This window comes from Streptomyces sp. NPDC030798, from assembly GCF_055572275.1.
The window spans coordinates 1-115,343 of the sequence record NZ_JBVIDR010000015.1 but is presented as its reverse complement, the minus strand read 5'-3'; the positions used below and the strand labels follow the sequence as shown (position 1 = coordinate 115,343).

102 protein-coding genes and 8 pseudogenes are annotated in these 115,343 nt (G+C 69.2%); 81 read left to right on the top strand and 29 right to left on the bottom strand.

The genetic code is table 11. The features are described from left to right. Window positions 1–14 precede the first annotated feature (14 nt). The 5 genes and pseudogenes from ACZ404_RS29995 (at window position 15) to ACZ404_RS29975 (ending at window position 2,600) form a co-directional block, all read left to right on the top strand. The gene (locus ACZ404_RS29995) at window positions 15–206 is read left to right on the top strand and encodes a hypothetical protein (protein ID WP_468445244.1); all 192 of its coding nucleotides are present in this window, start codon (window positions 15–17) and stop codon (window positions 204–206) included. Window positions 207–748: 542 nt separating this feature from the next. Beyond that, window positions 749–1,027, top strand: a complete 279-nt coding sequence (locus ACZ404_RS29990) for a pentapeptide repeat-containing protein (protein WP_468445242.1) — start codon at window positions 749–751, stop codon at window positions 1,025–1,027. 60 nt (window positions 1,028–1,087) lie between these two features. Beyond that, window positions 1,088–1,318: pseudogene (locus tag ACZ404_RS29985) on the top strand (pentapeptide repeat-containing protein); the annotation flags it as partial. Window positions 1,319–1,351: 33 nt separating this feature from the next. Then, window positions 1,352–1,972 carry a pentapeptide repeat-containing protein gene (locus tag ACZ404_RS29980; RefSeq protein ID WP_468445436.1) on the top strand — a complete coding sequence of 207 codons (621 nt, stop codon included), beginning with the start codon at window positions 1,352–1,354 and terminating at the stop codon, window positions 1,970–1,972. Window positions 1,973–2,159: 187 nt separating this feature from the next. Next, window positions 2,160–2,600, top strand: coding sequence for a hypothetical protein (locus tag ACZ404_RS29975; protein WP_468445240.1), 441 nt, complete (start codon window positions 2,160–2,162; stop codon window positions 2,598–2,600). Here the strand turns inward: ACZ404_RS29975 and ACZ404_RS29970 are convergent. Beyond that, a complete protein-coding gene (locus ACZ404_RS29970; protein WP_468445238.1) occupies window positions 2,516–2,803 on the bottom strand; it encodes a MucR family transcriptional regulator in 288 nt (95 codons plus the stop codon). The two genes, ACZ404_RS29975 and ACZ404_RS29970, sit on opposite strands and share 85 nt — an antisense overlap. Before the next feature lie 136 nt (window positions 2,804–2,939). On the opposite strand from ACZ404_RS29970, the pseudogene ACZ404_RS29965 reads away from it, so the two are divergent. From ACZ404_RS29965 to ACZ404_RS29800, 34 genes and pseudogenes are all read left to right on the top strand, one after another. After that, window positions 2,940–3,568: pseudogene (locus ACZ404_RS29965) on the top strand (IS5 family transposase); the annotation flags it as partial. Between the two features lie 662 nt (window positions 3,569–4,230). After that, window positions 4,231–4,602, top strand: a complete 372-nt coding sequence (locus ACZ404_RS29960; protein WP_459754543.1) for a hypothetical protein — start codon at window positions 4,231–4,233, stop codon at window positions 4,600–4,602. A gap of 93 nt (window positions 4,603–4,695) precedes the next feature. Beyond that, on the top strand, window positions 4,696–5,076 hold the full coding sequence (locus ACZ404_RS29955; protein WP_468445236.1) for a hypothetical protein: 381 nt from the start codon (window positions 4,696–4,698) through the stop codon (window positions 5,074–5,076). 90 nt (window positions 5,077–5,166) lie between these two features. Further along, entirely contained in the window at window positions 5,167–5,679 is a 513-nt protein-coding gene (locus tag ACZ404_RS29950; protein WP_468445234.1) for a hypothetical protein, read from the top strand. 118 nt (window positions 5,680–5,797) lie between these two features. Next, complete coding sequence (locus tag ACZ404_RS29945) at window positions 5,798–6,976, top strand: DUF932 domain-containing protein (protein WP_468445232.1); 1,179 nt, start codon at window positions 5,798–5,800, stop codon at window positions 6,974–6,976. Between the two features lie 299 nt (window positions 6,977–7,275). Next, entirely contained in the window at window positions 7,276–7,914 is a 639-nt protein-coding gene (locus tag ACZ404_RS29940; RefSeq protein ID WP_468445230.1) for a hypothetical protein, read from the top strand. A 169-nt stretch (window positions 7,915–8,083) separates the two neighbouring features. Next, window positions 8,084–8,950: a hypothetical protein gene (locus tag ACZ404_RS29935; RefSeq protein WP_468445228.1), complete on the top strand. Its 867-nt coding sequence runs from the start codon at window positions 8,084–8,086 to the stop codon at window positions 8,948–8,950. A gap of 14 nt (window positions 8,951–8,964) precedes the next feature. Continuing rightward, window positions 8,965–9,297, top strand: coding sequence for a hypothetical protein (locus ACZ404_RS29930; protein WP_468445226.1), 333 nt, complete (start codon window positions 8,965–8,967; stop codon window positions 9,295–9,297). Between the two features lie 133 nt (window positions 9,298–9,430). Further along, complete coding sequence (locus ACZ404_RS29925) at window positions 9,431–9,673, top strand: hypothetical protein (protein WP_459754537.1); 243 nt, start codon at window positions 9,431–9,433, stop codon at window positions 9,671–9,673. A gap of 51 nt (window positions 9,674–9,724) precedes the next feature. Then, entirely contained in the window at window positions 9,725–10,018 is a 294-nt protein-coding gene (locus ACZ404_RS29920) for a hypothetical protein (protein ID WP_468445224.1), read from the top strand. Between the two features lie 208 nt (window positions 10,019–10,226). Then, the gene (locus ACZ404_RS29915; protein WP_468445222.1) at window positions 10,227–10,838 is read left to right on the top strand and encodes a hypothetical protein; all 612 of its coding nucleotides are present in this window, start codon (window positions 10,227–10,229) and stop codon (window positions 10,836–10,838) included. 297 nt (window positions 10,839–11,135) lie between these two features. After that, window positions 11,136–12,001 (top strand): annotated as a pseudogene (locus tag ACZ404_RS29910) (hypothetical protein). 246 nt (window positions 12,002–12,247) lie between these two features. Continuing rightward, window positions 12,248–12,592, top strand: a complete 345-nt coding sequence (locus ACZ404_RS29905) for a hypothetical protein (protein WP_435279837.1) — start codon at window positions 12,248–12,250, stop codon at window positions 12,590–12,592. Between the two features lie 63 nt (window positions 12,593–12,655). Then, window positions 12,656–12,895, top strand: coding sequence for a hypothetical protein (locus ACZ404_RS29900; RefSeq protein WP_346088448.1), 240 nt, complete (start codon window positions 12,656–12,658; stop codon window positions 12,893–12,895). Window positions 12,896–12,964: 69 nt separating this feature from the next. Further along, entirely contained in the window at window positions 12,965–13,651 is a 687-nt protein-coding gene (locus tag ACZ404_RS29895; protein ID WP_468445220.1) for a hypothetical protein, read from the top strand. 120 nt (window positions 13,652–13,771) lie between these two features. Continuing rightward, window positions 13,772–14,263 carry a hypothetical protein gene (locus tag ACZ404_RS29890; RefSeq protein ID WP_468445218.1) on the top strand — a complete coding sequence of 164 codons (492 nt, stop codon included), beginning with the start codon at window positions 13,772–13,774 and terminating at the stop codon, window positions 14,261–14,263. 50 nt (window positions 14,264–14,313) lie between these two features. Next, the gene (locus ACZ404_RS29885) at window positions 14,314–14,808 is read left to right on the top strand and encodes a hypothetical protein (RefSeq protein ID WP_468445216.1); all 495 of its coding nucleotides are present in this window, start codon (window positions 14,314–14,316) and stop codon (window positions 14,806–14,808) included. A 214-nt stretch (window positions 14,809–15,022) separates the two neighbouring features. Beyond that, a complete protein-coding gene (locus ACZ404_RS29880; protein WP_404163442.1) occupies window positions 15,023–16,525 on the top strand; it encodes a ParB/RepB/Spo0J family partition protein in 1,503 nt (500 codons plus the stop codon). A gap of 95 nt (window positions 16,526–16,620) precedes the next feature. Then, entirely contained in the window at window positions 16,621–16,998 is a 378-nt protein-coding gene (locus ACZ404_RS29875) for a hypothetical protein (protein WP_346088439.1), read from the top strand. Window positions 16,999–17,129: 131 nt separating this feature from the next. Further along, window positions 17,130–17,504 carry a hypothetical protein gene (locus ACZ404_RS29870; protein WP_468445214.1) on the top strand — a complete coding sequence of 125 codons (375 nt, stop codon included), beginning with the start codon at window positions 17,130–17,132 and terminating at the stop codon, window positions 17,502–17,504. Between the two features lie 103 nt (window positions 17,505–17,607). Further along, entirely contained in the window at window positions 17,608–18,039 is a 432-nt protein-coding gene (locus tag ACZ404_RS29865; protein WP_468445212.1) for a hypothetical protein, read from the top strand. Window positions 18,040–18,098: 59 nt separating this feature from the next. Further along, entirely contained in the window at window positions 18,099–18,713 is a 615-nt protein-coding gene (locus ACZ404_RS29860) for a cell envelope biogenesis protein OmpA (protein WP_468445210.1), read from the top strand. A gap of 41 nt (window positions 18,714–18,754) precedes the next feature. Then, window positions 18,755–19,552, top strand: a complete 798-nt coding sequence (locus ACZ404_RS29855) for a hypothetical protein (protein ID WP_468445208.1) — start codon at window positions 18,755–18,757, stop codon at window positions 19,550–19,552. 44 nt (window positions 19,553–19,596) lie between these two features. Then, on the top strand, window positions 19,597–20,121 hold the full coding sequence (locus ACZ404_RS29850) for a single-stranded DNA-binding protein (protein WP_468445206.1): 525 nt from the start codon (window positions 19,597–19,599) through the stop codon (window positions 20,119–20,121). 86 nt (window positions 20,122–20,207) lie between these two features. Continuing rightward, window positions 20,208–21,047, top strand: coding sequence for a DNA-processing protein DprA (locus ACZ404_RS29845; RefSeq protein WP_468445204.1), 840 nt, complete (start codon window positions 20,208–20,210; stop codon window positions 21,045–21,047). 66 nt (window positions 21,048–21,113) lie between these two features. Further along, window positions 21,114–21,485 (top strand): hypothetical protein, encoded by a 372-nt coding sequence (locus ACZ404_RS29840; protein ID WP_468445202.1) that lies wholly within the window; start codon window positions 21,114–21,116, stop codon window positions 21,483–21,485. Window positions 21,486–21,494: 9 nt separating this feature from the next. Next, complete coding sequence (locus ACZ404_RS29835) at window positions 21,495–22,715, top strand: hypothetical protein (protein ID WP_468445200.1); 1,221 nt, start codon at window positions 21,495–21,497, stop codon at window positions 22,713–22,715. Between the two features lie 65 nt (window positions 22,716–22,780). Continuing rightward, window positions 22,781–23,431, top strand: a complete 651-nt coding sequence (locus ACZ404_RS29830) for a hypothetical protein (protein ID WP_468445198.1) — start codon at window positions 22,781–22,783, stop codon at window positions 23,429–23,431. Next, window positions 23,428–23,949, top strand: a complete 522-nt coding sequence (locus tag ACZ404_RS29825; RefSeq protein ID WP_468445196.1) for a DUF6248 family natural product biosynthesis protein — start codon at window positions 23,428–23,430, stop codon at window positions 23,947–23,949. Before ACZ404_RS29830 ends, ACZ404_RS29825 begins: the two co-directional genes overlap by 4 nt. A gap of 140 nt (window positions 23,950–24,089) precedes the next feature. Further along, complete coding sequence (locus ACZ404_RS29820) at window positions 24,090–24,848, top strand: Mom family adenine methylcarbamoylation protein (RefSeq protein WP_468445194.1); 759 nt, start codon at window positions 24,090–24,092, stop codon at window positions 24,846–24,848. A gap of 73 nt (window positions 24,849–24,921) precedes the next feature. Then, the gene (locus ACZ404_RS29815) at window positions 24,922–25,983 is read left to right on the top strand and encodes a phosphoadenosine phosphosulfate reductase (RefSeq protein WP_468445192.1); all 1,062 of its coding nucleotides are present in this window, start codon (window positions 24,922–24,924) and stop codon (window positions 25,981–25,983) included. Between the two features lie 17 nt (window positions 25,984–26,000). After that, on the top strand, window positions 26,001–26,342 hold the full coding sequence (locus tag ACZ404_RS29810) for a hypothetical protein (RefSeq protein ID WP_229917461.1): 342 nt from the start codon (window positions 26,001–26,003) through the stop codon (window positions 26,340–26,342). Between the two features lie 125 nt (window positions 26,343–26,467). Next, on the top strand, window positions 26,468–27,172 hold the full coding sequence (locus ACZ404_RS29805; RefSeq protein WP_215188066.1) for a hypothetical protein: 705 nt from the start codon (window positions 26,468–26,470) through the stop codon (window positions 27,170–27,172). A gap of 425 nt (window positions 27,173–27,597) precedes the next feature. Next, window positions 27,598–28,512 (top strand): replication-relaxation family protein, encoded by a 915-nt coding sequence (locus tag ACZ404_RS29800; RefSeq protein WP_468445190.1) that lies wholly within the window; start codon window positions 27,598–27,600, stop codon window positions 28,510–28,512. Between the two features lie 20 nt (window positions 28,513–28,532). Here the strand turns inward: ACZ404_RS29800 and ACZ404_RS29795 are convergent, their stop codons facing one another. After that, window positions 28,533–29,258, bottom strand: a complete 726-nt coding sequence (locus ACZ404_RS29795; protein ID WP_468445188.1) for a GNAT family N-acetyltransferase — start codon at window positions 29,256–29,258, stop codon at window positions 28,533–28,535. A gap of 153 nt (window positions 29,259–29,411) precedes the next feature. Here ACZ404_RS29795 and ACZ404_RS29790 point away from each other — a divergent pair, with 153 nt between their 5' ends. Continuing rightward, on the top strand, window positions 29,412–30,539 hold the full coding sequence (locus ACZ404_RS29790) for a hypothetical protein (RefSeq protein ID WP_468445186.1): 1,128 nt from the start codon (window positions 29,412–29,414) through the stop codon (window positions 30,537–30,539). Between the two features lie 205 nt (window positions 30,540–30,744). Here the strand turns inward: ACZ404_RS29790 and ACZ404_RS29785 are convergent, their stop codons facing one another. Together ACZ404_RS29785 and ACZ404_RS29780 are read right to left on the bottom strand one after the other, a co-directional pair. Continuing rightward, complete coding sequence (locus tag ACZ404_RS29785; RefSeq protein WP_468445184.1) at window positions 30,745–32,181, bottom strand: hypothetical protein; 1,437 nt, start codon at window positions 32,179–32,181, stop codon at window positions 30,745–30,747. Between the two features lie 25 nt (window positions 32,182–32,206). After that, a complete protein-coding gene (locus ACZ404_RS29780) occupies window positions 32,207–33,580 on the bottom strand; it encodes a hypothetical protein (RefSeq protein ID WP_468445434.1) in 1,374 nt (457 codons plus the stop codon). A gap of 741 nt (window positions 33,581–34,321) precedes the next feature. Here ACZ404_RS29780 and ACZ404_RS29775 point away from each other — a divergent pair. The 21 genes from ACZ404_RS29775 (at window position 34,322) to ACZ404_RS29675 (ending at window position 58,691) form a co-directional block, all read left to right on the top strand. Continuing rightward, window positions 34,322–35,251, top strand: coding sequence for a conjugal transfer protein (locus ACZ404_RS29775; RefSeq protein WP_468445182.1), 930 nt, complete (start codon window positions 34,322–34,324; stop codon window positions 35,249–35,251). Next, window positions 35,248–35,589 (top strand): hypothetical protein, encoded by a 342-nt coding sequence (locus ACZ404_RS29770; RefSeq protein WP_189891857.1) that lies wholly within the window; start codon window positions 35,248–35,250, stop codon window positions 35,587–35,589. The genes ACZ404_RS29775 and ACZ404_RS29770 overlap by 4 nt, the downstream gene beginning before the upstream one ends. Next, window positions 35,586–36,167 (top strand): hypothetical protein, encoded by a 582-nt coding sequence (locus ACZ404_RS29765; protein ID WP_468445180.1) that lies wholly within the window; start codon window positions 35,586–35,588, stop codon window positions 36,165–36,167. Before ACZ404_RS29770 ends, ACZ404_RS29765 begins: the two co-directional genes overlap by 4 nt. Beyond that, a complete protein-coding gene (locus ACZ404_RS29760) occupies window positions 36,164–38,854 on the top strand; it encodes an ATP-binding protein (protein ID WP_468445178.1) in 2,691 nt (896 codons plus the stop codon). Before ACZ404_RS29765 ends, ACZ404_RS29760 begins: the two co-directional genes overlap by 4 nt. Continuing rightward, complete coding sequence (locus ACZ404_RS29755) at window positions 38,854–39,204, top strand: hypothetical protein (protein WP_468445176.1); 351 nt, start codon at window positions 38,854–38,856, stop codon at window positions 39,202–39,204. Before ACZ404_RS29760 ends, ACZ404_RS29755 begins: the two co-directional genes overlap by 1 nt. Window position 39,205: 1 nt before the next feature. Next, window positions 39,206–42,049 carry a hypothetical protein gene (locus tag ACZ404_RS29750; protein ID WP_468445174.1) on the top strand — a complete coding sequence of 948 codons (2,844 nt, stop codon included), beginning with the start codon at window positions 39,206–39,208 and terminating at the stop codon, window positions 42,047–42,049. A 179-nt stretch (window positions 42,050–42,228) separates the two neighbouring features. Next, the gene (locus tag ACZ404_RS29745) at window positions 42,229–43,197 is read left to right on the top strand and encodes a C40 family peptidase (RefSeq protein ID WP_468445172.1); all 969 of its coding nucleotides are present in this window, start codon (window positions 42,229–42,231) and stop codon (window positions 43,195–43,197) included. Next, window positions 43,194–43,838 carry a hypothetical protein gene (locus tag ACZ404_RS29740; protein WP_468445170.1) on the top strand — a complete coding sequence of 215 codons (645 nt, stop codon included), beginning with the start codon at window positions 43,194–43,196 and terminating at the stop codon, window positions 43,836–43,838. Before ACZ404_RS29745 ends, ACZ404_RS29740 begins: the two co-directional genes overlap by 4 nt. Next, complete coding sequence (locus ACZ404_RS29735; protein WP_468445168.1) at window positions 43,814–46,441, top strand: ATP/GTP-binding protein; 2,628 nt, start codon at window positions 43,814–43,816, stop codon at window positions 46,439–46,441. The genes ACZ404_RS29740 and ACZ404_RS29735 overlap by 25 nt, the downstream gene beginning before the upstream one ends. 798 nt (window positions 46,442–47,239) lie before the next feature. Next, window positions 47,240–47,839: a hypothetical protein gene (locus ACZ404_RS29730; protein WP_468445166.1), complete on the top strand. Its 600-nt coding sequence runs from the start codon at window positions 47,240–47,242 to the stop codon at window positions 47,837–47,839. Continuing rightward, window positions 47,785–48,684, top strand: a complete 900-nt coding sequence (locus ACZ404_RS29725) for an ATP/GTP-binding protein (RefSeq protein WP_468445164.1) — start codon at window positions 47,785–47,787, stop codon at window positions 48,682–48,684. Before ACZ404_RS29730 ends, ACZ404_RS29725 begins: the two co-directional genes overlap by 55 nt. Window positions 48,685–48,759: 75 nt before the next feature. Continuing rightward, on the top strand, window positions 48,760–49,404 hold the full coding sequence (locus ACZ404_RS29720) for an SAF domain-containing protein (RefSeq protein WP_468445162.1): 645 nt from the start codon (window positions 48,760–48,762) through the stop codon (window positions 49,402–49,404). Further along, a complete protein-coding gene (locus ACZ404_RS29715) occupies window positions 49,404–50,231 on the top strand; it encodes a hypothetical protein (RefSeq protein ID WP_468445160.1) in 828 nt (275 codons plus the stop codon). Before ACZ404_RS29720 ends, ACZ404_RS29715 begins: the two co-directional genes overlap by 1 nt. After that, a complete protein-coding gene (locus tag ACZ404_RS29710) occupies window positions 50,221–51,708 on the top strand; it encodes a CpaF family protein (protein WP_468445158.1) in 1,488 nt (495 codons plus the stop codon). The genes ACZ404_RS29715 and ACZ404_RS29710 overlap by 11 nt, the downstream gene beginning before the upstream one ends. After that, window positions 51,705–52,655, top strand: coding sequence for a type II secretion system F family protein (locus ACZ404_RS29705; protein WP_468445156.1), 951 nt, complete (start codon window positions 51,705–51,707; stop codon window positions 52,653–52,655). The genes ACZ404_RS29710 and ACZ404_RS29705 overlap by 4 nt, the downstream gene beginning before the upstream one ends. Continuing rightward, window positions 52,652–53,536: a type II secretion system F family protein gene (locus ACZ404_RS29700; protein WP_468445154.1), complete on the top strand. Its 885-nt coding sequence runs from the start codon at window positions 52,652–52,654 to the stop codon at window positions 53,534–53,536. The genes ACZ404_RS29705 and ACZ404_RS29700 overlap by 4 nt, the downstream gene beginning before the upstream one ends. A gap of 41 nt (window positions 53,537–53,577) precedes the next feature. After that, window positions 53,578–53,898, top strand: coding sequence for a hypothetical protein (locus ACZ404_RS29695; RefSeq protein WP_468445152.1), 321 nt, complete (start codon window positions 53,578–53,580; stop codon window positions 53,896–53,898). Further along, on the top strand, window positions 53,895–54,314 hold the full coding sequence (locus ACZ404_RS29690; protein ID WP_453001442.1) for a TadE/TadG family type IV pilus assembly protein: 420 nt from the start codon (window positions 53,895–53,897) through the stop codon (window positions 54,312–54,314). The genes ACZ404_RS29695 and ACZ404_RS29690 overlap by 4 nt, the downstream gene beginning before the upstream one ends. A 14-nt stretch (window positions 54,315–54,328) precedes the next feature. Continuing rightward, complete coding sequence (locus tag ACZ404_RS29685; RefSeq protein ID WP_453001440.1) at window positions 54,329–54,772, top strand: TadE/TadG family type IV pilus assembly protein; 444 nt, start codon at window positions 54,329–54,331, stop codon at window positions 54,770–54,772. Further along, window positions 54,772–55,218, top strand: a complete 447-nt coding sequence (locus ACZ404_RS29680) for a Tad domain-containing protein (RefSeq protein WP_468445150.1) — start codon at window positions 54,772–54,774, stop codon at window positions 55,216–55,218. Before ACZ404_RS29685 ends, ACZ404_RS29680 begins: the two co-directional genes overlap by 1 nt. Next, window positions 55,218–58,691, top strand: coding sequence for a LysM peptidoglycan-binding domain-containing protein (locus ACZ404_RS29675; protein WP_468445148.1), 3,474 nt, complete (start codon window positions 55,218–55,220; stop codon window positions 58,689–58,691). Before ACZ404_RS29680 ends, ACZ404_RS29675 begins: the two co-directional genes overlap by 1 nt. Window positions 58,692–58,768: 77 nt before the next feature. On the opposite strand, the gene ACZ404_RS29670 is transcribed toward ACZ404_RS29675, so the two are convergent. From ACZ404_RS29670 to ACZ404_RS29660, 3 genes are all read right to left on the bottom strand, one after another. Continuing rightward, a complete protein-coding gene (locus ACZ404_RS29670) occupies window positions 58,769–59,161 on the bottom strand; it encodes a hypothetical protein (RefSeq protein ID WP_468445146.1) in 393 nt (130 codons plus the stop codon). A gap of 172 nt (window positions 59,162–59,333) precedes the next feature. Beyond that, the gene (locus ACZ404_RS29665) at window positions 59,334–61,181 is read right to left on the bottom strand and encodes a DUF2637 domain-containing protein (RefSeq protein WP_468445432.1); all 1,848 of its coding nucleotides are present in this window, start codon (window positions 61,179–61,181) and stop codon (window positions 59,334–59,336) included. A gap of 856 nt (window positions 61,182–62,037) precedes the next feature. Next, on the bottom strand, window positions 62,038–62,187 hold the full coding sequence (locus tag ACZ404_RS29660) for a hypothetical protein (protein WP_468445144.1): 150 nt from the start codon (window positions 62,185–62,187) through the stop codon (window positions 62,038–62,040). 316 nt (window positions 62,188–62,503) lie between these two features. Here ACZ404_RS29660 and ACZ404_RS29655 point away from each other — a divergent pair, with 316 nt between their 5' ends. The 3 genes from ACZ404_RS29655 to ACZ404_RS29645 are packed head-to-tail and all read left to right on the top strand — an operon-like array spanning window position 62,504 to window position 64,858. Continuing rightward, window positions 62,504–62,785 carry a hypothetical protein gene (locus ACZ404_RS29655; RefSeq protein ID WP_468445142.1) on the top strand — a complete coding sequence of 94 codons (282 nt, stop codon included), beginning with the start codon at window positions 62,504–62,506 and terminating at the stop codon, window positions 62,783–62,785. Next, complete coding sequence (locus tag ACZ404_RS29650) at window positions 62,757–63,398, top strand: RNA polymerase sigma factor (RefSeq protein ID WP_468445140.1); 642 nt, start codon at window positions 62,757–62,759, stop codon at window positions 63,396–63,398. Before ACZ404_RS29655 ends, ACZ404_RS29650 begins: the two co-directional genes overlap by 29 nt. Continuing rightward, entirely contained in the window at window positions 63,395–64,858 is a 1,464-nt protein-coding gene (locus tag ACZ404_RS29645; protein ID WP_468445138.1) for a hypothetical protein, read from the top strand. Before ACZ404_RS29650 ends, ACZ404_RS29645 begins: the two co-directional genes overlap by 4 nt. A gap of 216 nt (window positions 64,859–65,074) precedes the next feature. Here ACZ404_RS29645 and ACZ404_RS29640 read toward each other — a convergent pair whose 3' ends face one another. The 5 genes from ACZ404_RS29640 to ACZ404_RS29620 form a co-directional block, all read right to left on the bottom strand. Next, on the bottom strand, window positions 65,075–65,683 hold the full coding sequence (locus tag ACZ404_RS29640; protein ID WP_468445136.1) for an HhH-GDP family DNA glycosylase: 609 nt from the start codon (window positions 65,681–65,683) through the stop codon (window positions 65,075–65,077). 12 nt (window positions 65,684–65,695) lie between these two features. Beyond that, window positions 65,696–66,949 carry a three-Cys-motif partner protein TcmP gene (gene tcmP, locus ACZ404_RS29635; RefSeq protein WP_468445134.1) on the bottom strand — a complete coding sequence of 418 codons (1,254 nt, stop codon included), beginning with the start codon at window positions 66,947–66,949 and terminating at the stop codon, window positions 65,696–65,698. Between the two features lie 186 nt (window positions 66,950–67,135). Then, window positions 67,136–67,894, bottom strand: coding sequence for a DUF5131 family protein (locus ACZ404_RS29630; protein ID WP_468445132.1), 759 nt, complete (start codon window positions 67,892–67,894; stop codon window positions 67,136–67,138). A 707-nt stretch (window positions 67,895–68,601) separates the two neighbouring features. Next, complete coding sequence (locus ACZ404_RS29625) at window positions 68,602–68,982, bottom strand: DUF6415 family natural product biosynthesis protein (protein WP_468445130.1); 381 nt, start codon at window positions 68,980–68,982, stop codon at window positions 68,602–68,604. After that, window positions 68,979–69,161: a hypothetical protein gene (locus ACZ404_RS29620; protein WP_468445129.1), complete on the bottom strand. Its 183-nt coding sequence runs from the start codon at window positions 69,159–69,161 to the stop codon at window positions 68,979–68,981. The genes ACZ404_RS29625 and ACZ404_RS29620 overlap by 4 nt, the downstream gene beginning before the upstream one ends. Before the next feature lie 243 nt (window positions 69,162–69,404). Here ACZ404_RS29620 and ACZ404_RS29615 point away from each other — a divergent pair, with 243 nt between their 5' ends. Next, on the top strand, window positions 69,405–70,643 hold the full coding sequence (locus ACZ404_RS29615) for an XRE family transcriptional regulator (RefSeq protein ID WP_468445127.1): 1,239 nt from the start codon (window positions 69,405–69,407) through the stop codon (window positions 70,641–70,643). 3 nt (window positions 70,644–70,646) lie between these two features. Here the strand turns inward: ACZ404_RS29615 and cutA are convergent, their stop codons facing one another. Then, window positions 70,647–70,973: a divalent-cation tolerance protein CutA gene (cutA, locus tag ACZ404_RS29610; protein WP_468445125.1), complete on the bottom strand. Its 327-nt coding sequence runs from the start codon at window positions 70,971–70,973 to the stop codon at window positions 70,647–70,649. Between the two features lie 390 nt (window positions 70,974–71,363). Between cutA and ACZ404_RS29605 the strand changes: the two are divergent. Next, a pseudogene (locus tag ACZ404_RS29605) lies at window positions 71,364–71,708 on the top strand (transposase family protein); the annotation flags it as partial. Window positions 71,709–72,543: 835 nt separating this feature from the next. On the opposite strand, the gene ACZ404_RS29600 reads toward ACZ404_RS29605, so the two are convergent. Further along, the gene (locus ACZ404_RS29600; RefSeq protein ID WP_468445123.1) at window positions 72,544–73,176 is read right to left on the bottom strand and encodes a DUF6368 family protein; all 633 of its coding nucleotides are present in this window, start codon (window positions 73,174–73,176) and stop codon (window positions 72,544–72,546) included. A gap of 111 nt (window positions 73,177–73,287) precedes the next feature. Next, the gene (locus tag ACZ404_RS29595) at window positions 73,288–73,971 is read right to left on the bottom strand and encodes an HNH endonuclease family protein (protein ID WP_468445121.1); all 684 of its coding nucleotides are present in this window, start codon (window positions 73,969–73,971) and stop codon (window positions 73,288–73,290) included. 454 nt (window positions 73,972–74,425) lie between these two features. On the opposite strand from ACZ404_RS29595, the pseudogene ACZ404_RS29590 reads away from it, so the two are divergent. Further along, window positions 74,426–74,715, top strand: a pseudogene (locus ACZ404_RS29590) (hypothetical protein); the annotation flags it as partial. Between the two features lie 525 nt (window positions 74,716–75,240). On the opposite strand, the pseudogene ACZ404_RS29585 reads toward ACZ404_RS29590, so the two are convergent. The 3 genes and pseudogenes from ACZ404_RS29585 to ACZ404_RS29575 all read right to left on the bottom strand — a co-directional run. Then, window positions 75,241–75,486 (bottom strand): annotated as a pseudogene (locus tag ACZ404_RS29585) (nuclear transport factor 2 family protein); the annotation flags it as partial. Window positions 75,487–76,133: 647 nt separating this feature from the next. Next, window positions 76,134–77,462: a hypothetical protein gene (locus tag ACZ404_RS29580; RefSeq protein WP_468445119.1), complete on the bottom strand. Its 1,329-nt coding sequence runs from the start codon at window positions 77,460–77,462 to the stop codon at window positions 76,134–76,136. 13 nt (window positions 77,463–77,475) lie between these two features. Next, window positions 77,476–78,093: an HD domain-containing protein gene (locus ACZ404_RS29575; protein WP_468445117.1), complete on the bottom strand. Its 618-nt coding sequence runs from the start codon at window positions 78,091–78,093 to the stop codon at window positions 77,476–77,478. Window positions 78,094–78,284: 191 nt separating this feature from the next. On the opposite strand from ACZ404_RS29575, the gene ACZ404_RS29570 reads away from it, so the two are divergent. Further along, window positions 78,285–79,115 carry a glycosyltransferase family 2 protein gene (locus ACZ404_RS29570; RefSeq protein WP_468445430.1) on the top strand — a complete coding sequence of 277 codons (831 nt, stop codon included), beginning with the start codon at window positions 78,285–78,287 and terminating at the stop codon, window positions 79,113–79,115. Between the two features lie 5 nt (window positions 79,116–79,120). Here ACZ404_RS29570 and ACZ404_RS29565 read toward each other — a convergent pair whose 3' ends face one another. Next, window positions 79,121–80,167 (bottom strand): NAD-dependent epimerase/dehydratase family protein, encoded by a 1,047-nt coding sequence (locus ACZ404_RS29565; protein WP_468445115.1) that lies wholly within the window; start codon window positions 80,165–80,167, stop codon window positions 79,121–79,123. 199 nt (window positions 80,168–80,366) lie between these two features. On the opposite strand from ACZ404_RS29565, the gene ACZ404_RS29560 reads away from it, so the two are divergent. The 4 genes and pseudogenes from ACZ404_RS29560 to ACZ404_RS29545 all read left to right on the top strand — a co-directional run bounded on the left by ACZ404_RS29560 (window position 80,367) and on the right by ACZ404_RS29545 (window position 85,447). Next, window positions 80,367–81,683, top strand: coding sequence for a helix-turn-helix domain-containing protein (locus ACZ404_RS29560; protein ID WP_468445113.1), 1,317 nt, complete (start codon window positions 80,367–80,369; stop codon window positions 81,681–81,683). Between the two features lie 267 nt (window positions 81,684–81,950). After that, the gene (locus ACZ404_RS29555; RefSeq protein WP_468445111.1) at window positions 81,951–82,148 is read left to right on the top strand and encodes a hypothetical protein; all 198 of its coding nucleotides are present in this window, start codon (window positions 81,951–81,953) and stop codon (window positions 82,146–82,148) included. Between the two features lie 804 nt (window positions 82,149–82,952). After that, window positions 82,953–83,606, top strand: a complete 654-nt coding sequence (locus ACZ404_RS29550) for a hypothetical protein (RefSeq protein WP_468445109.1) — start codon at window positions 82,953–82,955, stop codon at window positions 83,604–83,606. A 716-nt stretch (window positions 83,607–84,322) separates the two neighbouring features. After that, window positions 84,323–85,447 (top strand): annotated as a pseudogene (locus ACZ404_RS29545) (PCRF domain-containing protein). Between the two features lie 432 nt (window positions 85,448–85,879). Here the strand turns inward: ACZ404_RS29545 and ACZ404_RS29540 are convergent. Further along, window positions 85,880–86,311 carry a YciI family protein gene (locus tag ACZ404_RS29540; protein WP_468445107.1) on the bottom strand — a complete coding sequence of 144 codons (432 nt, stop codon included), beginning with the start codon at window positions 86,309–86,311 and terminating at the stop codon, window positions 85,880–85,882. Between the two features lie 651 nt (window positions 86,312–86,962). Between ACZ404_RS29540 and ACZ404_RS29535 the strand changes: the two genes are divergently transcribed. Then, window positions 86,963–87,795 (top strand): IS5 family transposase gene (locus ACZ404_RS29535; protein WP_468445105.1). Its coding sequence is split into 2 segments (ribosomal slippage): window positions 86,963–87,323 and window positions 87,323–87,795, totalling 834 coding nucleotides; the frame shifts between segments, so codons are not numbered across the junction. A gap of 6 nt (window positions 87,796–87,801) precedes the next feature. Here the strand turns inward: ACZ404_RS29535 and ACZ404_RS29530 are convergent. From ACZ404_RS29530 to ACZ404_RS29520, 3 genes are all read right to left on the bottom strand, one after another. Then, complete coding sequence (locus ACZ404_RS29530) at window positions 87,802–88,551, bottom strand: transposase (protein ID WP_468445103.1); 750 nt, start codon at window positions 88,549–88,551, stop codon at window positions 87,802–87,804. Between the two features lie 114 nt (window positions 88,552–88,665). Further along, on the bottom strand, window positions 88,666–89,022 hold the full coding sequence (locus ACZ404_RS29525) for a YciI family protein (RefSeq protein ID WP_468445101.1): 357 nt from the start codon (window positions 89,020–89,022) through the stop codon (window positions 88,666–88,668). Window positions 89,023–89,138: 116 nt separating this feature from the next. Further along, on the bottom strand, window positions 89,139–89,630 hold the full coding sequence (locus tag ACZ404_RS29520) for a GNAT family N-acetyltransferase (protein WP_468445099.1): 492 nt from the start codon (window positions 89,628–89,630) through the stop codon (window positions 89,139–89,141). A 448-nt stretch (window positions 89,631–90,078) separates the two neighbouring features. Between ACZ404_RS29520 and ACZ404_RS29515 the strand changes: the two genes are divergently transcribed. The 7 genes and pseudogenes from ACZ404_RS29515 (at window position 90,079) to ACZ404_RS29485 (ending at window position 101,199) form a co-directional block, all read left to right on the top strand. Continuing rightward, a complete protein-coding gene (locus tag ACZ404_RS29515; protein WP_468445098.1) occupies window positions 90,079–90,246 on the top strand; it encodes a sigma factor in 168 nt (55 codons plus the stop codon). A gap of 776 nt (window positions 90,247–91,022) precedes the next feature. Continuing rightward, window positions 91,023–92,006 (top strand): glycoside hydrolase family 16 protein, encoded by a 984-nt coding sequence (locus tag ACZ404_RS29510; RefSeq protein WP_468445096.1) that lies wholly within the window; start codon window positions 91,023–91,025, stop codon window positions 92,004–92,006. A gap of 1,128 nt (window positions 92,007–93,134) precedes the next feature. Beyond that, window positions 93,135–93,491 (top strand): annotated as a pseudogene (locus tag ACZ404_RS29505) (DUF2716 domain-containing protein); the annotation flags it as partial. 203 nt (window positions 93,492–93,694) lie between these two features. Further along, window positions 93,695–93,946: a hypothetical protein gene (locus tag ACZ404_RS29500; protein ID WP_468445444.1), complete on the top strand. Its 252-nt coding sequence runs from the start codon at window positions 93,695–93,697 to the stop codon at window positions 93,944–93,946. A 1,018-nt stretch (window positions 93,947–94,964) separates the two neighbouring features. Then, on the top strand, window positions 94,965–97,436 hold the full coding sequence (locus tag ACZ404_RS29495) for a SpoIIE family protein phosphatase (RefSeq protein ID WP_468445094.1): 2,472 nt from the start codon (window positions 94,965–94,967) through the stop codon (window positions 97,434–97,436). A 389-nt stretch (window positions 97,437–97,825) separates the two neighbouring features. Then, complete coding sequence (locus ACZ404_RS29490) at window positions 97,826–98,542, top strand: hypothetical protein (RefSeq protein ID WP_468445092.1); 717 nt, start codon at window positions 97,826–97,828, stop codon at window positions 98,540–98,542. A 518-nt stretch (window positions 98,543–99,060) separates the two neighbouring features. After that, a complete protein-coding gene (locus ACZ404_RS29485) occupies window positions 99,061–101,199 on the top strand; it encodes an ATP-binding SpoIIE family protein phosphatase (RefSeq protein ID WP_468445090.1) in 2,139 nt (712 codons plus the stop codon). A gap of 255 nt (window positions 101,200–101,454) precedes the next feature. On the opposite strand, the gene ACZ404_RS29480 is transcribed toward ACZ404_RS29485, so the two are convergent. Next, complete coding sequence (locus tag ACZ404_RS29480; protein ID WP_468445088.1) at window positions 101,455–103,566, bottom strand: SpoIIE family protein phosphatase; 2,112 nt, start codon at window positions 103,564–103,566, stop codon at window positions 101,455–101,457. Window positions 103,567–103,705: 139 nt separating this feature from the next. Beyond that, complete coding sequence (locus tag ACZ404_RS29475) at window positions 103,706–104,224, bottom strand: helix-turn-helix domain-containing protein (RefSeq protein ID WP_468445428.1); 519 nt, start codon at window positions 104,222–104,224, stop codon at window positions 103,706–103,708. Between the two features lie 595 nt (window positions 104,225–104,819). Between ACZ404_RS29475 and ACZ404_RS29470 the strand changes: the two genes are divergently transcribed. Continuing rightward, complete coding sequence (locus ACZ404_RS29470) at window positions 104,820–105,395, top strand: ATP-binding protein (protein ID WP_468445086.1); 576 nt, start codon at window positions 104,820–104,822, stop codon at window positions 105,393–105,395. Window positions 105,396–106,576: 1,181 nt separating this feature from the next. Here the strand turns inward: ACZ404_RS29470 and ACZ404_RS29465 are convergent. The 4 genes from ACZ404_RS29465 to ACZ404_RS29450 form a co-directional block, all read right to left on the bottom strand. Continuing rightward, window positions 106,577–108,028, bottom strand: coding sequence for a cellulose binding domain-containing protein (locus ACZ404_RS29465; protein WP_468445082.1), 1,452 nt, complete (start codon window positions 108,026–108,028; stop codon window positions 106,577–106,579). Window positions 108,029–108,174: 146 nt separating this feature from the next. After that, window positions 108,175–109,086, bottom strand: a complete 912-nt coding sequence (locus ACZ404_RS29460) for a glycoside hydrolase family 16 protein (protein WP_468445080.1) — start codon at window positions 109,084–109,086, stop codon at window positions 108,175–108,177. A 617-nt stretch (window positions 109,087–109,703) separates the two neighbouring features. Then, window positions 109,704–111,371 carry a transglycosylase domain-containing protein gene (locus tag ACZ404_RS29455; protein WP_468445078.1) on the bottom strand — a complete coding sequence of 556 codons (1,668 nt, stop codon included), beginning with the start codon at window positions 111,369–111,371 and terminating at the stop codon, window positions 109,704–109,706. Between the two features lie 2,431 nt (window positions 111,372–113,802). Then, window positions 113,803–114,810, bottom strand: a complete 1,008-nt coding sequence (locus tag ACZ404_RS29450; protein ID WP_468445076.1) for a glycoside hydrolase family 16 protein — start codon at window positions 114,808–114,810, stop codon at window positions 113,803–113,805. Window positions 114,811–115,343: the final 533 nt, after the last annotated feature.

Below are 115,343 nucleotides of genomic sequence, written 5' to 3'. Positions count from 1 at the left end.
AAAGGACACCCCCCATGGAAACACACAACTGGCGACTCATCGCCATCGCCTGGAGACGCCCCAACCTGGCCGACACCATCCTCGCCGGCGTCAGCTGGTACGTCCTCCACACGACACCCGGCGTCCAGGAGATAGTCGCGGCCACCGCCGCCTTCATCGTGCTCCGCTGCGTCCGAATCCATCGCCCGGCCAGAAGTCGCCGGTAGTACGAAGCCCCCCGTCTCTGCGGAGCGACGGGGGGCCTCGCGCTACCCCCGGGGCAAAGCAGTTCCCACTGGCCTACTCGTCCCCGCTTCCTTCGTCGCCATCGGTCGCCTTCCGCAGTCGCGCCTTGCCTGACCCGGAGTAGCCGCGCTCGATGTCAGCGGCCCCCGTGATCCTCGGTCCCGGTCTTCCACGCAGGTCCGTCCGAAGAATCCGACAGATCGGCTGGACGAATCCGCCGACAAACCGTCTGGACAGATACCCAAAGCCGCTGGTCAGCGACACGGCAGACGACAAGTCGAATCGGAACCTAAACACCCGGTCCGACGGGCCGTGCGGCACCCCAGAACCCCGTCCCGCCGTACAGCGTCTTCCGCCGGACAGGAACTGGCGCGCACTGAGCGCGCTCCCGTCCTTGACACATCCGTGGGAGTCGCCGATGAGCCCGACGCCAACGCCACCCTGGCCGCACTGCGCGGATGGCGCGAACAGCAGCGACCCGATCGGCTGCCGCGGCATCCATGTCACAGGTCACACCCAATGTTTGGCCCACCTCACCGACGCCGACCGCACCGCCTACCTGGCCAGCCTGCGCCCCGGCGCCCCCATAGACCACCGCGGCACCCCCTTCACCGGAAACCTCCTTGACCAGCTCCTCGACGCGCTCCACGACCCCACCACCGGCAACCCTCGCCTCGGTCACGCCCAGTTCCACGGGGCGCAGTTCTCCGGCGCCCCCCTGTTCGCCAGGGTGCAGTTCTCCGGCGACGCCCTCTTCGACGGGGCGCAGTTCTCTGACGCCGCCCGGTTCGACGGGGCGTAGTTCTCCGGCCTCGCCCGGTTCGACGGGGCGCAGTTCTCCGGCGACGCCTGGTTCGACGGGGCGCAGTTCTCCGACCTCGCCCGGTTCGACAGGGCGCAGTTCTCCGGCACCACCAGGTTCGACGGGGCACAGATTGCTGGCTTCGCCCGGTTCACAAGAGCTCAGTTCTCCGGCCTCGCCTGGTTCGACAGGGCGCAGTTGTCCAGCGAGGCCCGGTTCGACAGTGCGCAGTTCTCGCACGTCACCAGGTTCAACGGGGCACAGTTCTCCGGCCCCGCCCGGTTCGACGAAGCACAGTTCTCCAGGCTTGCCGGGTTCGGCAGCGTGCGTTTCTCCGGCGCCGCCCGCTTCGACGGAGCACAGTTTTCCGGCGCTGCCCGGTTCAACGGAGCACAGTTCTTCGGCGACGCGGGGTTCCAGGAGGCGCGATTTGAGAGTGTACCGGTGATCGGGCCGGTGGTGTGTGCGGGGACGGTTGTTCTGGCAGGGGCCGTGTTCGCGGTACCGGTAACGGTGGAGATAGCGGCGCGGGAGGTGGACTGTGGGCGGACCCGGTGGGACTCGACAGCAATCATCCGTCTGCGCTACGCGGCAGTGGACCTAAGCCACGCAGTCCTGTCCGCCCCCGTAGCGGTCATCGCCCACCCCACCCCCTTTGCCACCCCGCCCGGCAGCCCAGCAGAGGAAAGCCTGCTGACCGGCCCGACGGACGTACGAGTGACCTCGGTGCAGGGAGTCGATGCTGCCCATCTGGTCCTGACCCGATACCGACCTGACCGACTGCCTGTTCTCCGGAGCCTTCCATCTCGACCAGCTCCGTCTCGAAGGGCGCACCACATTCGCCCCCACCCCCACCGGCTGGCACCGCCGCGGCGTCTGGCCAGTCCGCTGGTCGCCCCGGCGCACCCTTGCCGAGGAACACCACTGGCGGGCCCAGACCGCTGACCAGCCTGCCCTGCCCGCAGACACGACGGCACCGCCCGGGCACTGGCGTCGTGGAGCACATCATCCCGACCCAGCTCTCACCCCCGATCCCGAGGACGTCGCCGCGCTCTACCGGCAGCTACGCAAAGCCTTCGAGGACGGCAAGAACGAACCCGGCGCCGCCGACTTCTACTACGGCGAGTGCGAGATGCGCCGCCACGATCCCGACACCCCGGAGGCCGAACGGCGCCTGCTGTGGGCGTACTGGCTGCTCTCCGGCTACGGCCTGCGCGCCTCCCGTGCCGTGGCGTGGCTACTCACCGCCATGAGCCTGACCATCCTGCTGCTCATGAGCTTCGGCCTGCCCACCCACGACCCCGACCCTGCCACCACCGGCACCGTTCACGGCCGCAGGATCATTCTTCACACCAGCACCCCCGACCCTGCCCTAGACGGCAGATGGACCCAGCACATGACCTGGGCCCGCGCGGAGAAAGCCACCCGCGTGGCCGTGAACTCGGTCGTCTTCCGCTCCAGCGGGCAGAGCCTCACCACTGCCGGCACCTACATCGAGATGGCCTCCCGCCTCTTCGAACCCACCCTCCTCGCCCTAGCCGCCCTCGCCGTACGCGGCCGCATCAAACGCTGAGAGCCGCAGCCTCGCGAGAAGGCCTCGGATCGTGGCGAGCGCGCCGAGAGGCGGTGTTCGGCGCGGTACTCGGCGGCCGTCATGTCGTGCGTGCGGGCGAGGTGGGGGCCGAGGGAGCGGTAGCAGTGTCCGCAGGACAGGCAAGTGACCAGTCCATCGTCGTCGGCGCCGGCAGGACGCCGAGAGCGCGTTGGTCGGGCCATTGGCGCCAGCAGGCTGACCTCTTAGAGGTCCTAACAGAAGCTGTTGATCATGTGACTGTCGGCTTGGACGCTCGTTGGTCCGTTCGTGGCGAAGCGGAACTCCCGACCGTGGATCGTGTCGGATGAACTGTAGTCGCTGGTCGAGCCGTTGTTGCCGGTTCCGGCACCGAAGCTGGTGCCGGGGCGACCGCAGGTGCCCGACCGGCAGGCTCTGTGCGGGATCCTGTTCGTGCTGCATACCGGCATCCAGTGGGAGTACCTGCCCCACGAGCTGGGCTTCGGCTCTGGCATGACGTGCTGGCGCCGTCTTGCCGCGTGGAACGAGGCCGGCGTGTGGGACCGGCTTCATGGCGTCCTGCTGACGAAGCTGCGGTCGGCCAGGCAGCTGGACCGGTCGCGGGCGGTGATCGACTCCAGCCACGTCCGGGCCGCCCGACGGGGCCCAAAAGTGGACCGAGCCCGGTCGACCGAGCACGGCCGGGCAGCAAGCACCACGTCCTTGTCGACGGACAGGGCGTCCCGCTCGCCGTGTCGCTGACCGGCGGGAACCGCAACGACGTCACCCAGTTGATGCCGCTGCTCGCCAAGGTCCCATCCGTGGCCGGCCTGATCGGCTGGCCACGGCGACGCCCCGACATACTGCTGGCCGACCGGGGCTACGACCACGACAAGTACCGCCGCCTCGTCTGGGCCCAGGGCATCAAACCGGTCATCGCCCGACGAGGCGTCCCGCACGGCTCCGGCCTCGGTGCTTACCGCTGGGTGCGGCGTGCCAGGTCAGAGGACCTCGAATCAGAGAAGCAACAGGTCAGACGTTTCAGAGAATCGTCCGGCCCTAGTCGAGATCCCGCAGGCCAGAGGCTCTCAAGTCGTCGACGCAGGCCTCACCTCTGGCTGATCGTGACAGGAGGCCCGGCCCCGGGCCGAGCCGAGGACGCCGAGGAAGGAACGAGACGGGAGCAGGACGGGCGAGAGAGCACGGGGCAGCTGCCCGACCCACCCACACCCCCACACAGGCCCACCAGGCCCCCTACACACCCCCACACACCACCGGCACGGCGCGGCGGCCTCCGGCCGACGCGCAACCACACACCACCCCACCCCCATCCCCGAAGCAGCCACCCCACCACCCCAACCCGCACCCACCCACCACTCACTCATCCTTCAACCGGGGCGGAACAAGTGGCAGCAGAGGGGATGTCAGAAACCCGACCACGCGCCCGCAGGGCCGTTGACCTGCGATGACGTAGAAGCCGGCCGCCAGACCCCCGCAACCTCCAGCGCAACACCTGACGCAATATCAGGCGCAACCCTGTACGCAACACGGGGCGCAACAGGTCTTCCCCTCACAGCCCACATCCACTATTATTTGAAGTCCTGGGGGAGGCGACCCCCGGGAACCGCAGAAGTCCAACGAAGGGGAAGACGTGGAGATCCAGATCTCTGACGGAATCGTCCGCCGGGTGCGCGGCGGTAAGGACGCACCCATGACCGGTCTCGCAATTCAGGCCCGCACTATCGCGAACTTCCTGCCCCTGATCTGCCAGCGGGCAGGCGCGAACATCGTGCACAACTCCGACGCGAACTACACCGGCATTCGTTTCGACACCAAGGTTGGCCCCGTCGTGCTGGAAATGCCGACGGGTGACCGTCCCTACCGGCTGGTTCACCAGCTTCCCGAGCCGGACGAGATCGGGCGCACCGAAGTGGAGATGCGGCGTTTCCCGCAGATCTACAAGCCGCAGGGAATCGCGCACATCACGGCTGAATTCCTCCAGTCTCGCGGATTCCTGAAGTAATCCGCAGACAACTCCCCGGGGGAAGCAGCCGAAGGATTCCGCCGTTTCCCCCGGGGGTCCACACATCATGATCGGAAAAAGGGGAGACTGAACATGAAGCTCGTATCGTGTGTGACCGGCGAGGAAATCAGGACGGGCCGCACCCTGCGCGCGCAGACGGGTGCAGTCGCCGGGCAGGCGTGGAAATTCGAGCGGATAGCCGAACGCGCCGACGGGATCCACCACGTGCATGTGTCGCGTCCCGGAGGGAAGTTGGGCCGGATTTACCGGGAATTCCACCCGAGCGTGATCGGGTGCGAGGTCACGGTAGAGATCACGTGGCGTAGGAGTGTCGGCCACGCGGCATACCGGACGTGGTCCAAGGTCGATGACTACCTGTTGGCCGGACCGTTCGCCCTTGTGCCGTTGGCATTCTTCGAGCACTACCACTGGTCGGAATTCATCGTCTCCATTCTCGGGATGGACGGCCGGTAGGCGAAAAGGCGGAGTGACCAAACAAGTACGTCGCTCCCAAAGCAAGGGGGTCCGGGGCGCAGCAGCTCCGGGCCCCCGGCTGGAGGGATCATGGAAGAGACGCAGACTGTGAGCCGGACCGGTGAGCCGGTGACGCAGGCGGAGGAGGAGCAGGCCGGTTACACGCTGCGGGAGTTGGCGCGCGGTGTGAGCGACCCTGACGCCCTGGGGGTGTCTCAGGAGCAGTTGGACGCGGTCGTGCCGTTCTTCGTGTTGGGTTGGGCGATGGGGGTGCGCACGGGTCACACCGCCCCAGCTGTGGCGGGTATCCCGGTCGACCGAGAGACCGTCACGCGCGCGTTCGCCGACCTGATGGAGCGGGTGACGGTTCCGCAGTACCCCGGGCCCGCGCTGTGGCAGAAGGTCGACTATCACGGCAGTGTGACCCAGCGTCACGGCGCGTTGTGGGTGTGCGCGATCCACGTGCACGCCGACCCGTTCGGCGGGGAGCCCGAGTTGCGCTACGACCTGTGCGAGATGCGCGGCGTGGCACCGGTAACGGTGGTCACGGGTGCGCGTCGCACGAGCCTGACGCCGTTGCCAGTGTTCCGCGCCATGGGGTAAACGTGCTGGTCAGGGGTGGGTTCACTCACCCCTGAAACACACTATTATTGACGTTGTTCGGGGGGCGGTGGCCCCGCCCCCCGAACCGCAGAAGCCAACACGAAGGGGAGAACACCGCATGACTCAGCAGTTCGCCGAGCGCGCCACGAACGTGGCCCCCACCGGTGCCCGCAACGCCGAACTCTCCGACCTGGTCCGCATCTTGGAGGACCAGAACCGGCGCAAGCTGGACGTGATCGCCCCCGCGTCCGCGCTGCGGTTCCGTGAGGGAAACGTGCACGTCGAGGGTGTGGAGTCCCTGATCACCGAGGACGGTGTCACGGACGTGGACGGCATCTACCGGCCCACCGCCGTGGCCGACCAGGGGATCGCAGACAAGCTCCGTATCCCGCTCGCCTACCTGCGCCGCATGCGCGCCGAGAACGTCCCGCTGCTGGACGAGAACGTGAACGCGTGGCTGCGGGAGGAGCCGCAGCGCCGTTTCATGCTCCGCGCATTCCGGGGCGACAGCGGCCCCGGCATGCCGCCCGCCGAGGGCGTGGCCCGCGCGCTGCTGTCCGACAGCTACAAGCTGATGGACAACTTCGACATGCTGCTGGCCGCCCTGGACGGGGTGAAGCAGTCCGGCCACCCCACCCGCGTCACGGGGTGCGACCTGACCGACCGGCGCATGTACGTGCGCGTCGAGTCCGAAGCCGTCGCCATCCAGGCCCCCGAGTTGCTGCGCGGCTACCGGTCCCCGTTCGACGGCCGCAGCGGTGACGAACTTCCGGTGATCTCCGCAGGGTTCGTCATCACCAACAGCGAAGTCGGTTCCGGGGCGTACACCATCACCCCGCGCGCCGTCATCCAGGTGTGCCGCAACGGCCTGACCGAGACCAAGGACGTCATGCGCGCCGTGCACCTCGGAGGCAAGCAGGACGAAGGGGTCGTGTCCTGGTCCGGTCAGACCCAGCGCAAGACGCTGGAGCTGATCACGTCCAAGACCGCCGACGCCGTGCGCACGTTCCTGTCGCGGGAGTACGTCGAGGCCAAGGTGCGCCAGGTGGAGGCCGCCGCAGGGAAGACGCTGGACGAGCCGACCAAGACCATCGAGCACGTCACCAAGACGCTCAGCATCGGTGCCGAGGCCAAGGACATGATCCTCTCGCACTTCGTGCGGGGCGGTCAGATGACGGCCGGAGGCGTGATGCAGGCCGTCACGTCGACCGCGCAGACCCTCACCGACGCCGACCAGGCCGCCGCCCTGGAAGCGCTCGCGCTGCCCGCCCTGACGGCCGCCGCCGCGCACGGCTGACAGACCCCCGTGCGGGCCGGGAACCTCCCCGAGCCCGGCCCGCACGGGCCCCACGCCCCGCCCCAGCGCTGGGCGGGCACCCTCCCGGACCGCCCGGGGGGGTGCCCGCCCGGCCCCAGAGCGCGGAGCGCTCCCCCAACCCGGCCATGGAGCGCGGAGCGCGCCCGCCCCGCCGTCTGCCGCGTAGCGGCAGCGCGCGGTCTGCGGAGCAGACCGCGCGCCCAGAAGAACCCTCGCCGCGCCACGAGACACGTGCGCCGGCCCCGGTGCTCACCGCCCCGTCCGCAAGGAGTACCCGCATGCCCGCACGCCCGGAGCTCACCCGCCCCGACGACGCCGCCATAGCGGCCGCCATGAGCCGCACCCTGACCGCGCTTGCCGCCCTGCTCCAGGCACTCGGCGACGGCGAACACACGCTCAATCTCGTGGCCGAGCGCACCGACGACACGTTCGTCCGGGCTCAGGCCGACCTCTCTATCGGCACCGCCCCGCTGCGCCTGGCCGTGCTGGACGAAGACGACTACTGCGCGCTGCGCACGCTGCTGGTGTTCGCGCTGGAGGGCAGCACCGTACGCAGCGCCGTCCTGATCGCCACCACGGCCACCGAGCCCCACCCCCGCGCGTGCGGCTGGACCGTGCGGAACGGATGGCTGCACCCCATGGACACGGCCGAACTCCGGCAGGCCGTCATCCCGTGCCCCGGATCACCGACACCGACGAGGAGGGCCCCCGTGGCTGACACGCCCGCCGTCACCGCCAACGGCTACTGCACCAACACCACCCCGGTCCCCGGCACCATCCGCACCGTCAACGCCAAGAACACCGGCCCGAAGTTCTTCCACCTGCACGGCCGCCGCTACGGCGAATGCCCGTGCGGAAAGGAAGTGTCCCTGACCGAGCGGGACAACCTGCGCCGCCACAAGCCGCCGCAGGAGTAACCCACAGACGCCGTCCGCCGCCCCCGTCCCCCCGGCGGCGGACGGCCCGCCCCGGCCAGAGCGCCACTGGCCGAAGACCTGCCGCCCCGCCGCCCGCGCCCTCCCCTTCGGCGAGCGCGGGGCGGCAGGCCCCCGCTCACCGAACCGAACCGCCGAGGAGCCGCAGCCCATGACCAGCCCGAGCCTGACCGTCGACACGCCCGCCGGCACCGTGCGCGCCACCGCCAGCCCCCGCCAGGACGACGCTGTCGTCTTCGAGCTGGGCGGGGCGATGCGCGGCAGCGTGCACGTCACCGGCACCCACCACCCCCACCACTGGGACCAGTTCACCGCCGTACGCGCCTGCCTCGGCCCCGTCAACGCCTACCAGACCACCGCCCCCGACGACGCCCTACCGCGGCTCACCCGCAGCCGCACCCGCTACCACGGCAGCCTGACCCTCTACCCCGACGACTACGCCGACCGCCCCCAGGTCAGCGTGTACCCGATGACGTCCGCCGACGGACACGAGCCGCCCGAGAAAACGGCAGCGACGCTCACCGCCGTCCTGCGCGCCTGCGCCGCCCATGTCGCACAGCGCGACGACCTGCCCGTGATCCTGGACGCCTCCCGGCAGCGGGACACTGCCGCCCTGCTGCGCTTCCTCACCTGGTCGGCCGCCCACCACCAGGCCGAAGCCGCCCGCTTGGAGCGGGAGGCACGCGCAGCCCACCCCGCGCGGCGCGCCGCCGTGGCCGCCTGGTGGACCGTCGCCCGCTGGTTCCTCGCTTCCCCGCACCCGGTCCTGCTGCTGATGCTGGCCGACCTCCCCTACTCGGTACTCCCCAACTCGCTGGCCCGCACCGTCGCCGTGAAGCAGTGGTGGGCCCCGTACTGCCTCACCGCGGCCGCCCGAGAGCATGAGCACGCCCGCCGCGCCCAGGCCGAAGCCGACTCCCTGCGTGCCCAGCAGCGCTCACGACGCCCGGCCCGCCGCCCGCCACCGTCCGCGCACGCTGCCCCGCACGCGGCGCGCCTGGAACTGGAGATGTCGTGACGATGCGCTGGTTGATGACCCTTGGAGAGCGCACCCGCCCCGAGACGCCCACTTACGCCGAGTGCCCGGGCCCGAACGAGGCCCGCGCCGTCGCCCTGGTCGACGACTGCGGCCAGCTCTTCCCCGTCCTGCTGGCGTGGCGGCGGGCCCTCGGCCGCGAAGTGACCGGCTGGGCCGAGCAGGTCGAGGCCGACGACGTCGAGATCCTCCCCCAGGACGTGACCGACGACTGGGGGCCCGGTCTGCGGCTGGACACGATGCCCGGCGGGTACGTGAAGGTCTCGGACTACCGCGACCACCAGCCGCCCGACGCGGTCACCGCCGGTCCCCGCATGCTCATGCGCTGATCTCGGCCTCAAAAGCAGCAGGTCAGGGGCGGGTTCACGCCACCCTAGATCACACTATTATGGATGTTGCGTGAGGGGGTTTTCTCCCCCACACCGCCCCCTCCCGCCCCAAGCGCCGACCGAAAGGGCCGCGATGCCCGAGGAGTTCACGTTCCCCCGCAACACCGGTTCGTACGGCTACCAGGTCCTCGACCGCCAGGACCCGAGCACCAGTTACGGCGTCGTCTGGCACGACCCGGAAGTGTGCCAGTGGGTCGCCGAGTATCCGGGCAACCGCCCGGGCAGCGGCGGCGGGATCCCCGGATTCGCCAGCCGGAAATGGGCCGCGCGCTTCCTGTACCGCTACCGCAAGCCCCAGCCGTCCGGCCGCACCTGACCCGCCGCCCGCCCGCCTCACACCGCCGCCAGTCACAGAAGGGACCGCGCATTGGCCACCTTCGGTCACATCACCCGCGAGCGCTGCGCCCAGCTGGGCCGCGCCCTCACGGCCGCCGGCCTTTCTTGGAGGGACAACGGCCGCCAGGACAAGCCCGAGTTCCTGACCTACACCGCCACCGACGCGCACAGCCGCGAGTGGAGCATCAGCCCGGCCACCAGCAACCAGATCACCCCGTCCCGGCCCGCGAGTATCTGGCAGGCCCAGTGCACCGAGCCGATGCACCGGTCTCCGGTCCTGTCCGCCCGGGCGGTCGTCGACCACATCCGGGCGTTCCCCGCGTGACCGGCCCGCTGCGGCCGTGGCGCCCCGAAGACTTCGACGACTGGTGCGAGACGTGCGGCGCAGCACCGGGCCAGTTCTGTAAGCCGACGTGCGACACCGGCTACGCCGCCGAGGACTTCCGCCGAGACGCCGAGCCCCGCGACCAGGACGCGCCCGCGCCGCCCGAGCCGGGCACCCACCACCCTCCCGAAGGAGTGAAGACGCCGCCATGCCGCAGGAGTTGACCACCCAGGAGCAATTCGACGTATTCGCCGACGATGTGGCGCGGGAGCTGGGCACGCACTGCCGGACCGCCCCGCTGCCCGAGTACTCCCGCGGTCTGGCACGGCTCATCGTCGACGGCGACGGCCGCGCCGTACGCCTGTGCCAACCCGACGACGAGCAGCCCAGCAGGCTCAAGGTCTACGCGGCCCTCCCGGACGAGACCCAGGTGCAGACCCCGTCGATCGGGGTCACAGCGATCAGCGCCCGCCATGTGGCACGCGAGATCACCCGGCGGCTCTACCCGCTGCACACCGAGGCCGCCGAACTGGCCACCCAGATCGCCGCCCGACAGCAGGCGGAGGCCAGCGCCCGCGCCGCAGTCGCCGAAGCCGTGGCGGGCGCGCTCCCCGGCGCCCGTATCGAGGAGCAGTACCGGCGTACACGGATCATCTGGCAGCACGACGCCCGCTCGCCCGGCCAGCAGGGCCCCGCCCAAGTGGACAGCGTGTGCGTAATCGTCGGAGGCTCCGGGGAGTCGGTGACCGTCGAAGCATCCAGCCGCCCCGCCCGAGTGATCTCCATGCTGGCTGCGTTCGCCCAACCCGCGCGGGAGTGAACAACCAGGTCAGGGGTGGGTCCCTAACCTCAATAAACACACTATTATTAAACATGTGAGGCGGGGCCCACCACCCCCGCAGGGACCGCCGCCCGCCAGCCGCACGCCCCCGACGACCGGCCAGCGCGAGCGGGCCGCTCCTGCCATCCGTCCCCGCAGAGGCGGTCCGCTCAACTCACCCACGAGAAAGGCGCGCACGTGTCCTACACACCCCCGCCCTCCGAGTGCCGCCCGAACGAGCCCGACGCCGAACGATCACGCACGGGAGGAGACGCGGCGCGTACCGACCGCCAGACGATGCGCCGCGTTCTGCGCCGCGAAATCTCGGGCACCATCGGGCTACTCACCGACGAGCACGACTTCCGCGCCATGCGGCACTACCGCAGCTTCGCCTTCGACGACTACGCGACCTACCTGGCAGGGGTTGAGGACCTTCTCAAGGCCTGCGCCTCGCAGGGCATGCACACCATGCTCGCCCTCTTCGATCCCGAGGAGTACGCCGACTTCTGCGCCCACACCGGCCTCGACCCCGACAACCCGTCCAGCCGCACCCGTTTTACCGCCGAGGCTGCCACGACGGGCCCCACCATCCCGTACGACGGCGAGCCCCTGGCCGAGCTCGTCCCGGTCCTGATCGACGAAGCCGTCCGCAAGGCCACCTGGGAGTACGCCTCCACACTCCTGGCCCGCCTCGGCGCCTGCGCCGCCTGCGGAAAGGACGTCGGCCAAGAGGCCTTCGCCCGCGCCCGAGACTTCCTCGTCCGCATCCTCGACACGGCCGACCCTGGCCCCGCCACCTGGTGTGCAGCGTCTCGGCAACGCCGGAGACGCTGGTCTCCGTCCTACACGCGGACACGGACCCCGACGGTGCGACCCACCTCGACGACACCGAGGCCCTCGAATTCACCACGGTCCTGGCGGTCGGTCTCGCGGCCCTGCCCGGCGCACTCATCATGAGGACCCGCAGCCCAGGCGCCCCGGACCGCGTCTACGGCTGGCGGCTGCGAGCGGGAGACCTCGAACCCCTCACGGCCGGAGAAGTCTTCGACGCCTACTGCACCGACATCGACTCCGGCGACCCCATCTCCCCGGAATCGGACGTCGACTACTGCGCGCCGCCCGACCTCAGCCCGGACGGCCCGACGCCGGGACACCATCACTGAACGAGCCGGGCCGCCGCCGGCACCCGCCCGCCAGGGCGACGACCCCAGTTCTCAGGCGTACACCAGGGCGGCGCCCACGTCCCTGGCGGCGCACACGCCGAGGCTCTGACCTCGCGCACTCTCCTCGTTTGCGCAGGTCAGGGGGGTTCACACCCTCACAACTCACACTATTATTAGTAACGAGGTTAAGGGGTCGTCACCTCCCCCCGTGACGGCCCCTTCCCCCTTCCAATCCCAGGAGTTGCCATGCTTCGAACGCTGCGCCGCGCCCTGCGATCGGCACGCCTCCGGATTCCGGCCCGCCGGTTCAGCGCCGGGATCGCGGCGCTGCCGCCCACCGCACGCGAAGCGCTCGGCACCGACGTCACCGCCGAGGAAGCCATCGCCTACAACCGCAGCCGCGTCGCCACCGCAACCGCCGTCGCCCTCTACCGCAGCGGATACACACTGCCCATGCGCGATCTCGACCTGGACGACGCCGTGCACGCCCTGGACTTCCCCTACTCAGTTCCGAGCCAGGAGACCCGCGCCGCCATCCGTGCCGCGCTCGCCGTCCTGGACGCCGACTACACCGTCACCGTCACTCACTGACCAGCCGTCAGCCCTGACCTGCGGGCCGCCCCGTCCGGGTGGCCCGCGCCGGAAGGAGACCCGGTGTTCCTGGTCGTACCCGACCCCGCCCACGGACTGGTCGCCGCCCCCAGGTCCTCTGACGACCTCACGCCCGGCACCGAGGAGACCCTCACAGCCCAGGGATTCGCCTGGAACAGCGAGATCGAGGCGTACACCCGCCCGACTGACAACAGCCCCGCGGCCGTGGAACTCACCGCCGGCGCCCTGCGCGAACTGGGCCACTACGTCTTCTCCTCCTACACGCCGCTGCCCACCGCCTGACCGGCGCCCCCTCCCCGGCCGGGCAACTGCCCCGACCCCGCAGGCCCCTTGCACGGATGGAGTTCCGTCATGCCCCGACGCCGCCCCAAGCCGCCCGTCCGGTACGCCGTCACCGGGCACGAAGGAGCCCACCAGGTCGTAGACCAGCTCCACGGGTACACGCTCAGCAGCCACACAACCCGCCCGGCCGCGGAGGACGCAGCGCGCGAACTGGCCTCCAACCCCACGGCCGCCATCGCGGCCGTGGAGGCACTCGACGCCGCCCAGAGCGGCCCGGCGGCCACCGAGCGACGCATCCTGCGCCGGTACGGGTACGCCTGGAGCCTGCGCCAGGACGAGATGCTCTCCCTCATGCGGGAGTTCAGCCACCGCCACCTGGAGACGCTCGTCTCCAACGGGCACCTGTCCATGGTGTTCACTCCGGCCGGCCAGCCGTACTACACCACGCCCGAGCGCTTCGATGAGCTGTCACCGCGCTGGGTGCGCGACGGGGACGAGTCCTTCCCGGCCGCCGAGCCCGCCCGTCTCGAGCGCCCCCGCCCAGCCCTTGAGCTGCTGCCGCAGCGCAAGCGCTGGGAACTGTGCGAGCTGCACGGGATCGCCCTTGGGCGCTGCCTGCTGTGCGGGCCGCGCGAGGACTTCGAGTGCCAGTGGGGCGAGTGCACCGCCAACCGCGTAACGGCGTACTGCGAGCGGTGCGTGCGGCTCGACCCCCGGCGCAGCTTCCCGCTGCCGCCGCACCGGGACCGCGAATAGCAACAAAGCAGCAGGCCAGGGGCTGGTTCACACGTGCCGCAAACACACTATTATTGATGTTGTTGGAGCCCCGATGGCACGCACGGCCGCCCCAGCCGCACGCGAGGAAGGACACCGCCGATGAAGCCCCTCGATCTGGCCCAACTGCTGGCCGCGCCAACCGATCCTCCGGTGCGCGACGCGCTTCGCCGTCTTGCACCCAGATCCCTGGACGCGCTGATCATCGAAGCCCTCTCGGCTACCGAGGAGGCGTGGCGGCAGGTCGCCGTCGACCGAGCCCTGGAGTTCGTAGCGGAGCAGCCCGGCGACGGCCGCCCGGTGGTCGCCGCGTACTTCACGACGACGGAGCGCCGGACCGCGGACGGCATGCACGTCGGATGGAGCCCGTTCGTCGCGGCGCTCGCGAGCACCGAGGACGTTCCGGATCTCAGGCACACCCGCACCACGTCGGTGGCCGTGCCGGTGGGCGAGGCGGCCCTGGCCGAGGAGGTGTTCGCCGATCCGGAGTTGACCGATGCACTCAACCGGCTCGCGGCACTGGACCCGCCCGGGCACGAGGACGTCCTGCGCATCCACCTGCCAACCCGCCAGGTCACCCGCGTGAAACCCTGACTGTCGATCCGTGCGGGCGCTGCGGCGCCCGCACGAAGGAGGTCCGCGCCATGCCGGTTCCGATCCTCTGCCACATCTGCCACGGGGGCCGCTACGAGCCCCGGGATCCGGGGTCCTACGCCTGCCGGTCCTGCGGCAACCGCGCCACCGAGTCGACGTTCCCCGTACAGAGCGACGAACGGCTCGTTGTGCTCGCGGGCGTGCTCCAGGTTCTCGCCGTGCCGGACGGCCACCAGGTGATCACGCCCACCCGGCGCTGCCACGCCCCGCACCTCGGCGCGAGTCTGGTCCTCGCCCTGCGGCTCAACCGGACCCACCCGGTGTACCAGCGTGCTGAGGACGTCCAGGCCGCCGAAGACTTGCTGGCCGCCCTGGACGCCGACGAGCAGGGTCCTTGGGTGCTGTCCCCCGCGCAACTGGGCGTCCTCACCCGGGCTATGGACGTCCGCGATGCACTGCTGCCCTCGGCATCCCGGCAGCACCCGGACTTGGACGCCGAGATCCGGGCCGCCCACCTCCGCAGCCAGCGCCCGTCCACTGCCTGAATCCGGCCGCCGGCCACCCCCGGACGCCCCACGCCACCCGGGCACCGAACGGACGCCGCTCGCAAGGCAGTTCGGAGGCGCAGGTAGCACACCAGACCGGCATTGCCGCTGGTCAGGGGGTATCTAGACCTCACCAAGAATCACACTATTATTTTCAATACAAGGGAGTTGGTTCCCGCCAATTCACCGATGAGGCAAGGAGAAGGAGAGCCGCATGGCCACCGCCGTCTCGACCCCGACCGACAAGAGCGACGAACACGAGGAGGCCGCGCCGCAGGTCGTCAAGCTCGACCCGGCACTGCTGGTGCGCGACGAGTGCAACGCGCGCGAGCACGACACCGAGCCGGACGAGAAGCTCATCGCATCCGTCAAGGAACTCGGCGTCGAGGAGCCCATCAGTGTCCGGCCCCGGCCTGACGGGACCTTCGGCGTCTTCAAGGGCTGGCGGCGCGCCCAGGCGGCGCAGGCCGCGAACGCCGCCGCCGAGCAGGACGGCCGCCCCGTACGCCTGGTCATGGCATACGTGCGGGAGGACCTGGTCGGCCGCGACGGCTGGACGCGGTTTCTGTCCCTGGTCGAGAACGACCACCGCGAGGGCATGAGCGAGCGCGACACCCTTCGGGCCCAGGAACTCGCCCTGATCGACATGACCGACGTCGACCGGCGCACGGCCGCCAAGGCCCTCGGTGTGGGCCGCAACGCAGCCAAGCAGGCGAAGGCGGCGCAGAAGCTCAACGACGCCGTCCTGCGCCGGACAGCGGCGGCAGGCATGGACCTGGAGCAGACCGCCCAGCTCGCCGAGGTCGCGGGCGTGCGGGGCGCGGAGGACCGGCTCATGCGTGCGCTCTCACGCGACCACGCCGAGGGCAAGGGCGGGCGCGGCCACTGGGATCAGGAGATGGCCCTGCTGCGCGCCGAGCAGGCCGACGCCGAGACCCGTGCCAAGGCCGAGGAGGAGCTGAGGGCGGCGAACATCCCCCTGCTGGGCAGGGTGCCGTCTTACGAGAAGGACCCGTCCCGTCCCCTGACGGAGCTCACCAGCGGGCTGGGCAACCCGCTCACCGAGGACAACCACAAGAACTGCCCCGGCCACAGCGCTCGCCTCGACGACGAGCACCGGCCCGTGTGGCACTGCGCCGACCCGGCCGCGTACGGCCACAAGGTCCGGGCCCAGCCGAAGAAGCCCAAGACCGAGGAGGACGAGCACAAGGCCGAGGAGCGGGCCCGGATCGTGGCGTGCAACCGGGCCTGGAAGGCCGCCGCCGGACCGAGGCAGGAGTTCGTCAAGCGGCTGGTGCGCGGCAAGACCCTGCCCGACGAGGCCCGGCTGTTCGCCCAGCAGATCCTGATGGACCTGCCCCGCTTCTACGGCAAGTGGGCCGACAAGCAGCGCACCCAGACCGTGGCGCTGCTGCTCGGAGCCAAGGACCCCGAGAACGACTCGGCCTCCGAGACCGCCGCCAGCTTCCCCAAGAACCGTCTGGCCAACGTGCTGTTCGCCCAGGTCGCCGCCGCGTTCGAGGACGCCATCCGCGAGCCCAAGCAGTTCGACACCGCCCGGATGACGCACGTCTACCTCTGGGAGTCCCCCGACCGGCTCCAGGCCGCCTACCTGCTGCTCCTGGAATCCCTCGGACAGGCCGACGACGGCAGCTACCAGCTGTCCGAGGTCGAGCAGCAGGCCGTCGCCAGCCACCGGCCCAACGCTGCGGCCTGACCCACGCGGATCCGGCGGGTGCCGACATCCGGTGCCCGCCCCGGAACGCCAGACCGACCCCTCGGCCCCATCACGAACCAGGAAAGAGGCGCCCCATGCCCACCCTTGCCGAAATCCGCACCTTCGTCAGCGGACTGTCCGACGTCGGAGCTGTGGTCGCTCTCCAGGAGGCGGCGGCCACGCGTCTGATCGAACTGGACGCTGCCAAGCGCCCGGTCATCCTCCCGGGCCGCATCGGCCGGATCAACACCACGATCACTCCTGCCTGCCTGCGCCGCCTGACCGGCACCGTCGGACAACCCAACAAGACCCGCAGCCGTTTCGACTTCCTGCTGGACGAGGACTCCACCGACCAGCTGCGCCGCGACCCGCACAACACCCGCTTCACCGTCCCCGACGGCGAGAAGCGCTATCGCATCCCGAAGGTCCCGGCCTCCTGCATCGAACTCACCGACATCCCGGCCGACTCCTAGACCGCCCGGACTGGGGCTGAGCCCGCATACCCGCCCCACCGCGCCGCCTCGAATGGCTCCTCCACCCCACGGCCGGGCACACCCCGTGCTCGGCCGGTTGTCCACCCCTCCACGCAGAGAGGCGAACCAGCATGCCCATCACCATCGACGACGTCCGGGACTTCATCCGGCAGTTGCCCGACGCGGCAGCCGTCGCACAGGTACAGGAGGCCGCCGCACAGCGGCTCCGCGCCATCGACAAGGCCGCGTTCGCTCACATCCAGTCCGGGCGCCGGGCCCGCATCACCCCCGCCCTGCGCTCGAAGCTGCTGCGCGGCCTGACCGGCACCGTGCAGGAACGCAACCGCACCGGCAGCCGCGCGGGCTTCCTTCTCGACGAAGAGTCGACCCGGCAGCTGCGCGCCCACCCCCGCAACAGCCACTACCGCATCCCGCAGAACGTCCGTCGCTTCCGGATTCCCGGCAACGGTGTCCCGATCTCCTGCCTGGAGCTGATCGAGGACTGACCCAGCGTGCCTGCGTCGCACCGCCTCGTGCGGCGCAGGCGGATCCGGACCCGCGCGAGGCGGGACAGCCCGTCTGGCTATCCCGCCCCCTCACGAAAGCGACGTGTCACCCACCATGTCCGCCTCCGCACAGGCCTTTGATGAGAGACCCCACCAGCCGGTGCTGGTCATCAGCGACCGCCTCGACGACGACCCGATCGGGTTGCTGCCGTGCCCGGTCCCTGTGAAGCACTTGCCCTCACCTCTGTTCACCTCCGAGGAGTACCAGAGCGCTCCGCTCGTGCTCCTGGATGACCGCAGCTACACGAGCTTCACGCTCCGCCACCTGCCCCACCGGCCGGGCCTGATCGTGGCGGCCGCCGACCCCGATGACGGCACGGCGTATCCGCGGGCCGCGGCCATCGGCGCCGAAGCCGTCCTGCGGGCCGGGCAAGACCTGGCCTGGCTGCACCTGCGCCTGCACGCCGCCACCGACTGCCGCTACGCCCACTGGGAAGCGCTCCTGACCGGTCCGCCCCCTCCGGAGGACAGCTAATGCCCGGCCGTCGTCGCTCCCAGCCGACCCACATTCCCGCGATCCGAAGGACGTCACCGATGCACCCGATCCCTCAACGCTGTGCGCGCCGGCCGCTGGCGGGCGGGCTGGTAGTGCCGTGGGTGTCTCTGATCCACGGCGGCCACGCGGCATTCGGCAGTCTCGACGCCGAGCGGGCCCGTACCGCGTTCCTGCACCGCCTGTGCCAGATCTGTGGCCAGCACCTTGACGAGCGGTGCTTCCTGATCGTGCGCCCGGCCGACGTGACCCAAGGTTGCTCGCCGGAACCGGCGCTGCACCCCGAGTGCCTGCCGTACGCCGCCGCGCACTGTCCCATCCTCAACGGCACGGCCACGCACTACCGGCAGCCTCCCGTCCTGGCCAGCCACCCGGCTGGGCGGCCTTGTACCGATCCATCCTGCCCGTGTCCGTCGCTCTCGCCCGACGAGGGCCACGCCGCCCGCAGCGGCAGCCCGGCCGACCGGTACGAGGCATGGATGATCTACACCCGGAACTACCGTCTGGTCTTTCCGCCGGAGCAGCCCGATGTTCCCGCCGGCATCAGCCTCGACGTGCCCGTACTGCGCAGGCGCGTCCTGCGCACCGCCCAGCTCACGGCCGAGCAGGAACGCCTGATGGGGCTGGTGCGCAGCCTCCTGGACGGCAACCCGTGACCCCCACTCGCCCCACCATCCCTTCGTTGAAGGAGGCTTCCGTGATCACGCCCGACCCGGCCACGCCCGAGGGTGCAGCCGTCATCGACCTGTACGAGCAGATGAACGCGCTTCAGGAGCGCACCGACGAGTGGCCCGGTGCGGACACCGTCGACATCCTCGGCAAGTGGCTCGCTCGCTTCGACTTCGCCGGCCCGGTGCCCCGCACGCGGCTCGTCGCGGGCAGCGTCTGGGTGCTGCGCCGCCAGGACCGTCACGAGGACGAGGTGACGCTGTGGAACGACGAGGACTCCGCGCTGGCCGCCCTGGCCGGGCACGTCCGCAGCAGCTGGGACAACCTGCTCGGGGACGACGGCATCCCGGAGCGCCCACCCCTGAACGACCGTGAGGCCGTCGAGCTGTACTACGGGGCGGACCAAGAACGTGGAGACGAGCACTACTCGCTGTACGCCGACGAGGTCGGTCGGCTGGTGCGGACCCTGCCTGCTCCGGACGGCTTCCGCTTCCCGGACGAGGACGTCTGCGCCAAGGTCAACAGCGCAGCCGTCTTCCACCCGATGGCCGGCCCCGACGACGAAGGCCTGCCCTGCATCGAGATCGCCGGAGTCCTGGTCTTCGCCTACCTGGACGCCGACATGCAGGCCGTGCGGGTATCGGTTCACCTCGACACCACCGACGAGTTGCTCGTCCAGCCCGGGCAGACGGTGCCTTTGCACGTGGAGGTCGAGGACTCCACGGTGTTCAGCGGGGGCGCCACACCGGCGCCAGCGGCAGCCGGAGGGTGGCGGCAGTGGCTGCGAAGGCTGGGCCGCTGGATGCAGCGGACGAGGGGGGATTGACTCAACCTCAGAACACACTATTATTTGAGATAGGAGGTGTACGCATGGCCCCGTCGATCACGCACGTGTCCGGCACCGTCACCAGCGACGTCGAATGCCGCTTCACCGAATCCGGCATCGCCGTCTGCCGCTTCCGCCTCACCGAGACCCCCAGCCAGTGGGACGCCGCCACACAGAAGTGGCGGGACGGGACCCCGATCCCCTACGTGTGCACCGCCTGGCGGGACCTCGCCCGCAACGCCGCCGAATCCCTCACCAGCGGAGTCACCGTCCTGGTCAAGGGCCGCATCACCGAGATCAAGGACAACTCCATCTACCTGAGCGTCGACGACCTCGGCATCAGCCTGCGCCAGCGCATCGCCTACACCGAAGCCAGCCTGCCCAGCCCGGCCGCCGCCGCTCCCGTCACCCCTCCACCGACGCCCCAGCCCGCCGCTCCGAGCGCGCCCCGTCCCCCCACCAGGCAGCCCGGCAATCCTCCCGCCTGGTGGGAAAAGCAGAGGTCCTCCGGCTGGTCCAGCACCGCCACCTCAGGCACCGACGGCTCTCCCCTTCACGTCGGCCGCTGACCCTCTGTCCCTTCTTCCCCTTCACCGCCCACCCCGGCGCGGTACCGGTTCGCCTGCCGGTGCCGCGCCATGCCCGAGAGGCCGCCATGCCCGAGCCCGCCCTGCCCGAACGTGCCGCCCGCGCCGCGCTGGCCGCCCACTTCGCCCCGGACCAGGTCGCCGCCGACCTCGCCGACTACTCCCCTGCCGAGGTCTGGCAGCGGCGCGTGCGCCGCGACAACAGCGCGCGCCTGGCCCAGTACAAACCGCGCGAGGAACTCGACAACGCAACACTGACCTGCCCGTTCGTCATCCCCTCGGACGAGGTCTGGCCCACCGCCCTGGCGGACCTCGGGCCCCACTGCCCGCTGGGCCTGTGGGTCCGCGGCGACGACCAGCTGCCCCAGCTGGCCGCCCGCTCCGTCGCCGTGACCGGCAACCGGAACGCCACCGAGCAGGCCATCACCCGCACGCACGCCTTCGCCGCGGCGATCGCCGAGGCCGGCCACACGGTCACCGCCACACTCGCCTACGGCGTCGACTCCGCCGCCCACCGGGCAGCTGCCCAGGCGGGCCGGGCGACGCTGGCCGTCCTGCCGCGTGGACTCGACCGCGCCCACCCGCACGACCACGCCCAGATGCTGCGTTCCATCCCCGCCGACGGCGGCGCAGTGGTCAGCCTCTACCGGCCCGGCACCGCCGCCAGCGGCGCGACGCTCCAGGCCAGCGCCCGCCTGCTCGCCGCACTCGCCCGCGCGGTGATCCTCATCGAGGCCCTCGACCACGCCGAGGCGACCCGCACCGCCGAGTCCGCCCTCGCCCTCAAACGGCCCCTGCTCGCCGCGCCCCCTGACGGCGACGTCCGCTCCAGCGGCAGCGCCCGCCTGCTCGCCGAGCAGCGCGCCGTCCTGGTCGCGGACCCCGCAGCCGCGCTCGCCCTGCTCTGAGACCCCAACCACCTTCCCGTGCCCAGCCATTCACGGCCGGGCACAGGCTAGGGAGAGGACCGTGCCGTGCCTGAGCACGTCGACTTCTTCGAGGCAGTCGTCACCGCCTACCCCGACGACGCCGACCACGCCCCACTGCTCGCCGAGCCCGTTCACGCGCGCGTGGCCCGCGCCGGCGACGTCGTCGAGGGCGACCTGATCCTGGCCGCTGTCTCCCTGCGCGGCGCCGACTACTTCAACGACCAGTACACCGCCCACCCCGAGCCCTACGACCCGGCCTGCCAGTGCGGCGTGTGCTGCCACCTCACCCACGAACCCGGCCCCGTCGTCGTGCTGTCCAACGGTCATCCCTGGCCGACCTGCGACCCGTGGCTCGCCGACGCCCTGGTCCTCATCATCCCCGCCCAGCCCCTGCCCGACCGGATCGCGAAGGAGTGACGCACCGCCATGCCCAGCACCGCGTTCACGCCGTCGCTGCCCGGCCTCGCTACCGACGACGAGCTGGACACCGTCATCAACTGGGGGCTCGGCGCGGACTCCACCGCCTACCTCGCGCGCATGCTCACCGACCCCGCCGCGCACGGCATCGACCTGGCGCGCACCGCCGTCCTCTACATGGCCACTGGCAGCGAGTGGCCCGAAACCCGGCTGCTGTGCGAGGAGTTCATGCTTCCGCTGCTGCGCTCCCGCGGCGTGCGGTTCGTGCAGCTGGCGCGGGCCGGGCACCTGAAGGCCGACGGGATCACGGTCCTGGACGACTCCCGCCGTCCCGAACGGCTGTTCGCCCGGGGCCTGTGGACGCTGTGGGACGAGCTGGAGTCCGTGGGGACCGTCCCGCAGCAGGCCGGCGTCCGCAAGTGCAGCCTGCGGGCGAAAGGCGAGGTCGGCGACCGGTGGATCACCCAGGTCTTCGGCGGCCGCCCGTTCAGGCAGATCATGGGCTTCAACGCCGACGAGGAAGGCCGCCGCTTCGGCGACCAAGCCGCCTCGAAGGTTCCCGGGCGCACGGGCGTGTTCCCGCTCATCGACTGGGGCTGGGACCGGCAGCAGTGCGAGGCCTACCTCCTGGACCGGTTCGGCGTGCACTGGCCGAAGTCGTACTGCACCTTCTGCTGCTTCCCCACCTCCATGGGCGCGCTGCCCGCCCACCTGGAACGCATGCGCTCCCACCCGGACATCGCCGGTGAGGTGCTGCGCCTGGAGTACACGGCGATGAGCCTCAACCCCAACGCGAAGCTCTACGGCCGCAAGACCCTCCTGGAGATGTTCGACCCCTCGCGGCCGCGGGACCGGGCGTGCCTGGAGGCGTTCGAGCGGGAGCTCGACATGCCGTGGGCGCTGTACCACGTGCGCCGGCTGTTCCTGCTGTCCGACTCCGGAAAGCGGCGGCCGGTGATGCGCTCCACCGAGCGCGTCGACCTCGGCCGCCCCCAGCAGCTCGCCCGGCGACTGATCTCCGTCTCCGAGCGACACCACGTCGACGTCGAGCACGACCCCATCTACGGGCGCGCCCGCTCCTGGGTGCGCCGCCGCGCGAAGGCGTGGCCGATGGCGGAGGAACTCTTCGCCACCGCCCCCGCCCGCGTGATCAACAAGCAGGACGAGGCCTTCGAGGAGGAGTGGGACGCCCTGCTCTCCGGTGCCGCCGCCCAGCTCCCGCTCGCCTGAACCGCCCGACCGCCGACCTTCGGAAGGACCCGTCATGCGCGCACCCATGTCCTTATCCCCTGCCCGTGCCTCGCTCCCGCGCCGTGCTGTACCTGGCAACGCCGTCCGGAGCTGACGTACGGGCCGCCATGCAGGCCGGCCTCCTGGGCTGCATGACGACCCCGGCGCAGGGCAACGTGATCCCGCCCGGTGCCCTGTACGCCTGCGACAACGGCAAGTTCGGCAAGGGCTGGCCCGGCGCCGAAGCCTGGTTCGCCTGGCTGAAGGCGACCGTCGACCGCTACGGCCGAGACCGCTGCCTGTGGGCCGTCGCCCCCGACGTCCCCATGGACGCCGCGGCGACCTTGGCCGAGTCGCTGCCATGGCTGGAGCGGATCCGCGCACTGGGTGTTCCGGTCGCTTTCGCCGCCCAGGACGGCAGCGAGAACGGCCTCATCCCCTGGGACTTGATCGACGTGCTGTTCCTCGCGGGCTCCACCCAGTGGAAGACCTCACCGGCCGCGCACCGCCTGGCCCTGAGGGCGCAGGAGCGAGGCCTGACCGTCCACATGGGCCGCGTCAACTCCCGCCGGCGGCTGCGCATCGCGCAGGCCTTCGGGTGCACCAGCTGCGACGGCACCTATCTCGCCTTCGGACCCGACACCAACCTCCCCCGCCTTCTCGCCTGGATGAACGAACTCCACACCACCCCAACTCTGTTCGGAGACGAGACATGACGACCTGGCTGCGCCTGATCGGCGCATCGATCATGGGCATCCTCGACCCCGTCCCCTCCGGCGTGACCTCCCCGATGACCGAGGCGGAGGGCGCCTGGGTCCGCGCGAACGCCTGGACCAGGGGACTGCGCAAGATCGAGGACGCCTACCCCCATGGCTTCCACCGCTGGTGCTCCTGCGAGCGGGGCATCTGCCACCCCTGCGGCTCCGGTCACCACGCCCAGTGCGTCAGCGCCAGCGGCCCCCGCCTCGACGACTACGCCGGCACCATCACCGACCGCGGCGGCTTCGTCGTCGCCGTGATCCACCACGGGCTCGGCCAGCAGCCCTGCCGGTGGTTATGCCCCTGCCCCGACCCTGCCGACGGCACGGACCCCGTGGACACTCCGGCCGCCCCGGAGAAGAGGCCGGTGCGGCAGCGACGCGGTTCCTCCGTCTCCGACGATCAGCTCACCTTGCTTCCCGGCCTGGATGCGGACCTGTCCGAGAAGACCGCAGCAGACGGGGAGGGACAGTGAACCTCCCGGTTCAAGAGACGCTGCCGTTCGAGGACTTGGCTGAGGCACAGACAGCGTCGCCCTGGTGCCAGCGGTGGCGGGCGGGAAAGCACTCCTGGCGCCACGTCCGCGATGGCGGCTTCGATGCCCGGAACTACCGCGTGGACGTCATCCCCGAGGAAGAGCCGGCCAAGACGTTTGTGGTCGCGCACCACTACTCCCGGTCGTACCCGGCGGTGAAGGTGCAGTTCGGCCTGTACGACGTGTCCGGCAGCAGGCGTCGGCTGTGCGGCGTTGCCGTGTTCGGGGTTCCGGTCAGCACAGCTGTCCTCACCAAGCCCCTGCCGGGGCTGCGCCCTTACACGGAGTCGCTGGTGTGCTCGCGCTTCGTCCTGCTCGATGAGTGCCCTGGCAACTCGGAGTCGTGGTTCCTCGCCCGCTGCTTCGATGCTCTGCTCGCGGACGGGGTACGCGGCGTTGTCTCGTTCGCCGACCCCGTCCCGCGCCGCACCGCCTCCGGCCGACTGGTGATGCCCGGGCACGTGGGAACGATCTACGCGGCGACGAACGCGGTGTACGCCGGCCGGGCAACCGCCCGGACGGTGAAGCTTCTGCCGGACGGCACCGTCTTCCACGACCGGGCAGCGCAGAAGATCCGCCGCGCCGAGCAGGGCCACGAATACGCCGCTGCTCAACTCCTTGCGCTCGGAGCTCCGCGGCCGCGGCCCGGCTGCGACCCGGCTCGGTGGCTGCGTGAGGCCCTGGTCGCGGTTGGCGCCCGCAACGTCCGGCACCGCGGTGTGCACCGCTACGTGTTCCGGCTTGGCCGGACCCGCCGTGAGCGGGAGGAGATCGAGCTAGGTCTCCCCGTGCTGCGGCCCTACCCGAAACGTCCAGACGCCGAGCCTGCAGCGGCGTGAGGTGCTCGGGCACCGCCGCCCGCGATCGGCCGCCAGTCCTGCCGCCCCCCGTTCTCGTCTCCTTGGAGCTGCCATGCCTTCGCGTACCGTCCACCGCCCGCATCGCGCGCCCGACTTGACCTCCTACGACCTGCTCGCGCCCCAGCTGTCCGGCGGCAAGGACAGCGCGGTCATGATGTTTGTGTTCATGGAAGCCGCCCGGGCCGCCGGCGTGGCCGACCGGGTGATCTCCTACCACTCCAGCCTCGGAGTGCTGGAGTGTCCGCCGGTGGTCTTTGGCGGCATCCGTTATCCCGGGGTGTCCGAGCTCGCCGCGCTGCAGAGCGCTGCCTTCGGGGTGCCAGCCGACCGGCACCTGGAGGTCACCCGCACGATGCCGGGCCCGGACGGCACCCGGATGCCGCGCAGCCTGCTAACCGAGATCGCGGCGTACGGGCGCTTCCCGCGCATGGGCAGCCCGTACTGCCGCAAGAGCGCCAAGGAGAGCGTGGTCTCCAGCGCCTGGACGCCGATCGTCAACCGTCTGAAGCGCGAGCTCGGCCGCCCGGTGCGGATCCTGAAGGTCATGGGTCTGCGCAGCGACGAGGGGCCCGACCGCAAGAAGCGGGAGGCGTTCCGTACGGTGCAGGCCAATAGTGCGCGCGTCGTCGACGAGTGGCTGCCCGTCAAGCACTGGTCGACCGACGCGGTCAAGGAGTGGCACGCCGACGCGCCGGTGCCGTACTGCTGGACGTACGATTCGGCGCCCGGTGCGGGCGACTGGGGCGGAACCTCCCGCTGCTCGTGCTCGCTGTGCGTCTTCGCCTCCAGCCACGACGTGCTGCTCTCCATCGGCCGGCGGCCGCGGCTGGCCGACCTGTACGCCGAGGTCGAACAGATCCGAGGCGACAGCTTCCGCGCTGACTGGCGCATCACCGATCTGATCCGGCACGCAGCGGCCTGCGGAGCGCCCGACCCCGGCGTGGTCTGCTCCGACGACGGCCCGGAGTTCACCGCCCTCGAGGGCAGGTCCGAGCGGCTCTGGAGGAGGAGCCCCGCAAGGAGCCCGACCTGGCCCGGCGGACACGACGATCTCCGTGCGATGGCTGTGCCGCTCCGCTCTGAAGATTTCCCACACGTCTCTGATCTTTCTTGAAGGGCATACTGCTGATGATGACGACGACCACCCAGCGCCTCCTCGACCTCGCCGCGGCCGCACCGGCCAGCCACGACGAGGACCTGGTGCTGCTCCTGCGCGAAGCGAGTGAGCTGTACCAGCAGGGTTTTGCAGACCTGCGCGACACGGTGGCGGCCCGCTTCGCCGGGCTGTCCGGCGGGGATCTGGTCGCGGCCGCGACCGCGGCCGGCATGCCGTGCGATGCGTCCCAGGACCGCGACGAGCTGGTCTTGCTGCTCGCCCTGGCCGAGTGGGAGATGACTCCGGCAGCCCTGGCCTACTCGGAGATGGCCCAGGACGCGGCTCGCCGCGGTGTGTGCCTGATCCCGGAGGAATGACTTCTTCCTGGCACCGGCCGGGAAAACCTGGGCAGCGTACTGGACCCCCGCCCCAAACTCCTGCCATTATGTGAGTTGTGAGCCGGGCAGGCCGGCTCGCCTCCGACAGGACGGACGGTTCTGCCATGACCTCGCGCCGTGAGCCTCGCCTGGCCGACGCTGCCGAGATCGCGGCTGAACAGGGCCTGACGCCCGCGCGGATCAGCGGCCTCTACAACGACCGCGCCGAGAACGGCTTCCCCGAAATCGCCGACATGCGCGGCCGCGCCCGCCTGTGGGACCACGCGAAGGTCAGCGAGTGGTTCGCGAACCGCCCGCCGGCACGCCTGCGCGAGCACACACCGCCCGCCCGTGACCCGCAGGACCTGCTGAACGCCGCCGAGGCCTCGAGGTTCCTGGGCTATAAGAACCCCAACCAGGTCACCACCTTCGTCCGCGACCACCCCGGGTACTTCCCCGACCCGGACGTCGTCGAAGAGCTGGGCACCGCCGAAAACCCCTACCGCCGACAGCTGTGGCGCGTGCAGACCCTGCTGGACTGGATGGCCACCCGGCCGGGCCGCGGCAAGCACGCCGGCGCGAAGCGCACTGCCCCCGCACTGCCCGACGTCCCTGTCGACGGCGACCCCGACGAGCTCCTCGGAGCGACTCAGGCCGCGGCACTGCTGGGGTTCAAAAGCGTCAACTCCTTCTCCAGCAGCCTGTCCCAGGGCAATCTGCCCCTGCTGGAAACCCCCGACGCTCTCACGGAGAAGGGCGGGCGCCGACGGTGGACGCGTCGGCGCATCCTCGAGCAGGCCGCCCAACCCCGGGGCAGAAACCGGCGGTGAGCGCCCCTTCGCCCACCGCCCCATAGACGCGGCATCCGGTTACGGGTCGTTGGTCCCTTGCGGGCCGGGTGTCGCACGATGGCCGGCATGGCGTGGCTCGCCACCACGCCCCGCAGCAGCCCTCGGCTGCTGCGGACCGGCCATCGCCGAACTTCTCTTGGGGCCGCCCTCTTCCTGGTTCACCCCCAGCCCCTTGCCGTAAAGCTGGCGAACTCCCCGGCAGGAGCAAGCTGCTCTGGCGCGCGGGCGCGACCCGTGGTCGGGGCCATGGACGTCAGCCACGGCGCAGATCGCGAGGCTGTTTCGACTTCGTGACCATGGTCGGGGCTTCGTGGTCGGGGGTCTGGTCGGGGCCCGCGGGTTTCCTGAAGCAGCAACCGAAGGTCTCCGCCGGAGACCGCCACGGCCGCGGAAGGAAACGTCTCATGAGCAGCGCCGCACGGAGCACTCCGGCGACGAAACTGGCCCCCAGCCCCGCTGAGCCCTTGGCCCACCAAGTGCTGGCGGGGCTCGCCCAGCACCGCATCGTCACCACCAGCCAGTTGCGCCGGATGCTGCGCCCGGACGGCACGCGACAGCTGATGTCCCGTGTTCTGAACAGGCTGCGCTCCGACGGCTTCGTCGACTGCACGGTGCTGCCGGACGCGAACCGGACCCGTACCAACGCCTGGTACCTCACGCAGGAAGGCGCCCGGCTGACCCGGGACCTGCCCGTCCTGCGGGGGCGGCCGCCCTACCCCATCACCTCGACCACGGCAGCGTCGCTGAAGACCCCGCACACGCTCGCCGTCGTTCGCGCTCACCTTGCTTTCGCCGCAGACGCCCGCCGGCTCGGGCACGAGCACGGCCCCTGGGACTGGACCCCTGAGGTGTCCCACTCCATCGGCGAGGGCGAGCGGATCGTGGCCGACGCGGTGATGTACTACACGGTCGTCGAGAGCGAACACCGGCGAAAGCTGCGTGCGTTCGTGGAAGTCGATCGCAGCACCATGAGCAGTGAGCGGCTGGCCGTGAAGCTGATCGAATACGCCCGCCTGTTCCAGTACGAGGCCCAGCCCGTCGGCCGGCGGAGGCAGGCCACCGCAGGTCCCGCCTGGCTGCGCTGGTATCCGGTTTTTCCCCGGGTGCTCTTCGTGCTCACCGGTGCCTCCCGGGCCAGGCTGGAGAATCGGATGAGCGATCTGCAGGCAATGGTCGCTCAGCACCCGCTCGTGGCGGGTCTCGCTCGGGAGGTCCGGCTGGGAGCCGCCGTGCTGGAAGACCTGGAGCAGCACGGTCCCTCCCAGGACGTGTGGATGCCTCTGGTCGGCGGTAATCCTCGCCCGTGGACGGACCTGTGAGGTGAACGGCCGGCGGCCGCTCAGCGGGGAGGCCGCCAGCGGGTGACCACGCATTGGTCGGGGCCGGCGTGGATGCCGAAGGGCAGGTCGATCCGGTCGAGAAGGAATCCCTCGCCGGGGGCGTGCACGGTGTATCCGCAGCCCTTATAGAAGGCGCCCAGGTCCCGCTCGGTCTCGAAGGACCCGTACAGCAGGAAGTAGTCGAGCTGGTCGTAGACCTGCCAGGCCCGCTTCAGCAGGAAGCTGGCGAGGCCCTGGCCGCGGGCCTGCTCGGCTACCGCCAGGCCGTGTACTTTGGCGATGGCCACGCTCAGGGTCACAGCCTGCACGTAGCTGTACCCGTGCTCCAGAGCCCGCTCAATGATGGTTCCGGGGGCGGTGACGGACAGAGCGCCGATCGGCCGGTCCTGCTCGTCGGCGGCCACGAGAGTCAGGCTGACACTGGCCATCGAGTCGGCCATCGAGTGCCCGATGGTCCGGCGCGCGAAGTCCTCGAAGAACGTCTTGATGGTGCCGTCCAGACCGTCCAGGAGGGCGGCGCCTGCTGTGCCCTGCTCGATGGAGGACCGCAGCGCCGGAATGAGCCGGGCTCCAGCCGTGTCGAGCAGCGCGTCGACGGTGTCCGTGTCCGCTGCCGTGGCGAGCCGTACGCGGGTGCCGGCGGGGCCGGGCCAGCCCTTCCGTAGCCGGTCGGCGGACAGCCGTACTGGTCTGCTGCTGCCCTTCTTCGCGGTGCGCTTGGCCATGGACAGCCCCCTGGGGTCGGCATGAACTGGGACGACGCTGAGCGCCATGAGGGATGCTGTCCACCGCGAAGGCCGTTCAAGGACCGTTTCCCGGCCGAATGCTCATGCTCCGTGGGCCAGTTGAAGCCTGCCTGGGTGGGTGATGATGACGCGGTGAGTCTGGATCTGAGCAACTACGAGCTCCGCTGGCCGACGTCGCTGTTCGTGTCCGAAGGCGAGCGGGTCCTTCGGTCGTCGAACACCTCGTGGGAGGAGCAGGCGGTATGGCTGCTGACGGAGGCCCTGGTCGGCACCACAGCGGCGGCCGACTTCGAGGACCTGCCCGAGCGCCCCGCACCCTCGGACGATCCGTGGGCCAGCACCACCCCCGGCTGGGGGCAGCGGGGCGGGATGGACAAGCGGGAGTGGCTGAAGGAGCTAGTTAGCCGCGCAGCCGAACTGCGGCATGCGGCCGAGCCGCGACCGTACTGGCCACAGCGGCAGGGCCGCGGCCTGTCGCACGACGGCAGCACAGCACGCGACACCCGCCGTGACTTCACCCGGATCATCAGCGACTTCGCCCACAACGGCTACCTGGCGGAGGTCTTCGGCGAGGAATGCGTCGACGACCCCATCGAGCTGCCGGACGCCTCACGAGTGATCGAGCAGCGACTGGGCATCCCGGACCTGTGGCCTCTGACCCCGGAAACATGGGACGAGGACACCTTCTTCGGTCTGATCGAGGTCTTCCACGACCTAGTCAGCCGGCCCCGCACCCGCCGCTTCCACTCCTGGAACAACTGCGGGTGGCACCACTCGGAGTTCCACAACGGGCCCGCCCGCATCCTGTACCGGGGCAAGGTCAACGAGCTACTGCGCGAGGCCGGCATCGAGTACGAGCTGGCTGCCGAAGGCGAGGACCTCGGGCGCCTGGTCGCCGTCACCGACGACGCCCGCAGCGCGCTGGTACACCAGGCGCTCAACGACAGCGCCCCGGACATCACGACCCGGGTCCGCCACGCGATCGCCCTGTTCCGCGGCCGGGACACGACGGTGGAGAGCAAGCGGTCGGCGATCGTCACCCTCGCGGGCATCCTCGAGGAACGCCGCGCCCTGCTCAAGGACAAGCTCGGCAAGGACGAGGGGGCACTGTTCGAGATCGCCAACCGATACGACCTGCGCCACCGCAAGGCAGACCAGCGCGGCGACTACGACGAAGCGTTCCTGGACTGGATCTTCTGGTGGTACCTCGGAACGGTGGAGCTCACCAACCGGCTCATTGCGTCCCGGATCGCTGGCTGACCCTCGCGCACCATTACCCGAACCCATGGTCGAAGCCCTTCAGGACCGGGTCAAGCTCGGCGGCGGCGCCGCACAGCGAGCACAGTCGCCGGCGCGAACGTTAAGTGTGGATCAGCCTGCTGCCCCAGGACGCCGGTCCTGGGACGGCAGGCGTTCGTCTGAACCGTCGTGGTCGCTTGATCAGCGTTCTGCTCCCACGTTGCTGTCAGACGCTCTGGCACAGCGGCGGCAGGAGTCCGTCGCCCGGCCAGAAGGGTTGCTCGGCCGCCAGGCCGGTGAGGAACATGCCGACCTCGGTCAGGACCTTGGTGCGGTCGTCCGGTCCGTAGACGGTGAACTCCCCTGCTGCAGCGTCGAAGGCGCGCACCTGGCTCTCGGGGCCGGTGCAGATCAGGGCCCGGGCGACTTCGGGGAGCCCGAGGCTGAGGGCATCGCACATCTGTGTCTGCACCAGGTACACCAGGTCGACGGTGACGCTCTCCCAGTCGCCGACCGTCGGCCAGTCGGCGCCGCCGTTCAGTTCGTGGGTAAGGGTGGCCAGCGGGATGATCTCGCCCGGCCGCCGTCCTTGGGTGAGGAGGGCGTGGATCCGAGTGCCGTCGGGCTGGAGTACCTGCGGATGGAGCAGGGTGTCGGCGGCAACGAGGGTGGTGTTGATCTCCTGGGTACCGGGGCCGGGGTAGTAGGGCTCGTGTGCGAAGAGCAGGTAGACCGCTGAGGTGCGGGCAGCGGTGTTGGGTCCGGGCATGACGAGTGCTCCCACCGGTGGTGAGGTGCCGGGCGTGTGCTGAGGTGCTGGCCGTGTCGTCGACCGGGCGCCAGGCGGCCGCCCCGGCTTGGGTGCCTGGTCCGCGTGGTCCGGTTGGGCCTGGGCGGGTGCGTGCTTGAGGATCCGGGCGACCTGGTCGGCGAGCTGGAGCATCAGCCGTTCGCAGGTGATGAGTGCGCATGATGCCGAGCGGGTGTCTTGCGTCTGCAGCAGGTCGGCGGCGTCCCACAGCAGGTGCTGGCCGATCTCGGCCGACCGGCGCAGTTCGTAGCGGTCGCTGCCGGCGGCGGCCTGGATGAGGCAGCTGTGCAGGGCGGCGAGGCGCTGGAGGTAGCGGCAGGCGCTGGCACCTTCGACGCTGCGGACGTGTTCGCGGGCCCGGGCGTCCAGCGTGGCCGGCAGGTGTTCGGCGAGCAGCGGAGCGAGCAAGATCGCTGGCAGGGCGACGTCGGCGGGTATGCCATCGGCCATGGCGAACAGGCCGGCGACCAGGCTGAAGAACGCGACCGCGACGGTGCCGAAGCGCAGCGAGGCGCGGATGCCGGGGGCCAGGCCGATGCGCCGGGCGGGGCGCCTGGTCAGCCAGCGCAGGGCCATGTGCTGCGTGGGTGTGGCCGATGGGGTGAGGACTCCGATCTGGTGGGGGAGTTCAGGCCGTGAACCGTCGCCTGGGACCGTCCAGGCGAGCCAGCCCCACCGGGTGCGCTCGTAGACGAGCACGGGTTCGCACTCGGCTGTGCAGGTGTGGTCCCGGACGTGGCCGGTTCGCAGGGCGCGGGCGTGTTCCGCCTCCCACCGGCCCGGGGCAGCCGCGAAGGGGTGCAGGTGCTGCGCGAACCCGGGTGGCGATGGTGTGCGGCGGGTGTCGGTCACGGGCTGCTTCCTTCCGGTTGGTCGGTCAGGCGGAGGCGCACGTCGTGCAGCGGCCGTCGCCGTCGGGGTGGGCTCGCTTGCGAGTCGGGCCGGGGCAGGTGCGGCACAGCGGCCAGCCGAGGCAGGTGGGGCAGAGGTCTTCGCCGGGGGCGGTGGCGGGCACGCCGCAGCCGGCGCACTCGACGAGGGCCCGGTAGGTGAGGGCTTGGGTCACGGAGCGGGCGGCGGCCGCTGTCGATGACCTGGTCGCCTCCACGAACGGTTCGTCCAGCGGGGCCGCGGCGGGGCGGGCGGCGCTGGCGGGCGGCGGGTAGGCCTGGGCGGCGCGGAGCCGGGCGGCGATGATCGCGCCGATGGATGTGCGCACCGGGTTCGGCAGCGGCCGGTCGGTGATGACGTGGCGCAGCTGCTCGGGACTCCAGCCGGCCTCCAGCATCACGGTCGCCACGCGGCCTTGATCAGTCAGTGCCGGCCCGGTCAGCAGCAGTTCGGGACGGCTCGCCCCGATGTCCAGCAGCAGCCGGATCCCCGCGTGCATCTCGTCCGCCGGAGGCGGTGGCTTCGGCGACGTTGTCGCGTGCGAGGGGGCCGTCCGTGCGTTCGTGCGCGCCGCGTCGCCGCGATCGCACGGACGGAGGGGGTTGGTCTTCTGCTTGTTGGTCTTCTTAACGATGGTGTTCTTAGTGCCGGGATCAGCCAACACTGGCTCAGCCAATCCTGGATAACCCGACTCTGGTTGTGAGCTGGGGTTTTGCAGGGCGGGCAGGTCGGTGATGAAGTACAGGGCCTGCCCGAGCGTGCCGTCGGGGTTGCGGTCCCGGTCGCGCAGCAGGAATCCGTGGTGCTCCAGTTCCTCCAGGCCGGTGGTCACCGCGTCGACGCGTTCGCGGCCGTGTCGCGCTAGGTTGGCGACGGTGATCTGCCAGCCGTCCCGGTGGGTGCTGATGTAGCCGAACAGTCCCTTCGCCTTGAAGGAGATCCGGCTGTCCCTAAACAGCGCGTTGGCGATCTGCGTGAACTGGTCTCCGGCCATCACCCCGCGGCGGATGCCCGCGCCGAAGTCGGTGTCGCTGCTGGCTTCCCGGAAGGTGGATGCTGGGTCGATCGGGGGAACGTCCGGAGCGGCGGGACGGTCGGTGATGCTGTAGACGATCTCTCCGAGGGTGCCGTTGGGGCGGCGCACGCGATCGCGGACCAGATAACCGAACTTCTCCAGCTCGTTCAGTCCTGCCCGCACCGCGTCTTGCCCGTCGGGGCCCAGGGCGACGAGGGCGGCGATGGTCACCAGCCATCCGTTGCGGTGGGTGCTGATGTAGCCGAAGAGGCCCTTCGCTCGGTATGAGATGCGGCTGTCGCGGAACAACCCGTTGGCGATCTGCGTGAACTGATCGGCCGCCATCACGCCGCGGCGGACCCCGGATCCGAAGCCGCTCATCGCGCCGTCCGGTATGCAAGCCGCGTGCGGTGGCCACGGCAGCGCACCGTGCCCGCCGGGGTGGGGCGGCCGGTGGGCGCGAAGGCGGAGGCGTACGTGCGTTCCATGCCGTCAGCTCATCCGCCGGCCCCGACCAGGCTGACGGCCATGAGCCCCGACCATCGGTCACGATCCGGCAACGCAGCCTTCTAGCTGCCGTGGTCGGGGTCGTGGTCGGGCCGACCACGCCGTGCCAGCACGGTGCGCAGTCGTTGCGCAGCCCCGATTGCGCAGCCTTCGTGGGCGTTGCGCAAACGGCCTGCACAACCGATCGAGGGTCGTGCGCAGTCGGGTTGTGTGCCCGCGGGTGCGCAGTACGGCCCGCGGATCCCGATGTCCTGTTGCGCAGGGTCGGGTGTGCCGACGCGCAGGCTGCCCCCGCGGGTCTGGTGGTGTCCTTCTGCGCGCTCGCGTACGGCGCCGGCCGGGGTGCGGCAGACGGGTGCCAGCGCATCCGTCGGCGGGGTGCCGGCGGATGACGCGGTGAGCGCCCACAGACCCAGGTTGGCTCCATGGTCGGGTCTGTGGTCGGGCCGACCATGACCCCGACCACGGGCTTCGTGTCCCCATCGTGACCGTGGTCGGGGTCTCGTGGTTGGTGGTCGGGTCGGGGTCGGCGGGTTTTCTCAAGGTCAGCAATCACATTTCTGACCTGGGAGTTTGACCATGTCTCCTGGCAAGCAGGCCTCACAGAGCGAGGCTGCTGCTCCGATGGCGGGTGGCGCCCGGCTGGAGGCGATGCGGCGCCGCGTCCGGCTCTCGCGCTTGGCGGTCTGGACGGTCATCGCGGCCGGCCCCGTCGCCCTGGCCGTCGCCGTCGCCTCCACCCCGACCACGGTCGAGGCGGCTACTCCGGCCAAGCCCACCGCCGTGCGCACCGCGGCCGCCGCCAACCCGGCCGGCTATGCGCAGTTGTTCGTCAGCGCGTGGCTGCGCAGCAGCGCCGATGACGCGACGACTGCGCAGGCGCGACTTGCGCAGTCGATGGCGCCGGACGTCGAGCTGCCAAACCCGGCAGCGGGTGCGCAGTCGTCGCCTGCGTCCGTGACCGCGGTGCGCAGTGCGCAGCGCGCGGACGGCGCGTGGTCGGTGACGGTGGCTGCGCAGTACGCCAACGGAACGGTGCGCTACTACACGGTGCCGGTGGCCGCCGACGCCTCGGGCGCCTCGTTCACGGTGACCGGCGCGCCCGGCGTGGTGGCCGGCCCGGGCCGGGCCGAGGTGCCGAAGTCGCCGTACGGCGTGAACGTCCCGGAGGGTGAGCTGTCCTCAGCCGTAGGGGGGTTCCTCGCCGCCTACCTGACCGGTGCCGGCGAGGTCGACCGCTACCTCGCGCCCGGTGTGCAGATGTCGGCCGTCTCCCCCGCTCCGTACACGGCGGTGTCCGTCGAGCAGGTGTCCGCGGTCGAGGAAGACGCGGCCGCCGAGAAGGTGCCGGCCGACGGCACGGCGGTGCGGGTCCTCGTCCGGGTGGAAGGCCGGGACGCCGGTGGTCGGTGGCCGCTGGCGTACGAGCTCACGCTCAAGGCCCGCTCCGGCCGGTGGGAAGTCGCCGCGCTTCAGTCCGGGACCGCTCAGGGCGGGGGTGTCCGGTGAACACGATGCACAGCCTGGTGCTCGCCGGGCAGCTCAACGACCTCGGCGACTCGTGGATCAACATGTTCAAGGAGTGGGCGACCAAGGGTCTGCAGGCCGGTCTCGTCTGCCTTGTCGTCGTCATCATGATCCAGAAGTTCAGCCTCAAGGCGGGGATCGGCGCCCTGCTGCTGATGATCATCGCGCTTGGGCTGTACAACTCCCGCGAGAGTCTCGCGAACATGTTCGAGGACGAGGTGAAGAACCCGGCCAAGGGCGCACCCGTCGTCCCCGGCGTCGTTCAGTCCGAACTCCCGTCCTCTCGTGACCACTCGCGGGGCGTCGGGGGCTGGCTGTGACCGCGGCAGCGGCGCGGGTGGGCCGCTTCTACACCGCCGCCCGACGCCACCCATGGGTGCTGGGCAAGGTCGCCGACTGGAAGATCCCGCTCGGCCCCTACACGCCCGCGCAGATCGCGGTCGCCGTCGGCGGCGGTTTCCTCCTGATCAAGACCATCAGCTGGTGGTCGTGGATGGGCCCGGTCCCCATCGTCGCGTGGCTGCTGGCGATCTGGGCGGTACGTCGGCCGAAGATCCGGGGCCGTGCGCCGATGCAGGCCGCGTTGGGCTGGGTGCTGCTCGGCTGGCAGCCGAAGGGCGGGCGGATCGGTGGGCGGGCGGCCCGTGACCGCGCTGCCCGCCCGCTGCTCGGCGGCTTCACGATCGAGGGCGCGCCCGCGCTGGACCCGGCGGTGAAGGCCAGACCATCCTCTGCGACGCGGCAGAGTGCTGCCTCTCGGCCGGCGCTTGCGCGGCCGGCCGCCGGTCGCTCGTCCGCGCGCCGCCCCACGGAGCCAGTTGCTCCTGTCATGCCCGCGGGGCCGGTCTCTGGTGTGCAGCAGCTGCTCGCGCTCGCCCAGCAGGGGGGTGCGCGGTGAGGGTTCCAATCCGTCACATCGCCGGGCACCTCGTGTGGTCGACGCACGGCAGCGTGTGGGCCGTCTACCGCCTGCACCCTGGCCCGGACGCGCAGGGCCAGCGTGAGGAGACCGTCCAGGGCACGTACGTGCCCGCCGCCGTCCGCGACGAACAGCTCGCCAAAATCACGCACTTGGTGCGGTCGCTGTCCGGGGCACCGCGGCTGTTCGGGCTGTGCGCGCAGGTCGATCCGGGTGAGATCGCCCTCAAGATGATCGAGGGCATTGAGCCGGCCGAGCCGGCACCCGGTGCGGGTCGGCACCCGTGGGTGGAGAACGTCGAGGCCACCCTGGAGCTGCTGGACGACCAGGAGATGCACCGCCGCACCCTGTGGCTGGCCGTGCCCCTGCAGACCGAGACCGGCGGCCTGCAGGTCTCCGCGCAACTCGGCGCGGCGTGGGCCGAGATCGCGCCGATGCTGGGCATGCGCCCGGCACCGGTGGCCCGGCGTGAGGTGACCGCCTACCGCGAGCACGCCTCCCGGGTGGAGGCCGCGCTCGCCGGCGGCATCGCCTTCCGCCCCGCCCGTCCGGCGGAGATCGTGTGGATGATCCAGCACGCGCTCCACCGCGGTCTTGCCGAGCCCCTGCTTGCCGAGGCCGAGACCAGCGAGTTGTACGGCGGGCAGAGCCGGGACGGCGTGCTGCGCTCCCCCAGCTACGCCGACCTGGGCCAGGTCCGCCTGCAGGAGGGAGGCATCGACCCCGAGCTCGACGACGTCGACGAGCTGAAGACCGCGGGCCGGATCACCCGGTCGGGACGCAAGGCCTGGTGGCGGGTGAACACCGGCTCGCCGCTGGGGCGGCGCTGGCTGCAGGTCGAGTCCGACACCGGGGTGGGCTATCAGGCGCAGTTGGCGCTGGCCGAGTGCCCGCCCGCGGTCAGCCAGGACGCCGCGGACCTGTTCGCCCAGCTGGAGCTGCTCGACTTTCCCGTCGACTACACGGTCGACCTCACGCTGGTGCCGGCGGAGAAGGCCCGCGATCAGGTGCGGCGCAAGAAGAACGAACTGATCGACCAGGCCGACCAGTACGACGCCCGCCCGACCGGCATGCCGGCCTCGCTGACCGAGGCCGCCCGCGACTTGGGCGAGCTGGATGCCCGCCTGTCGCGCACGTCGGTCGAGGTTGAGGTGCAGTCGGTGACCGTGCTGACGGTGTGGGGGCCGACGGCGGCCGTCTGCGACGCCCGGGCCCGCGCCCTGGCCGCACTGCTCGGCGGAGCCGACTACCGCGCCGTGCGCCCGGCCGGCCTGCAGGAAGCCCTGTTCACCCTCGGCCTGCCCGGCACCGTACGGCCCGGCGTGGTGCGGGAGTTCACCCAGCACCAGATCAGTGAGGACTGGGCACTTTCCGGGGCCTTCACCACCGCTCAGGTCGGCGACCCCAACGGGATGTTCCTCGGCATCGACCTGGACTGCGGTACCACCCGCCCCGTCATGATCAACGTGGCGGACGCGCCCAAGGTCGACGCGTCCGCGTCGATGGGGATCGTCGGGGATCTCGGCGCGGGCAAGAGCGTGCTGCAGAAGCTGATCGCAGAGGCGGTGTGGGCGCGCGGCGGCTGCGCAATCTGCATCGACCGCACTCCGGTCCGTGAGTGGGCCACGTTCGCCCGCACCGCGGCCAAGGGCCGGGCCCAGATCATCGACGCCGCCCAGGCCGAGGTCTCCATCGACCCGCTGCGCATGTTCAACGGGCCCGAAGGACGGCACTACGCCCTGTCCTACCTCACCCTGCAGCTCGGCATCGGACCGATGAGCACCAACGGCGAGGTCCTCCACCACGCCGTCGAGCAGGCAGCCGCCGGCCCGGAGCCGTCCATGCACCGCGTCCTTGAGGTCCTCGAGGAGATGGCCACGCACGAGGTGGGCAAGCGGAAGGACTCGGCCTCCACCCTCGCCGGACTCATCCGCGTCGTCGCCAGCAACTCCCTGGCCCGGATGGTCTTCGACCCGACGCTGCCGCCGGTACGGCTGGACGCCTCCAGCACCACCGACATGATCGTGATCACCACGACCGGGCTGAAACTGCCTCCCAAGGCAGCGTTCGACAAGCCGGAGGTCCTGCACCAGCAGCCGCTGGAGGCGCTGATCGGCCGCGCGGTGCTCTACCTGATCGCTGCGATCGCCCGCCAGACGGCGTTCGAGGACCCCGAGCGGTTCACCCAGGTGGTCCTGGACGAGTTGTACTGGCTGACCTCCTCCGCCGAGGGCACCGCCCTGGTCCACGAGATCCTCCACGACGGCCGCAAGCACGGCGCCGGGCTCCTGGCGGGCTCGCACGACGCCGAGGAACTCGGCCCGGACCGGGGCCTCATGGCCTACCGCGCGCTCGCCCGCACCACCGACCGCGAACGCGCCCGCCGCGGCCTGGAGTTCGTCGGGCTCGATCCCAACGACGACGCACTGGTGCGGCTGGTGACCACCGGCCTGTCCCCCGTCGGCCAGAAGGGGCGAGAGGGCGAGTTCCTGCTGACCTGCCCGCGCCAGAACACCGGCCGCATCAAGGTCTCCATCCCCCGCATCCCGCGCATCACCACCTCCATCACCACCACGCCGGGACGCCGCACGAGCGCGGTCTCCCCCACGGTGCCGGAGCCGCCCTCTGGTGAGGCCGCACAGACCCGTCCGAAGGAAACCGTCTGATGACCACTTTGTCGTGGGACCGCTCGAGGCGTGTCGCCGCCGCCGTGAGTGTCCTTACCGTGATCGCTGTCGTCGTCGCCGTCGTCGTGCTCGTCCTCGGGGTGGGCGTGCCGCAAGGGTGGTGGCCGCACACCGGGCAGGCCTTCGCCGCCGACGGCGCGCACCGGGATCCGTGCGCCCTGATCGTGGGCCCGGCCAAGGCGTACTGCGAGCGTGGCGCCGCGGCCCATGCCTCCGCTGCTCATCAGGACGTGGCCGGTGGGGCGTGGAGGCTGGTGCCTGCCGGTGCCGGTGTGGGTGCTCTCGTGGTGTGGCGGCTGCGCGGCGCCGCCGGGCAAAGGCGGCGCTGACGTGTTCCGTCCAGACCGCGCGACCCTGCGTTCCGCCAGCTTCGTCGTGCTGCTCACCGGCGTGTTCCTCTTGGTGAACACCCAAGTCGTGTACGCGGCCGGCAGCAACAGCCAGACCGGCGACCTGCTCGCCCCGCTGAACATCTACTCGTCCGAGGGTGTGCCGATCGACGGGTACGACCTGAACGCCGAGGGTGGCTCCATCGTCGCCTTCAAGACCCAGGCTCTGGCCTTCGCCCTGTCGGGGCTGTTCACGCTGATCCGGCTGCTGGTCGGGCTGGCAGGGTGGGCGATCGAGGTGGCCTTCCGGTTCCCGCTGCTGAAGCTCCTCATCAAGCCCGCGCGGAAGGTCGCCGACACCTACGACACGGTGGTCGTCGACACGCTCGGGTTGAAGGGGCTCTTGCTGGCCTGGGCGTTTGTGTTCACGGGGTTCATGATCGTGCGTGGCCGCGTCGGCCGCGGTCTGGGAGAAATGTTCCTAACGCTGATGATCGCGGCGTTCGCCGCCTCCGCGTTCGTCCGCCCCGACTACCTGCTCGCCCAGCACGGGCCGCTGGGGCAGAGCCAGCAGATGGCCGCCGAGGTCGCCCAGCAGAGCGTCAACTCCTACGACTGGGGCGGCAAGCTCGCCAGTAAGGATCCGTGCGCCGGCATGGCCGGCAACGCCGAACTCAAGTGCCTGGAGCGCGAAGGCGATGGACCCGTCTCCGCCGCGGAGGTGGCCCGCCCGATCCAGGATTCGATCACCAACGCCTTGATCGTCAAGCCATACATGCTCCTGCAGTACGGCCGCATCCTCGATCCCGCCAAGCCTTCCGACCGCAAGGCCTACGCCATCCACCTCAAGTGGGTCACCGGCGGCTACAAGCCTGGCGGCAAGGCGGCGAAGGACGCGGAGGATGCGTGCAGTCTGGTCAAGGGACCCGCCAAGAAGTACTGCATCGGCGACCAAGGCGGTGACGGTGGTCAGGGCAGTGACACGCTGCCTGCCCTCACTCCCGGCGGTGAATTGTTGGACACCGCCAGCCCGCTGCTGAGCGAAGACGACCAGCAGTTTGCGGCCTTCCTCGCCGACCTGAAGAAGGCTGGTCCGGTCGGCAAGTCGTGTGCCGCCTATGCCGAGAAGCCCACCTGGTGGCGAGTCGGCGGCGCGACCCTGCTGCTCATCGCCGCGCTGTTCATCTGCGGCATGCTGCTGTCGTCCGCCATCGTGCTGCTCGGCACTCAGGGCGTGTGCGCAGCGGCCGCGGCGGCGGGCGGCGTCACCTTCGTCGCCGGCATGCTGCCCGGGCCGGCACGCCAGTCGGTGTGGAAGTGGCTGTCGCTGTGGGGGATGGCAATCCTGACGATGGTCGGGGTGTGCGCGTTCGTTCCGTTCTTCGGCATCGCCGTGGACGCCACCATCACTAACGGGCCAGACCTGATGGTCGAGCGGATTCTACTCATCGATGTGCTGGCCATTGCCGGGGCAGCCGGGCACCGTCGGCTGCTGACATCCATCACCTCCTTCGGTCGGCGCATGGCCATGCGGTTGCGCTATGCCAAAGTCGGCGGGACCCATCTGCCGGGGGACACGTCCGAACTCGGCGCCGCGCTCGCCATGAATTCCCCGATGGACTACGGCGGATACGGGGGCGGCCTGCGGATGTTTTTGGGCGGTGGCCGATACGGCAGGCTCGGCACTCGAGAGCGCCTGATGGGCGCACTCAGCTCCCTATTCGACGGGGCGGGCATGCCGGTGGACACCGGCGGAATACTCGCGGATGCCACCACCGAAGCCGGGCGCGGCCTCGCACCGCTCTTGGCCGCCGGAGCGGTGGGCGGGCTGGGGGCACGGCTCAGTGCGAAGGGGGCTCACTGGCTGCTGATCGGTAAGCGGCCCGACAAGGAGCAGCTGGCCAAGTGGCGTAAGCCCACCGCTGACGGCGACCCGCATGCCGACGGCGGGCCGGACGGTGGGCTGGATATGTCGGGCAGTGGCGGGCCGGGCAGGCGGCCCGGCGGGCCCCCCGACCGCTACCGCAACGCGCAGGGTCAGATCACCGACCGCCGCACCGGCGAAATCCTCCACGACCAGAACACGGACCGCACCCTGCTGTCCACCCGCGCCCACAACCGGTTGGTCCGCTTCCGCGGATACCGGATCCTGAACCGCGGCGGCCGCACCGCCTACGGGACGACGGTCGGCCTGCCAGCCAACATCCGGCACATCCGCTCGGGCGGCTCACGCTACTCCCAGGACGCCCGGCAGCAGGTGCGGGTGTGGGCCAACACCGTCCGGGAGGACGGCCGCGCCTGGGCCGCGACAGGACGGCACCTCGCCAAGGGCATGCGGGAGCAGTCCGGCGGCCGTGCCGCTCCCGGTCCTCTCGGCGGCCGGCGCCTGCGCCCGGCGACAGGCGCCTCCGCTGGTGTGAACACCACCCAGCAGCTGGACGACCGTCCATCACAGACGCCGATGGCGCCCACCGCTGCTGGGCCGCCCCCGGAACCGTCCCCACGGCTGCCCAGCCTTCCGGTGGAACTGCACCGTCAGGCGATTGAGCCGGCTGACCGCGCAAATCCGGGCCCTGCACGTCGCGGGCGAGGGGGCAGCGCACCTTCGACGATCACCTCAGGGGGTTCAGGCGGGTCAGACGCCGGCAGGTCCTTCCGGGATGAGGCGCACGCCCGGTGGGAGGCACTGATGCGGCGTACGTCAGCCGACGCCGAGCGGCTGCGTCGGGAGCGCTCGGAGGACATTTCTGATGGAAACGACGGGGAGACCCAGATGGGACCCGCCTCGGCTGACGCCGACCGGCTGCCCCCAGAGGGCAATCCGTGGGACGACGATCCGTGTTGAGCCGGACACGACGCCGTCTCGGGCGATGGGGATGCGTGAGCGCGCTTCTGCTCTTCACTGCCGTGTGCTGTGCAGCTCCGGTGTCCAGCGCGATCAGCGCCGTCGTTGCCTTGCAAACCGGGCGGCAGGGCGACGGCGGGATTGCCGACGGCGGCACGGCCGCAGATATCCCGCCGCGCATGCTGACCGCCTACAAGAACGCCGTCCAGCAGGTCGGGAAGTACTCGCCGAAGTGCCAGGGCATGCGCTGGCCGATCCTCGCGGGGATCGCCAAGGTCGAGTCCAATCACGCCATCGGACGGAACTTTGCCGACAACGGCGACATCCGCCCGAAGATCTACGGGGTGCTCCTCAACGGCTCCGGCCAGGGCGGCAACACCACTGTCTTCCCCGACACCGACGGCGGCAAGTGGGACGGCACCGCGAACGGGGAGCGCGCCGTCGGCCCCTTTCAGTTCCTGCCCTCCACCTGGGAGGGAATCGGCAAGGACGCCAACGGTGACAAGATCGCCGACCCGCACAATGCTGACGACGCCGCCCTCGGCGCCGCGATCTACCTGTGCGGCAACGGCCGTGACCTCACGAAGCGGTCGCAGTTGAAGGCCGCGATCAGGCAGTACAACCACTCGAGCGAGTACGTCGCCAACGTGCTGGGGTGGATCGATCAGTACACGGCGGCCGCCAAGGACCCGGACCTGAAGAACGTCACGGGGAAGGTCCGCACCGTCATCGAGGCCGCTCTGTCCCAGCGGGGTGTCCCGTACTCGTGGGGCGGCGGCAACGCGAGCGGCAAGTCGTACGGGTTCTGCTGCTCGCCCAGTGGCAAGAGCGGCGCGAGTATCAAGGGCTTCGACTGCTCCGGGCTGACCACCTACGCGTACGCCAAGGTCGGCATCCGCCTGCCGCGCACCGCGGCTGCCCAGGCCGGTGTCGGCAAGCGGATCCCGGCCCGCCTCGGCACGGGCGCGCTCAAGCCCGGTGACCTCGTCTTCTATGCCACCGCTCCTGGACGCGATTCCACGATCTACCACGTCGGCATCTACCTGGGCAGCGGACAGATGGTCAACGCCCCGCGCCCGGGCACCGTGGTGCGCCTGGACGCCGTCAACGCGATGTCCGGCTATGCGGGGGGTGCACGGCTGCTGTGACCACCACTCCGCGCTCACCGCGCCTTCTGCTGCTGAGTACCGTCCTGCTCGCCGTCGCAGGCGTCGCTCTGCTGAGTGTGCCGCACGGTAAGGAGCCTTCGGCTCCGGGGACGGCATCGACCGCGCATGCGACTACGGATGCGTCATCGGCGGTTGCTCCGCCTCCCGCCGACGAACCGAACTCCGGTACGGCTGCCTCCCCGACGCCCGCCGCGTCGACGCCGTCGGCTGTCGCGTCCGCTCTGCCGCCGCACGGCGAGGGAGTGGCCGGCGACCGGGTCATTCAGCGGAACCTGGAGGCAGCCTGGCCTGCTGACCTTCCTGCCGATGACGAGCGCGAGTTGCTCACCGCCGGTCGCGCGCTGCTGCGTGCGGACGCCACCGGAGTCGGCCGCGCGAAGTGGCCTTCCGTCTTCGGCGACTCGGGCCAGGCGGTGGTCCCGGCGTTCGCCACCGCTCGCTTCCGTATCCAGGCCGCGATCGCCCGCCGCGACGGCAGCCCGAACAGGGCGGTGGTCCATCTGGTGTGGGCCGGCATGGACCGCGGCGGCACCTTCACCGACCTGCGCATCACCGACTGGTTCTTCACTCGCACTATCAAGAAGGGAGCAGCGACGTGGACTCCGCAGCCTCGTACCTGAGAGACCGGGCCGATGAAACGGCCGCTGGTCAGGTACTCGGCCTGGTCACAGGCCTGGTCGACGCCGTCGACTGGCTCTACGACCACTGGTACCTGCTGGCCCTGGTCGTTGCCTTGGCCTGGGGGGTCGGCGAGATCGTGGTGCGCCGGCTGGCGGCGCGCGCCTCGGCCGAGCGGATGGCCCTGGAGCTGGTGTCCAGCCGGCACTTCGCCCCCAGCCTGGAGGAGATCTTCCGCCGCGGCGTCCAGCTCGCCCGCGCTTCCACGGCCATGCCCTGGTGGGCGCCCCGCCGGGCGAAGGCCGTACAGATCCGGCTGCGTGCGGACGGCTCCAGCCCGCTGCGCTACCGCATCGAGGGCCCGGCCGGCGGTCAGCGGCTTTTGTCCATCACCCCGTTCGGGCCGGACGTCACTGTCAACCGGGCCCGGCCGATCGCCGATGAGCCGAGGACGCACACCGTGCGCGCGGAGTTCATCCTGCGCGGCAAGCCCACTGCCCCGCTGCGCGAGGTGCCCCTCACCCCGGACCCGCTGCAGCCGCTCATCGACGCCGTGTCCGACCTGCGCGCCGAGCTCGGCGACCTCGCCGAGATCCGCCTCGACATCCAGCGCGCCCCCAAATGGGCACTGCGGGCGCGCCGGATTCAGTTGATGGGCGCCGCCCGCCGCGCGGAGCGCCGGGAGGCCCAGAGGGCCGCACGCTGGCTGCGGCAGGATGCCGGCGGCATCGAGGACTCCCTCACCTGGCAGCTGCAGCAGCTGCTCAGCGACAAGCCCGCTGCGGGCGCCAGCCGGCGGCTGGTCATGCCGCCGGTGCCCCGCCGGGTCGAGCCGACCGAGGCGCTGGGCAAGCTCGCCGACGACGACCACCTCGTCCGGGTTCAGCTGCTGGTGATGTGCGCCTCGAACACCGAGGGCCGAGCCCAGGCCCGGCTCGCTCAACTCCAGGCCGCGCTGGATGTGTTCGGCGGCCGCTCGAGGTGGGCCATGCGCGGATGGCGGTTGGGACCGTGGCGGATCGGCGCCGACCACTGGCCTACCAAGCGTGGTTTCGAGCGCCGCTGGAACCTGGGGCACTGCCAGCCGCCCCGCGCCAACTGGGTGAGGTTGGAAGAGCTGACGGGCCTGCTCAAGCCGCCGACCATGCACTGCCGTCTGCCGGTACTCGCCGGAGACCTGCCGACGTTCGAGTTCGGCGATCCGGAGCTGCTGCTGCAGGGCATCTACCGAGGCCCGGACGGCCGCGAGCGCCTGGTCGCCACGTACGCCGAGGAGACCCTGTTCGAGGTCGGGGTGGGCAAGGCCGGCGGCGGCAAGACCGAGCGGGCTTTGGCGCAGGCGATCGGCTGGGCGCATGCCGGGGGCGGGTTGCTGTTCGTCGACCCGCACCGTGACTCCTGGCCCCGGGCCACCACGTTCCTCGCGCACGAGGCCCTCATGCGGCGGATCGCGCTCGTCGACCTCAACGGCCTGGGCGCCAACCCGCGGGTGAGTTCGTGGAATCCGCTGGGCATGCACCACGGGCAGGCGGCGCACGAGGTCGTCGAGGCCATCGCCGACGCCTACGCCTCCGCACTGGCCTGGGACGATGCGACCGCACCCCGGGCGATCACCATCCTCACCGCCGCGCTGGCCGTCCTGGTCGCCGTCAACGAGGCCGCCTGCCAGGCCGGCCGCCCGGAGGACCAAGCCACGATCTTCCACGTGCGGGCACTGCTGACGGATGCCGCGTTCCGCAAGGCAGCGCTCGCTACGGTCACCGACCGTCTGGACGAGGAGACCCGGTCCTGGTGGCAGGTGGTCTTCCCGACCTTGCCGCCGGACGCGTTCGCCGTGGTCCTCAACCCGATCGCCCGGCTGGCCGCCAACCCCATCACGCGTGCCTTCCTCGGCCAGCCGGTCGGCGTCTACAACATCCGCGCCGCGATGGACTCGCGGATGGTCGTGTGGGTGTGCCCAGGCGGCAACGGGCCCACCGACCGGTTGGTGACCGCGCTGCTGGCCCGTGATTTGCTGCGGGCCGTGCACTCCCGGCGCGACACCCCGGAAGCCAGGCGGGTGCCGTTCCGCCCGTACTTCGACGAGCTGATCACGTTGACTGGCGCGGCGCCGGAGACCATCGCTGCCATGTTCGAGGACTTCCGGAAGTACAGGTGCCAAGTTCACGGCATGACCCAGCTGTTGGCACGACTGCCCTCGCCGGTTCGGCTGTCTCTGGTGCAGAACGCGTCCACGCTGGCCACCACCGCCGGCTCGAAGTCGGCGATCGCACCGATCACTGCCGAGTGGGGCGATGACCCCAGCCCGGACCGGGTGGCCACCATGGAGCGGTTCGAGCACTACGTGTCCATGAACGTGCACGGGCGCCGGGTGGGGCCGGTGCAGCTGCGTGGGCCCCATCTCGACGCGGTCTTCGCCGCTCAGGCCCGCCCGAGGCAGGTTCCCGCGCTGGAGCAGGCCGCCCTCGCGAACGCCGGAGCACTCCCCCTGGATCGGCTCATCGGCCGTGCAGCCGAGCAGATCGGCCGCGTCGCTGCCTTCCTCGCCGAGCATTCCCCCGCCACCGCCACCCCTGTGCCTCTGACGAAAGAGGAATACGAGTGATCGTCGCCCAGCCGCGCGACCACAGATCCTGCCCCTCGGAGGGCGCGGACAAATGTCGCAGCCTTGCGACTGCGCCCGAAACGCCTTGAGATTTGCTCACGTGAACATATAATTTACTACTGCACAAGGGGGCTCACCCGTGAAACCACCTTGCTGCGTACGGACGTTAGGAGACGTCACATGCCTCAAGCTGTTGGTGAAGTTCGCGCACTCGAAACAGTCGACGAGGGAGAGTGGCCCATCCGGACGCAGGCCGTCACGTACGTCGGGAGCGCCTGCGTGGTCCAGGGGAGCAGCGACTTCGACGTTGCCGACCTGGGCATGGTGCGCAGCCGCTTCCCCGACCGGCACGTCACCTCGACGGCGACGTGATCACGGTGTGGCCACCGGCGCGTCAGCAGGGATGAGGCATGTCCAGCCTTCCCCCGTCCGGCGCCCCGTCGCCGGCCCCGGGCCCCGGGCCCCGGCCGCGCACTTACCGACGTGTCGAGATCCCGTTCTTGCGCACAGCGGACCCACAAGGTTCGCTTCGACCCGGCGGACGCGTCCTGACGGTGTGCGGGCGCGACGAGTGAAGACACAGAACTACAAATCGACATCCGGTTCCGAATGTGACCGGATACGTCCCGAGTTGTACGAGTGAACTCAAATATCAAGCTGGGAAGTTGACTGGCATATGCGTAACCTTGCGATCACGCAAACGCATTACCGCAGCTGGACCGGGCCGCGGTTCTGGGCCGCCGCATGTCGGAGGCCGGGGGCGGCGGTTTACCGCACCGCGTCGTACGGGGAGACAACGTGACAGCTACACAACGACGCTCATCGGGGCTGAACATCGCCACGGTTCGCACCCGGAAGCACGCAACCGCGCTGATCGTCGCCAGCAGTCTGCTGGCTCTGGCCGGATGTAGCGACAGCGATTCGGACACGTCGTCTGAGCCCAGCCCCACCCCGACGTCTGTTTCGCCGTCCCCCAGTTCCACTGCCGGCGCCGAGGACGCCGCGGTCATCGCGGCGTACACCAGCTCCTGGGACGCGCAGACCGCGGCCTACGCAAAGGCGTCCTCGGCGGGCACCGACCTGAAGAAGAACACCACGCTGAGGGCGCTGTTCGATATTGAGAGCGATCTCTCGGCCATGCGGAAGGCCGGGCAAGTAACCACCGGAAAGCCGGTGATCAATCCGAAGGTCGTCAAGGTGACCGGCGGCAAGATCCCCAAGGCCACGCTCACGGACTGCGTCGACACGACGCACTGGATCCTGATCGACAAGGCCTCGAAGAAGCCGGTCCCGCTGCCCACGACGCGGCTCACCAAATACGTCAGCACCGCGAATCTTGAAAAGTGGGGGAAGACGTGGATGGTCACGAAGTTGACCGCTCAAGATCAGTCCTGCTGACCCGACGTCTCGCCGTACTCACAGGCGCCCTCGTCCTGGCGTTATCCGGCGTCGCGCATGCCGGCGACGATCCCGGGACCAGTGCCGGCAAGTGCCAGGTGATCAAATTCTGCGTCGGCGCCAGCGACGGTGACGAAACCGGCGGAAGCGGCGGGCAGGCAGGCGGCTCCCAAGGCGGGAGCGACAGCAGCGACAGCAAGATGCAGTGCCGTTACGACAAGGTCGATCCGAAGCCGCCAGCGGCATGGCCGGGTTGGAAGGGTGCCGATCCCAAGAAGAACGACGTGTACTTCTACGGGTGCACAGACGGCGGCCAGAACAACCCAGACGGTTTCGTGGTCGTGCCGATAGGCCAGCCGCCCGTGCCGCAGGTCGACCCGCGGGTGCTGGCCCAGCGTGCGGTGGACTCCATGACACTGCTCGGTCCCGACATCGCCAGTCCGCGTGCAGCCGGAAAGTACACCGTGGGTGTTCCGATGTGGATGTGGGTCAACCAGAGCGCCACGACCTACGGACCGAACACCGCTACGGCGACAGCAGGTGCGGTGACTGTCACGGCAACGGCGAAGGTGTCGAAGATCGTGTGGACGATGGGCGACGGCGCCTCCGTGACGTGCAACGGACCCGGCACGCCCTACACGTCGTCCCAGGGCATGGCCCAGTCCCCGGACTGCGGGCACGTGTACTCCAAGACCTCAGCCGGTGCCCAGAACGGCAAGTTCCCGGTGACTGCGACCTCCACGTGGACGATCAACTGGCAAGGCGGCGGACAGGCCGGCCAGCTCACCGAGGTCCGGCAGACCAACGTGCAGGTGGCAGTCGGCGAAGTACAAGTCGTCAGGTAAAGCCGCCGGAAGGACAGAACGGTGAGCAAGACCCAAGTAGACACAGCCCCGAACGGAGTTCCCCAGCAGGGACGCGTGGCCGGACCGGTGAGGCCGCCCCGGGTGTCGGCTCGTAGGCGACGGCCAGGTGTCATCGCCCTGTCGCTGGCGCTGATCGCCGCCGGAGGCGCTGGAGTTGCCGTCCTGCTGCTTCAAGTCGGCAACCGCACAGAAGTAGTGACCGTGGTCCGCGACGTCCAGGTCGGCCAGGTCCTCACCGAGGACGACCTGGGCAAGGCGTCCATTGCCCTGGACCCGGCCGTCAAGGCGGTACGCGCCGACGACCTGAAGTCGGTGGTGGGTAAGCGGGCCGCCGTTGAGCTCATGCCCGGCTCCCTGCTCGCCCCCTCGCAGGTGACGAAGGACTCGCTGGTGAAGGCCGGCGAGCAGCTGGTGCCGATCGGTCTGGAGCCCAAGCAGATCCCGGACACCGCGCTGGTGCCGGGCCAGAAGGTCGAGTTGGTGCACGTCCCGGCTCAGGGATCGACGGACACCGGCAAGACGTCCGACGCCGCGCCGCAGACCATCGACGGCCGGGTCGTGAAGGCATCCAGTGCCGCCCCGGGTACAGGAATCGTGGTCGTCGACGTGGCCACCTCTGCCACTGACGGTCCCACGGCCGCCGCGTGGGAGGCGGCCGGCACCCTGCGCCTGGTCCTCGCAGCCCCGGATGGTAACTGATGGCTGTGATCGCGCTCGCGGGCTGCAGCGGAGCGCCCGGTGTGACCACGAGCGCTCTCGCCCTGCTGCTGTCATGGCCGCTGGAGGCAGGCCGGCGGATGATCCTGGCGGAGTGCGACCCGGACGGCGGTGCCGTGCTGCACGGCCTGCTACAGGGCACGCTCGGCGACCGGTACGGGCTGCGCAACCTCTCGGTCGCCGCCCGCAAAGGCGAGTTCAGCGACGCCTTCTGGCGGCAGCTGATCGACCTGAGCAGCGAGGACGGCAAACAGGACTCCCCGCGCGACCGGCTGCTGCTGCCCGGCATCACCGACCCCTCGCAGTCGGCAAGCCTCGGCCAGGTCTGGAAGATCCTCGCGCAGATGTTCCGCGGCATCGAGGCCGAGAGCGGCCACGACGTCCTCATCGACCTCGGCCGCCGCGGTGCATACGGGCCCTCCGGGGTCCTTGCCGAGCAGGCCGACGCCACGTTCGTGGTGGTCCGCAACACCCTGCGCTGCCTGCAGGCAGCAGAGGGCCGCGTACGCGCACTCGAAGAGCGCGTCGGCGACGTCAGCGTGCTCATGATCAACGAAGGCCCGTACCCCGCTGGTGAGGTGCAGCGCGTGCTGCAGGTGCCGGTGATCGCCACCCTGCCGTACGCGTCGAAGGACGCCCGGGTGCTGTCCGACGGTGCCGAACAGCCGCGCCACTTCACCAAGTCGCCGCTGATGAAGGCCGCCCGCACGAGCAGCACGCTGCTTGTTCAGCGGGCCGCCATGCGCCGGGCCCGCCTCGATCCACGCGGCCTGCACGCGGCAGGCGGGGAGGTGACCCATGCGCGCTAAGCCCCTGCACCCCGACCCCACGGTGGCACCGCTGCCCCAGCAGTGGGTGCACGAGAGCAACGGTGCGCAAGCACCGGCTGGCGCTGCCTCGAGCACCCAGGCGCTCGGGACGGCGGCTCCTCAAGTCACTGTCGACTACCGGGTGGCCCGGGACATTGCGTCCCAGGTCGCCAAGCAGCGCGAGGAACTGCTCAAGACCAAGCCCGACATGGACCGGGCCAGCGAAGAGCAGCGTTGCCTGAACTGGATCGCCGAGGCTGTCGCCCTGTGGTCCGATGCCCAGGCGATGACGCCGCAGGAAGACGAGGCGCTGCGCCGCGCCGTGTATGACCTGCTCTTTCGAGCCGGCCGGCTCCAGCCGTACCTGGACGATGACCGGGTCGAGGACATCATCATCCAGGGACCGCACGAGGTGTGGCTCGACTACGGAGACGGCGAACGCCGTCGGGTCGGACCGATCGCGGATTCCGAAGAGGAGCTGCTGGAGCTGCTGAGGGAGTTGGCCCGCGGATCCGGGCATAGCGAGCGGACCATCTCCACCGCGAACCCCACCCTCGCCCTGTCCCTGCAGGACGGCTCCCGCCTGCAGGCCATCACCGGGCTCGGGCCGATGACGTATGCGGTCATCCGCCGGCACCGGGTCTCCCACGCCGACCTCGACGACCTGGTCCGGCTGGGCACCATCGACCCGATCCTGCGCGAGTTCCTCGGCGCCGCCGTACGCGCCGAGAAGAACATCATGATCGCGGGGAAGCAGAAGGCCGGTAAGACCACACTGATGCGGGCGATGCTCAAGGAGTTCGACCCGGAGTGCCGGTTCGCGACCATCCAGACTGAGGATGAGCTGTTCGCCCACGCCAACGGCTACCACAAACAGGTCGTGTCCCTGGTGGGCCGCGAGTCCAACGGGGAGAAGGACGTCACCGGGCGCGGCGCCGGTGAGGTTACGCTCCTGGACCTGATGCATCCCGCGCTGCGGATGTCGCTTGAGCGGATCGTGGTCGGCGAGGTCCGCGGCCCCGAAGTCGTCGCCATGATGCAGGCGTTGACGAACGGCTCGGGCGGCAACCTGTGCACTATTCACGCGCGGCGGCCGGACATCATCTTCGACCGGATCGCCGAGCTGTACGCGCTCGCCCAGGAGAACCTCTCCGAGCAGCTTGCATACCGGCAGACCGCCAACGGCCTGGACTTCATCGTGTACGTCGACATGACGGACGAGACGCAGATCGGCGGTCGCCGTCACCGCTACGTCTCCCACGTCTTGGAACTGACCGGGATCGGCGAGAACGGCCGGCCCGCCACCAATGAAATCTTCGCCCCCAGCCGCGAGTGGGGCGAGCTGCGGGCGGTGCCGAAGATGGACCCGGGCTGCATCGACGACCTGCGCCGCGTCGGCTTCGACTCCTCGCTGCTGCAACAGCCTTACGGGGCCTGGCCGGCGCCGCTGCCGCTGAAGGTGGGGGTGAGCCGATGACCCTGTTGTTCGGGCTGCTGAGCGGCATGGCCGTCGTCGGCGGGCTGATCGGTGTCGTGGCCGGTGTCGTGGGCACCACGGCGCCGCGGCGGGCCCCGCTGCGTCAGCGTTGGCGGGTCCTGCGCGGCGGGAAGAACCAGAGCGAGGACGTCCGGATGCGGCAGCGGACCCTCATGGTCGCGGCCGTCCTGGTCTTCGTAGCCGTGTGGCTGGTATCCGGGAACTTCGTCGGCGGGGCGCTGCTGGGCGTGGCCGTCATCGGCGTGCCCTGGCTGATCACCCCGGCGCAGATGGCGCAGGAGCGCATCGGCCAGCTGGAGGCACTCAGCGAGTGGACGCAGCGGCTGGCCGGCCTGCTGCGCCTCGGCATGGGCCTGGAACAGGCGATGATCACCAGCCGTCAAGGGGCGCCGGACGAACTCGCCCCGCAGATCATCAACCTCTCCGACAGGCTGCGCCTGGGTTGGCGGCCGGAAGGAGCGCTGCGAGCGTTCGCCGATGAACTGGACGATGTCACCTCGGACAAGGTGACTGCGTCGCTCATCCTGTCGGTCAACGACCGCGGCCCGGGCCTGGCTCAGGCCTTGGAGGACCTGTCGGGCACCGTCCGCGAGGAAGTCGCCCGCAAGCGCGCCATCGAGGCCGACCGGGCGAAGCCGCGAACCACCGTGCGGTGGATGACCATCATCACCGTCGGCGTCGTGGTGGCCGGGTTCTTCGTGCCCAGCTATACGAAGCCGTACTCCACGCTGCTGGGACAGCTCGTGCTGGCCTTCCTGACGGCCGGATTCGTCGGAGTACTTGCCCTGATGCGGCAACTGGGCAACTTCCGCCGCATCCCCCGTTTCCTGGTCACCGACCCGACCAGCACCGTCCGGCTGCCCGCGCCCACTCCGGAGCCGGAAAACCCGGTCGCCGCCCGCGAGCCGGAAGGAGCCGCCTCGTGAACCTGATCCCCGTCGTCGTGACCGGCGGCACGGTCGGCGCTGGCGTCGCACTGCTTATCCGGGAACTGCTGCAGACCCAGCCAGCGTTGGGGCCGGCCCTCAAGCGCAGTGCCCCGGCGACGTTGACGATGCCCGAGCCGGAGCTGGACCGCGAGGAGGTGTGGGGCCGGTGGCTGCTGGCCCGCCTCGAGCGGCTTCCCGGCGTGAGGGTCCCCAACACGAACCTGTCCCTCCTCGGGCAGGGGCCGGGCCAGTTCATGCTCAAGAAGGTCGCACTCGCCGCGCTGGGCCTGCTCTGCCCGGTGATTGCGACAATCCCGTGGATCATCGCGGGCGTCGGCCTGCCGTTCTACGTGCCCGCCGGCGTCGGACTCATCGTCGCAGCCCTGCTGTTCATCACCCCGGACCTCGCCGTGCGGGACCAGGCCAAGCGGGCCCGGGAGGAGTTCGCGCACGCCCTGTCCGCCTACCTCGACCTGGTCGCGCTCAAGCGAGCCGCCGACGCCGGCCCCGCCGAGGCCCTGGAGAAGGCCGCCGAGGTCGGCGAGGGCTGGCCCTTCCTGTATCTGCAGGGCGCGCTGCGCCGGGCACGGCTGGAGAAGATCCCGCCGTATCAAGCACTCACGGAACTGGCCCACGAGTACGACCTGCCCGTCCTGGACGACGTCGCCGACATCATGCGCGGCAGCGCCACGGACGGCGCCGCCGTGTACAAGGCGCTGCGGGCCCGCACCGCCGCGCTCAATGCGGAACTGCTGGCTGATCAGGCCGCCGAGGCGAACGCGGCCAGCGAGAAGATGACCGCGCCGGGAGCTCTCTTGGCCGTTTTGGTGATGCTGCTGATGGCTTTCCCCGCGGTGATTCGCATGCTGACCGTCTGAGACCACTCCGACTCGTTCAACGCTCCAGAGAGGTAAGGAACATGAAGCACACCGCAGCCCGCACCCGCCGTGCTGTGCTCCGGGCGACCACGCACCCGCACACCGGCCCGTACACCGCGTCCCGGGGACCGGGGCGTGGCGGCCGTGGAGCGCGTGCCTGGGCGCGCGCCAACGGCGCGGTCCTCCGTCTGACCACACGCGTGCAGGAAGGCCTTCAGGAGGCCGCCCGCCGGCCGGACCGCGGCGACATCTCCACCACGACCGTCATCATCTGGGTGGCCGCCGTCACCGGTGCCGTCCTGATCGCTGGGACTATCGCCGTCGTGATCGCCAAGTACAACGGCAAGCTCAACGGGCTGTGACCGAGCGGCTGAAGGACTGGTGGCAGGGGCGAAGATGGCGCGACGACCGCGGTGACACCAGCATCCAGATGGCGATCATCTTCCCGTTCGTGCTGCTCGCCACGGTGGCCGTCATCCAGGCCTCCATGTGGTATTACGCGCGGCAGATCGCCCTGACCGCTGCCCGCGAAGGCGCCACCGCGGCCCGTGCCTACCAGTCGAGTCCGGCCGACGGCGCGGCCCAGGCGCGGGCCGTGCTGGGGCGCACTGCGGGTGACAGCCTGAGCGGCTACAGCGTTTCCGCCAGCAGCGACGGGCAGCGTGTGCGGGTCCAGGTATCCGGCACGGCCCTGTCGATGATCCCGGGTCTGTCGGGCCTGCGGGTCACGCAGTCGGCGTCCGGCCCGGTGGAGCGCTGGACTGTCCCGGGGGAGTGAATCACGTGCGATACATGGCCCGCCTGGCTCACAGGATTCGCAGCGACGAGGGCAGTGCCGCGATCGAAGCGGCCATCATCCTCCCGTCGCTGATCATGTTCCTATGCCTGGCGATCGCCGGCGGCCGCATCGTCACTTCCGGGGCGAAGATCGACTCTGCGGCTGAGGACGCGGCTCGGGAGGCATCCATTCACCGCACGGCGGCGGCCGCCCAAGGGGCCGCGCAGTCAGCAGCCGCGGAGTCCCTCAACGACCAGGGCATCAAGTGCGCGTCGACGTCCGTCCGCGTCAACACCGGCGGCCTGAGTGTGCCGGTAGGGCAGGTCGGCACGGTCACCGTGACCGTGACCTGCACGGTCAATCTGTCGGATCTGCTGCTGCCGGGTGTGCCGGGAGCCAAGACACTCACGTCGACGGCGACCTCGGTAGTGGACCAGTACAGACAGCGAGGTGACTGATGATCTTGCATCGGATACGGCAGGCCGTCGGTGAAGACCGGGGCGGCGTCACCGTGTTCGTCGCCGTGTGCGTGTTCGCGTTGATCGGCATCATCGGCGTCGCCGTGGACGGTGGCAGCAAGATGCGCGCCACCGAGCGCGCCGACTACATCGCCGGCGAGGCCGCCCGGGCCGGCGGCCAGGCCATCGACCCCGCCGACGCCATCAATGGCACCGCGATCACCGTCGATCCCCAAGCCGCGGCGGCCGCGGCGCAGGCCTACCTGAGTTCCGCCGGCGCCACCGGCACGGTCAGCGTGTCCGGCGACGGCAAGACCCTCACCGTCACCGTCACGGGCTCGTACGACACGAAGTTCCTGTCGGTGGTCGGGATCGGCTCTCTGTCGGTGACCGGCCATGGCAAGGCCACCCTCCTGCATGGCGTCACCGCTCCCGAAGGAAACTGATGCGCACCACCACCCGCTCCCCCGCCGCAGAGGTGGGCCGCACCCTGGCCCGGGTCTTCAAGGCCGTGATGAGCCTGCTCGTCCTGGCCGCCGCGGTCGCCGGGCTGCCGCTGCTGCTGGCCTGGGCCACCCCGGTCATCTGGGCTGCCACCCACGACGACCTCACCCACCTGCTGGACCGGCAGGACACCGGCAGCGTGTTTCTGCTGCTGCTCGTCGCGGTGGGCTGGATCGGGTGGGCGCAGTTCAGCTTCTGCGCGGTACGCGAGCTGATCGCACAGCTGAGGGGCCGCACCTGGCACGCCCCGCGAGGGATGGGTGCCTCGCAGCGCGCCGCGGCCCTGCTGATCGGCAGCATCCTGGTGCTGCTGCCCACGAGCTCGGCGCTGGCCTCCGATGCCCAGGCCGCGCCAGCTCCCACGGCCGGACTCGTGGCGGGTCAGCCCCCACAGGCAGCCGCCCAATCCGACCAGGCCTCACCCGCATCCTCCGCGAGCACGCCGGCGTCGCGTACGTACACGGTGCGCGAGACGCGGCCGGCGGAGAGCTTGTGGGGCATCGCCGAGCGGGAGTTGGGGGACGGCGAACGGTGGCGGGAGATCGCCGATCTGAACGAGGGACGGACCATGGCCGACGGCACGGTCTTCCGCGCGAACAGCTTTCTGCAGCCCGGCTGGCAGCTTCAGATGCCCGAGACCGCCACGGCTGCGGGAGGCGTCCGTACCCAGCTGGGTGACAGCGCCCCGGTTTCCGATGAGAAGGGCGGGCACGTCGTCACGGTCCGCTCCGGCGACTACCTGTCCAAGATCGCAGAGAAGGAGCTCGGTGACGGCGATGACTGGCCGCAGCTGTTCGAGGCCAGCCGGGGCAAGGCGCAACCACACGGCCTGCCCGAGATCACCGACCCCGACGTCATCTACGCGGGACAGCAGGTCACCGTGGCCGATACCCAGTCCGATCAGCCGCGCCAAGGCCAGGGCCACGGTGAGGAGTCCGGCAGCCGGGAGACCACTCCCCCGACCACCCAGACCCCCGACGACACGCAGACGCCGGGCGGCAACACGGGGGATGCGCCAGCGCCCGCCCCCAGCCAGACCCAGGCGCCTGCACCGCAGTCGTTGGCACCCACCGCGCCGTCCAGTCGCCCGGCCGAGCGGCCTGGGCAGGATCAGTCCTCACCGTCCCAGGCGGCGTCCGCGACGCCCGAGCCCAGCGCCAGCGCCTCGGCTTCTGCTACTACGCCGTCGGCGTCGGCCGAGCCGTCCGGCTCCGCTGCTTCCTCCCCCGCGCTCGAGGCCCCGGCGTCGGCTCCGGCCAGCAGCCCGCTGAACCTGCGGATCGTGCTCGGCGCCGGCGCGTTGCTCGCCGCTGCGGTCACCGGGGCGCTCGCCCTGCGCCGGACGCTGCAGCGCCGACGCCGCAAGCCGGGCGAGAAGATCGCCATGGCAGCTGAGACCTCCCCGGCGGAGGCGCAGTTGGCGGCGGCCGCCGAGCCCGGTGGTGCTGCCCGCCTGGACGTGGCGCTGCGGACCCTGGCTCACCACGTCGCCCAGCAGCAGGAGGCCGACGCGGTCCTGCCGCCGCTGCGGGCCGCCCGGATCGGCACCCGCGCAGTGGAGGTGCTACCTGAGGACCTCGCACAGGAACCGGTGGCGCCGTTCACCACCGGCCGGGGCGGCTGGTGGGTCCTGCCCTCTGAGGCCGCGCTCCTGGACGGGGAGGCAGCCCGCGATGTGCCGGCACCGTATCCGGGGCTGGTCACGATCGGCAGCACCGAGGGGGGCGATCTGCTGCTCCTCAACCTCGCGCAGTTGCCCGCGCTGCTGCTGGACGGCAACCCGGTCCACATCACCGAGGTGTGCACCTCGATCGCGCTGGAACTCGGGATGAGTCCGTGGGCGGCCGACGTCGAGGTCGTCACCGTGGGGTTCGGTGAGGACCTGCCGCAGCTGCTGCCCACCGCGCGGATCGCCCACATGCGTCAGGCCGTGCACGCGCTGCGCGATCTGAGCGAACGACTGCTGGAAGCGCACCAGATGCCCGAAACAAAGCATCAACCGTATCTGCTGCTGTGCGCGTCCTCCTTGGACGAGGACACGGCCTGGCAGTTCGCCGACGTGATCTCTCGGGCGGGGGCGGTACCCGTCACGCTGATCGCCCCGGCAAGTACGGCGGCCGCTCGTTTCCCGGAGGCGGAGATCCTCAACGCCTCCCTCAGCGACCCGCAGACCCTCGACTACGCTGGCACCGACATCACGTTGCAGCGCCTGGAGCACGCCGCCTACCTTCAGATCACCACCGCGTTGAAGGTGTCCGGGCAGCCGTCCCACCCGGCCGAGGGGCCCTGGGAAGACGTCCCGGACGAGCTCGACAGCGTGCAGCAGCCCGAGCACGCGTCGCCGGTGGAGTCCGCGCCCGCAACCACTGCCGGCTCGATCCCGTCGCCGGCGGCGGCAACGGACGTGAGCAGCGAGGTCTTACCGGCCCTGCTCGCCGCCAGCACCGATCCGTCCGGGCTCCGTCTCCTCTCCCCCACCGCATCGTCGACCCAGCTCGACGACGAAAACGGACCGGGCGCCGAAGCAGCGGCGTCTCCAGCCCCGGCGTCCCCGGCCGCTGCCGACTCCACCGACGCGGCAAACGCGGCGGAGGCTGACGCCCCAAGGGCCGCCCTCGAGGAGCCCGCGGTGCCGGAGGAGGAAGAGTGCGAGGCGCAGGACCTGCACGCCCCGGAGATCCGGGTGCTCGGGCCGGTCGAGGTGACGGGCGTGGACCGCACCGGTCACGGCCCGAGGATGGCGCAGCTGGCCTCCTTGTTGTACTTCCGGCCCGGCCGGAGCGCGGACGTGCTGTGTGCCGACATGGATCCCGTCAGCCCGTGGTCGACGAGCACCCTCAACGCGCGGATGCAGGGCCTGCGCAGTTCGCTGGGCAGCGACTCGTCCGGCAACCTCTACGTGCCGCGCCGCAAGGCCGGCGAGGACCCATACCGGCTCGCTCCGGGCGTGCGCTGCGACTGGAGCCGTTTCCTCCAGCTCGTCGAACGCGCGCTGCCGCTGGGGCCGTCAGGCCTGACCGACTTGGAGAAGGCACTGGCTCTGGTGCGGGGCAAGCCGTTCGGCGGCCGGCCGCTGCCCTGGGCTGAGCCCTACGCTCAGGAAATGATCACGCGGATCATCGACGTCGCGCACACCGTGGCCACCTACCGCATCCCCGCAGGTCCCCACCACGACCTCAGCGCCGCCCGCCAGGCCGTCGCGACCGGTCTCGACGTTGACCCCACTGCCGAGCTCCTCTATCGGGATTGGATGCGGTTGGAGGCTGCGCGCGGGAACCGCTCCGGACTGCACACCGCGATCACCCGCGTGCAACAGGTCAACCGGGATTTGGACTGCTCGCTGGAGATGGAGACTTCTCAGCTCATCAACGAGCTCCTCAACGGCTCGGGCACGGCAGTACGCAAGGCCTTGTAGCCGCAGGTGCGCAAGGGCCGGGCGGTGCGGCTACTGGCTGGGGGCAACGTCCCGGGCCGCGTAGGCGAGCAGTTCGCTCAGGGCCGCCTCGTTGGACGCGGGCGGCCGGCTGCGCCACTCCCCAGTGTTTCCCGTACGGTCTGCGCAACCGCGTGCGCGTGCTGGGCCAGGTCGTCGTCCAAGGCGGCCACTCCCCCGTCCTGAGCACGTCCGGTGACGATGACCGGCCCGTGGATCGGGTACAAGGCGATGCCGCGCCAGGCGCTCGCCAGGACCCATGCGGTGATGTTCTGCGCGAGCGTGTTCGCGCGTCCGGCCCCGTGGATGTGCAGGAGGGCTCGCCGGTGGTACACGCCTTGATCAACCGCGTCGGTCGTTCCGATGTGGTCTTGGATCGCGGAGTGCGCATCGGTCTCGGGCAGGTCGAGTTCCGTGACGGCGGTGTCGGGGGCAATGCGCAGGGCGCGCATGTTTCCTCCTGTCTCGGTGGCGGGTGCGCAGTGCGCCGACCGCTGTGCGCCCTGGCTGCGCAATGGGCATCGCGGCTGCGCAATGCTGGGCTGACCTGCGCTTTTTCTTGATTGCGCAGCCGTTGGCGCTGGCTGGCTTGCTGGTGCGCAGTGACGATCAGTGCGCGGCTTCTTACTGCTGTGGCTGCGCGTGGTGACGGGTCAGTGCCTGCCAGCGCCGTTCGAAGTCGACGGCCTGCTCGGCGATGTACTCGGCGGTGAGGGGCCGGTTGTGCTGCGCGGTGATCCCGTGGGCTGCGCACTCCTGCGCAATGGCGTCGAGCGGCGGGGTTTCGTTGCGCACCCGCTGTTCCGCCCAGAAGTTGTAGACGCGGAACGGCAGGAGGTAGCGGCGCAGGGTGGAGGGGCTGACCGGCTTTCCGCCGCGGCCGGTCATGCCCTTCGTGCTGGCGAGGTAGGCGGAGAGCTGCTCGGCCTTGGGTTCCTCGCCGTGCTCGGTCTGGTACTCGGTCCAGGCGAGGTAGTAGCGGTCGACGGTGGTGAGCGCGGCGGGCTCCCCGGTCGCGTCGTCCTCGCCTGGCGGCTCGTCGATGGGGGCGCTCACCCGGGGGCTGCGCGTCTCCTTGGTGGGGTGCGCGGCCGCGCCGGCCGGTGTCTCCGCAGATTCCTCCTCGTTCGGGAGGGGCTCGCGGGCGGGTGCCTGCGCGGCGGGCTCGGTGGCCTCCCCGCCGACGGGCGGCTCCGTCTCGTCGAACTCGCGCTGCCGGAAGGTGGAGACGAAGTACTCCAGGTCTGCGCCGGTGATGGGCTGGCCGTTGCCGCCGGTGATCTGGTCCCGTTCGTAGACGTACGCGGCGAGGGCGTCCGCATCGGGGTACGCCCCGTGCTCTTGCGCGTACGCGAGCCAGGCGTTGTAGAAGTAGTCACCCCATCCGTCGTCGGCATCGCTCGCCTCTTCGGGCCCGCTCCCCCTCTCAGCTGCGGGGGTATGGCGCTGCTTGAGGAACTGCAGCAAGGCTTCGAACTGCTCGCCGGACAGTGGCCCGCCGGCCGCGCTGGCGATGCCGTACTGGTCTTGGAGCCACACAGCGAACTGGGCGCTCGTCGGCTCGAATCCGAAGACGGCGATCCAGTCCTGGTAGGCGTTGGCGAGGTGTTGGGCGTTCCCTTCGTCCACAAGATCGTGCGACGGCGCCGGGGGTGCGGTCCGCGGCTCCTCCACCGGCTGGGCCTGCACGCCGCGCGCCGACGCCAGTTCCTTCTCCTGGCCGACGGCGGCCTCGAGTTCGGGACTCTGCCGCTGAGCCCGAACCGGGGCCCGCTCGACGGTGAACTGAACCGGAAGATCGTCAATGCCCGCGGCAGCAAGGCCGGCCGGGGCCGTCTCAGCCAGAGGGACGCCATAGCGGGCCAGGCGCAGCGGCATCAGCGACTCCACCGGAGCCTTGCGGCGCCACACGCGGCCGAAACGGGAGCGGAGGCTGGCCTGGTAGACCAGACGCTCCTGCTCGAGCTTGATGACCTGCTCGTAGGAGCGGAGCTCCCACAACTTCATGCGGCGCCACAGCAGGAACGTCGGGATCGGCGAGAGGAGCCAACGGGTGAAGCGGACACCCTCCATGTGCTTGTCAACGGTGATGTCGGCGATCCGGCCGATCGCGTGCCGAGCAGCCTCCACCGCCACCACGAACAGGACCGGAATCACCGCGTGCATCCCCACACCCAGCGGGTCGGGCCAGGCCGCCGCCCCGTTGAAGGCAATCGTGGCCACCGTCAGCAGCCAGGCCGTCTGCCGCAACAGCGGGAACGGGATACGGATCCAAGTCAGCAGCAGGTCCAGGGCCAACAGGACACAGATGCCGGCGTCGATGCCGATCGGGAAGACGTAGGCGAAGGTGCCGAAGCCCTTCCTCACCGCGAGCTCACGAACCGCCCCATACGAGCCCGCAAACCCGATACCGGCGACGATCACAGCACCTGCCACGACTGCACCGATGAGGACCCGATGCGCTCCGGACAGCTGGCGTAACCCATCCCTCCCCGCAACCACGTCCCACTCCCCCACTCAACCCGAGCCCCATAACCGAACACCCCCACACTCCCACGACACCGACAGCATCACCGTTCCCCAACAACCACTCAGTGCTCACAACCAACGAAAAACAGCCACACGGAGACCCACGCCACGCCCCGCACCCTCCATGGCCCTCTACGACGCACACCGGACCACAGACGGCCCACCACCAGCCACCTGACAGCTTCCCGCCGCACGGATCCTGGCTGAGCCGGAGGACAAGTCACCTGACCACAAGCACAACGCACAAACTGACGCCACCACCCCACGCATGAAACCCGCCACCGAGCACTGCCCAGCGAAGACGACATACGACTCACCCCCGCTCGCGCGAGGAACTTACGTAGACGTAGACCGCGGGTTGCCGAAGGTCGGCTCCCCCGCTCACGCGGGGAACTCGAGGCCGTGGATGCATTCGTCGCGGGTGTCGGCGGCTCACCCCCGCTCGCGCGAGGAACTCGGCCGCGCCCAGTCGGAGCACTCCTCGAACAGCGGCTCACCCCCGCTCGCGCGGGGAACTCTGAACCCACGCATCCGCGAGACCCTGCTGTGCCGGCTCACCCCGGCTCGCGTGGGGAACTCCAGTAGGCGGCGCGCACCCTCCTCCGGCTCACCCCGCTCGCGCGGGGAACTCGGCGGGGATGGCGGGGGGTGTCGCCCAGGCGCACCTCGTGCGTCCGCTCCGGAAGGCGCGGGCACAGGCTGCACCGCTGGCCGAGACCGGGCACCGGGCCGGCGACCCAGCGCGGTGCCGATCGCTGCTGCGTGTGTTCGATCTCCAGCCTCCCCGCCGCCGTGCCGCTCACGCAGCCCTTCGCGCGCACCGGCGCTCCAGCAGCATCGCGGCCAGCGCCATTGCCGCGATCGCGACGCCGGCCGCCTCCGCCGGACTCGCGCCGGTCGCTCGCAGCATGCCGAAGACCAGGCCGCCGCACAACGCCAACACCAGCACCCACAGGGCATTTCAACCACCTCTCGCGGGCGGAACCCTTCCGCCCTCACCCTCCTGGGCCGAGAACACCCACACCGACAAAAAATCTTGAACCGGATTTCGGGCACAGGGCTGCGGGCGCCGGAGAACCCCTTGCCCGCACGCCCTCTGGTGGCCGCGCTGCCCAGCGCCGACGATGTCCAGGAAGGATCACCTAAAAGATCTCGAAGGGTTCGGTACCCGCCCTGGTTCGCTCGCGCGATGTAGGGGGTGACAGGCGAGTTCGACGAGTAACGGGGCGGTGGAGATGGCGCAGGGAATGTGGGGGCCCGGGGGGGTGGGTGCCCTTGTGCTCGCGGTGGTGGTCGTCGTCGCGCGCGAGTGGAGACGGGTGCAGCTGGCCCGGGAGCGGCGCGGGGAGCGGGAGCAGGAACTGCTGGCCGAGATGGTGAGTGGCGTCGCCGAGAACGACCGTGAGGTCCAGGTGCACCACGGCGGTACGGCCGGCACCTGGTCGCTGACGGGCACTGCTGGGGGTGCTGCGGCGGGCCGGGAGGCGCCCGCCGAGGGCGCGGTGCCGGTGTCCGGGGATGCGGTCGCGTCGAGGCGGCGCCGGTGACCCTGCAGGATCAGTCAGGCGTGGTGAGTCCCGGCCGTGCCGCAGCCGCGCCCCCTGGGGCGGTGGGGACCGCTCCTGTGGTGCTCGGCGAGGCGGAGTTCGCCGAGTTCTAGACGCGCATAGCGAAAAGCTGTTCCGCTTTGTGTCGCGCAGGACGGGTTGGGACGACGGTGCCGGAGAATTGACCGAACAGGTTTTCGTGCAGTTCTTCACCTGGTGGCAGAAGCACCCGGACCCCGCTCAACCGGCTGGGGTGCTGTATCAGCTCGCCAGATGGCGCCTGTGCGACTACCTGCGTCGCCGGGGGCGGATGCTGACGGTCGAGCCGAGCGATCTTGAGGACCTCGTCGGAGGGACGGACGGCAATGACTTCGCGGCCGTGGAGCGACGCTATGACCTTCGCAAGGCGCTGGACACATTGTCCGAGCAGCAGCGGCAGGCCCTGCTGCTGAAGTACGTGGCCAACCTGTCGGTCGCCGAGTGTGCCGATGCGCTCGGCACAGGCGTCGACAACATGAAGAAGATCTTGGGGAAAGCGCGGGAAGCCCTGCGGCAGGCGCCGGGCATGCATGTGTACAGAAGCGTCGGGATGGCGAAGGAGGTGCGCGGGTGACCGCCCAGGAGCATGAGGACGGTATGCGGCAGGAGCCGACGCTGAGCGTCGCCGAGAAGGCGGAGGGCTTCGCCGCGGTCATGAAGCGCTTGAAGAGCCACAGCCCGGACGAGCGTGCTCGGTTGCAGACGCAGGCCGAGGAGGTGGTGCTCGGGCACGAGGCGTACGCCCTGGGCCAGGAGTACCTCGACCACGGCGACTACGAGGCGGCACGGCGGTGGCTTCGCATGGCCGCCGGCCACCACATCCCCGGCGCAGCACAGGCCCTCGAAGAGATCGTCCTGCGGCAGACGCTCGACGGATTCAGGGAACTGGCCGCTCTCGGCGGCGCCCAGGCCGCTGCGGACACCGTGCCCTGCGGGCAGACCCCGTCCCCTTCTGCCCTGCGCGTGGTCGACGGCAACCACAGGTTCAAGGATGATCGTGCATGGGACCTGGATATGGAAAGCCTGTACGCCGGGGTGACGGCCACTGCCCGGGAACAGGCCGGGCGGATCATCGAGCAGGCTCGACGTGAGGCCGATGGGATCCTCACCGAGGCGCGGCAGCAGGCCGAAAGGACCGCGGCTGCCTGTGCAGAGATCGTGCTGGAGACCGAGCAGGACCGCCGGAAGGCCGCGGAGTTGCGGGCCGAGGCCCGGCAGGAGTTTCAGAGTACCCACTCAGAGATCGAATGGATGGCTGAGACCGCCCGGCGCAGTGCCCGCGAGCTGATGGCCACGGCACAGCAGCAGGCCCTGCTGATCATCGACGAAGCGCGCAGTGAGGCCGCTCAGATCCGTAGCAGGGCGCAGCGGCAGGACGGTGTGTCGAACGGAGCGGACACCCAGGTGGGATGGGTTCTCGTCCGGGCACTACAGGAGCTTGTTGCAGCTTTGATCGGTGGAGGCACCCGCAGGCCTGCGGGGCACGTGGTCGACGGCCTGTTCCACGACACCGCCGATGGATCTGTGCGCAGGCTGCCGGTACCGACACGGCCGGGACGGAGAGTTCTCGAAGGAGGGCCGCAGGTGCTGGCGTCCGGGGCCGTGATGCTGCACTTGGAGTGCGAGAACGACTCGTGGATCTGGCGATGGAGGCAGGTGTCACAGGAACGGGACGGGCAAGGTGGTGCCGGGTCAAAGAGCTGGAGCGGCACTTGGCAGGTGCTGGATGCTGACGCGGTCCCGTGTGAGGCAATTGCAACAGAGTCTGAAAGAGCGGACCTTGCGAATGATGGCGTCGACCGGCTGATGCTGTTCACCGACGGGATGGTCGATATGTGCAGCTCCGACATCCGCGAGGCTCTCGCCGTCCTCTGCGAGTCTCCTGTGTATCGGGCAGTTTCCGTTACAAAGGCCGCCCGGCGGGGTGGGCTGCGTGTGTTCGCCATCGGTGTGACGAAGACCCGCGGTGACAGCGATGACGGTGCCGAGCCCGAGCTGGAGGTTGAAGGGGTGGGCAACTCGGCCGGCCGGTGATCGCTGGGGCGGCGGACGCACCGCCCTGGCGCACTTCAGCTGCCCGGTGAGGAGCCGTGTGGTGGGGGGCCCGGCACGGCGTCCCGGTGCTGTCGCCGGTTCCCCCACGAAGCCCCGCCACCGTGGCAGCAGCGGGGAGTACGTCTTAGCTGAGGCCGGTCTTGAGGTGGCTGTCAGACGGGCGCCACCCAAGGTGGACAGCAGTAAGGGCCGGCCTCAGCGGGCCTGTGACATGTGTCGCCAGACTGCATGCTCTAGGTCGCCTTGGTCATGGCCGAGCGCAGTGGCGGCGGCTTCGTACGCAGTGCGCAGTTGGTGGTAGGTCAGGCCCACGATGCCGGCTTGAGCGGCGAAGGTGCGCAGGTGGGTGTCGATGGCGATCTGGGACCGGCCGACCATGTTTCCGATGTAGTCGACGGTCTTCGGTCCGACGCCGTTGACGGTGCGCAGGGCGGCCCGGTTGTCCGGGACCTCGAGCCAGGCGTGGAGGTCGTCGCGGGTGTCGACTCCGCGGGTGGCCAGGAGTTCGGCGATGTGGTGGGCGGTCGCGACCCGGCGGGGGGCCTTGAAGTTCATGACGGCGGCAAGGTCTTCGGTGGCCAGTCGCGCGCGGAATCCGCGGACGGTGCTGGCGTCGGGCCATGCCGTCTGTAGGTGGAGTATGCGTGGGCGGATGGTCGATGCGTAGTTGCGGCGGGCCTGGAAGCTGGCGTCGCAGATGACGGCGCCCATGTGACTCCAGCCGCCGGCGGCGAGGAATGGTCCGTCGCCGAGCCTGGAGCGGATGTGGGCGGCGAGCTGCTGGGTGTGCGTGTGGGTGGTCATGGCTTCCAGGTGTTATCGAGGTGGGGTGATACGGAGCTGGCGTACCTCGCCGACTCCGGAGCAGTCGGTCTTGCCGTCCTTGTACAGCTGCTTCACCGCGGCTCGGATGTGCATGCTCCGTGCCTGGCCGAGTACGCCCGCGAGAACTTCGGCCTGCCGGTCGCCGATCGTGAACGCACCAAGATCATGCTGGAGGCGCTCGATGTTCCGGCGTATCTGTCGCACCCATGCCTGGGTTCGCTGCTCTTCTTCTTCGTCGAAGGTGTCGGCGGCGCCGAAGAGGGTGCCTTCCTCGGGCGGGGGCAGGCAGGCTCGGCGCCATGCGACCTGGGCGAGGCTGGCGGCTTCCCCGAACAGCCACAGGCCGTCCTTGTGTCGGCTGAAGTGCACGAGGTGGTAGGCGACCTGGTGATGCGCGCGGTTGCGGACGTCGATGGTCCAGTAGCCCGCGCGGACGGTACGTGCGACGCGTTGGGCGAAGCCGGTGGTGATGCGCTCGACGGCTTCTGTGTTGTCCTTGGAGTCCTCGAATTCCTCACGCCACCAGGGGCCGCCGCAGGCTGCGTCCATGGCGCGGAGCGTGGCCGGTTTGCCGGGGGTGTCTTTGGGGCTGGTGAGCAGGCCTCCGATGCGGCGCACGGCGTTGGCGTTGAAGTTGAGCAGGACTTCGGTCGCGTGGCGGCCTGTCGTTCCGTGAGTGCTGCGGGAGCCGAAGATCTGCTGGGTGAGTGCCTGGAAGCTGAGTCCGAGGCCGAAGGGGTCTAGGAAGGCGAACAGCGGGAAGCCTGCCGCTCGTCGGAGGACCTGGTCGAGGTGCTTCTCGGCTCGTCCCTGGAGGGCATGGGCGGCCAGTCCTTGGCTGCGGGCGTCCTCGACGAGGGCGGCCAGGGAGCGGTAGCTGTTGCGTCCGAGCTCGATGAAGTAGCAGTCGAGCTGGCGGAAGCCAGCGATGCGGGCGGCTGAGTCCAGGATCAGGGCTGGCGATCCTGGTGTCCCGTCCTCGTATCGGCCTGGTCCTGCGTAGCTGTCGAGGTAGACGACGCGGCCGTCTGGCGCGTATCGGCCGACTTTGCTGGCGAAAGGGACGACGTAACTGTCGAGGATGGCGTGTTTGAGGACGGCGGCGGCCTTCTTGCTGACGAAGAACGGGTTGTTGGCATCCAGTTCCTTCTCGCCGGCGTTCTCACCGCTCAGATTGAGAACTGTGTCGTCGAGCACTGCCTCGGACGCGTCCAAGATCCCCCACCTTGTCGGCTCGATGGACATGGTTGGCATGATTTTGCGCTAGATACTGCGATTACGTAACGGCGTTGAATGAATTTGGCTTGCCTGCTCAGCCCTGGCGCAGCGCCGCACACGGTTCAGCCCTGCGCTGAAGCATGCCTTGCTGCCGGGTTCTTCGCGGGCCAGGGCAGAGGACGGGGACAGGCCGGTGCGGCGCCGGTGGCGGTTTCAGCGTGCGGGCAGTGACAGCGCGCGCTGTGGCATGCCGTCCCAGGTGCGGCCGTCCAGCTCACGGCCTTGGGCCTTGGGGGTGCGGCCGCCCCACTGCTTGAAGAAGAAGGCCACTTGGGCCTGCTGACAGGTGTCGCGGATATGCGTCACCCAGGCAGGGTCGAGCGGCCGGTGCCCGGGCCCGGATTCGCCGCCCGCGATGACCCAGTCGATACCGGACAGTTCCAGTCCGTCCAGCGGCCCCAGCAACGGCTCGCAGGACAGGAATCTCACCGCTGCAGGGACCTGTCGCAGATCCTCGACTCGGGTCAGCTCCTTCTCGCTTTCCACGGAGACGCCCATCCACAGATTCGCCGGCCACTGCAGTCGGTCGGCGACCTGCCTCAGGCGGCGTGCGCGCTTGGTGAGCACCTGGTAGGTGTGCTGGGGTGTTTCAGCGATCACCTCGAACACGCGGCGTACGTAGTCCAGCGGCACTCGGGCGTGGAACAGGTCGCTCATGGAGTTCACGAAGACCGTCCGCGGGCTCTTCCATCCGTAGGGAACACGCAGCGCGTCGGGATGCAGGGTCAGCCCGAATCCGGGCCCTGACGTACGCGGGTCCCCGTCGGCCTGGTACTTGGGGGAACCCATCGCCTTCAGACGTTTGGCCAGGACCAGCGCGTAGCAGTTGTCGCAGCCTGGGGACATGCGGTCGCAACCCGTGGTCGGGTTCCACGTGGCTTCGGTCCACTCGATCGAACTGCGGTCGCTCACCGGCTGGCCCTCCATTCCCTCGAACCGAGCCTGCTTCTCTGCGGCGCACTCGTGGCGCGATCGGAGTCCCAACGGCCTCCCGCACCAACGGACACCGGCATCCAACCATCCGGCGTCGGCCATGGTCTCAAACTTCCGCATTCGAATGCATGTACGTGAAAGGTGGTTTCTCCGCGAACGGTCGACGTCCGATTCGCCGGCGTCGTGGTCGACCAGCTTGCTCGGCGCCATGCGCACGTGCGGGTAGGCGCCGCTGGCTGCCTGGAACTCGGCGGCCGCGACGACGAGCCGCTCGGCGAACTCCTAGGTGAATTCCGGGTGCTCGCGGACGATGCATCGCGCGAGCCGGGTACGGACGTCCTGGGGTGCGAGAGCGTCCGTAGTGCCCACCGGACGTTCGGGTGCGATGGTCACGTTTCCTCCCTGGTTGGGTTGCCCCGCCCCGGCTGCTCGACCTGTCCATGTTGAAGAGCCCGGGCGGGGCTTGGTGGACCCGTCCCGCCGAAGGCCTTGCTGAGCCTTGCGACGGGACGGGCGGGCCCGTCTCTCCAGGTCTTGCGAGCCCGGTGAGACGGGGGCTTACGGGTGCGGCCCTATCCGGAAGCGGCCGCCGTCGGGGTGCGTTCAGTGCGGGGTCCGCGCCAGCACCAGGGCGAGGACCGGGCCGGTCACGGCCGCGACGTACACGAGCAAGCCGGCAGTCGTCTTCACGGCGTCGCGCCGCCGGTGTTCTCGTAGTGCTCGCACAGGGCGCGCAGGACGCGCGCCAGGCGCCGGGCGTGGCCCACGTCCCCGCCGTACCGGCTGCTCGGCCCGGCGTCCAACTTGCGGCGGGCCTCGCCGACGCACGCGAGCGCGCAGTACCGGGTCACGCTGTCCTTGGACAGCCGCCCGGCCTTCCTTTCCACCTCGGGGATCAACAGCTCCAGGTAGCCGCGCAGCGTGGAGGTGAGGATGCCCAGCTCCCTGGGGGCCGGGGGAAGCACTTCGGGCCCGTCATCCAGACCGAGCAGCTTGGCCGCGGTCTCGCGCATCGTCTGGATGTCCGCCGGTTGCGTGCGGCTGCCGATCTCCACTGGGGCGTTCACCGGCTCGCCCCGCAGCGGGGGCACGCGCAGGGCGGGAACTCGGTGCTCAGCAACTGCGGGTGCTTCTCGGGCAGTACGTCGACCTGGCCGCGGTCCACGGTGACGGTGCCGGCCCGGTTCACGGTGTACACGCGCAGGGTCATCTTGACCCCCGGCTCTGGGCGAGATGTAGCGTTCATGGTGTCAGCGCTCCTTCGCAGCGTTGGCCACGCCCCGGTGAGGCCTCACCCGCCTCGCCGGGGTTCGTTGTCCCCAACACTCCAGCCGTCAAGCGCTATCTGCTTCCCACTCACGGGTATACCCATCATGGGTAGGCTTGTTGGGAGCCCACTACGGCAAGCTGTATCCCTAGGCGGGGGCCTCTCATGACTGGTTACGAACCTCCGACCGCGCTCCCGCGCGCACTCCTTGAGCGTGCGGACATGCAGGCCGCCCTCGCCGAACATGACTTCGGGACCGTCTTCTTATTGGCACGCAGCGAGGCGAAGATCAGCTACTCAAAGATCGCGGCGGAGTGCGACATCAAGCCGAACCGGGTGGGCGAGCTGGCCCGCGGGCAAGGAAGCGTGACCACCTTCGAGAAGATCGCGCAGATCGCTGATGCGCTCCGCATCCCCGGGCACATGGTCGGCCTCGCACCCCGCGAGTGGGAGACAGCCGCTGCTTCTGCCGGCGGAGACGGAGACGATTTGCGACGAAGGCAGTTCTTCAAGGATTCGGTGGGAGCCGGACTTGCAGCCAGTCTTCCCGCCCTGACCCGGCCCCCGGCCGGACGCACGATCGGCAGCGACTACCCCAAGCTGCTACGCGAGCGAACGGCGCGCCTTCGCCGCCTGGACGACATTCTTGGCGGCGGTGACACCTACCGGGTGTACGTCGGCGAGTACCAGCGCACCAAGGCCCTGATCCGGGACCGCAGCCAGACTGAGGCAACGAAGCGTGATCTGCTATCGGTGCTCGCCGAGCAGGCTCAGCAGGCGGGATGGGCAGCCTTCGACGCGGGCCGCAGAGCAGATGCCGCCAGCCTGTACAAGGCCAGCCACGAAGCTGCCAGCGAGGCCGGCGACTCGGCCCTTGCGGGAAACGCCCTAGCCTTCCTCGCCTACCAGACGGCCAACCGAGACGCCGGCGTCGAGACGGCTGCCCGCTCAGTGAAGGAGGCCGGCCCCGACGCACCGCCCGGGGTGCGCGCCCTTCTCAACGAACGCCTCGCCTGGGCGTACGCCGTCGCGGGCCGCAGCGCGGAGGCCGAGCGGGGCCTGGACGCCGCGCAGGCGGCCCTCGGGGAGGCCGACGACACGCCGCAGCCCGACTGGGTGGCATGGGTCGACGCCAACGAACTGCAGATCATGACGGGACGCTGCTGGGCGGAACTGCGCAGACCACTACGCGCCGTACCCGTACTCGAGCAGGCGCTGAGCCGTTACGAGGACACCCACGCCCGCGACAAGAGCCTGTACCTGTCCTGGCTGAGCGCCTCATATCTGCACGCCGGGGAGGTCGAGCAAGCGGCCACGGTGACCAGCCGTGCCCTCGACCTGTCGGCCGAGGTCGCCTCAGTCCGTCCGCGCCAGCGACTCGCCCCCCTCATTGAGAAGCTCCGCGAATACCGCGCGCTGCCCGCCGTCACCGATGTTCTGGAGAAGGCGGCCGCCGTCTGAGGTCTACTCGCCCGGGGTGGTGTTGGCGGCGATCCAGTCCAGGCAGCCCTTGGACCCGGCTTCGATGGGCACAGCAGCCAGCTCGGGGTTCTGCCAGGGATGATTCTTCAGGATGTGGGCCTCGAGCTGCGGGTAGCGGGCTGCGGTGGTCTTCAGCAGCAACTGCCACTCCTCGCCCGTACCGAAGTCACCGTCGTGCCAGAACGCGGAGATCACAGGGCCGATGATCTGGGCGCCTGCTGCCAGCCGCTCGCTGACGATCGACCGCGCCAGTTCAACAGCGTGGTCACGAGTGGGCGTTGCCGTGGATACCTGGAAGAAGTCAGACATGCCCGGAGCCTATCCATTGCGGCACGGCCGAAGGGCTGCCCGTGCGGGTCGAGGCAGACGCTTCGCCGTGCCCGGCCTAAGATCCGCCCCGTGACATCCCCGCAAACCTGATCGATCTGGAACGCGCGGCAGAGGAAGAGCGCGCCCACCTGGCCAGCCTCGCTGGTGAGGAGCACGACCAGCAGCGGCGCCGCTGGCGGAAGGCGTCGGAGGACGCGCAGGCAGCGATCACCGCGCACGCCGAAGCGACCCAGGCCAGCCGGTACGAGGTGGAGCAGGCGGTGAAGCGAGCCGTACGGCACGCGCAAGAGGATCCGGCCGTCGAGTAGGGGCTATGGCTCCTTCGGCCAGGTCCCCACGACCTGCCCGGTCTCCTCGTCGGTGAGAGTGAAACGCATCCGTGTCCCCCGCCCTGTCGGAGGACACCCGAGCACACGGCCCGACCATGTCGGTGGCGACAAGGCGTACAGCTTCCGCCGCAACCGGAGCTACCTACGACGTCGCCACATCAGGCACACCACCCCCGAACGCAAAGACCAACGGGCCAACCGCCAGCGCCGAGGCAGCGCAGGCGGCCAGCCCACCGGATTCGACAAAACGATGTCCAAGCGCCGCAACGAGGTAGAACGAACGATCAACCGGCTCAAGAACTCCCGCGCGGTAGCGACCCGCTTCGACAAGCGGGCCTGCACGTTCCACGACACCGTCACCCGCGCCGCTGTCCGGCTCTGGCTCTGTCAGCGACCGCCTGGCAGTCACGGCTTCACCAGCTCCGGTAGGCACGTCACAGGAATCATGAGGGGGTCGCTGGTAATTTTCGGGATCGCATTCTGCACGCAGGTGAGGAAGGTTTGCGCATTCCTGGGTGCGGCGGAGGGCGCAGGGGCGGCACTAGCAGGGCTGACCAGCACCCCGAGGAACATGATGGCTCCGACGGCAACAGCAACCGTGCGACGCATGAACTCCCCTTCATTTAAGGACCTTGGCTGAGCTGTGCCTTTCCACGGGTGACGATCTGCACGCTCCGTATCCCTCATATGGGTTTGCTGTATCGATCCACCATCCTTCTGTTCGAAGGCGCCACGCGCCCAGAGACCCGCTCCTTACACCCGGACACACTGGCGAGTTCTTGCCACACCGACCCGTCGGACACGGCCTAGGTCAGGATGGGGATCGTGGGTGGTCCGGCTCCGGGAGGGCAGGGGCACGATGGTGGCGCTGTTGCGCAGGGCGTCGTTTTCGAGGGCGAGCTGACGGATGACCTCCTCATAAAGGGCGAGGGTCCGGCGCAGGTCGGTGTTCTCCTTCCGCAGCCGGCTGAGGTTCGCCTCCTTCCTTTCATCGGCCTCCGGCCGGTTCGCCCGTGGCTCGGCCCGGGTGGGTGCCGGGATCCGGGCCGGAAGTGGGGGTCGATCAGGTCGGCGTAGTGGCGATGGAAGGTGGCTTGCGGGATGCCGAGGCGCCGCTCGATGGCGGTGACGGTCGGGCGCCGTCCGCTGGCCGATGCCTCCTCAAGCACGCTGTCGATATTCCAGGTCACAGCACCATTTCCGCAGCGAATCTGTCTGGGCTACTTGACCAGCCGGTAGGCGGGGTGCCCAACCCAGGCCCGCAGGAACTCCGCCGATCCCAGCGCCATCCAGTCGTCGCCCGCGATCCCCAACACCCCCGGAAGGCCAGCGACGACCGACGCCTGACCGTCCAGCAGCTCGACATTGGCCACGCCCCCAATGACGTCCATGACAGCGGCGGTCAGCAGGGCCGTGGTCACGTGGTCGATCTCGCGATTGCAGCCAGCGCTGACATTGACGGCATGGGTCGGTCTGAAGCCGAGGATGGCCTCCACCTCGGGCTCGTCCGCGTGCTCAGCCTCGACTGTGCTCTCGTCGCCGACGCCCGGCCCCATCAAGTAGACCAGGAAGGGCCGACGCCGGTCCTCTCGTTGCGGATTGAATACCACCAGGGCTGTGAGCTCCTCGTCCGCGGAGGTGTTGTCGAGGAGTGGCAGCGGGAACGGCTTTCGCCAGTCCTTCTCTCGCCTGTCCTCGACGCCCAGTCGCTCTGCGGGCACGTTGATGTCGAAGAACCAGGGCCGCTTCTCGTCGAAGTGGGAGGAGAGCCCTACCATCAACGCGCGGAACTCCCGCAGCGCAGCCGGGGAGAGCGGCTCCGCCAACTCGATCACCAACGCCGGACCAGACATGCTGGGAGCCTAGTTTGATCGGCTCCGCGACCGGTCGCATTGATCCCACACCGAGTCCAGCCGGTCCGAGCACCAACGCCGCCAACCCGGCGAACCTATGCGGTCAGAGCGCTATCGGGCGAGGGTCACGGTGATGGGCGTGTCGGAGCACTGGCCGAGCTGGTCGGCTAGGGCGTCGCGTTCGGTGGCGTCGACGGTCAGGCCCCAGCGGGTTTTGTCGGCCACCCAGTCGGTGACGTACTGGCAGCGGTAGCCGGCGGCCGGGGGCAGCCAGGTCGCGGGGTCCTGGTCCGCCTTCGAGCGGTTCGACGCCGCCGACACCGCGATCAGCGCTCGTGCGTCCCCGAGGTCGTTGGCATAGGCCTCCCGTTCCTTCGCGGTCCAGGCGTAGGCGCCGGAGTCCCAGGCCTCGGCAAGCGGGACCAGGTGGTCGATGTCCAGCCCGCGCGCGCCGTTGATGTACCGGTCGTCGTACGGGCTGTACCACTCCCCACCGGTCAAGGCGCAGCGCGGGCCCTGTTCGGGCATGATGACCGCTTCGGCCTTCAACACCTCGGCCCGGGTGTTGCAACCGTCCTTATCAGCGTCCACCCAATGCTTGAACTTGCTGCGCTCGTAGCCGGTGCGGTCCTCGACCCGCACCGGAAGCTGGTCGAGCGCGTCACGCACGGGCAGGGTCACCGTCTCCCCCGGCGCGCGCCCCCGCGCCGGCGCGGCCGCAGCGTCGGCGGTGTGGGCGGCGACCGGCAGAAGCAGAGCGGCAACAATGGTGGCCGCGGTACGGGCGAAGCGCATCGAACATCGGTCCCTTCGACGATCCCGAACGTCTCGAGGTTTTCGTAGCGCCCCGCCTCCGCAACACGCCCGGAAACCGGGAGTGTTGTCACCCGCGCGAACGGTAAGTCACACCGCACACGCCCTGACCGTCACCCACCCTCACCGCAGCCGTCGCCATGCGCGCCTGTCCGAAGCGGGTGCGACCGGGCGCCCGTCCCGGAAACGGCGGCGCAAGCTGGTCAGCGAGTGCGGCATGACAGCCGACGGCGCTGCGGGCAGAAGCCGCGGCGCCGTCGGACGCCCGGTCCGGGAACGTGCCGGATGCGTTCGCGGAGGGACACCGGGCGGGCAGCGGAGGGGACGTTCCGGTGTGAGACGCGGTGATCGCGAATTTCGGCAGCAGCGCGGGCAGCGCCGGGGGCTGGCTTGGCTCGTCGGTGACCGTCGGGTCCAGAAAGGGTAGGAAGCGGCCCAGACCCGGTTCGGCTACACCGCCGCCCCCGGCAGCACCGACGACGCCCGCATCCGTCACCTCACCCTCGCCCTGCCACCCGGCCACGCCACCCGCCTCTTCACGGCCAGGAAGCCGGCCTCACCGACGACCAGCTCCACCAGATCGCCGACGAGGCCCTCACCGACGACCAGCTCCGCCAGATCGCCGACGAGGCCCTCGGCGAGGTCTACTTCCGCGACAACGGCCGCCGCGCCCACGGCCTCGAAGTGGAACTCACCGACCTGATCGACCTAGAATTCGAGCTGTAACCGGGCCGGTATGCGGGGGCCGGTACAGCGAGAACCCCTACGCGGCGTACAGCGTCTTTGGCCGGGCAGAGGCGGGCGCGGTCCCAGCTCGCAGTCTGTTTGTCCGGTGCCAGACACACCCGTGGAGCCACCCTATGAGTACACTCCCACCGCCGCCCTGGTCACACTGCGGACATGGCGCAGACCCAGGCACGGTAGACACCCGATGGGACAGCGCGCCCGGCTGGCCGCCGTGAGCAGAGCCGCCCGCCTCAACGCCCCCGTGGCGGGCAGCTCGTGCTTTCGGTGTGCAGAGTTCAGGGTCGGCGGCGGCGCACTGTAGGCGTCCTGGGCCGCTGGACGACACCGGCTGGCACCGGCGGCGGGATTCGAACCCGCGTTACCCGCTTGAGAGGCGAAGTAGCCGCAGCCTGCGCACCTGCACAGCAAGAACCCTAGCGGGCATCACGACCGCGGAGCACGCGGGTTTTCCGGGGCCGGGCTTGTCCCGGCTTGCTCAGCCAGGGGCGTGGGCCCATGGGGGTGTCAGGCTTGCGGGAGCCGGTCCAGGAAGCCGAGGACGACAGTGATCCGGCCGTCCTCGGCCAGGGTGACCACATCCGAGCCGGCGGCCGGCGCCGAGCCGTCGGCGGTGGACACCAGCTCCCAGCTGAAGCGGGCGATGTGATGGTTGCCGTCCACGTCATCGGCCAGCTTGAACTCGAAGCCGGGAAACTGCTCGTGCGCCGCCTGGATTACCGCGGTGATCTGCTCGTGGCCGCGCACGTCGGCCTCTTCCCCTACGCACCCAACGAAAAAGCGATTCGCAGGTGCGCGGACGAAGTGCGCGGCCCCATGAAGCGGATCCGGGCCGTGCCGAGGAAGGCGGTGCCCACTGTGTCCAGGTGGGGAGGCGGGTTGCTGACGAATGGCACAAAGCCATCGGGCCTGACCGAATACCTCGCAGGGAACAGTGACGTAGGATCTCAGTGGACCGCCGCCCTGGCTCGCTAGTCAATGTCCTGCCAGCGTCCGGGCCCCCCTGGCGTGGGCGGAGAGGTTGAGCGGTGACGGATCGTGGGCCGGGAAAGGGCAGTCTTCCCGGAGGTGGTGGTCGTGGGGGGCGCTGCTGAATCCGGCGATGGCCGAGTCGGCCTGGCGCGCGAGCGAGGGAACGCGGGCGCGGGAGGCTGACGACCGTTCTGCCGGTGGTTGGGCGAGTGGGTGGACCGCCCGTGGAGGACCCCGGCTCGCCGACGACTACGGCAGCCCGCTGGGTGACTGGACGCGAGCCGTCGTGCGCACGGTGCGGGGGCCCGAAGGGTGGCCGTGTGCCTCGTGGCGGCTGCAAGGTAAGACTGTGGCAAGGTGAGGGCTCGGGACGCCAACGGTGCTGGGAGTGACGGGCCCTCACCACAGCGGCAGAAGGCAAACTGTTTTCAGGCGGCGACCGGATGCCCGGCGGCTCTGCCGGTGTCGTCACGCCGCATGGCGGTCATGGACAGGTCCGCCAGCCGGGGCATGAACGTGACGTCGAGTCGGTCGACGGGGTGAAGCAGGCCCCGCTCGCAGGTGTCCGCCGACCAGATCGTGCAACTGGCGGACGGATAGGTCGGGTTGACGCCAATCTCGCCCTTGGGTAGGAAGCCGTTGAAGGGGGCCGCGATCCGCTGGCCGTTCCAGTAGCGCCACGCCTGCAGGGCCTTGGCCTGCTCGAAGGCGGGATACAGCTGTGGATACCGCGTGAGGACGCGCATCTGCCGGAAGATCGCCTGCCCCAGCAGCGAAGGCGCGGTCCTGACGAGGCCGTCGAAGTTCTGCTCACGGAAGGTGTAGGCGGTGGCGTCCTCGCCGGTATCCAGGGCCAGGACGGTGAACAGGTGCGAGAAGCGGTCCCTGGTGTACTGGGCGGCTCCGGGAGCCAGTGCGGGCTCGATGCCGGCGATCAGGTCGTGCAGCCGCTGGTGGTCCGGGTGGAAGCGGGACAGGTCGAACAGCTTGTCCATGCCGGTCACGGCGGAGAACGCGAGGCGCTTGTAGAGGCGGTTGTTCATTTCGCCGACGGCCGCGTACGTCTTGGTCTCTGGGCTGGTGGAGTGCAGCATCAAGTACTCCGACAGGACCTCGAAGTACAGGTAGCCCAGGAACGGAAGCTGCGGGACGGCGGCGGCGAGTTGGTTGACGAACGCGTCCGGCGCCGTTCGGCGTCCGGTGGCGTTGGCTAGCAGCGTGTCCAGGAACGGGGCGGCCGCGCGGATTTGCTGCAGCGCCCAGCCCCGTAGCTGGGCGTCCTCGGTCCCCGTGAGCAGAGTGCGATGCTCGAGGTAGGTGTGCAGGTGGAGCCGGCCGAGCCGAAGGTAGTCGATGCCCTTCGCCGGCGCCGGGCTGGTGGGGGTGATCTCGATGACCAGCGTGCGGGTGTGCGGCTTGGTCTCCAGCAGGTAGGTGCCGAGATTGTGCGGGCGCAGCCCAGCCGGGGTTGGGGTCAGCGGCGCGCAGTACAGCGCGGCGAGAAGGCACCCGGAGGAGGCGTACAGCTGGCCGCTGGCCCGGATCGCGTCCAGTGCCACGGTGGTGTGCATCAGGTGGATGGGGTGGCCGCTGGTGAGCCTCTCGGTCATGGCGTTCTGCGCGAGCAGCCATCCGCCCGGGGTGTTCTCCTGCAGATAGCGGCGCCAGTCGGCGTCGCTCTCGGCGCACCCGCGCGGAACGGGCCGGGTGCCGGGGTTGGTGTAGTCGGTGTGGGCGTCGTCGAGGTCGGTGTCCACGGGGGGCGGTCTCCTATCGGGTGAGCATCTGGTGGGCGGCGGTGAGGGCATGGTCGTGGGTGGCGCCGTCGAGGGCGCCCTGCTCGCTGTGCACGACGAGCGCGAACGCGGCGGGGGGCAGCCAGTCGGGGACCGGAATGCGCAGGTGGGTCGTGTCCGGCCACCACCGCTTAAGCGGCAGGCGGTAGCGGTCCATGCAGTCGGCCGCCTTGAGGACGTCCGTCAAGTGCGGGGCCTGACGGTAGGCGCGATCCTGGTGGACGGTGAATCGGCTGTACGGCACGTCGTGGACAGCGACCGCTTCCGCGGCCCGCTCCAGTACAGCCGCCGGTATCTCGCGGCCAAGGACCCCGAAGAACGTGGTCGCATGCTGCCGGAACCACGACGCCGCCCGCTGCCCGTGGCCGGGGTCGGCCCGGTCATCGAGCCGCCGGCAGTCGTGGACCGCCCCGGCCGCGCACACCGCTGCGATGTCGTCGCCGTCGAGGCCCTGCTCCTCGGCGAGGAGCGCAGCGAACAGACTGACCCGGGCATTGTGGCGGATGCCGTGATTGGAGCCCGCCAGGCGGGGGTGCGCGAACCAGGACCGCTCGGGTACGAGCATCAGCCCCGGGCGTGGCAAGCTAGGCACGGCAACGAAGTTCACCGGCCGGCTGCGCGCGATCCACCCCAGCGTCATCTGGTCCATCGGCTGATGGGCGGGCAGTCGACGCATCTGAGCGAGTTCCCGCAAGCAGGCACGGTGGTGAGTTCGGTCGGGCATGGCGTCCTTCGAGCAGATGGGTACGGGCAGGCGTGAAGCTGGGCGTGGCAATCGTGACCATGGGCACACGGCCCAAGGAGCTGGCGGAGCTGCTGGCCTCGGTCCATGCACAGACAGCCCCGGCGGCGCGGGTCGTCGTGGTCGGCAACGGGTGCCGGGTGCTGGACCTGCCGCCGTGGGTGGAGACAGTGCAGCTCGCCGAAAACCTTGGAGTGACCGGCGGCCGCAACGCCGCCCTGAAGCACCTGCGGGACGTCGACCTGGTCCTGGACCTGGACGATGACGGCCTGCTCGTCTCCGACGACGTATTCGCCCGGATCACCGCGCTGTTCGAGGCCGACCCCCAGCTCGGCATCGTTGGCTTCCGGATCGCAGACGAGACCGGGAAGACGCAGCGCCGCCACGTGCCCCGGCTGCGGGCCGGCGATCCGATGCGCGGCGGCCCGGTGACCGGCTTCCTCGGCGGGGCGCACGTGCTTTCCACGAAGATGCTGGAGCAGGTCGGGCACTGGCCGGACGCCTTCTTCTTCGCCCACGAGGAGACGGACATGGCCTGGCGCGCGATCGACGCCGGGTGGCGGGTTCTGTACGACCCGCGGCTGCTGCTGCAGCACCCGCGGACCTCCCCGGCCCGGCACGCATTCTTCTACCAGGTGAACGCCCGCAACCGGGTCTACCTGGCCCGCCGCCACCTGCCGGCCGTCCTGGTGCCGGTGTACCTGCTGGTGTGGGTGACGCTGACGCTGGCCCGCACCCGCAACCTCGCCGGACTGCAGGCCTGGTTCGCCGGGTTCGCCGAGGGCTGGCGCACCCCGTGCGGGCGCCGCAAGCCGATGCACTGGCGCACCGTCTTCCGGCTCACCCGCCTCGGCCGGCCCCCCGTGATCTGAGCGGTTCACGCTGCCGCGCGGGCCTCGGCGCGCAGCCACGCCGGGATCGCCTCGGGGGTCCGATCCAGCCACTCCACGTAGCGGCGCACGCCCGCCTCGATGTCCGACTGGGGAGCCCAGTCCAGAACTTCACGCATGCGGGTGATGTCAGCGCACGCCCCGAGCGGGTCACCCTCCGGGCGGGGCGTCTCGACGATCCGCGCGGCGGGGTAGTGCTCGCGCACCAGGTCGGCGACCTGCCGGATGGAAGTGGCGCGGCCAGTGCCAACGTTGACGGTCGCTCGGTCGGCGCGGTCGGTGGCGGTCGCCAGCAGCGTCGCGTCGGCGATGTCGTCGACGTGCACGAAGTCCCGGACCTGGCGCCCGCCGCCGTTGAGGTGCAGCGGCAGCCCGAGCGCGGCCCGCATCGCGAACCACGCCACCACCCAGCTGTGGGAGTTCTCCTTGACCACCTGCGGTTCCCCGTAGACCGAGAAGTAGCGCACGATCGCGTAGGAACCGCCGGCGCCGCCCAGGGTCAGGGCGGTCTGGTACTCGCCCCACGCCTTGGTGTTGGCATACACCGACGCGGGCCGCAGCGGGTCCTCCTCGCTGAACCGGGCCTCCACGATCGCGGCGCCGGCGCCGGCGCCGTACACACTGGCCGAGGAGACGAACACCAGGCGCTTCAGGGTGCGGCTGTGCCGGGCTGCGGCGTCCAGCACGGTCTGGGTGCCCTGGACGTTGGCCTGTAGCGCCGCCCCAGGATTGCGGGTGCACTCCGCTACATCGGCCAGAGCGGCGGCATGGATCACGTAGTCGGCACGTCCCACGACGTGGTCCATCAGCGCCGTGTCGGTGATGTCGCCAGCGATGGCGTCGGGGTCGGCCGGGGAGACGTTGAACACGGAGGAGTAGACCGGGGAGTCGTAGGCGTCCAGCCGGCCCACGGCCAGCGGCTTGGCGCCGATCGCGCGGAGCTTGTGCACGATGCGGCTGCCGACCAATCCGAAGCCGCCGGTCACCGCGACGGTGGCGCCCGACAGAGCAGCGAGGCGAACGGTTGCGTTCACGCGGAGGGTCACCCTTCTCGACACCGCCACGCACAGGTGCGTGGCGTGGGGATGCCGAGGACACCACCAGCCGTCCAACGCGCTCTAGGGGATGACTGTGTGGCCCGTGTGTGCCCGCCCCACCGAAACCAGCTCAACTCCCGCCCGGGTGCGGCATGGTGGTGGGGACAACAACGGAAGGCGAGATTGCGGGGGCGGTATGGACCTCGACCAGCATCCACTGGCACACCTGCGCCGACAGCACCACTGGTCCATGAACGACCTCGCCAACCTGATACGTGCCGAGGCCCGGCGGCGCGGTCTCCGCAGCGGTGTCGACCGCAACCGGATCTGGCTCTGGGAGGCAGGCGGCACCAAGCCGAGCGAGGAAAGCCAAATGCTGCTGGCAGGCGCCCTGCGCGTCCCCGCCGCCACGGTCGAAAGCCTCGGCTGGCCCCGCTGGCTGCCCGCCTTCGAGGAACCCGCCCCTTTCAGCCCGTCGGGCAGCCGCGCCGCCCTGAGAGAGTTGCAGGTCAACCGCATGGACCGACGATCCTTCCTGGTGCTCAGCAGCAGTACCCTCGCCGACATCGCCGCCGATTGGGCTCGCATCGAGCCACGCCACCTCGACCAGGCCCTCGACGGACAAAGCGTCGACGAAGAACTACTCCGGTGGCTGGAGCAGCGATCCAGCGAGCTGCGCGCCCTTGCCACCGGGCCGCACCAGCAGGTATCCGGGCTCATCGACGCCCACCTGAGCACCACCATCAATCTCATCGCCGAGGACCGATACACCCCGGCCGCCGGCCGCCGCCTCCACGCCGTGGCCGCTGAACTCGCGCATTGCGCCGCGTGGCTGCGCTTCGACGCCGACCGGCACGCCGACGCCCAACGCCACTGGCAGGCCGCTGTTCACGCCGCACACCAGGCCGGGGACCGCGACCTCGCCGCCGTCGCCCTGTCCGACCTCGCCTACCAGGCCACCTGGCTGTCCAGGCCCGCCGACGCGGTACGGGTCCTGGAGCATGCCCGCTCCCGCGCCCGGACACCGGCCGCCCGCTCGTTGCTCGATGTGCGCCGCGCACGGGCCTGCGCAGTACTGCAGGACCGACAGGGAACCCAACGCGCGCTGGCATCCGCAGAATCCGAGCTGGACCGCATACGCCCGCAGGAGACGCCCCCAGTGGTCTCCTGGATGTCGATGGCAGACCTCAACGCCGACGCCGGACGCTGCTGGCTCGACCTCGGCGACCCCGGCCGCGCCGCCACCGCGATCGACGCAGGCCTGGAAGAACTCCACCCGCGACGCTCCCGCACCAAAGCAGTGTTTCTGACCTACCGGGCTGAGGGCTCCCTGCACGGCCGGGACGCTTCGGCCGCCGCAGCCGATGCCCGCGCCGCCCTCGATACCGCCCTCAACTCAGGCGCCGCCCGCTGCGTCGATCTCGTCTCCGCACTCATCCGCCGGCTCGACGGCCGCACCGAGCAGCCAATGGTCGAACTACGTGAGTACGCCCAGGAACGGCACGCCGGGTGACCCAAGCAACGCGAGGCCGGTCAGCCGGACCGCGGGGTCGAGAACGTCCCCGCATGTCCCACCAGATGATCTACCCTGGGCATCCGGGCGACGCCCTCGGTCTCCCCGGTGTTGCCGCGAAGAAGGCGACGCTGCCCGCGACCCGGGCGCTGGTCGCCTCCCAGGCCGGGCGTCTGGGAGGCCATTGGCGACGAGCACAGTGCCAAGCCGCAACTGGGCGCCACTGAGGAACTGGTCACGGCCGGGCTGAGCGAAGTGCCGGAGTGGGTGGCGTACTTCGACGCCGAGCACGCTGACGCCCGCGCAGTCTCCGCGCGTGACCTGCACGGCATCGGGCGGAACCGGCGCGCCAGTGATCACTTCGCTGACGCGCTCGCCCTGTGCGGGCCCGGCTTCGACCGCGTCCGCGTCGTGGACCGCCTCGGACTGGCCGCCGCTTTGTTAACCGAGGGCGAGCCGGAGTAGGGCGTCGCCGCGGCCCAGCAGGCGCTCAACAAAGCCGCTTGGATCGACTCCACGCTGGCTACATCCCGGCTCAGCACGCTGCTGGGCGCCGCCCGCCCGTACCGAACCGCTGCGGTGGACGGGGTCCGCGTCCGCGCGGCGGATCCCGCTGTCCGACGGCCGTCGCGGCCTGAGACCATCGAGTGCCGCACAGCGGCTGGCTTGACATGCCGGATCTCAGGCCGGCGAACTTGAAGGTCCGCCTGCTCATTGCCGCGGTCCTGGACCAGGCTCCCGGTCGAATCACGCCGCCGTGCCGCGCACTGGGCACTGCACCGGCGCCGCTCGTGCCGCCCACCGCACCGCATACTCCGCGGCTGACCGCGCTCGTGCTCGCGTCACACACCTCTACCCAAGTCCACCACAGCATCGACATGGAAGTGCTCGCACGCCTGTACGGGCACTCCCCTCAACAGACCGTGGAACTGCTGGACCGGCTGAGGGCCAGCCGCGCCCTGACCACCTGGCGGCACGACCAAGACACCGACGAAGTCCTGTGGCAACTCCCCCGCCAACAAGCCTCAAGTCAGCCCGGCGCAAGCCCCAGGCAGTTTCACTCACCGCAACCGTGAAGCTCAGATTGAGAAAAAGACATCGCTCAAGAAGAGCAACAGACTCCACCTCATCCGTACTATCTATTCGCCTGGCTACGCGCAGCAGTTCTCGCCACTGCCCCTCGGAGCCCAGCGACCATAGGAGCCTGGCTTTCCGCGCCTGCGCCACAAGTGCTGCGCCCTGCCAGGAAACCGGGCGAAAGGTCGACCCATGTCCGAAAGCACGACTGCCGGAACTGAACTGACATCCCAGTACGCAGCACAGGTGACCAACGACCTCGAAGCCAACGCCAAGGAGCAGGAACGCATCAACGCGGAGATCGCCGCGCTGCAGGAGCAGCTGGCTGCTCTCCTGCATGACCAATCCGTGCTGGTCAACGTGCAACAGGTGCTTGGCATTGCACCGGTAACGGTTCAGCCCGCAGTCGCCCCGAGCAGCGCTGCGGTGCCTGCTCCGCGCAAGAAGGCCTCTGCTGAGCCCGGCGCCGGCAAGCGGACTCAAGCGAAGAAGGCAGCTGGCAGCCAGGGCGCCACGACCAGCAAGAAGTCAGCGGCCAACAAGCCCACGGACAAGGCTGCAGCTACGAAGCCAGGCCAGCCCTCGCTGGTCGAACTCGTCCGCAGCCACCTCACCGGGCGGAGCGAACCGCGCTCCGCGGCCGAGGTCGCCAGCGCACTCGACAAGGCCCACCCCGAGCGCGGCATCAAGACCACCGTCGTGCGTACAACCCTCCAGGGACTGGTGGCCAAGAACCAGGCCCAACGCACTAAGCAGGGCGCCTCCGTCTTCTACACCGGCCCCGGTGAGGCCGAGCAGACACCCACGCCAGCGAGCGACGAACAGCCGTCCGCGCAAGCCAAGTGAGCCACTGTCAGTACGTGACCGGAGGGCTGCTCGCGGTCGGTGCCGCGTTGGGTGGGGGAATTCCAGGGCGGCCAGTCCGGCGACGCGCCCTACGGTCACCGTCACCGCCACAAACATGACCTGACCTGCGACGGTCAGGGCAGCGTCATCCCTAACCCCTCACCGCAGAGCTTGGCATTGTGGGCGTGAGCCTACGATGGCCCGTGATGACCAGTCGTCCACGACCCCCGGGGGCACTCATGGCAGCTCTTGTCCCTCAGCAGCAGGTTGATACGCATTTGCTCCACTTCGACCGGGCGCGCCAATCGCCGATACCTTCGACTCGCCCGCGCACGCCCTCACCGCCTTCGAGCGCATCCACGGCGGCAAGATGCGCCCTGATCCCGCCCCCGTGACCCACACTGAGCGTCAGGCTGCCCAAGCCCGCACCTCACCCTGCACGCCGGCCCCGAACCCGGAACCGTCGGCGGCCCAGCAGAACATAGCGCCAGACCGGGAGGTCGTGCCGGTCTACGCGGCCGACCCAGTGACCACGACGCCGTCCTTGTAGGCGCGGAACGCGCCGGCGGGCACCTGCGGTTCGGCTTCGTGAACGCGTTCGACAACGAACGCCGCTTCTTGAGGCCCACTCCTCTGACGCCCAGGGCTCCACGGCATCCAATCCATACTCCCCGCCGCGGGCATCCCAAGCATCACGCCCTTGTACGCTGGGTGTCATGACCGTTGCCGCCCTCGTTGAGCAACTGAGCAACCTCGACAACGCTTTGCGCGTCATCGAGCCAGCCGCCTTTGACCGGCTGCGCCGCATGCGGTCAGAGCTGCAGGAGCGCATGTCAGCGCCCGACGTGTGAAGAGATCCGGACGCACGACAGGACGTCAATTCCCGTTCAGCGTACGTGATCGACCAGTTCGAGCGATTCGAGACGCTGCGCCGGCGGCTCGACGATGCCGCGCTCCTGCTCCAGCTCGCCGAAGAAGAGGACGATGCCGACACAGCCGCAGAGATACGGGTGGAGGTGGACTCGCTGGGGGCAGCCATCGAAGAGTTGGAGATCCACAACCTTCTGTCGGGTGCGTATGATTCCCGGCAGGCAGTAGTGACGATCACGGCCGGTACAGACGCGGGTGGGGCCGACTTCGCCAACACGCTACTCAGGATGTACCTGCGCTGGGCGGAACGCCACGGCTACGCGACCGAGGTCTACGAGACCTCTGCCCACGAGGTGTCGGGGCTGGAGCGAGCCGTCTTCGCGGTCAAGGCGCCCTACTGCTACGGCATGCTCAGCGCCGAGTCCGGTGTTCACCAACTCACGCGGATCAAGTCCTTCCATGACCGGAGTCAGCCTTTCGGCACAGGCAGACTCCAAAAGATCAGCTCGGTCACGGTGGAGGTGATACCGGCGGCGGAGCAGACCGGCCACGATGTCGTGGACCAAGACATCCGGGTCGACGTCTATCGGACGTGGGGACTACCGTACGCGCTCAAGCCTCAGACCGCGGTTCGGTTGACCCATATTCCGACCCGCATCGTGGCCAGCTGCGCCAACGACCGACCGGAGTGGTCTGCGCGGGCGGCGGCACTGATGCTCCTCAAAACGCGACTGGAGCACGCCGTCCGGCACGACCAGGCAGCCAGTGTGAGTGGCACGACCGACATGCCCGGCCCATGGAGTGATCCCGTCCGCTCGTATCGAGTGGCAGCGGATGGGTCCCAAGTGGCACGTGATCTGCGGACTGAGCAGCAAGCACGCGATGTACTCAAGGTCTTCGATGGCGACATCGACGCCTTCATCACCGCCAACGTCCGCCGGCGCAGCCAACGCGTGAACCGCAGCGAGTGATGTATGCCCAAGGCCCCCCACCAGCGGCGCCTGATCTGCAGGCGCAGCATGTCGTCGGCCTGCAGCCGAACCGCTGACGAACGCGGCACTGTCGTAGTGAACGACAGCGAGATCCTCCCGTCGCCCGAACTAATTCTGGGAGCGCTCTCCTTGTCGCTGCGCGCCACGCCGCTGCCGAAGTACGCCATCCACGCTCAGCGAACCCCCATGTGCCGAGCCAGCACCTCCTGGGGTATCCCGTGGCGCACCGACCTAGAGGTGGACACAGGCCACCTGCCTCCTCGCCCACGCGCCGTGCCTCCCTGTGTAGCGGCCGATGGCCCACCGCTTCGACGTGACCACCGGCCAGGCACGCGGATGGTCCGGTATCCCATCCCGCGGCTAGGTCTGCAGCACACGGACGACCGTGTCCCGGCCGCGTCCTCGGCAGGGTCAAGGCTGCCAGCGACGCGGATCCTCTCCCTGTCCCGAGCGCCTCACTACTCGATGACCGGACGGATCTCGACCGCCCCGTTCCAGGCAGCCGGAATCTTCGCCGCGAGCGCCACAGCCTCGTCCCGGTCGGCGCATTCCAGCAGGTAAAAGCCGGTGGGCTTCCTTGGCCTCGGCGTACGGACCATCGCCGGCAATCACATCCCCGCCGTTGCCGCCAGACACCCGAACCGTGGTGGCCGTCACGGTCGGACACAACGCATGACCTCCCTTGATCACGGCGACCGCGGCCTTGCCGAACTCGATGTACTTCATCATCTCCTCCACCTGCTCCGGCTGCGTCCAGTCGACGTCAGGCGTGTAGGTCAGGGCAACATACAAAGGCATGACACTCTCCATAGGGTTCCAGTCCGCGCCGATCGCGGTGCTCACGGCAAGGTCGAACGCCCTTACCCGAAATGGACACCTCCCGCCCATCCCCCAAAAAATTTGCGGTGCGCCCCTCCATCCGACACCGATAGCGGACGACGCGATGCTCACCACGGTGGTCACGGGGACAGGCAGAGAGGTGGGCCCAGATTCAGGGACAGGTCCAGCGACAGTTCGTCCGGTGGGGGTGCACCAAAGTCCAGCTCATCGCGCGAGCTTAGCAAAGTAGTGACCCGTACGTTGATCCGCGCGAAAGTATGTTCAACACGTGGCAAGCCGTGGTCGGTGATGCTGACCCGGCACTCCGCGGCGAGGCAGGTGATGGCCCTAGATGAGGAGATCGCTGAGATCGATGTCCTAAGACCTCCCGCAACCGCGCCACCTCCGGTGCCGGCCTTGGCCGGGCCATCGCCCACCTGATCGTCCACGCCCACGCCGGTGCCCTCCGCGCCGGAAACTCCCCAGCCGGGCGCGCAATTCGCCGCCAAGCTCCCGATCATGATGATCGTCGGTCGTCGCGGTCAGAACCTGCTCCGCGACGGGCCTCGCGCCGGCGGCCTGATCCATCCACCAGTGACCGGCTGAGGAGTCACTGAGATCTTTCAGAACTCCTAACAAAATGATCTTCGAGGTGGTTGGATCACTCCGGGAGCGATGATCTGGGGGTGCGAAGTGGCACGGCCGAAGCCGTGGGAGGTCGACGACGCGCTATGGGCGGTGATCGAGCCGCTGCTGCCCAAGGTCGAGCGACGGACCCGGCACCCAGGACACAGGCGGCATCCGGACCGGCTGGTGTTCCAGGGCATTCTGTTCGTCCTGCATGCCGGGATCGCCTGGGAACACCTGCCGCAGGAACTCGGCTTCGGTTCCAGCATGACCTGCTGGCGTCGCCTGGCGGAGTGGACCGAGCCCGGAGTGTGGCCCCGGCTGCATCAGGTCCTTCTCGCCCAGCTCAGCAGCGCGAACGCCCTGGACTTCTCCCGCGCGGCGGTCGACTGCTCCCACATCCGCGCGTTAAAGGGGGAGCCAAGACCGGACGAAGCCCTGTCGACCGGAGCAGAACCGGCAGCAAGCACCATCTGATCACCGATGCCACCGGCATCCCGCTCGCCGTCGCCCTGACCGACGGCAACCGCAACGACGTCACGCAGCTGATTGCACTGCTCCAGGCCGTGCCACCTGTGCGCGGCAAGCGCGGCCGGCCCCGGCGTCGCCCGGACGTGGTGCTGGGCGACCGCGGCTACGACCACGACAAGTACCGCCGCCTTGTCCGGGGCCTTGGCGTGAAGCCGTTGATCGCCCGCCGCGGCACCGAGCACGGCTCCGGTCTGGGCACTCAACGCTGCGTCGAAGAGCGCGCGTTCGCCCATCTGCACTGGTTCCGCCGCTTGCGGATCCGCTGGGAGATACGCGACGACATCCACGAAGCCCTCCTCACCCTCGGATGCGCACTCATCTGCTGGCGACGCCTGAAGTCATTCCGATAGGAGTTCTCAGCGCTGTCGCTCCAGAGTGAGGGCGGCCGCGGAGATTGACGACATTCGATTCGGGCTGCACCGGGATCGGCGGAAGATGCGCCAGGACTTCAAGCGCGCGACGCTTCGCTCGACCGGTGCCCGTGCCGCGGACAGCGCGCGGTTGACGCTTTGCTGGGTCGGCGTGAGGTCACGGCCCGGCGGGCGTCTGAGAGGTGTCGTCACCCAGGGACCGGCTCCCATGTAGGCGCGGTCGGCAAGGATGGGAGCGCCCTGGCGTTCGCAGATCCGGATGATCCGGTGGGTGCGGGCCGCAGTGAGATCGTGCGCGCGACCGGGCAGCGTCGGCGAGATCCACAGCAGCCGCCCGGCCGGGTCGGTCACCACCTGCACGTTCACCCCGTGCCGTCGGTGTTTGTGGGAGAAGTCGGCCCGGCTATCGCCGACCCGGTCGCACTCCGCCAGAGTGCCGTCGAGCAGGACGTAGTCCGGTTCCGTCTCGCGCAGGGCGCGCAGCAGATTGGGTGCGCGGTCGGCGAGCAGGTCGACGACGGCTGTCGTGTAGGCGTGGGCGGTGCCAACGGAGATGCCGAACCCGGCAGCAAGCTGGGCGAGGGTGTCGTGCCGGCGCAGGTATACCAGGCCGATCAGGGCACGCTGGTGCGGTGGGATCTTGCAGCGGCGGTCACCCTCGCGGGTGACGATGAGCATGGTTACCCACTCGACCAGGGCGTGGGGCAGGTCGAGTGCGGCAGAATACGGAACCAACGCGGCTCCTGCGCCTGTGGGTTGAGACTTCGAACACCTCCCCCAACGGCACGGGAGCCTCGTGCGTTGCGGGCATCGACTCCGTCACCCGATCAGTGGCCACGCTGAAAGGCCTCACTGTCCCCATGCCTCAGCGATCGACCGTGGGAAGCGGGTGGGGGCAAAGCTCATCGCCCCTGCAGGCACCATCCAGGGCTGCACGTGGATGGAATACCGCCCGGCCTGGACGGCCGGATCCGCCTGCTTTAGCCGCAGCGCCTCCTCTGGGTCCACCTTGAGGATGGCCAGTCCCCTCAACGGCTCGGCCTCGCCGCCGAGCAGCGGGCCCGCCGCCAGCAGATGACCGGCCTCGTGCAGGCGGGCGAGGTGGGCCATATGGGCGTCCTGCAGTGCTGCAGAGGCCTCCTCGTCGAGTTCAGGGGCGTCCGGCCGCAGAACGAGGAGCGCGATCGTGAAAGTGTTGAAATCCATGCGCGGATCGTAGGCCACCCCGCCGACAACGGGCCCCCGACGCAAGGTCAGCCAGGGTAGGCAGAGTAGGCAGGGCTCACCCTCGCCATTCCTCCGCCAGCAGACCCAGAACTACCTCATCGGCGAACGTCCCGTACGCCCCAAGCGGAGGAACGCAGCGTGCCCTCGACGGTGAATCCGGCGCCGGTCGCTGCGGAGATCATTGGTTCGTTGTCGGCGAGCGTCTCGACTTGCAGCCGGTGCAGGCCGCGTACGGTGAATCCGTAGTGGCACAGCAGTCGTACGACATCGCCCCCGACCCCGCGGCCGCGGCAGGCGGGCAACAGCGAGATGCCCAGATGCGCGTTCCGGTTGTGTGTGTCGACGTTCCACAGGAGTGCCTCGCCGGCCAGTTCCCGCGTTTCCAGGTCGACCACCGAGAAGCACGCATCCGTGTCCGAGGGTGCGGTCGCCGCGTACGGGGACTGCGTCGAGGTCGTCGCGATGGGCAGCCAGGCGCGGGTGTCCGCGCGGGACCGCGTGGCCACATCCTCGTACAACTCGCGGCGGAGCACCGGAACATCAGCCTCGTGCAGGCCCCGCAGCCCGGCCTTGTCGCCTCGTAGCATCAGACCTGTGTATCGCACCGGCCACAGCAGATCAACCGGATTCCGTGGGGAGCGACCAAACGCCTTCCCTGACACTGTGAGAAGATTCTTCGGGATCACTGTCCTTCAGCGGCCAGGCGGTTCGGCCCGGCCCTCCACAGGAACAGGTCGGCTCCGCGTAGGCGGCACTCTCCACGGCGCACACGGCCGGAACGAGGCCATGGCACCGCCTTGCGGCTGCGGGCCAACCGGGGCACACCCACTGAGCGAGAATTCGAGGTCATGGTTACCGAGGTGACCAAGCTCCTCGCACTTGCCTGGGAAGGCAGGTATCCGTGACATGGGACGCGGGAACCGTCGTCCGGACAAACAAGAGATCGTGGATCGAATCTGCGGAAGCGCATCCGTGCGGGGGACCACGACGCCTTCGGCGACCTCCTCGACGCGTAGGCGCACTCCGCCTACAACCATGCCTTCCGGCTCACGGGCGAGGAGCACGGCCAAGGACGTCGTCTCTCTGACCTTCCTCGACGCCTGGCGGCTGCGCGCAAGGGTGGACCAGGAGGGCGGTTCGCTGCGGCCCTGGCTGCTCGGCATCGCGACCAACGCCACGCGCAACGCCCCCCGCGCCGCCTGAAGACACGCGGCCGCCGTCGACCGCCTGCCGCACGAGGAGACCGTGCGGGACTTCGCCGACGAGGTCGCGGGCCGCGTCGACGATGCCGCTCATCTGGCCGTCACACGCGCCGCAGCGGCGAAGCTCCAGCGAGCCGAGCGGGAGGTGCTGACGCTGTGTGTGTGGTCGGGGCTCGACTACCAGGCGGCGGCTCCGGCACCGGGGGGCCGGTCGAGACCGTACGGTCACGGCTCTCCCGCGTACGAACAAAGCTCGCAATCACTTGGAACTCGCCGATACGCACAGACAGATGAAAGGCGACCGCGCCACCGCGGTCATGCAGTCCACCTGGGTGCGGCTTCGCCCGGTCCATGGTGCCCCGTCCACACGCGCCTGACACTCATATTCGCCGTTGCCTCCATGGCACGACGTAGTCGAGCCTCGGGCTGCATGTGTGGCAGGGGCCGGAACTGCCCTTGTCGATGTACGCCACGCCGTTGTCGATCTCTGCCATCCGCCCCCTCAGTGGCCATCACGTGCAGAGCCGGCGCCCGTCCTGGAGCATTCCCTAGCGCGCAGACACCCGGTGCGGTCAGTCACCTGCCGGGAACCGGCCATGGACCCAACGGCGGCAGACCCAGCCGGGCTTTCCTTCACACTGTGGTCACAAGTGTGACAATGAGAGCGTTCTCAACTTCAACTGTTGACCACTCGTAGGACTCAGGGAACAGTGTGGTTCGCGGATGCCGCCGCATCCGCTTGCTTGAGAACTCCCCCTTCACGGAGGCCGCTTCGGCATGCCCAAAAAACACATCAAGAGGCCGAACCGCCGCTCACAGGCCGTCATCGGCTCACTGGCCAGCCTTACGCTTCTCGGTTTCGGTCTGTACGGATTCGCCGACGCGTCGGTGCCGAAGCCGTCGGGCGATTGGCACAAGGTATGGAGCGACGACTTCTCCGGCGCGTCCGGCAAGCTCCCCTCCAGCAAGAACTGGATCATCGACACCGGCACCAGCTACCCCGGCGGCGCCGCCAACTGGGGCACCGGCGAGATCCAGACGTACACCAAAAACACCGCCAACCTGCAGCAGGACGGCTCAGGGCATCTGAAGATCATCCCGCTCAGGGACTCGGCAGGCAAGTGGACCTCAGCCCGCATCGAGACCAAGCGCAGCAACTTCGAACCAGCGGCCAACGGCAAACTGCGCATCCAGGCACGCATTCAACTTCCGAAGGTCACCGGGACCGCCGCCGAAGGGTACTGGCCCGCCTTCTGGACGCTGGGAGCCCCCTTCCGCGGCAACTACCAGAACTGGCCGGGCATCGGCGAGTTCGACGTGATGGAGAACGCCGCCGGCCAGAACAAGGTGTCCGGAACGGTGCACTGCGGCACCACCCCCGGTGGCCCCTGCAACGAGACACAGGGTCTGGGCGACAGCCACACCTGCCCCAAGACCGCCTGCGCCGGCCACTACCACACCTACACCTTCGAATGGGACCGCACCAGCAGCCACCAGCAGCTACGCTGGTACGTCGACGGCGTGCTCTACCACACCGTCACCTCCGACCAGATGGACGCCGCCACCTGGAAGGCGGCCACAGGTCACGGCCACTTCATCCTCCTCAACGTGGCCATGGGTGGCGCGTTCCCCGACCCGGTCGCCGGACACCCCACCCCCAGCTCCAGCACCCGCCCCGGCGTCCCCATGAAGGTGGACTACGTAGCCGTCTACCGCTCAAGCGGCTCTGCCTCCAGCACTCCCAACGCGGGCAGCTCCTAGGCTCAGCAGCCCTACGACCCCGACACGTGGAATGCTGCTTGCGGCATGTGGGACCCTGAGCCCTGGCACTGGAGGCATGACCAACCGGGGTGCCCCGGTCCAAGCCGCAGCCTCCTGTCAGTCCTCACTCACCCGGGCACGACCTCCGTGCCGAATGCGGCAATGGACGTCTCTCCTGCGCCTGCGCTGCCGCGCATCATGAACGAAAGGATCGAACTTCAGGGCGCCGACCCGTTTGGGGAAACGGGTCGAGCTGCTGTGCGGGGCGCCTGCTTGCGGCCACGAAGCCCAGCGTGCCCTGGCCGCCATCATTCTTCGGCTCTTCGGCGTGGAGGTGAACAGTTGAGGAAATTCATGAGTTGCTGGCCGCGTACGAGGCCCAGGTGCGCGGAAGGATTCCTCAGCCCGTGCCCCTTGGAGCCGTGGTGGAAGAGGACCCCCCGTTGGTTCGGATCCACTACGGCACGCATGGCCGTGTGGACCATCGCGACCTGGGCGATGCCGATTTGGGCGACTTGATCCGCCGGCAGCAGTCGGCTTTCGCGCAGCGCTGTGAGCCGGTGGAGTGGAAGGTGCATGCCCACGACACCGCTCAAGTGCACGACTGGCTCCTGGAAGCCGGTTTCGTGCCCTGTTGGGAACGTGCTGTGCTGGTGGGCAGATGTCAGGACGTCCCCACGCGTAGCGACGCCACCATGCCTAGGTTCCATGTCCCGCCAGGGCGCCAAGTTCGCAAGCTGTGGCGCCCCGACCAATCCGCCGGTCGGGCGCGTGAACTGGCCGCCGTGTCCGGCCCGCACAGCATTCCTCTGGGCGAGTGGGAGGAAGACGGGCTGTTCCGTCTGGACAACAAGCACCTAGTGGTCCTGGAGAACGACAGCGGGCTGCTGGGCTGCCGCTGGCATGAGCTTCTCGTGGGAACCGAGTTCCTGGCGATTGGCGGGATCACCGGAGCTCACCGCGAGCTCGTCATTCCGTTGCTGAGCGAGCCGGATGATGTCCGCTTCGTTCTCGCGGAGGCCGACGGCCCCGTGAAGGTCATGCTTCAGCAGTCGGGGTACAACGAGATCACCACCGTGCGGTCCTACCACTGGATGCCCCCCCGGAGCTCCCGCCTCCACGAGGGCGGTGAAGGATCTGTGCTACAGCGCGGAGCACTCCGAGCTGCGAGGTGGGTTCGATGCACAGTTCGCCTTCAATCGATTGGGCGGGCTCTTTCCTTGCATCACCGAGCCCCCAGCCTCCGTCACGTGGCATCTGAGAGCCGTCGTCGACGACCCAGGCGTCGTGGAGGAGCTCAAGAACGTCGTCGAACACGGACTGCGTGCCTGCGCCCGCCCGGATGAGCCGCTCTACTGGCTCGACTGGCACCACTGGGGTTACCGCTTCGACCCTCATCGCGTCGGTGGTGCCGGTCAGCCGCGGTGGCCCGGGAGCGTGTTTCCCGACAGGGACTACTACCTCTACCTCACCGGTGATCTCCGCATGGGCACGTTCGGAGATCCTCGCGAGGACTCGCTCTGCGTATTCGGTGACGACCTCCTGCACGAAGTCGAAGAGGAGATCACCGACCTGCTCGGCATTGTGATGCGCCGTGGAGGCCACGATACGGGGGCAGTCTGGACCTTCCGACCTGCGACCGGGTTGAGCTGCGCCTGGCCGACACTGCCGGCAGGACCCGGCACACCGTGCGTGTTCCCGGCAACGTCGGTCCATACTCCGGCTCCTTCGCGGCCGACGGCAGCGCGACGCACACCTTCGTGGCCTGTCCCGACAGGGCGGCGGGCCCGCGATCGCTGGCCTGCCGGACCGCCACCGTCAACGGCACCTGGATCATCGGCCAGAACAGCGCAGCCCCGCCCCGCGGCAGCCACCTCCTGGTCCGCTCCGCAGCCTCGGCGTCCCCCATGGTCCGCAGCAAGGCGCTGCGCAAGCACTAGATCCATCAACCGTGGGGCACCGGGCCGAACCTCAACGGTTCTTGGGTGCTCGGCTACCTCAGCGGTATGCCACTGGCGCACCGCGCACCCACCGAGTACGGCGAGCACATCACCCAGGTGCACACGCCACCGATAAGTCGGTGGCCAACTGCACCGGGCTGCCGCCGCCACCGTGGATCTGAGCACCGCGGCGGCGGCCACCCCCCTCCACGCCCAGTCCGCCGCCATGTCCGTAAGCTGCTCCGGTCCTTCGTGCAACTTCAAGGCCCCGCACCACACGGGATGCGATGCCACCGTCCGCGACACGGCCTGGGACGGAAACGAGCGGATCGACCTCCGCTGGAGCTCGCCTGCAAGACCGACTGGAGCCGCATCAGCAACCTGCTCACCAGCTGGCCATACGACTTCCGGGTGGAGAACAAGAAGGGCGGCGTTCAGCGGGAGAACGTCGGCCGGTTCGGCCCGTCCTCCGGATGGACCGACTTGGCGAACGGCGACGGCGTCCTCGCCCGCGCTGCGACAACATCGTCTGTACCGGCTGGCGCTGCCCCCAGCCCTGCACAGCCGTCGAGCACAGCCCCTGACGCTCTCGGCGCACCCCGGAGGCCTCTGAGTTCGTCGCATGCCTCAGCAGGTCACCCGACCTGCTGAGGTCTCCGGGTTTCGGGTGCACATGAGGCGGCTGTCCCCACCCTTCGAGACGTCGAGTAACGGTGCGCGGAAAGCACGCGACAGCGATTGGGCTGGTTTGAACGGTGCCGGTACTCATCGCCACTGGGGGCCGCGGTGATCGGTGACCGTCGCCGCGCGCAAGGCGGGGCAACGCGGTTGGACCATTGCGTTCGCAGTCACGCTGACGGTTTGGGCATTACCCACCGGCGCCAAGCCAGAGCGGCACGCCGAGCGCTAGGTGCTCCGAAACCAGGCTGCGCAGAGCGAGGCGGCTGGCATGCACTGATCAGGGGGGACGGATCACCGTCGGTTGGCTCGCGTGCACTGACCTGCGCACACTGGATGTATGCGTGGGTTGGCGGCCGGTGGGGCGGCGGAGCGTGAGGACGTGCTTGCTGCCGCCGTCGTGGAGGCCGTCGAAGGAACGAGCGCGTATGCGGGGAGCATTTTCCTGCGCTCCCCGGACCGCCGATCGATCGTTCTCGCCGCGACGTGCGGGGTGCCGCCGTCTCTGCTGGGCGGCTGGGGTCTCATCGCGGCCCGCAGTCCCATACCGGTTGCCGTGGCTTACACGTCCGGGCGCACGGTTCACTTGGCGAATGCCGAGGAGACGATGCGGCGGTATCCGCAGCTTGCGGTGGCTTTGCCGTATGCCTTCGGTTCCTGCTCCGTGCCGGTGCGCGCGGGTGGGGAGGTCTTCGGATCGTTGGCGATCGTGTGGCCGGCTCCACCGGGCAGCGAGGGGCTGCCCAAGGCTCAACGTCGTCACTTGCGGAGCGTGGCCTGTCGGCTCGGTCATTCCCTGGCCGATCTTCGCGTCCGTACTGGTGATCCGGTGGAATGCGAACCGGGGACGCCTGTCATTGAGACCCCGGCTTACTCGGCGGCGGCTGTGCAGGTGGGCTTGTTCGATTGGAACCTCTGCTCCGGCGTCCTCAGCGTGGACGACGCGTTCTGCGCGATCTTCAGTCTCGATCACAGCGCTTTCGACGGACGTCCCGAAACACTTGGGGCGTGCCTGCACCCCGGCGATCGTGCCGCTTTCCGGGTCTGCATGCGTGAGGCAGAGGGTGAGGGCCGGATCACCGCGCGGCGTCTGCGCGTACATCATGACAGCGAGCACGGCGAGACGTATCGCACGGTGGAGCTGTGGGGCCGGATACCGGAAGCCGACAACGCGCGCCCGATTCCTCATCTGGTCGGCGCGGTCGTGGATGCCCGGGCGGGCGGTGCAGCCGTCGCCGCCGTCGAACGGCTGCCAGACGGCATGTTCTCCCTTGCCCCCGACGGGCGGGTCACCTACGCGAACCGCCGTTCTCTGCGCCTGCTGGACGTTTCCGCCGACGAAGTACTGGGCCAGTGCCTGTGGGACGTGCTGCCGTGGCTGTCCGACCCCAGCATCGAGTACCGACACCGCTCCGCGATGATCTCGCAGGCGCCGTCCTCCTTCCTGGTCATCCGGCCGCCCGACCAGTGGCTCACCTTCTCCCTCCACCCCCAGCCCGACGGGGTGACCGGACAGGTGGCCCCCACAAGCCGCCCCCCATCGGCCGGGGAGGCACCCCCGTCTCCACCGGCGACCGTAGCCGCCACCGCACCAGCCCGCCTGGGCACGATGTACCACGTCCTACAGCTCAGCAGCGCGCTGACGGAGGCGGTCACCACCCGCCAAGTCTGCGACGTCGTGTCGGACCAGCTGCTGCCGGCCTTCGGTGGCCAGCAGATGGCAATCTATGTGGTCCGCAACAAAGCGATGCAGCTTCTGCACCACACCGGCCACCACAAGACGTTCCTCGACTGGCTTCAGGGCGTTCCCCTGCGCGCCCGCCTGCCCGGAACGGAAACCCTCACCTCCGGTATTCCCCTCTTCATCGAGTCCCAGAAGGATCTCGCGCGGGGCTACCCGGGCATCCCCACAGGCCCGGTGAGCTCCTGGGTGTATCTGCCGCTGTTTGCCTCCGGCCGCCCTGTCGGCACCTGCGTCCTCGGCTTCGACAAACCGCATCACTTCACGGAAAAGGACCGCGGCGTCCTGACCGCACTCGCCGGACTGATCGCCCAGGCTCTAGAACGAGCACGGCTGTACGACTCGGAGTTCGCGGTCGCACACGGCCTGCAGCAAGCTCTCCTGCCGCACCGCCTACCAAACATCCACGGCATCCGGACCGTCGCACGCTACTTGCCCGCCACCAGCGGTATGGACATCGGTGGCGACTGGTACGACGTCATCCCCACCGACAGCGGGGTCTGCCTCGTCATCGGTGACGTGGAGGGGCACAGCATCGCCGCTGCGGCCACCATGGCCCAGCTACGCAGTGCGGTCCGCGCGTTTGTGGCCGCTGGCCACGCACCCGGCGCCGTGATGTCAGGCGCCAACCGGACCCTCATCGACCTCGACAGCGACTTGCTGGCCAGCTGCTGCTACATCCACCTCGAAGCTCACGGCAAGCCCGCCTACGCAGTCACTGCTGGTCACCCCTCGCCCCTGCTCCGCCTCGCCGACGGCACGACAAATGCCCTCGACCTGGAAATCGGAACAGTCCTCGGCGCGGACCCCACGAGCACCTACGCCGAAACTCGCATCGCCCTCCCGCCAGGCTCCGTTCTTGCCCTCTACACCGACGGTCTGGTGGAGACACCCGGAACCGACATCGACATGGGGATCGACCGGCTGCGAGTGTCACTGGCCCATTCCCGCGCGGACGAACTGGACGAACTCGCTGACCGGCTCCTGGACCACGCCCGCACCTCCTCCTACCGGGCCGACGACATCGCCCTGCTGCTCACCGAACACGGATCCAACTTGATGGCGACATGACCAGCCATGAAGACGGTACGGGGCCATTGGCGCTGGGATTGATCTTGCGGGCCCGGTAGTGCGAGGCGACCGCCGGAGCACTTGCACCCACGTTCGAGGTGGTGTGTTGCCGCATCGCTGTCAAGACGCCGTGGCCATGGAGCTGGACGATCCCGGCGTCCACCACAATGTCCTGCCGACGTCCGCGAGCGCCTGGCCCACGGCGATCGCCTCCACCGCCTACTCGACCTGAGGCTGGTCCGTCTCCAGGACGCCGCTACGGGCGCCCGGTCCGCCTGGGCAAGAACGCCACCCGGTCCAATACCAGGATCAACACCACCAGCGGCGACACCTTGCGGCTGCGGGAGCATCCCCACATCCCGGGCAGAACCACCTGTCAGGCTCTCGGCTTGCAGCAGATCATGGTGCAGGACTACCACCGTCATGCGGCGGGTGCCGCCTGCACTGGCGCACCGACGACTGATGCGATTCATGAAATCGACCAGGGGGCGCTCTTCGCCCCACCCCGCGACCTGCTGCACTGCACAGACCGGGACTCCCCGATCGTCGAGTGTTCGGGCCGCGCCGCGCCTGGTGCTGCTGTCGGGCGTCCCTCCCCGGTAGTGCCCCGCTGTTGGCCAGCACTCGGTGAGTGGGGGACGTCGGCGAGCAGGTCTGTCCCACCCCCGAGCACCGGGCGGGGAGATTCAAGCGTCCCATCACGCGACGGGCTGCCGTTCTCGTCCTTCGCCATCGTCTCCCCCTACGACCTGATCGCCCGCTACGCGCGCCGGAGGCAGGTCACCCGGTTCGTCGGCCATCTCACCGAGATTCGCGCGATCGACAGCACGAACGTCATCACAGAAGTGGCCGCCACTTCGGCCACCGCATACGACGCCCAGGCACTGTCGGGCACGCACACCCGGCTGCGGCGCCGTGGTCGGCTGCCAGCCGAGCACCGGGTCGACGGCGGCTACAACTCCCTGGACCAGCTGAAACCGGCCGCCCCAAAGCGCCAGGTCACCTCATCGGGTCGCTGCCGGCAAACTCCACGCCCCAGCATCGAAGGAGCGAGGGCTTTCCGCGACGACCTCCATATTGACGTCAACCGTCAGCGGCGCATCTGATCGTGGACGGGGTTCGCCAAGGGCCAGTGCCAGCCGCGTCCGGTCCGCGCCCCGTGCACGACCTCCCGCGAAGCACCCGGAACGTGGGCTTTCCCGGAGAGAACTCCGTGACCTGCAAGTCCGTGTCCGCGCCGAGCAGCAGACGCCAGACTGGCGGACCCGGTATGCGGTCGGCTCCGGCATGCAGGGCACCGTCAACGAGATCGCACACGGGCACGGCATGCACCGCTGCCCAAGACTCAGGGGCTCGTCGGGACGCCGCGCTTCGCGTCGCGGCGAACCCTAGGTAGTAGCTCCATGAAGGCACTCGGGAGTGCCGGGGATGGTATTGTCAATTTGGCTAGATCAGGACATCTATCTACTTTTACCTATTTTTGAGATTGTTCTGAACCAGAGGTAAGCAGAACGAAATGGCAGTTGAAATATCCGCCCCCGCGAGCTGCTCTGACTCCTCGGTGGCGGCGGGCCCCGATGCATGGGCGTCCGCGCAGCCCATTGGCAGAGATCGGCCAGGCAGCATGCAGTCACTGACCCTGGCCCTTCGACAGGCAATGACCTGCCTGGACGGCCTGGGGGCCATGGCGCACTTGCGTGAGCCCGCCGACGGGCGGCTATGGCTGGCGGCTTCCGACGGGCTCGCTCCCGCGAGCGTGAAGGCATGGGCGCAGCTCCCCGCCGAGCAGAACGTGGCGCCCACACGCGCTGTTCAGCGCGGCGCCTGCGTTTGGGTGGAGGGGGACAGCCTGGGGGCTGGGGCATCCGGCACGGTTGCGGTGCCGATCCTTGGTGGCGACGGCCCGATGGGGGCGTTGTCGGTGCTCACGTCCGAGCCCGGCGCGCCGGACGAGATGCAGCGGTCGTTCCTGCGCACAATAGCGTCGTGGACTGCGGCGTACCTGCACGGTATGCCCCAGTTGCCGACCCCTGGTCCGGTGGCCACTGCCGAGCGTTCCGTCCTCATGGGCGAACTGACCGCAGCGCTCGCTGAAGCCGTGACTTCCCACGACGTCGTGCAGGCCGTCGCGGACCATGTGCTGCCTCCGTTCGGCGCCGACGGGCTACTGGTCCAGATACTCGACGACGACGAGCGGTTGCATGACGTCGGCTCCGCCGGATATCCCCAGGACTTCTGCAAGATGATGGACGGGTTTCCTCTGTCTGACTACGCCTCACTCCACGACGTGGTGCGGACCCGCACTCCCCGGTTCATCGAGACGAAAGCCGAGTACAACCGGCGGTATCCCACGCTGCGCCACGTGAGTGAGAAGTCACCCAAGGAGGCGTGGGCGTTCCTTCCCATGATCGCCTCTGGTCGAACCATCGGCATGTGCACCGTCTCCTTCAGCCAGCCGCGCTCCTTCAGCGATGCGGAGCGCACCCTGCTGACGGCCCTGAGCGGCCTGGTCGGCCAGGCCTTGGAGCGGGCCCGCTTGTACGACATGGAGCATGCCCGCGCCCGGGAACTTCAGCGCGGCCTGCTGCCCAGGGAACTCCCCCGACTGCCCGCCGCCCGGGCCGCCGCTCGTTACCTGCCCGCGAGCCGTGGGGAAGGGGTAGGCGGGGACTGGTACGACGTGATCCCACTGTCCGGTGACCGGGTTGCCATCGTGATCGGCGACGTCATGGGACATGGCCTCGCGGAGGCAGCCACCATGGGACGGCTGCGCACAGCCGTACGTACTCTCGCCGACCTGGAGATGCCTCCCGACGAGTTGTTGGGCCGTCTCAACGACCTGGTCTCCGATCTGGGCGAGGACTTCTACGCGACCTGCCTGTACGCCGTTGTCGACCCCATTGCCCGCACCTGCTCATGCGCTCTCGCCGGCCACCCAGGACCGGTCCTCGTCCATCCCGATGGCACCGTCCACAGCCCGGCCCTCGCTGCCGATCCCCCGCTCGGCGCCGCACAACCGCCCTTTGAGACGCACCAGTTTCAGTTGCCGGACGAGAGCCTGTTCGTCCTGTGCACCGACGGCCTCATCGAGTCGGCCACCCAGGACGTGGAGCAGGGACTGGCTCGTCTCCAACAGGTGCTGACCAAAGTTGCCCTTACGACCGAGTGCTTCCAGAGGCCGGACGAAAACCACATTGTCCGGCGCCTGGATGAGTTGTGTGACACCGTCGTCTCGGCCCTGCTGCCCGACCAGAGACAGACCAACGACGACGCCGCCCTGCTCATGGTTCACACCCGGTGCACCGACTCGGGTGACGTCGCCGGCTGTGACCTCCCCGAAGATCCACGGGCGGCCGGTCAAGCCCGCGAGTACGTCCGTGCACAGCTCGCAGCCTGGGGACTCACCGACCTTGCGCTCACCACCGAGCTGTTGGTGAGCGAGATGGTCGGCAACGTGGTCCGCCACGCCAGGGGGCCGATCCGGCTGCGTCTTCTACGGAGCCGCTCCCTGATCTGCGAGGTCTACGACGGTAGTCTCACCACTCCCCGTATCCGCCATGCCAGCTACACGGACGAAGGCGGACGCGGCCTGCAACTCGTCGCAGCCCTCGCCAAGCGCTGGGGCGCCCGCTATCTTCACGGCGGCAAATGCATCTGGACCGAGCAGGAGCTGCCAAACGCGGAGTCCCCCGGTGCGGAGACCACCGCACCGGAGCGTGCCGCAGGAAGCGCCACAGCCACGCCGGCCCGAGCCCGGACGTGATGAATAAGGCACCGTGAGGAGACGACGACCTGGCAGGGAAGTGCCCTCGGCAGAGACGTCCCATGCTGAGGGCCTCTGCCATCTCCCGCGCGCCGGCCGCAGGGCGGGGGCGCCGCCGCTCGGCTTGTGGTCGAGTATGTGCCAGCCGTAGCGGGCTGGGCTTCCGATAGGGCTGTCCACGGTACGCGATCATCTCCGTGATCGAGTGAGAATGGCACTGTGTGTCAGCGGCGAGAGCCCGCGATGTAAGAGGCCTCAGGCCGGCGCGCCTGGGAGTGGATGTTCAGCCCAGATGGTTTTCCCGATGTGCGTGTGCCGGCTGCCCCATCGCTGGGTCAGTTGGGCGACGAGCATCAGCCCGCGGCCGCCTTCGTCAAAGACGCGTGCGCGTCGCAAATGGGGTGCGGCGCTACCGGAGTCGGAGACCTCGCAGATGAGTGCGCTGTCGCGGATCAGCCGCAGCTCGATGGGCGGACGACCATAGCGGATGGCATTGGTGACAAGTTCACTGACGATCAGCTCGATGGTGAACACAGCGTCCGTAAGGCGCCAGGCGGTCAATTGCCTGCGGGTCAACTCGCGGGCATGTGCGACGATCGCCGGGTCAGCAGGCAGGTCCCAACTGGCGATCCGGTGCGCGTCCAGTGCTCGCGTGCGGGCGAGCAACAGAGCGACGTCGTCGGTGCTGCAGCCTGTCATCAGCGTGTGCAGCGCCTGGTCGCAGATTTCCTCCAGAGGGCGGTCGGGCTCGGCGAGGACCTCCTTGAGCAGGGCATACCCGTCGTCGAGGTCGCGGCCGCGGGCTTCGACCAGACCGTTGGTGAACAGGGCAAGAAGGCTGCCCTCCGGCACCTCGAATTCCGCAGCCTCGAAGGGCAGCCCGCCGAGCCCCAGCGGGGGTCCGGCAGGCAGGTCGACCACGTCGGCAGTGCCCCCCGGCAGGACCAGGACCGGCCCCGGATGACCGGCCCGGGCCATTGAACAGCACTGGGTGACCGGGTCATACACCGCGTAGAGACAGGTGGCGCCCGTCATGCCCTGCTGCTCGCCGTCCTGCGGGGCCTGTTCACGCTCCAGGCTCAGTACCAGGTCGTCAAGATGGGTGAGCAGCTCGTCGGGCGGAAGATCAACGTCGGCGAGGGTTCGCACCGCTGTGCGTAGTCTTCCCATGGTGGCTGATGCGTGGACACCGTGGCCCACCACGTCGCCCACCACCAAGGCTGCTCGTGCCCCGGACAACGGGATGACGTCGAACCAGTCACCCCCTATGCCGACGCTGGATGCCGCCGGCAGGTAGCGGGAGGCGACTGCCAGCGCTTCCGGACCGGGGCCGTGCCCTGGCAGCAGGCTGCGCTGGAGCGCCATTGCGGTGGAGCGTTCGCGCGTGTACCGGCGTGCGTTGTCCACGCAGACCGCAGCCCGGCGTCCGAGCTCCTCTGCCAGCAGCAGGTCGTCTTCGCTGAAAGGATCCCGCGTCTGGTGGCGACAGAACTGCGCCACGCCCAGGGTGATACCGCGAGCCCGTAGTGGGACCACCATCATCGAGTGGATCCCGAAGGCCCGGACCTTGCGTACCCTTTCCGGGCTGTCCGCTCCCCACCACGCCAGGGTGGCCTCGTCGACCACATGCCGGTAGCCCCTGCCGACAGCCACAACATCTCCGATCGGGGAATCCGGCTGGTAGGTGTGCACCTCGCCGACGGGGACAGCCGTCTCGGGACTACCCGGCAACACAGAGCTGAGTGCTACGCGCCGGAAGACCACGAGATCACCCATCTGGGCCGGCTCCACCTCTCCTCCATGGAGGACCTCCTCGAGTAGATCCACCACGACGAAATCAGCAAAGTGGTCTGTGCCGACCCAGGCCAGCTCTTCCACCGTCCGACTCAAATCGAGAGTGGTGCCGATCCGCAGACTCGCTTCGTTGAGGACGCTCAGCCGCTCGCGGGCCAGGAACTGCTCGGTGGTATCCATCGCAGCCAGACACATGCCCTGGACACTGCCTTCCGGATCCTTCACCGGATACAAGGTGACCAGGTAGGCGTGGGGCCGCGGCTCACCGGGCCCTCGCGTATACGCCTCGAAAGCCACAGTCTCTCCGGTGCGCAGCACCGATTCTGTGGCCTCGTCGATGCCTTCGAGGCCGTCCATGCGTCGGCCAGGTTCGTACTCACCCGGCCTCAGGTCCATCAGCTCGTGCTCCGGCCGCCCCAACACGCGTTGCATTGCTTCGTTGACCGTACGCCGCAATCCCCGACGATCGAAGATCGACATCGGGAGTGTGAGCTGCTCGAGCGCCCACTGCTTGAGCATCGCCGTCTCTGGTTCTTGGCGATTGCCCCGGCGCGGCATGCTCGGCGGCTGCATAATGCAATTTTACCAGGACGGAAGTACATTCTCGTCTTCACTGCGGGCCTCGTCCCAGCCACGGAGCTGGTTCGTAGCCAGCTGTACGAGCTCTTGGTTCCGCGCGTCCGCTGCAGCGGTTTCGTCAGCGCCTACGTTCTCACTCGCTTACGACGCACGAAATCCGTCTTACCCGTTGGGCTCGCGGAGCGATCGTCGCATCAGAGGGAGGGGGCCACATGCACAACGCGATTGCCCGGCAGTGAAGCCCCGACGCCCTCGCGGCCGCGCCTCCCGATAACCCGCTCCGCTGGATGCCCTGTGCAGATTCGGCCTGCCACGCAAGGGCAAGCTGGGTGCGGTTTTGGCAGCCCGTTATTCGCAAAGCGCTGGTGAGGTGCTTTTTTACCGTATCGACGGAGACATGGAGGGTGCAGGCCACTTCTACATTGCTCATCCCTTGAGATACCAGTGCGACAACCTCGGCCTGACGAAGCGACAACCCGCTCAGGGCAGTCTGCTTAGGTGCGGGTTCCAGGAGCCGGGCGGTAAGATTACCAAGATGCCTGCCGAGCAGTCTTGCGATGGCGAGATCCCGTTGACCGAACACACCTGATTCCTCATCGAGAATTCCGATTACGGCAGTCAGTTCTGCGGAGCTGTGAGCCAATACGGCCATCTTGGAATATATGCCTCCCCGGAACAGGAAGTTATCAAGATAGTCGCGGAGGTTGGGTCGCGTCAGGGGCGGCAACTGATCCAGAGAAACCACTCCACTCCTGAGTATTCTTTGTATCGACGCAGGCCGAGTGAAAGGGTCATCGGGCCTGTACCTGTCCAGATACGGCTCAAGCATCCTTTCTATATGACCGAGGATGACGGCAGACCTGTCCGAGAAGCACAGCTCGGGAGTGCGACCGACAAAGAATGTAACATTCTGATACCCTAGATATCGGGCAATTCCTTCCAGCGTGGCGAAGCGAAGCTCGCGAAGCGTGGAGGCCCGCTCACAGCCTTCCAAAACACACAGCACTCCATTCAGGTCCCGGCTGCTCAGCCACCCGGAATCTTGCAGTGCCGCATCATGCTCCGCCACTCACTCATCGTCCCACAGTCCGGGCCGACGGCCCAGGCCCAGCTGGAACCCCGAAGCCGGACCAGCCGCCCAGAGTCGCGTGGCACACAGACTCCACCTTTGGGCCATCGCCCAGCGCCCCCGCTCGGCCCTACCGTCTCCATACACAGGCGACTATGAGTTGAGTCGAGGTCCAAAGATGGAATTCAACCAAGTCCAGGTCACCAAGACCGAAGACCGCATAGGTGGTCACCGGGGGCCCGCCGACGTACTCAGCCACACAGCGGCATCCGTTCCGGCTGCACGCCCCGCCAGCGGGCCGGCGCCAGGACCCTGGTCCCTGGCTCTACCTGTCGGGGCGGCCGTATATTCCTTGGATTCCTGCAGCGCCGCAGTCCCGCTTGCGCGGTCCTTCATACGGCACCAGACGTCGCACTGGAATCTGGGTGCTGCGGTTACCGACGACGCCTCCCTGGTCGTCACGGAGCTGGTCACCAATGCTGTCCAGCACAGCGGTAGCGACGACGTCACCGTCTCTCTCTTCCAGGGCTGCACCTTCCTGTGGGTCCACGTGGCTGACCACGGCTGCTGGCGAGACTGCGTTGCCCCACCGGCCGAGCAGATCTGGGAGCGAGGGCGCGGCCTGGCTCTGGTCGCCGCCGTTGCCAGCGCGTACGACCGCCACAGCACAAGCGCCGGTACCCGTATCTGGGCAGCCCTGGCCAAAGACACGCCACAGCGTCGCCCCCGGCCGGTCGCTCTCTGTCAGCGGTGACGGGACCCGTCGCCGCTGGCACTGCAACATCGTGCCGACACACCGCTTTGACCGACCCTCTCGCACCGGCCTCGGCCCCCGAGCCACTGTCAGCAGCAGGCTGACGCCATGCAGGCTGCCGAAGGCGCCGGAAGATCATGATCCACAGCACCCGAGGCCAGTGCCACTGCGTGTGTGTGGCTCGGGAGGTGGTTGCGGGCGTCGTATGCGTCGACCGAGGCGATGGTCTGGCCGACGGCGATTGGACGGCGTAGACGCGGTAAGCGGTGCCGGGCACCGTGACCACGTCAGCCGTGACCACGTCAGCCGTGACCCCGCGACCGTCCCGGAACGTCATGGTGGCGTGGGCCACGGCGGGCTCCGAGTGAGCCACAAACAGCCGGTTGCCGGAAGTCCCCTTCTCCGTCTTCCCCCACAGACCCGCGCGCATCGTCGCGTCGTCCCCAGCGCCACTGACGACCTGGCAGTCGGCAAACGGATCAGTCGGGTGACCTTCCGGCTCCCCCTCAAACATGATCTTCGTGCAGAGCAGACTGCGCCCCTTCGGAGCCGACACGTGCGGCAGCACATCGGGATCGGACGGCGGCGTGAAGCCCTTGAGGAAGGTGGCGTCGCGGATGAGGCAACACGGCGGACTCGCGGACCATGGAAGCGCCGTCGTGCCGGTGGCGGTTGGATGCGGTCGCGGCCGCAGTGGCGATACCACCACCGCCATACCTGCGGCGGCAGCAATCGCGAGGTTTTTGACCTGTGTCGTGGACACAGTTCTCCTTCGATGGGTCGGGCAGGGAACGAGCTGCGCCTCTCCGCCCTCCAATACTCCGTTTTCGGCTGCAGGGTTGCATCGCCTCACCGGTTGTTCAGCTGAGCGCTAACCTATCTGCAATGGTTGCCCGTTCAGCAGCGGTCAGTAGAGGCGGGAGCGTTCTCACAATGCAGGAGGCAGCCCAGGAAAGGACGTGAGGCCATGGCAGATGGCAGCCGATCCTCGGGCCGCCATCACGACTTACGTCTACCCGCGCCGGGACTTTGGGGTAGATGGTTGTCGAGGCGCTGCAGCAACCACGTAGCGCCGTATCCCCTCCCGGGCCCTGCGCGGCACGAAGAGTCAGGAGCGCGGCGGCCCGGCCGCCAGGCGGCGACGGGGGCCGCGCCTCGTAACGTCGCACCGTCGTCGCGGTTCAGCTCTGACAGCGGTGACCGTTGACGGCGATGTACTTGGGCGCTGGGTTGTAGGTGCTTGAGGTGCCTTGGTAGCCCAGCGGGAGCGTGGCGCCGGCCGCGACAGTGCCGTCGTAGTGAGCAGGGGTTACCAGGACCGTATCACCGTCCTGGGTGAATTCACCGTTCCACATGGTGGTTACGCGCTGGCCGCCGGTGTACGTCCACTGCACCTTCCAGTCGCTCATCGTTACCTGCGGCATGATGTGAACTTCGGCCTGGAACCCGCCGGCCCACTGTTTGACCAACCTGTAGCTGGCCCTGCAGTGGACGTCCGGTCCCTTCGTCGAGCCCGCCGAAACGGACGGCGACACGGGGCTCATGACAGGCATGGGAGCGCCAGCCATGCGGGGGGCGGAGGGGCTGGCGGCATAGGATGCGCCGCTGGTCACCGACTCGGTCGGGCTTCCGATTGGGGGTACCTGTGGCACGACGGCGCTGACCGATGGGTCTGTCCCGCGGTCCCCGGCCGTCCCCTGGTCCGATGCGGGCGTCGACTCCCATGGTGCGCTGGTGAGGAGGCCGACCATCCCCAGCGCAACCAGCAGGACGACAGCGCCGGACCAGGCCGGTCGTTCCCGAAGGAGGGCCTGCCACCCCGCTGCCCTGCGCCGCCGTTCCAGGTACGCCGGCCCGCCTTGGTGCCGCCTAGCGCCGATCTGGCGTCGGTCCAGGTATGTCTCCCCGCCCCAGCCCAAGACAGCCGTGACCAGAACACTGGGCAGGTCGTCGGACACCCTCAGGCACACGGCGGTCTCGGCGCACCGCGCGCACCCTGCCAGATGCTGCTGCAAGTCATCGGGGGATCGCTCGTCCGGCGACCGCGTCACCGCTTCCAGCAGCCCCAGGTAGCCGCGGCACTGTTCGTGCGACTCCGCCACGTCGACCGCGCGCACCCACAGGCAGCGCTGACGGAATGCGGCTTTGACACGCGCGACCTCCCGTTCACGGTTCGGCGCCCAGGTGCCGACTCCGGCGTCACTCCGGGTATTCAGGCCCTCGACCAGCGCCACCCAGAGCAGTTCCGCGTCCTCCGGCGCCATCCGCTGCAACGCCCGCAGCGCCAGCGGCTGCTGTCCCGGTGCAGAGGACAGCGCCGACCGCTCACACAGCCATCCGCTCAGCTCGGTGCTGAGCAACTCGCCCTGCCCTTGTGCCAACCATCCGTCCGCCGTCTCGAGCGCCGCCATGAGCAGCAGCGGCAGCCAGGGCAGTTGCTCGCCCTGACGCCGCCATTCGACGGCCAGGGAGAACGCCTCATCCGCCAGTTGCTCGGCCTCCGCGTAACCCGTGGTGCACAGGCGGGCGTAGCACAGGACCGCTTCCCGGTAATCCTCCAGGAACGCTCCTTCAAACCCGTCCTCGGGCGTGGACGGCTGCGGCGGCGCCTGAGGGAATGGCTGGTCGGTCATGAAAGAACTCATTCCGGAATCTCCCCACGGCGTTACGGGGATGACGCTGGTATGTGGTGAGGGACGCCGCTGGAGGGGAGCATCCCCCCAACGGCTGCGGGCGGGGACTTGGCACGGCGGATGCCGGCGAGGCGATGAGGCGGGTGTCAGCCGGTGGCGCTCGAGACAGACACGTAGTCCACCTTCATGGGAGCGCCTGAGACGGTGCCGGAGGTGGGCGTGGCAGCCAGGCCATTGGAGAGCTGGTTGGGGAAGCTGCCGCCCATGGCGAGGTTCAGCAGGATGAAGTCGCCGTGGTTGGTCGCCGAGTTCCAGGTGGCGGCATCCATCTGGTCCGAGGTCACGGTGTGGTAGAGCACGCCGTCGACGTACCAGCGCAGCTGCTGGGGACTGGTGGAGCGGTCCCACTCGAAGCTGTAGGTGTGGAAGTTGCCGGCGCAGGCCGTGTTCGGGCAGGCGCGACCCCCTCCGAGGCCGCTGGTCTCGTTGCACGGGCCGCCAGGGTCGACGCCGCAATGCAGGGTGCCGAACACCTTGTTCAGGCCGTTGACGTTCTCCATCACGTCGAACTCGCCCCCGCCGGGCCAGTTCCGGGGGTTGTCGCGTACAGAGGCGCCCAGAGCCCAGAAGGCAGGCCAGTAGCCTTGAGCGGCCTCACCCGTCACGTTCGGCAGCTGGATGCGGGCCTCGATACGCAGCTTTCCCCCGGCCGGCGGCTGGAAGTCGCTGCGGCGGGTCTCTATGCGGGCGGACGTCCACCGGCCGTCCCAGAGCTTGACCGGGGTGATCACCAGATTGCCCTGGCCGTCTTCCTGGAGGTTGCCTGCGTTCCACGTGTACGTCTCGACCTCGCCAGTGCCCCAGTTGGCGGGGCCTCCGGGATAGCTCGTGCCGCTGTCGATGATCCAGTCGCTGCTGGATGGCGGAGCTCCCGCCGGACCGGAGAAGTCGTCGCTCCACACCCGGTGCCAGCCGCCGGCCGGGTTCGGCTCGGAGGCGTTGGCGGAGCCGTACAGCCCGAAGCCGAGCAGGGCGAGGCCGGTCAGAGATCCGACCACGGCCGTGCATCGGCCACGAGCCTTTCTGGTGTGCTTGTTGGGCATGGAAGGGTGGCCTCCGGTGCGGGAAGGAAGGTGGGGATTGCGTGAGATTCGGCCATTCGCGGATTGGCGGAAATTCGTCCCCGCCACTCTGACGTTCGCTGCCCGAGCGGTCAAGGCCTGTGCTTGAAAACGCTCTCAAACTGCAGACTCCAGCCCAGGTCTTCACGCAGGCGACAGATGTCCGGCGAGGAACGGCGAACCTCTACCGACGTCGCCCACGTTCCTGAAGCACGCAGACGCATGTGGCTTCGGCATCGCCGCTCCCCCGGCGCCAACGCATCCACAACGGCGCATGAACGAGGCGGACAGTCGCTGACAGGGGCCATGGCCGGGGCTGCGTTCCGTTAGGTTCACGGTCAGGGGTCATGCCATAGCGGCGAAACGAGCACTTGGCACTCCAGCTCGGTGGCTGCGCCCCCCTCGAACCGCACGCACAGGACGATGCGGTCGGCGCAGCCGGCATCTTCACAGGGCCCACGGCCGATCACCTCCGCAACGTTTCCAGACCGGAGACCTCGTCAACTGCCCGGAGGCCACCTGGCGGCCAAGGAGGTGGCCTACGAGGAGACGCCCTAATGCTCTGGCGCCTGAACCCCGACAACTCTGTCCTGGAACGCCTGCCTGACCTTGTCGGGCAGACCCCCGCCGGTGACGTACTTCCGTCCTGCGGCACCGACGAGTGAGTGGGCCTTCGGTCCCGGCTTCAGGTCCTCGCCGTCGCGGAACACTGCGACTGCCGTGACCATGGTGGGAGTGACGCCGACCGACCATGCAGCGCTGTCGTGCAGGTACTCGGCGGTGAATCCGGTACCGGAAGGAGACGACATGAGGACGGCACCGGACAACATGGCCAGACGCGCCCAACCTCTGTCGATCGCCGCCACGGTGGTCATGTGAGAACGGAAGAGTACTTCGGCGCCGTCCGTCACTTGCGTGACCAGATGGGATCTCACATGATCGCCGCTGTTGGCGATGGTTCCGTATGCGCTTGCAACGTCAAGGACATGCGGGGCAACGTCGCCGGTGAGCATGGTGCCCGCCGAGGTCATCCCCAGGGCGTCCTTGGGAATGCCCATCTTTGCGAGTCTGGTCCGGATTCCGGGGACCGCCTTCTTGATGGACGCCGTGTCGAGGGCGGTACTGTCGGGCGAATAAACCCTGGCAATAAAATCTTGGGGCAAGCGGAGTCCCGGATTGTGTTTCTGCTCGTCCAGGACGGCAGCGCCTGTCAGTGGCTTGAGGATGCGGCCCGTGGGTACAGCTGCCTGCGTCGCGTCGTTCAGTTGCCGTTCGGCGAAGTCACGGCCGCCGTAGAGGGCGACGATGGCACCATCCGACGGGCGAACTGCGGCAAGGCCCACACGGACATCGGCGTCGACAGCCCTGCGCGGTGACAGCTGTGAGAGGAGTTGCTTCTGCACCGTCTGGACGGCAGCTTGCTGCGCGGACCGTTGCAAGGTGGTGCGGACCCGCAGCCCGCCCGTGGCGATCTGCTGGTCGGAGATGCCTTGGGCGATCAGCTCGCTTTCCACGGCCGCCAGGAGATAAGGCTTCTGGTCGCCCTTCGTCCCGTACTGCTGCAACGGTCGCAGCGTGGGGAAGGCCAGCTTCCCGGCCTGGCCGGGAGACAGCCAGCCTGAGGAGACCATACCGTCGACCACGTAGTGCCAGCGGGCCTTGATTGTCGCAAGGACGTTCGGATGCGCCACCGGGTCGTACGTGCTCGGTGACTGGATGATGGCGCCCAGATACGCGGCCTGACTGACGTCCAGGGCGCTCACATCCCGACCGAAGTACGCCTGTGCTGCCGCCTCGATGCCGTAGGCGCCCCTACCGAAGTAGATGGAGTTCAGGTACCCCTCAAGGACTTGGTCCTTGCTCCACTCCTGATCGAGCTTCTCGGCGATGAACAGTTCCGACAGCTTACGGGTCAGCGTCCTGGAGCTGCTCAGGTACGCGTTCTTCACATACTGCTGAGTGATGGTGGAACCGCCCTCGAGCGGCTTGCCCGACACATCCGCCCACACCGCTCGCGCCATGCCCTGTGGAGAGATACCGGGCTCATCGTAGAAGCCCCGGTCCTCTGCGGCCAGCACTGCGTGACGGACGGTGAGCGGCACCTGGCTGAGCGGGACACTACGTCGGCTGGTGACACCCAGAGTGCCCAGGACGGATCCGTCGGCATACGTCACGACAGTAGCCTGAGCGGTGATGTCCTTGCCGGGCTCGGGGATCTCCACACACTGGTAGATCACAAGACATACGGCCGCCAGAACGAGAACGGCGCCGGTGACGAGCCCGCTCAGAAGCCCCAGCGAAGGTATCCAGCGACGTATACCCCGTTTGCCGCCGCGTGGATAGTCGACGAACCTGCGCCGCGGTGAGCGACGCCGGCGGCGGAAGGCCGCGTTGCCTCGCGGCGAGGCATCACCATGCTGGTCGTTTCCCCTGCTCGGCTCCGGTGTTTTCGGGCCGCTGTTGCCGCGAGCCCGCTGCGATCTTAAGTGCATCATTTGTCGGCCTTCTTTCGCGAGTTGGACTTGACGGTGCACCGACCGGTGTCGTTGGAGATGAGGGATACGGCGGGCTCTGCATCCGGCTGCTATTTGGCATGCACCCAACATGTGAGGCGGTGGCTTCGCTCGCGGGACTGGCTGCCGTCTCGAGGACCTGCGACGGTCCGCCGCATCCCTGCTGCGCAGCTGTACGTGCCGCTTCCACTTGCGGACTGTCCGCTCGCAAACCGCGGTTACGAGCACACTGCGAGGCGGACACCTCCCGCGCCTTTCCCTCCGGAAGCATCGGGTGTCGTGCCACGTCTACTCACTCTCATTCGATGGCACGCGGCGCACAGCCGCAGTCCGCGGCGCGGAGCACGGCGGATGCCGAGGTCGCTGCGGCCGCACACCGTTGTGGGGCCGACGAGGAACCAAGACATGCGGGCCCCGTCTACAGATACGCAGTTGTCAGCGCTGAGGGATGCATGTGATCCCTCCTGCAGGCGATGACCACTCGAGCAACCGCCCAACGCCCCCCTCTCTCAACCGACTCAAGAGGTCCTCTCGTCTCTTCTGGACCATTCGGGGCGGAACGCCGGGAGCAGGCCAACGCGGGGTCAGCGAGGCGATGACGCTGTAGCAAGCCGCCGGCTCCAACCTGTTCAGCCGTAGGCCGGCTTCGCACGCCGGCGGCATCCCTGATCGGCGCCCAACGTCATTGGGCCGTCAGTCAGGAGGCGGTGGTACCGGCGTGCTATGGGTCGGTCGGCCTTGCCGCATCGCGCGGCGGAGAGCGCCCTTCTCCCCTACCAGCGCGTTTCGGCTCATGGACGAAACCTGGCTCGCTCCCGGTCTGGACGGAATCCCGCACGCGCGAGGGGTATGAACGGCGGTGCCGTCTCGCGGCGGGTCCGAAGCCGTGCGGACGAGGTTCAGTCCGCGAGCAGTCGTCCTTTCGGCGCCCTCCCGCTAGTCGCCTCTCGGCAGGCACGCCGGCGTGGTTGGCCGCATCTAGAACTGATTCACCCAGCACCGCGTCGACCACATCGTCGTCGCAACCCGGCGATCGGGCTGCGACGCCGCAGCGCGTTCGCTACTCGGCGGGGGCTCCCCGAAGACGGCCCGGGCCGTCATCCAGCGGGCCCGGGCCACCTCCTGCGCCGCTTCCTAGGCGACTTCAGTCATCCGGCGGGCAGGACGCCAGACGAGATATGGCCGAGCGCCCCAGGTGAGAACCGCCTCGGCGATCAGTACGCCAAGGCGGTCGCCGGAGTGATCCAACTGCTCAGCTGCGTAGTGGCAGTGCTCGCAGCTCGCGATGTGGTTCTGCAGATCAGGAACAAGGTGAGTGCCTCCGCGCTGGACGGAGGCATCCAGCAGCCGGCTGAACCGCAGACACCTCTCGTCCGGAGCCAGTTCGCGGTGTGCTGCAACGCACGCGTGTCGGAAGAGAGCACGGGAGGACTCCAGCCTGTCCGGAGCCGTCTCCGGGGAGAGTCCGAGGAGGACGGCCGGTGCCTCCACCTCCTCAGCCTCGACCTCAACGTGCCACAACAGGCAGCGAGCGGGCTCCGGCAGCCGCTGGAAGGCGTGGTGGGCCAGTCGGCGGTTCTCCGGGGTGGACGGGTGGGCGCCGGCCCGCCGGTAACGGGAGTGAAGATCCGGGTGGAGGCAGGCGCCGCGCCCAGGGTCCTGAGCCCAGTCCGCGACGACACGGTGCACGGCGGCGAGAAGCTCGGGGCGCCAGGCGGCCTTGGGCCCTGCCATCCGTTGCGCGTCGACGAAAACCCGGGTGAACGCGGACGCGGTGAGGACTCCTGCGGCAGTACCCGGCACGGTGCACAGCTCGGCGTACTCGAAGACGGGTCGCCCGTGTCGGGCCGCAGTTCTTCATGAAACCACGGAGCTGGCTCCCTGCCCGGGGTACTTCTCAATTGACCCGACAGGCTCTCGTCCGAGCGGTCGATACGATGGAGGAATGGGGGCGTATTCCCCTTCGGCGCATCCCACACCGCGTGTTCCTTTCACCTTGGTGTCATGTGCTGTGACTCTGCGAGAGTCGCCGCGCTCCGACTGTCCCTGGGTCGTTCCGACGGCCCCCCGCCGTCCGAGGCGGCCTCAGCCCCGGCCAGGAACGTGACCAAGCCTGGCCGGGGGCGGTTGGTGTCGCTGCTCAGGCCGCTGGGCTGCTGTTGGAGGTGGTGCTCGTGGTCCTGCCGTCCGAGCTGGAGACGGACACGTAGTCCACGAGCATGGGCACGCCGGACTTGGTCGCCGAGCTGGGGGTTGTGTGTCCGGCAACGGGGTCGGGGAAGGCGCCGCCCATGGCCAGGTTCAGCAGCAGGTAGTGTCCCTGACCGGTCGCCGCGTCCCAAGTGGCCTCGTCGATCTGTGATTCGTTCACGGAGTGGTACTGCACCCCGTCGACGTACCAGCGCAGTTCCTGCGGGGAGACGCTGCGGTCCCACTCGAAGGCGTAGGTGTGGAAGTTGCCCGCGCAGGATGAGTCGGGGCAGGAGCGGCTTTCGCCGAGGCCAGTGGTCTCGTTGCAGGGGCCGCCGGGATCTGTGCCGCAATGCAGGGTGCCGGACACTTTGTTGGCTCCGTTGGCATTCTCCATGATGTCGAACTCCCCGATGCTCGGCCAGTTCGTGAAGTTCCCGCGGAAGGCACCGCCCAGGGTCCAGAAGGCCGGCCAGTACCCGTCGGCCGCATCACCGGTGACGTCGGGGATCTGAATCCGGCTCTCGATGCGCAGCTTGCCTCCGGCTGGGGGTTCGAAGTCGTTGCGCTTGGTCTCGATGCGGCCGGAGGTCCAGTTGCCCTCCGCATCCTCGATCGGGGTGATCTTGAGGTTTCCGTTTCCGTCCTGCTGAAGGTTGGCGGTGTCCGAGGTGTACGTCTCGACCTCGCCGGTGCCCCAGTGAGCTGCACCGCCCGGGTAGCTGGTGCCTGTGTCGATGATCCAGTTGTCGCTCGACGGCAAGGTGCCGGCCGCACCGGAGAAGCCGTCGCTCCACACGAGGTGCCACCCGTCGGGAGCCGAGGGCTCGTCGGCACTTGCAAAGCTGTACAGGCCGCCGCCGAGCAGGACCAGTCCGCTCAGTGCCCCGAGCGCGGCCCTGAGCGGTTGACGGGAGCGGCGGGCGTGTCGACGACGGGTGAAGTGCTTGCGGTACATCAAGAGATGACCTCCACGAGAGGGGAACGGGAGGTGCGACTCCGGGACCAGGAGACAACGACTCCCACGAAATACTCGCGTCGCTGTGGTGAGCCACTGTGGACCCGCGTGGTTGAAGTCGTCAACAGTTAATACTGAGAGCGCTCCCGAAAACACAGGATGTTCAATTTGTGAACGTAAGCTGAGCGACTTTCACCTTTGGCTGCGTCTCCCCGGTGGTGTAAGGGCCGTTCCCGGATGCATGAGTAGGAGTGCCGTGGAGGTGCGTGGCTGATCGAACGACGTATGGGGCGATCCTTGACCTGCCCGGTGCGGGACAGCACAATGTGGCCACTCTTGAGAGCGTTCTCAGGTTGAATCGTATACAGTTCGAGGAGGCCCCCATGGCCGGGGTACGACGCCACGACGAGGACCACATATCCGCCAACCGCCCAGGTCCGAAGATGTCCCGCCGGACGCTCATCGGAACCGGCACCGCCGTCGCGGCACTGTCAGTCCTGGGCACCGGCGCGGCACGGGCGACCTCCACCGCA

Coding starts and splice junctions, on each gene's coding strand:
- ACZ404_RS29995 (WP_468445244.1), top strand. CDS start 15: ATGGAAACACACAACTGGCGACTCATCGCCATCGCCTGGAGACGCCCC.
- ACZ404_RS29975 (WP_468445240.1), top strand. CDS start 2,160: ATGCGCCGCCACGATCCCGACACCCCGGAGGCCGAACGGCGCCTGCTG.
- ACZ404_RS29970 (WP_468445238.1), bottom strand. CDS start 2,803: ATGGCCCGACCAACGCGCTCTCGGCGTCCTGCCGGCGCCGACGACGAT.
- ACZ404_RS29955 (WP_468445236.1), top strand. CDS start 4,696: ATGAAGCTCGTATCGTGTGTGACCGGCGAGGAAATCAGGACGGGCCGC.
- ACZ404_RS29950 (WP_468445234.1), top strand. CDS start 5,167: ATGGAAGAGACGCAGACTGTGAGCCGGACCGGTGAGCCGGTGACGCAG.
- ACZ404_RS29945 (WP_468445232.1), top strand. CDS start 5,798: ATGACTCAGCAGTTCGCCGAGCGCGCCACGAACGTGGCCCCCACCGGT.
- ACZ404_RS29940 (WP_468445230.1), top strand. CDS start 7,276: ATGCCCGCACGCCCGGAGCTCACCCGCCCCGACGACGCCGCCATAGCG.
- ACZ404_RS29935 (WP_468445228.1), top strand. CDS start 8,084: ATGACCAGCCCGAGCCTGACCGTCGACACGCCCGCCGGCACCGTGCGC.
- ACZ404_RS29930 (WP_468445226.1), top strand. CDS start 8,965: ATGACCCTTGGAGAGCGCACCCGCCCCGAGACGCCCACTTACGCCGAG.
- ACZ404_RS29925 (WP_459754537.1), top strand. CDS start 9,431: ATGCCCGAGGAGTTCACGTTCCCCCGCAACACCGGTTCGTACGGCTAC.
- ACZ404_RS29915 (WP_468445222.1), top strand. CDS start 10,227: ATGCCGCAGGAGTTGACCACCCAGGAGCAATTCGACGTATTCGCCGAC.
- ACZ404_RS29905 (WP_435279837.1), top strand. CDS start 12,248: ATGCTTCGAACGCTGCGCCGCGCCCTGCGATCGGCACGCCTCCGGATT.
- ACZ404_RS29895 (WP_468445220.1), top strand. CDS start 12,965: ATGCCCCGACGCCGCCCCAAGCCGCCCGTCCGGTACGCCGTCACCGGG.
- ACZ404_RS29890 (WP_468445218.1), top strand. CDS start 13,772: ATGAAGCCCCTCGATCTGGCCCAACTGCTGGCCGCGCCAACCGATCCT.
- ACZ404_RS29885 (WP_468445216.1), top strand. CDS start 14,314: ATGCCGGTTCCGATCCTCTGCCACATCTGCCACGGGGGCCGCTACGAG.
- ACZ404_RS29880 (WP_404163442.1), top strand. CDS start 15,023: ATGGCCACCGCCGTCTCGACCCCGACCGACAAGAGCGACGAACACGAG.
- ACZ404_RS29875 (WP_346088439.1), top strand. CDS start 16,621: ATGCCCACCCTTGCCGAAATCCGCACCTTCGTCAGCGGACTGTCCGAC.
- ACZ404_RS29870 (WP_468445214.1), top strand. CDS start 17,130: ATGCCCATCACCATCGACGACGTCCGGGACTTCATCCGGCAGTTGCCC.
- ACZ404_RS29860 (WP_468445210.1), top strand. CDS start 18,099: ATGCACCCGATCCCTCAACGCTGTGCGCGCCGGCCGCTGGCGGGCGGG.
- ACZ404_RS29850 (WP_468445206.1), top strand. CDS start 19,597: ATGGCCCCGTCGATCACGCACGTGTCCGGCACCGTCACCAGCGACGTC.
- ACZ404_RS29845 (WP_468445204.1), top strand. CDS start 20,208: ATGCCCGAGCCCGCCCTGCCCGAACGTGCCGCCCGCGCCGCGCTGGCC.
- ACZ404_RS29835 (WP_468445200.1), top strand. CDS start 21,495: ATGCCCAGCACCGCGTTCACGCCGTCGCTGCCCGGCCTCGCTACCGAC.
- ACZ404_RS29825 (WP_468445196.1), top strand. CDS start 23,428: ATGACGACCTGGCTGCGCCTGATCGGCGCATCGATCATGGGCATCCTC.
- ACZ404_RS29815 (WP_468445192.1), top strand. CDS start 24,922: ATGCCTTCGCGTACCGTCCACCGCCCGCATCGCGCGCCCGACTTGACC.
- ACZ404_RS29810 (WP_229917461.1), top strand. CDS start 26,001: ATGACGACGACCACCCAGCGCCTCCTCGACCTCGCCGCGGCCGCACCG.
- ACZ404_RS29805 (WP_215188066.1), top strand. CDS start 26,468: ATGACCTCGCGCCGTGAGCCTCGCCTGGCCGACGCTGCCGAGATCGCG.
- ACZ404_RS29800 (WP_468445190.1), top strand. CDS start 27,598: ATGAGCAGCGCCGCACGGAGCACTCCGGCGACGAAACTGGCCCCCAGC.
- ACZ404_RS29795 (WP_468445188.1), bottom strand. CDS start 29,258: ATGGCCAAGCGCACCGCGAAGAAGGGCAGCAGCAGACCAGTACGGCTG.
- ACZ404_RS29780 (WP_468445434.1), bottom strand. CDS start 33,580: ATGGCGGCCGATCAGTTCACGCAGATCGCCAACGGGTTGTTCCGCGAC.
- ACZ404_RS29775 (WP_468445182.1), top strand. CDS start 34,322: ATGTCTCCTGGCAAGCAGGCCTCACAGAGCGAGGCTGCTGCTCCGATG.
- ACZ404_RS29755 (WP_468445176.1), top strand. CDS start 38,854: ATGACCACTTTGTCGTGGGACCGCTCGAGGCGTGTCGCCGCCGCCGTG.
- ACZ404_RS29745 (WP_468445172.1), top strand. CDS start 42,229: ATGCTGACCGCCTACAAGAACGCCGTCCAGCAGGTCGGGAAGTACTCG.
- ACZ404_RS29715 (WP_468445160.1), top strand. CDS start 49,404: ATGGCTGTGATCGCGCTCGCGGGCTGCAGCGGAGCGCCCGGTGTGACC.
- ACZ404_RS29710 (WP_468445158.1), top strand. CDS start 50,221: ATGCGCGCTAAGCCCCTGCACCCCGACCCCACGGTGGCACCGCTGCCC.
- ACZ404_RS29705 (WP_468445156.1), top strand. CDS start 51,705: ATGACCCTGTTGTTCGGGCTGCTGAGCGGCATGGCCGTCGTCGGCGGG.
- ACZ404_RS29695 (WP_468445152.1), top strand. CDS start 53,578: ATGAAGCACACCGCAGCCCGCACCCGCCGTGCTGTGCTCCGGGCGACC.
- ACZ404_RS29685 (WP_453001440.1), top strand. CDS start 54,329: ATGGCCCGCCTGGCTCACAGGATTCGCAGCGACGAGGGCAGTGCCGCG.
- ACZ404_RS29680 (WP_468445150.1), top strand. CDS start 54,772: ATGATCTTGCATCGGATACGGCAGGCCGTCGGTGAAGACCGGGGCGGC.
- ACZ404_RS29675 (WP_468445148.1), top strand. CDS start 55,218: ATGCGCACCACCACCCGCTCCCCCGCCGCAGAGGTGGGCCGCACCCTG.
- ACZ404_RS29670 (WP_468445146.1), bottom strand. CDS start 59,161: ATGCGCGCCCTGCGCATTGCCCCCGACACCGCCGTCACGGAACTCGAC.
- ACZ404_RS29650 (WP_468445140.1), top strand. CDS start 62,757: ATGCGGTCGCGTCGAGGCGGCGCCGGTGACCCTGCAGGATCAGTCAGG.
- ACZ404_RS29640 (WP_468445136.1), bottom strand. CDS start 65,683: ATGACCACCCACACGCACACCCAGCAGCTCGCCGCCCACATCCGCTCC.
- tcmP (WP_468445134.1), bottom strand. CDS start 66,949: ATGTCCATCGAGCCGACAAGGTGGGGGATCTTGGACGCGTCCGAGGCA.
- ACZ404_RS29620 (WP_468445129.1), bottom strand. CDS start 69,161: ATGAACGCTACATCTCGCCCAGAGCCGGGGGTCAAGATGACCCTGCGC.
- ACZ404_RS29615 (WP_468445127.1), top strand. CDS start 69,405: ATGCAGGCCGCCCTCGCCGAACATGACTTCGGGACCGTCTTCTTATTG.
- cutA (WP_468445125.1), bottom strand. CDS start 70,973: ATGTCTGACTTCTTCCAGGTATCCACGGCAACGCCCACTCGTGACCAC.
- ACZ404_RS29600 (WP_468445123.1), bottom strand. CDS start 73,176: ATGTCTGGTCCGGCGTTGGTGATCGAGTTGGCGGAGCCGCTCTCCCCG.
- ACZ404_RS29595 (WP_468445121.1), bottom strand. CDS start 73,971: ATGCGCTTCGCCCGTACCGCGGCCACCATTGTTGCCGCTCTGCTTCTG.
- ACZ404_RS29570 (WP_468445430.1), top strand. CDS start 78,285: ATGGGCACACGGCCCAAGGAGCTGGCGGAGCTGCTGGCCTCGGTCCAT.
- ACZ404_RS29560 (WP_468445113.1), top strand. CDS start 80,367: ATGGACCTCGACCAGCATCCACTGGCACACCTGCGCCGACAGCACCAC.
- ACZ404_RS29550 (WP_468445109.1), top strand. CDS start 82,953: ATGTCCGAAAGCACGACTGCCGGAACTGAACTGACATCCCAGTACGCA.
- ACZ404_RS29525 (WP_468445101.1), bottom strand. CDS start 89,022: ATGGATTTCAACACTTTCACGATCGCGCTCCTCGTTCTGCGGCCGGAC.
- ACZ404_RS29520 (WP_468445099.1), bottom strand. CDS start 89,630: ATGCTACGAGGCGACAAGGCCGGGCTGCGGGGCCTGCACGAGGCTGAT.
- ACZ404_RS29515 (WP_468445098.1), top strand. CDS start 90,079: ATGCCTTCCGGCTCACGGGCGAGGAGCACGGCCAAGGACGTCGTCTCT.
- ACZ404_RS29510 (WP_468445096.1), top strand. CDS start 91,023: ATGCCCAAAAAACACATCAAGAGGCCGAACCGCCGCTCACAGGCCGTC.
- ACZ404_RS29495 (WP_468445094.1), top strand. CDS start 94,965: ATGCGTGGGTTGGCGGCCGGTGGGGCGGCGGAGCGTGAGGACGTGCTT.
- ACZ404_RS29485 (WP_468445090.1), top strand. CDS start 99,061: ATGCAGTCACTGACCCTGGCCCTTCGACAGGCAATGACCTGCCTGGAC.
- ACZ404_RS29480 (WP_468445088.1), bottom strand. CDS start 103,566: ATGCAGCCGCCGAGCATGCCGCGCCGGGGCAATCGCCAAGAACCAGAG.
- ACZ404_RS29475 (WP_468445428.1), bottom strand. CDS start 104,224: ATGGCCGTATTGGCTCACAGCTCCGCAGAACTGACTGCCGTAATCGGA.
- ACZ404_RS29470 (WP_468445086.1), top strand. CDS start 104,820: ATGGAATTCAACCAAGTCCAGGTCACCAAGACCGAAGACCGCATAGGT.
- ACZ404_RS29465 (WP_468445082.1), bottom strand. CDS start 108,028: ATGACCGACCAGCCATTCCCTCAGGCGCCGCCGCAGCCGTCCACGCCC.
- ACZ404_RS29450 (WP_468445076.1), bottom strand. CDS start 114,810: ATGTACCGCAAGCACTTCACCCGTCGTCGACACGCCCGCCGCTCCCGT.